The organism is Arthrobacter sp. Y3221087, assembly GCF_059089905.1.
Window position 1 is genome coordinate 170,703 of record NZ_JBNHFE010000001.1, and the last position, 110,381, is coordinate 281,083.

106 protein-coding genes and 1 pseudogene (2 of these 107 cut by a window edge) are annotated in these 110,381 nt (G+C 65.6%); 43 read left to right on the forward strand and 64 right to left on the reverse strand.

Going from position 1 to position 110,381, the window contains the following annotated elements; all coding sequences use genetic code 11:
• Nucleotides 1–2,356, forward strand: partial view of an ATP-dependent chaperone ClpB gene (gene clpB / locus AC5RUO_RS00765; protein ID WP_494009690.1) — the 3' portion only. It extends 287 nt beyond the left edge of the window; only the last 2,356 of its 2,643 coding nucleotides appear in the window; its start codon lies off the left edge, out of view; its stop codon occupies nucleotides 2,354–2,356.
• Between the two features lie 66 nt (nucleotides 2,357–2,422).
• Here the strand turns inward: clpB and AC5RUO_RS00770 are convergent, their stop codons facing one another.
• Complete coding sequence (locus tag AC5RUO_RS00770) at nucleotides 2,423–3,127, reverse strand: septum formation family protein (RefSeq protein ID WP_494102515.1); 705 nt, start codon at nucleotides 3,125–3,127, stop codon at nucleotides 2,423–2,425.
• Between the two features lie 276 nt (nucleotides 3,128–3,403).
• Between AC5RUO_RS00770 and AC5RUO_RS00775 the strand changes: the two genes are divergently transcribed.
• Both AC5RUO_RS00775 and AC5RUO_RS00780 read left to right on the forward strand, forming a co-directional pair.
• Complete coding sequence (locus tag AC5RUO_RS00775) at nucleotides 3,404–3,637, forward strand: DUF3073 domain-containing protein (RefSeq protein WP_494009688.1); 234 nt, start codon at nucleotides 3,404–3,406, stop codon at nucleotides 3,635–3,637.
• A 220-nt stretch (nucleotides 3,638–3,857) separates the two neighbouring features.
• The gene (locus AC5RUO_RS00780) at nucleotides 3,858–4,631 is read left to right on the forward strand and encodes a VOC family protein (protein WP_494102516.1); all 774 of its coding nucleotides are present in this window, start codon (nucleotides 3,858–3,860) and stop codon (nucleotides 4,629–4,631) included.
• 43 nt (nucleotides 4,632–4,674) lie between these two features.
• Here AC5RUO_RS00780 and purM read toward each other — a convergent pair whose 3' ends face one another.
• From purM to AC5RUO_RS00795, 3 genes are read right to left on the reverse strand one after another with little or no spacing between them, the layout of a single operon-like run.
• Nucleotides 4,675–5,832: a phosphoribosylformylglycinamidine cyclo-ligase gene (purM, locus tag AC5RUO_RS00785; RefSeq protein ID WP_494009685.1), complete on the reverse strand. Its 1,158-nt coding sequence runs from the start codon at nucleotides 5,830–5,832 to the stop codon at nucleotides 4,675–4,677.
• Nucleotides 5,832–7,499: an amidophosphoribosyltransferase gene (gene purF / locus AC5RUO_RS00790; RefSeq protein ID WP_494009684.1), complete on the reverse strand. Its 1,668-nt coding sequence runs from the start codon at nucleotides 7,497–7,499 to the stop codon at nucleotides 5,832–5,834. The genes purM and purF overlap by 1 nt, the downstream gene beginning before the upstream one ends.
• A gap of 47 nt (nucleotides 7,500–7,546) precedes the next feature.
• A complete protein-coding gene (locus AC5RUO_RS00795) occupies nucleotides 7,547–7,861 on the reverse strand; it encodes a hypothetical protein (protein ID WP_494102517.1) in 315 nt (104 codons plus the stop codon).
• Between the two features lie 241 nt (nucleotides 7,862–8,102).
• On the opposite strand from AC5RUO_RS00795, the gene AC5RUO_RS00800 reads away from it, so the two are divergent.
• The 3 genes from AC5RUO_RS00800 (at nucleotide 8,103) to AC5RUO_RS00810 (ending at nucleotide 12,266) form a co-directional block, all read left to right on the forward strand.
• Nucleotides 8,103–9,188, forward strand: a complete 1,086-nt coding sequence (locus AC5RUO_RS00800; protein ID WP_494102518.1) for an S-(hydroxymethyl)mycothiol dehydrogenase — start codon at nucleotides 8,103–8,105, stop codon at nucleotides 9,186–9,188.
• Entirely contained in the window at nucleotides 9,188–9,808 is a 621-nt protein-coding gene (locus AC5RUO_RS00805) for an MBL fold metallo-hydrolase (protein ID WP_494102519.1), read from the forward strand. The genes AC5RUO_RS00800 and AC5RUO_RS00805 overlap by 1 nt, the downstream gene beginning before the upstream one ends.
• 109 nt (nucleotides 9,809–9,917) lie before the next feature.
• Nucleotides 9,918–12,266: an FdhF/YdeP family oxidoreductase gene (locus AC5RUO_RS00810; RefSeq protein WP_494102520.1), complete on the forward strand. Its 2,349-nt coding sequence runs from the start codon at nucleotides 9,918–9,920 to the stop codon at nucleotides 12,264–12,266.
• A 62-nt stretch (nucleotides 12,267–12,328) separates the two neighbouring features.
• Here the strand turns inward: AC5RUO_RS00810 and AC5RUO_RS00815 are convergent, their stop codons facing one another.
• The 4 genes from AC5RUO_RS00815 to uraD all read right to left on the reverse strand — a co-directional run bounded on the left by AC5RUO_RS00815 (nucleotide 12,329) and on the right by uraD (nucleotide 16,862).
• Nucleotides 12,329–14,836, reverse strand: a complete 2,508-nt coding sequence (locus tag AC5RUO_RS00815; RefSeq protein ID WP_494009679.1) for a GcvT family protein — start codon at nucleotides 14,834–14,836, stop codon at nucleotides 12,329–12,331.
• A gap of 225 nt (nucleotides 14,837–15,061) precedes the next feature.
• Entirely contained in the window at nucleotides 15,062–15,871 is an 810-nt protein-coding gene (locus tag AC5RUO_RS00820) for an IclR family transcriptional regulator (protein ID WP_494102521.1), read from the reverse strand.
• A gap of 158 nt (nucleotides 15,872–16,029) precedes the next feature.
• Nucleotides 16,030–16,368 (reverse strand): hydroxyisourate hydrolase, encoded by a 339-nt coding sequence (uraH, locus tag AC5RUO_RS00825; RefSeq protein ID WP_494009677.1) that lies wholly within the window; start codon nucleotides 16,366–16,368, stop codon nucleotides 16,030–16,032.
• Nucleotides 16,365–16,862: a 2-oxo-4-hydroxy-4-carboxy-5-ureidoimidazoline decarboxylase gene (gene uraD, locus AC5RUO_RS00830; protein ID WP_494009676.1), complete on the reverse strand. Its 498-nt coding sequence runs from the start codon at nucleotides 16,860–16,862 to the stop codon at nucleotides 16,365–16,367. The genes uraH and uraD overlap by 4 nt, the downstream gene beginning before the upstream one ends.
• 245 nt (nucleotides 16,863–17,107) lie before the next feature.
• Here uraD and AC5RUO_RS00835 point away from each other — a divergent pair, with 245 nt between their 5' ends.
• On the forward strand, nucleotides 17,108–18,349 hold the full coding sequence (locus AC5RUO_RS00835) for a GAF domain-containing sensor histidine kinase (RefSeq protein ID WP_494009675.1): 1,242 nt from the start codon (nucleotides 17,108–17,110) through the stop codon (nucleotides 18,347–18,349).
• A gap of 27 nt (nucleotides 18,350–18,376) precedes the next feature.
• On the opposite strand, the gene AC5RUO_RS00840 is transcribed toward AC5RUO_RS00835, so the two are convergent.
• From AC5RUO_RS00840 to AC5RUO_RS00855, 4 genes are read right to left on the reverse strand one after another with little or no spacing between them, the layout of a single operon-like run.
• On the reverse strand, nucleotides 18,377–18,802 hold the full coding sequence (locus tag AC5RUO_RS00840) for an ATP-binding protein (RefSeq protein WP_494009674.1): 426 nt from the start codon (nucleotides 18,800–18,802) through the stop codon (nucleotides 18,377–18,379).
• On the reverse strand, nucleotides 18,795–19,127 hold the full coding sequence (locus AC5RUO_RS00845) for an STAS domain-containing protein (RefSeq protein WP_494009673.1): 333 nt from the start codon (nucleotides 19,125–19,127) through the stop codon (nucleotides 18,795–18,797). Before AC5RUO_RS00845 ends, AC5RUO_RS00840 begins: the two co-directional genes overlap by 8 nt.
• The gene (locus AC5RUO_RS00850) at nucleotides 19,127–21,088 is read right to left on the reverse strand and encodes a glycosyltransferase family 2 protein (protein ID WP_494102522.1); all 1,962 of its coding nucleotides are present in this window, start codon (nucleotides 21,086–21,088) and stop codon (nucleotides 19,127–19,129) included. The genes AC5RUO_RS00845 and AC5RUO_RS00850 overlap by 1 nt, the downstream gene beginning before the upstream one ends.
• Nucleotides 21,085–22,197, reverse strand: coding sequence for a PP2C family protein-serine/threonine phosphatase (locus AC5RUO_RS00855; RefSeq protein ID WP_494009671.1), 1,113 nt, complete (start codon nucleotides 22,195–22,197; stop codon nucleotides 21,085–21,087). Before AC5RUO_RS00855 ends, AC5RUO_RS00850 begins: the two co-directional genes overlap by 4 nt.
• Before the next feature lie 260 nt (nucleotides 22,198–22,457).
• On the opposite strand from AC5RUO_RS00855, the gene AC5RUO_RS00860 reads away from it, so the two are divergent.
• Entirely contained in the window at nucleotides 22,458–22,826 is a 369-nt protein-coding gene (locus tag AC5RUO_RS00860) for a hypothetical protein (protein WP_494009670.1), read from the forward strand.
• A 180-nt stretch (nucleotides 22,827–23,006) separates the two neighbouring features.
• Here the strand turns inward: AC5RUO_RS00860 and AC5RUO_RS00865 are convergent, their stop codons facing one another.
• From AC5RUO_RS00865 to AC5RUO_RS00940, 16 genes are all read right to left on the reverse strand, one after another.
• Nucleotides 23,007–23,777 carry a zinc metalloprotease gene (locus AC5RUO_RS00865; protein WP_494009669.1) on the reverse strand — a complete coding sequence of 257 codons (771 nt, stop codon included), beginning with the start codon at nucleotides 23,775–23,777 and terminating at the stop codon, nucleotides 23,007–23,009.
• Between the two features lie 64 nt (nucleotides 23,778–23,841).
• Entirely contained in the window at nucleotides 23,842–24,453 is a 612-nt protein-coding gene (locus AC5RUO_RS00870; RefSeq protein WP_494009668.1) for a GNAT family N-acetyltransferase, read from the reverse strand.
• Nucleotides 24,454–24,507: 54 nt separating this feature from the next.
• Nucleotides 24,508–25,506, reverse strand: a complete 999-nt coding sequence (locus tag AC5RUO_RS00875; protein WP_494009667.1) for an aldo/keto reductase — start codon at nucleotides 25,504–25,506, stop codon at nucleotides 24,508–24,510.
• A gap of 111 nt (nucleotides 25,507–25,617) precedes the next feature.
• Complete coding sequence (gene bcp, locus AC5RUO_RS00880) at nucleotides 25,618–26,097, reverse strand: thioredoxin-dependent thiol peroxidase (protein ID WP_494102523.1); 480 nt, start codon at nucleotides 26,095–26,097, stop codon at nucleotides 25,618–25,620.
• A gap of 80 nt (nucleotides 26,098–26,177) precedes the next feature.
• Nucleotides 26,178–26,795: a winged helix-turn-helix domain-containing protein gene (locus AC5RUO_RS00885; RefSeq protein WP_494009665.1), complete on the reverse strand. Its 618-nt coding sequence runs from the start codon at nucleotides 26,793–26,795 to the stop codon at nucleotides 26,178–26,180.
• A gap of 9 nt (nucleotides 26,796–26,804) precedes the next feature.
• Nucleotides 26,805–28,148 (reverse strand): allantoinase AllB, encoded by a 1,344-nt coding sequence (gene allB / locus AC5RUO_RS00890; protein WP_494102524.1) that lies wholly within the window; start codon nucleotides 28,146–28,148, stop codon nucleotides 26,805–26,807.
• Complete coding sequence (locus tag AC5RUO_RS00895) at nucleotides 28,141–29,337, reverse strand: glycerate kinase (RefSeq protein ID WP_494102525.1); 1,197 nt, start codon at nucleotides 29,335–29,337, stop codon at nucleotides 28,141–28,143. The genes allB and AC5RUO_RS00895 overlap by 8 nt, the downstream gene beginning before the upstream one ends.
• A 3-nt stretch (nucleotides 29,338–29,340) precedes the next feature.
• On the reverse strand, nucleotides 29,341–31,119 hold the full coding sequence (gene gcl, locus AC5RUO_RS00900; RefSeq protein ID WP_494102526.1) for a glyoxylate carboligase: 1,779 nt from the start codon (nucleotides 31,117–31,119) through the stop codon (nucleotides 29,341–29,343).
• 141 nt (nucleotides 31,120–31,260) lie between these two features.
• Nucleotides 31,261–32,187, reverse strand: a complete 927-nt coding sequence (locus AC5RUO_RS00905; protein WP_494009908.1) for a 2-hydroxy-3-oxopropionate reductase — start codon at nucleotides 32,185–32,187, stop codon at nucleotides 31,261–31,263.
• A 42-nt stretch (nucleotides 32,188–32,229) separates the two neighbouring features.
• Nucleotides 32,230–33,030, reverse strand: coding sequence for a hydroxypyruvate isomerase family protein (locus tag AC5RUO_RS00910; RefSeq protein WP_494009662.1), 801 nt, complete (start codon nucleotides 33,028–33,030; stop codon nucleotides 32,230–32,232).
• Nucleotides 33,031–33,213: 183 nt separating this feature from the next.
• Nucleotides 33,214–35,508 carry a catalase/peroxidase HPI gene (gene katG, locus AC5RUO_RS00915; protein WP_494009661.1) on the reverse strand — a complete coding sequence of 765 codons (2,295 nt, stop codon included), beginning with the start codon at nucleotides 35,506–35,508 and terminating at the stop codon, nucleotides 33,214–33,216.
• 169 nt (nucleotides 35,509–35,677) lie between these two features.
• Nucleotides 35,678–36,757 (reverse strand): LacI family DNA-binding transcriptional regulator, encoded by a 1,080-nt coding sequence (locus tag AC5RUO_RS00920; protein WP_494009660.1) that lies wholly within the window; start codon nucleotides 36,755–36,757, stop codon nucleotides 35,678–35,680.
• A gap of 38 nt (nucleotides 36,758–36,795) precedes the next feature.
• Nucleotides 36,796–37,698, reverse strand: a complete 903-nt coding sequence (locus AC5RUO_RS00925) for a carbohydrate ABC transporter permease (protein ID WP_494009659.1) — start codon at nucleotides 37,696–37,698, stop codon at nucleotides 36,796–36,798.
• Nucleotides 37,695–38,576 (reverse strand): carbohydrate ABC transporter permease, encoded by an 882-nt coding sequence (locus AC5RUO_RS00930; RefSeq protein WP_494009907.1) that lies wholly within the window; start codon nucleotides 38,574–38,576, stop codon nucleotides 37,695–37,697. Before AC5RUO_RS00930 ends, AC5RUO_RS00925 begins: the two co-directional genes overlap by 4 nt.
• 63 nt (nucleotides 38,577–38,639) lie before the next feature.
• Nucleotides 38,640–39,974 carry an ABC transporter substrate-binding protein gene (locus AC5RUO_RS00935; RefSeq protein ID WP_494009658.1) on the reverse strand — a complete coding sequence of 445 codons (1,335 nt, stop codon included), beginning with the start codon at nucleotides 39,972–39,974 and terminating at the stop codon, nucleotides 38,640–38,642.
• A 37-nt stretch (nucleotides 39,975–40,011) separates the two neighbouring features.
• Entirely contained in the window at nucleotides 40,012–41,448 is a 1,437-nt protein-coding gene (locus AC5RUO_RS00940) for a glycoside hydrolase (protein ID WP_494102527.1), read from the reverse strand.
• 402 nt (nucleotides 41,449–41,850) lie between these two features.
• On the opposite strand from AC5RUO_RS00940, the gene AC5RUO_RS00945 reads away from it, so the two are divergent.
• Nucleotides 41,851–43,401 (forward strand): glycoside hydrolase family 32 protein, encoded by a 1,551-nt coding sequence (locus AC5RUO_RS00945; protein WP_494009656.1) that lies wholly within the window; start codon nucleotides 41,851–41,853, stop codon nucleotides 43,399–43,401.
• Between the two features lie 97 nt (nucleotides 43,402–43,498).
• Here the strand turns inward: AC5RUO_RS00945 and AC5RUO_RS00950 are convergent, their stop codons facing one another.
• Both AC5RUO_RS00950 and AC5RUO_RS00955 read right to left on the reverse strand, forming a co-directional pair.
• Entirely contained in the window at nucleotides 43,499–44,788 is a 1,290-nt protein-coding gene (locus tag AC5RUO_RS00950; RefSeq protein WP_494102528.1) for an MFS transporter, read from the reverse strand.
• Between the two features lie 76 nt (nucleotides 44,789–44,864).
• Entirely contained in the window at nucleotides 44,865–46,133 is a 1,269-nt protein-coding gene (locus tag AC5RUO_RS00955) for a M20 metallopeptidase family protein (RefSeq protein WP_494102529.1), read from the reverse strand.
• Nucleotides 46,134–46,264: 131 nt separating this feature from the next.
• Here AC5RUO_RS00955 and AC5RUO_RS00960 point away from each other — a divergent pair, with 131 nt between their 5' ends.
• Nucleotides 46,265–47,293, forward strand: coding sequence for an Lrp/AsnC family transcriptional regulator (locus AC5RUO_RS00960; protein WP_494102530.1), 1,029 nt, complete (start codon nucleotides 46,265–46,267; stop codon nucleotides 47,291–47,293).
• Nucleotides 47,294–47,295: 2 nt separating this feature from the next.
• On the opposite strand, the gene glgX is transcribed toward AC5RUO_RS00960, so the two are convergent.
• The 3 genes from glgX to AC5RUO_RS00975 all read right to left on the reverse strand — a co-directional run bounded on the left by glgX (nucleotide 47,296) and on the right by AC5RUO_RS00975 (nucleotide 50,479).
• Complete coding sequence (glgX, locus tag AC5RUO_RS00965; RefSeq protein ID WP_494102531.1) at nucleotides 47,296–49,482, reverse strand: glycogen debranching protein GlgX; 2,187 nt, start codon at nucleotides 49,480–49,482, stop codon at nucleotides 47,296–47,298.
• A gap of 144 nt (nucleotides 49,483–49,626) precedes the next feature.
• On the reverse strand, nucleotides 49,627–50,043 hold the full coding sequence (locus AC5RUO_RS00970) for an Hsp20/alpha crystallin family protein (RefSeq protein ID WP_494102532.1): 417 nt from the start codon (nucleotides 50,041–50,043) through the stop codon (nucleotides 49,627–49,629).
• Nucleotides 50,044–50,185: 142 nt separating this feature from the next.
• Nucleotides 50,186–50,479: a hypothetical protein gene (locus AC5RUO_RS00975; RefSeq protein ID WP_494102533.1), complete on the reverse strand. Its 294-nt coding sequence runs from the start codon at nucleotides 50,477–50,479 to the stop codon at nucleotides 50,186–50,188.
• Nucleotides 50,480–50,627: 148 nt separating this feature from the next.
• On the opposite strand from AC5RUO_RS00975, the gene AC5RUO_RS00980 reads away from it, so the two are divergent.
• From AC5RUO_RS00980 to AC5RUO_RS00990, 3 genes are all read left to right on the forward strand, one after another.
• Nucleotides 50,628–50,927, forward strand: a complete 300-nt coding sequence (locus tag AC5RUO_RS00980; protein ID WP_494102534.1) for a putative quinol monooxygenase — start codon at nucleotides 50,628–50,630, stop codon at nucleotides 50,925–50,927.
• Between the two features lie 140 nt (nucleotides 50,928–51,067).
• Entirely contained in the window at nucleotides 51,068–51,958 is an 891-nt protein-coding gene (locus AC5RUO_RS00985; RefSeq protein ID WP_494102535.1) for a Rieske (2Fe-2S) protein, read from the forward strand.
• Between the two features lie 41 nt (nucleotides 51,959–51,999).
• The gene (locus tag AC5RUO_RS00990; protein ID WP_494102536.1) at nucleotides 52,000–52,827 is read left to right on the forward strand and encodes an MBL fold metallo-hydrolase; all 828 of its coding nucleotides are present in this window, start codon (nucleotides 52,000–52,002) and stop codon (nucleotides 52,825–52,827) included.
• A gap of 191 nt (nucleotides 52,828–53,018) precedes the next feature.
• Here the strand turns inward: AC5RUO_RS00990 and AC5RUO_RS00995 are convergent.
• The 6 genes and pseudogenes from AC5RUO_RS00995 to AC5RUO_RS01020 all read right to left on the reverse strand — a co-directional run.
• Nucleotides 53,019–53,528, reverse strand: a pseudogene (locus AC5RUO_RS00995) (HNH endonuclease signature motif containing protein); the annotation flags it as partial.
• 195 nt (nucleotides 53,529–53,723) lie between these two features.
• A complete protein-coding gene (locus AC5RUO_RS01000; RefSeq protein ID WP_494102537.1) occupies nucleotides 53,724–54,713 on the reverse strand; it encodes a DUF222 domain-containing protein in 990 nt (329 codons plus the stop codon).
• A gap of 114 nt (nucleotides 54,714–54,827) precedes the next feature.
• The gene (locus AC5RUO_RS01005) at nucleotides 54,828–56,030 is read right to left on the reverse strand and encodes an N-acetylglucosamine-6-phosphate deacetylase (protein ID WP_494102538.1); all 1,203 of its coding nucleotides are present in this window, start codon (nucleotides 56,028–56,030) and stop codon (nucleotides 54,828–54,830) included.
• Nucleotides 56,027–56,863 (reverse strand): copper homeostasis protein CutC, encoded by an 837-nt coding sequence (locus AC5RUO_RS01010; protein WP_494102539.1) that lies wholly within the window; start codon nucleotides 56,861–56,863, stop codon nucleotides 56,027–56,029. Before AC5RUO_RS01010 ends, AC5RUO_RS01005 begins: the two co-directional genes overlap by 4 nt.
• Nucleotides 56,848–57,627, reverse strand: coding sequence for a glucosamine-6-phosphate deaminase (gene nagB / locus AC5RUO_RS01015; protein ID WP_494102540.1), 780 nt, complete (start codon nucleotides 57,625–57,627; stop codon nucleotides 56,848–56,850). The genes AC5RUO_RS01010 and nagB overlap by 16 nt, the downstream gene beginning before the upstream one ends.
• Before the next feature lie 38 nt (nucleotides 57,628–57,665).
• The gene (locus AC5RUO_RS01020) at nucleotides 57,666–58,916 is read right to left on the reverse strand and encodes a PTS transporter subunit EIIC (RefSeq protein WP_494009642.1); all 1,251 of its coding nucleotides are present in this window, start codon (nucleotides 58,914–58,916) and stop codon (nucleotides 57,666–57,668) included.
• A 232-nt stretch (nucleotides 58,917–59,148) separates the two neighbouring features.
• Here AC5RUO_RS01020 and AC5RUO_RS01025 point away from each other — a divergent pair, with 232 nt between their 5' ends.
• The gene (locus tag AC5RUO_RS01025) at nucleotides 59,149–59,379 is read left to right on the forward strand and encodes a PTS sugar transporter subunit IIB (protein ID WP_494009641.1); all 231 of its coding nucleotides are present in this window, start codon (nucleotides 59,149–59,151) and stop codon (nucleotides 59,377–59,379) included.
• Nucleotides 59,379–59,837, forward strand: a complete 459-nt coding sequence (locus AC5RUO_RS01030) for a PTS sugar transporter subunit IIA (protein WP_494009640.1) — start codon at nucleotides 59,379–59,381, stop codon at nucleotides 59,835–59,837. Before AC5RUO_RS01025 ends, AC5RUO_RS01030 begins: the two co-directional genes overlap by 1 nt.
• Before the next feature lie 12 nt (nucleotides 59,838–59,849).
• On the opposite strand, the gene AC5RUO_RS01035 is transcribed toward AC5RUO_RS01030, so the two are convergent.
• A complete protein-coding gene (locus AC5RUO_RS01035; RefSeq protein ID WP_494102541.1) occupies nucleotides 59,850–60,599 on the reverse strand; it encodes a GntR family transcriptional regulator in 750 nt (249 codons plus the stop codon).
• Between the two features lie 183 nt (nucleotides 60,600–60,782).
• On the opposite strand from AC5RUO_RS01035, the gene AC5RUO_RS01040 reads away from it, so the two are divergent.
• Entirely contained in the window at nucleotides 60,783–61,607 is an 825-nt protein-coding gene (locus AC5RUO_RS01040; protein WP_494102542.1) for a hypothetical protein, read from the forward strand.
• An 83-nt stretch (nucleotides 61,608–61,690) separates the two neighbouring features.
• Here the strand turns inward: AC5RUO_RS01040 and AC5RUO_RS01045 are convergent, their stop codons facing one another.
• A complete protein-coding gene (locus AC5RUO_RS01045; RefSeq protein ID WP_494102543.1) occupies nucleotides 61,691–62,287 on the reverse strand; it encodes a dTMP kinase in 597 nt (198 codons plus the stop codon).
• 214 nt (nucleotides 62,288–62,501) lie between these two features.
• Between AC5RUO_RS01045 and AC5RUO_RS01050 the strand changes: the two genes are divergently transcribed.
• Together AC5RUO_RS01050 and AC5RUO_RS01055 are read left to right on the forward strand one after the other, a co-directional pair.
• The gene (locus AC5RUO_RS01050) at nucleotides 62,502–62,774 is read left to right on the forward strand and encodes a hypothetical protein (RefSeq protein ID WP_494102544.1); all 273 of its coding nucleotides are present in this window, start codon (nucleotides 62,502–62,504) and stop codon (nucleotides 62,772–62,774) included.
• A 1-nt stretch (nucleotide 62,775) separates the two neighbouring features.
• Nucleotides 62,776–63,708: a threonine/serine dehydratase gene (locus AC5RUO_RS01055; RefSeq protein WP_494102545.1), complete on the forward strand. Its 933-nt coding sequence runs from the start codon at nucleotides 62,776–62,778 to the stop codon at nucleotides 63,706–63,708.
• A 32-nt stretch (nucleotides 63,709–63,740) separates the two neighbouring features.
• Here AC5RUO_RS01055 and AC5RUO_RS01060 read toward each other — a convergent pair whose 3' ends face one another.
• Nucleotides 63,741–64,079, reverse strand: coding sequence for a hypothetical protein (locus tag AC5RUO_RS01060; protein ID WP_494053264.1), 339 nt, complete (start codon nucleotides 64,077–64,079; stop codon nucleotides 63,741–63,743).
• 150 nt (nucleotides 64,080–64,229) lie between these two features.
• On the opposite strand from AC5RUO_RS01060, the gene AC5RUO_RS01065 reads away from it, so the two are divergent.
• Entirely contained in the window at nucleotides 64,230–65,186 is a 957-nt protein-coding gene (locus AC5RUO_RS01065; protein WP_494102546.1) for a hypothetical protein, read from the forward strand.
• Nucleotides 65,187–65,205: 19 nt separating this feature from the next.
• On the opposite strand, the gene AC5RUO_RS01070 is transcribed toward AC5RUO_RS01065, so the two are convergent.
• Entirely contained in the window at nucleotides 65,206–65,883 is a 678-nt protein-coding gene (locus tag AC5RUO_RS01070) for a YitT family protein (RefSeq protein ID WP_494102547.1), read from the reverse strand.
• Between the two features lie 11 nt (nucleotides 65,884–65,894).
• On the reverse strand, nucleotides 65,895–66,989 hold the full coding sequence (hisC, locus tag AC5RUO_RS01075) for a histidinol-phosphate transaminase (RefSeq protein WP_494009630.1): 1,095 nt from the start codon (nucleotides 66,987–66,989) through the stop codon (nucleotides 65,895–65,897).
• A gap of 92 nt (nucleotides 66,990–67,081) precedes the next feature.
• Between hisC and AC5RUO_RS01080 the strand changes: the two genes are divergently transcribed.
• Together AC5RUO_RS01080 and AC5RUO_RS01085 are read left to right on the forward strand one after the other, a co-directional pair.
• Entirely contained in the window at nucleotides 67,082–67,576 is a 495-nt protein-coding gene (locus tag AC5RUO_RS01080; RefSeq protein WP_494102548.1) for an Lrp/AsnC family transcriptional regulator, read from the forward strand.
• A gap of 214 nt (nucleotides 67,577–67,790) precedes the next feature.
• On the forward strand, nucleotides 67,791–69,788 hold the full coding sequence (locus tag AC5RUO_RS01085) for a rhamnogalacturonan lyase (protein WP_494102549.1): 1,998 nt from the start codon (nucleotides 67,791–67,793) through the stop codon (nucleotides 69,786–69,788).
• 100 nt (nucleotides 69,789–69,888) lie between these two features.
• Here the strand turns inward: AC5RUO_RS01085 and AC5RUO_RS01090 are convergent, their stop codons facing one another.
• On the reverse strand, nucleotides 69,889–70,827 hold the full coding sequence (locus AC5RUO_RS01090) for an SRPBCC family protein (protein ID WP_494102550.1): 939 nt from the start codon (nucleotides 70,825–70,827) through the stop codon (nucleotides 69,889–69,891).
• A gap of 191 nt (nucleotides 70,828–71,018) precedes the next feature.
• Nucleotides 71,019–71,162, reverse strand: coding sequence for a hypothetical protein (locus tag AC5RUO_RS01095; protein WP_494053271.1), 144 nt, complete (start codon nucleotides 71,160–71,162; stop codon nucleotides 71,019–71,021).
• Between the two features lie 269 nt (nucleotides 71,163–71,431).
• On the opposite strand from AC5RUO_RS01095, the gene AC5RUO_RS01100 reads away from it, so the two are divergent.
• The gene (locus AC5RUO_RS01100; protein WP_494009626.1) at nucleotides 71,432–72,043 is read left to right on the forward strand and encodes an NADPH-dependent FMN reductase; all 612 of its coding nucleotides are present in this window, start codon (nucleotides 71,432–71,434) and stop codon (nucleotides 72,041–72,043) included.
• A gap of 76 nt (nucleotides 72,044–72,119) precedes the next feature.
• Here AC5RUO_RS01100 and AC5RUO_RS01105 read toward each other — a convergent pair whose 3' ends face one another.
• On the reverse strand, nucleotides 72,120–72,596 hold the full coding sequence (locus AC5RUO_RS01105) for a sensor histidine kinase (RefSeq protein WP_494009625.1): 477 nt from the start codon (nucleotides 72,594–72,596) through the stop codon (nucleotides 72,120–72,122).
• 149 nt (nucleotides 72,597–72,745) lie between these two features.
• Here AC5RUO_RS01105 and AC5RUO_RS01110 point away from each other — a divergent pair, with 149 nt between their 5' ends.
• A complete protein-coding gene (locus AC5RUO_RS01110) occupies nucleotides 72,746–72,949 on the forward strand; it encodes a pyridoxamine 5'-phosphate oxidase family protein (protein WP_494009624.1) in 204 nt (67 codons plus the stop codon).
• Between the two features lie 159 nt (nucleotides 72,950–73,108).
• Here AC5RUO_RS01110 and AC5RUO_RS01115 read toward each other — a convergent pair whose 3' ends face one another.
• Together AC5RUO_RS01115 and AC5RUO_RS01120 are read right to left on the reverse strand one after the other, a co-directional pair.
• Complete coding sequence (locus tag AC5RUO_RS01115; protein WP_494102551.1) at nucleotides 73,109–73,423, reverse strand: SGNH/GDSL hydrolase family protein; 315 nt, start codon at nucleotides 73,421–73,423, stop codon at nucleotides 73,109–73,111.
• Nucleotides 73,356–74,189: an SGNH/GDSL hydrolase family protein gene (locus tag AC5RUO_RS01120; RefSeq protein WP_494102552.1), complete on the reverse strand. Its 834-nt coding sequence runs from the start codon at nucleotides 74,187–74,189 to the stop codon at nucleotides 73,356–73,358. The genes AC5RUO_RS01115 and AC5RUO_RS01120 overlap by 68 nt, the downstream gene beginning before the upstream one ends.
• Before the next feature lie 519 nt (nucleotides 74,190–74,708).
• Between AC5RUO_RS01120 and AC5RUO_RS01125 the strand changes: the two genes are divergently transcribed.
• Both AC5RUO_RS01125 and AC5RUO_RS01130 read left to right on the forward strand, forming a co-directional pair.
• Nucleotides 74,709–75,758, forward strand: a complete 1,050-nt coding sequence (locus AC5RUO_RS01125) for a glycosyltransferase family 2 protein (RefSeq protein ID WP_494102553.1) — start codon at nucleotides 74,709–74,711, stop codon at nucleotides 75,756–75,758.
• 4 nt (nucleotides 75,759–75,762) lie between these two features.
• Complete coding sequence (locus tag AC5RUO_RS01130) at nucleotides 75,763–75,927, forward strand: hypothetical protein (RefSeq protein WP_494102554.1); 165 nt, start codon at nucleotides 75,763–75,765, stop codon at nucleotides 75,925–75,927.
• A gap of 105 nt (nucleotides 75,928–76,032) precedes the next feature.
• Here the strand turns inward: AC5RUO_RS01130 and AC5RUO_RS01135 are convergent, their stop codons facing one another.
• Nucleotides 76,033–77,067, reverse strand: coding sequence for a LamG domain-containing protein (locus tag AC5RUO_RS01135; protein ID WP_494102555.1), 1,035 nt, complete (start codon nucleotides 77,065–77,067; stop codon nucleotides 76,033–76,035).
• A 398-nt stretch (nucleotides 77,068–77,465) separates the two neighbouring features.
• On the opposite strand from AC5RUO_RS01135, the gene AC5RUO_RS01140 reads away from it, so the two are divergent.
• The 4 genes from AC5RUO_RS01140 (at nucleotide 77,466) to AC5RUO_RS01155 (ending at nucleotide 79,710) form a co-directional block, all read left to right on the forward strand.
• Complete coding sequence (locus tag AC5RUO_RS01140) at nucleotides 77,466–78,296, forward strand: response regulator transcription factor (RefSeq protein WP_494009618.1); 831 nt, start codon at nucleotides 77,466–77,468, stop codon at nucleotides 78,294–78,296.
• Nucleotides 78,297–78,381: 85 nt separating this feature from the next.
• The gene (locus tag AC5RUO_RS01145) at nucleotides 78,382–78,801 is read left to right on the forward strand and encodes a YkvA family protein (protein ID WP_494102556.1); all 420 of its coding nucleotides are present in this window, start codon (nucleotides 78,382–78,384) and stop codon (nucleotides 78,799–78,801) included.
• Between the two features lie 74 nt (nucleotides 78,802–78,875).
• On the forward strand, nucleotides 78,876–79,076 hold the full coding sequence (locus AC5RUO_RS01150; protein WP_494009616.1) for a hypothetical protein: 201 nt from the start codon (nucleotides 78,876–78,878) through the stop codon (nucleotides 79,074–79,076).
• A 397-nt stretch (nucleotides 79,077–79,473) separates the two neighbouring features.
• Complete coding sequence (locus AC5RUO_RS01155) at nucleotides 79,474–79,710, forward strand: hypothetical protein (RefSeq protein WP_494102557.1); 237 nt, start codon at nucleotides 79,474–79,476, stop codon at nucleotides 79,708–79,710.
• 16 nt (nucleotides 79,711–79,726) lie between these two features.
• On the opposite strand, the gene AC5RUO_RS01160 is transcribed toward AC5RUO_RS01155, so the two are convergent.
• From AC5RUO_RS01160 to AC5RUO_RS01200, 9 genes are all read right to left on the reverse strand, one after another.
• The gene (locus AC5RUO_RS01160) at nucleotides 79,727–81,880 is read right to left on the reverse strand and encodes an amylo-alpha-1,6-glucosidase (protein WP_494102558.1); all 2,154 of its coding nucleotides are present in this window, start codon (nucleotides 81,878–81,880) and stop codon (nucleotides 79,727–79,729) included.
• Between the two features lie 68 nt (nucleotides 81,881–81,948).
• Nucleotides 81,949–82,257 carry a hypothetical protein gene (locus AC5RUO_RS01165; RefSeq protein ID WP_494009614.1) on the reverse strand — a complete coding sequence of 103 codons (309 nt, stop codon included), beginning with the start codon at nucleotides 82,255–82,257 and terminating at the stop codon, nucleotides 81,949–81,951.
• 136 nt (nucleotides 82,258–82,393) lie between these two features.
• Nucleotides 82,394–83,086 carry a GntR family transcriptional regulator gene (locus tag AC5RUO_RS01170; protein ID WP_494009613.1) on the reverse strand — a complete coding sequence of 231 codons (693 nt, stop codon included), beginning with the start codon at nucleotides 83,084–83,086 and terminating at the stop codon, nucleotides 82,394–82,396.
• Between the two features lie 39 nt (nucleotides 83,087–83,125).
• Entirely contained in the window at nucleotides 83,126–84,580 is a 1,455-nt protein-coding gene (locus tag AC5RUO_RS01175) for an NAD-dependent succinate-semialdehyde dehydrogenase (protein WP_494009612.1), read from the reverse strand.
• A 26-nt stretch (nucleotides 84,581–84,606) separates the two neighbouring features.
• Nucleotides 84,607–85,860, reverse strand: a complete 1,254-nt coding sequence (locus tag AC5RUO_RS01180) for an aspartate aminotransferase family protein (protein WP_494102559.1) — start codon at nucleotides 85,858–85,860, stop codon at nucleotides 84,607–84,609.
• Between the two features lie 80 nt (nucleotides 85,861–85,940).
• Nucleotides 85,941–87,071: an FAD-dependent oxidoreductase gene (locus AC5RUO_RS01185; RefSeq protein ID WP_494102560.1), complete on the reverse strand. Its 1,131-nt coding sequence runs from the start codon at nucleotides 87,069–87,071 to the stop codon at nucleotides 85,941–85,943.
• A gap of 3 nt (nucleotides 87,072–87,074) precedes the next feature.
• Complete coding sequence (locus AC5RUO_RS01190) at nucleotides 87,075–87,842, reverse strand: amino acid ABC transporter ATP-binding protein (RefSeq protein WP_494102561.1); 768 nt, start codon at nucleotides 87,840–87,842, stop codon at nucleotides 87,075–87,077.
• Nucleotides 87,839–88,735, reverse strand: coding sequence for an amino acid ABC transporter permease (locus AC5RUO_RS01195; RefSeq protein ID WP_494009608.1), 897 nt, complete (start codon nucleotides 88,733–88,735; stop codon nucleotides 87,839–87,841). Before AC5RUO_RS01195 ends, AC5RUO_RS01190 begins: the two co-directional genes overlap by 4 nt.
• Nucleotides 88,736–88,785: 50 nt before the next feature.
• On the reverse strand, nucleotides 88,786–89,715 hold the full coding sequence (locus AC5RUO_RS01200; protein WP_494009607.1) for an ABC transporter substrate-binding protein: 930 nt from the start codon (nucleotides 89,713–89,715) through the stop codon (nucleotides 88,786–88,788).
• 414 nt (nucleotides 89,716–90,129) lie between these two features.
• Here AC5RUO_RS01200 and AC5RUO_RS01205 point away from each other — a divergent pair, with 414 nt between their 5' ends.
• Genes AC5RUO_RS01205 through AC5RUO_RS01235 form a run of 7 tightly spaced genes read left to right on the forward strand, consistent with a single transcriptional unit; the run spans nucleotide 90,130 to nucleotide 98,396 of the window.
• Nucleotides 90,130–90,804: a haloacid dehalogenase type II gene (locus AC5RUO_RS01205; RefSeq protein ID WP_494009606.1), complete on the forward strand. Its 675-nt coding sequence runs from the start codon at nucleotides 90,130–90,132 to the stop codon at nucleotides 90,802–90,804.
• Nucleotides 90,805–90,831: 27 nt separating this feature from the next.
• On the forward strand, nucleotides 90,832–92,109 hold the full coding sequence (locus AC5RUO_RS01210; RefSeq protein WP_494102562.1) for an NAD(P)/FAD-dependent oxidoreductase: 1,278 nt from the start codon (nucleotides 90,832–90,834) through the stop codon (nucleotides 92,107–92,109).
• Nucleotides 92,110–92,144: 35 nt separating this feature from the next.
• The gene (locus AC5RUO_RS01215) at nucleotides 92,145–93,695 is read left to right on the forward strand and encodes an aldehyde dehydrogenase family protein (protein ID WP_494102563.1); all 1,551 of its coding nucleotides are present in this window, start codon (nucleotides 92,145–92,147) and stop codon (nucleotides 93,693–93,695) included.
• The gene (locus tag AC5RUO_RS01220) at nucleotides 93,692–94,813 is read left to right on the forward strand and encodes a tartrate dehydrogenase (RefSeq protein WP_494102564.1); all 1,122 of its coding nucleotides are present in this window, start codon (nucleotides 93,692–93,694) and stop codon (nucleotides 94,811–94,813) included. Before AC5RUO_RS01215 ends, AC5RUO_RS01220 begins: the two co-directional genes overlap by 4 nt.
• The gene (locus AC5RUO_RS01225) at nucleotides 94,810–95,793 is read left to right on the forward strand and encodes a D-2-hydroxyacid dehydrogenase (RefSeq protein ID WP_494102565.1); all 984 of its coding nucleotides are present in this window, start codon (nucleotides 94,810–94,812) and stop codon (nucleotides 95,791–95,793) included. The genes AC5RUO_RS01220 and AC5RUO_RS01225 overlap by 4 nt, the downstream gene beginning before the upstream one ends.
• 33 nt (nucleotides 95,794–95,826) lie before the next feature.
• Nucleotides 95,827–97,335: a CoA-acylating methylmalonate-semialdehyde dehydrogenase gene (locus tag AC5RUO_RS01230; RefSeq protein ID WP_494102566.1), complete on the forward strand. Its 1,509-nt coding sequence runs from the start codon at nucleotides 95,827–95,829 to the stop codon at nucleotides 97,333–97,335.
• 11 nt (nucleotides 97,336–97,346) lie between these two features.
• Nucleotides 97,347–98,396 (forward strand): NAD(P)-dependent alcohol dehydrogenase, encoded by a 1,050-nt coding sequence (locus AC5RUO_RS01235; RefSeq protein WP_494102567.1) that lies wholly within the window; start codon nucleotides 97,347–97,349, stop codon nucleotides 98,394–98,396.
• A 35-nt stretch (nucleotides 98,397–98,431) separates the two neighbouring features.
• Here AC5RUO_RS01235 and AC5RUO_RS01240 read toward each other — a convergent pair whose 3' ends face one another.
• The 3 genes from AC5RUO_RS01240 to AC5RUO_RS01250 form a co-directional block, all read right to left on the reverse strand.
• Complete coding sequence (locus tag AC5RUO_RS01240; RefSeq protein WP_494102568.1) at nucleotides 98,432–99,952, reverse strand: NAD-dependent succinate-semialdehyde dehydrogenase; 1,521 nt, start codon at nucleotides 99,950–99,952, stop codon at nucleotides 98,432–98,434.
• Nucleotides 99,953–100,034: 82 nt separating this feature from the next.
• Nucleotides 100,035–101,708, reverse strand: a complete 1,674-nt coding sequence (locus AC5RUO_RS01245; RefSeq protein ID WP_494102569.1) for a BCCT family transporter — start codon at nucleotides 101,706–101,708, stop codon at nucleotides 100,035–100,037.
• A gap of 117 nt (nucleotides 101,709–101,825) precedes the next feature.
• Nucleotides 101,826–102,776, reverse strand: coding sequence for a flavin reductase (locus tag AC5RUO_RS01250; protein ID WP_494009597.1), 951 nt, complete (start codon nucleotides 102,774–102,776; stop codon nucleotides 101,826–101,828).
• Between the two features lie 117 nt (nucleotides 102,777–102,893).
• Here AC5RUO_RS01250 and AC5RUO_RS01255 point away from each other — a divergent pair, with 117 nt between their 5' ends.
• The 7 genes from AC5RUO_RS01255 to AC5RUO_RS01285 are packed head-to-tail and all read left to right on the forward strand — an operon-like array spanning nucleotide 102,894 to nucleotide 108,411.
• Nucleotides 102,894–103,601 carry a GntR family transcriptional regulator gene (locus AC5RUO_RS01255; protein ID WP_494102570.1) on the forward strand — a complete coding sequence of 236 codons (708 nt, stop codon included), beginning with the start codon at nucleotides 102,894–102,896 and terminating at the stop codon, nucleotides 103,599–103,601.
• Nucleotides 103,602–103,654: 53 nt separating this feature from the next.
• Complete coding sequence (locus tag AC5RUO_RS01260; RefSeq protein WP_494102571.1) at nucleotides 103,655–104,320, forward strand: amino acid synthesis family protein; 666 nt, start codon at nucleotides 103,655–103,657, stop codon at nucleotides 104,318–104,320.
• Nucleotides 104,317–104,868 (forward strand): amino acid synthesis family protein, encoded by a 552-nt coding sequence (locus tag AC5RUO_RS01265; RefSeq protein WP_494051839.1) that lies wholly within the window; start codon nucleotides 104,317–104,319, stop codon nucleotides 104,866–104,868. Before AC5RUO_RS01260 ends, AC5RUO_RS01265 begins: the two co-directional genes overlap by 4 nt.
• Nucleotides 104,865–105,605 carry an alpha/beta fold hydrolase gene (locus tag AC5RUO_RS01270; RefSeq protein WP_494102572.1) on the forward strand — a complete coding sequence of 247 codons (741 nt, stop codon included), beginning with the start codon at nucleotides 104,865–104,867 and terminating at the stop codon, nucleotides 105,603–105,605. Before AC5RUO_RS01265 ends, AC5RUO_RS01270 begins: the two co-directional genes overlap by 4 nt.
• Nucleotides 105,602–107,083, forward strand: coding sequence for an aldehyde dehydrogenase (locus AC5RUO_RS01275; protein WP_494102573.1), 1,482 nt, complete (start codon nucleotides 105,602–105,604; stop codon nucleotides 107,081–107,083). Before AC5RUO_RS01270 ends, AC5RUO_RS01275 begins: the two co-directional genes overlap by 4 nt.
• A gap of 9 nt (nucleotides 107,084–107,092) precedes the next feature.
• On the forward strand, nucleotides 107,093–107,293 hold the full coding sequence (locus AC5RUO_RS01280) for a tautomerase family protein (protein ID WP_494102574.1): 201 nt from the start codon (nucleotides 107,093–107,095) through the stop codon (nucleotides 107,291–107,293).
• Nucleotides 107,294–107,343: 50 nt separating this feature from the next.
• Entirely contained in the window at nucleotides 107,344–108,411 is a 1,068-nt protein-coding gene (locus tag AC5RUO_RS01285) for an LLM class flavin-dependent oxidoreductase (protein WP_494102575.1), read from the forward strand.
• A gap of 62 nt (nucleotides 108,412–108,473) precedes the next feature.
• On the opposite strand, the gene AC5RUO_RS01290 is transcribed toward AC5RUO_RS01285, so the two are convergent.
• The gene (locus AC5RUO_RS01290; protein WP_494102576.1) at nucleotides 108,474–109,868 is read right to left on the reverse strand and encodes an MFS transporter; all 1,395 of its coding nucleotides are present in this window, start codon (nucleotides 109,866–109,868) and stop codon (nucleotides 108,474–108,476) included.
• Between the two features lie 246 nt (nucleotides 109,869–110,114).
• Nucleotides 110,115–110,381, reverse strand: the 3' portion of a protein-coding gene (locus AC5RUO_RS01295; RefSeq protein ID WP_494009588.1) for a carbohydrate ABC transporter permease. The gene runs 642 nt beyond the window's last position; the window shows 267 of its 909 coding nt (coding positions 643–909); the start codon falls outside the window, past its right edge; its stop codon occupies nucleotides 110,115–110,117.

A 110,381-nucleotide genomic window follows, 5' to 3' on the forward strand; every position in this document is an offset into this window, starting at 1 on the left:
GGAAGCCGACCGGCTGGGCGACACGTTCGTCTCCACCGAGGTCCTCCTCCTGGGCCTTGCGGGCGGAAACGACGCAGCAGCCCGGGTGCTGCGCGACGCCGGTGCCTCCCGTGAGGCGCTGCTCGCCGCCCTGCCGGGTGTCCGCGGCGACCGCAAGGTGGACAGCCCGGACCCGGAAAACACCTTCCAGGCACTTGAGAAGTACGGCGCGGACCTCACGGCCATGGCCCGTGCCGGCAAGCTGGACCCGGTGATCGGCCGCGACTCCGAAATCCGGCGCGTGGTCCAGGTCCTGAGCCGCCGGACCAAGAACAACCCGGTGCTGATCGGTGAACCAGGGGTGGGCAAGACCGCCGTCGTGGAGGGGCTGGCGCAGCGGATGGTGGCGGGCGACGTCCCGGAAAGCCTGCGCGGCAAGACGCTGATCTCGCTGGACCTTGGCTCCATGGTTGCCGGTGCGAAATACCGCGGCGAATTCGAAGAGCGGCTGAAGGCGGTCCTCGAGGAGATCAAGGGCTCCGAGGGCCAGATCGTCACCTTCATCGACGAGATCCACACCGTGGTGGGGGCCGGTGCCACCGGTGATTCCTCCATGGACGCAGGCAACATGCTCAAGCCCATGCTGGCCCGCGGCGAGCTGCGGCTGATCGGTGCCACCACCTTGGATGAGTACCGCGAGAACATCGAGAAGGATGCCGCGCTCGAACGCCGGTTCCAGCAGGTCTATGTTGGCGAGCCCAGCGTGGAGGACACCATCGGTATCCTCCGCGGCCTGAAGGAGCGCTACGAGGCGCACCACAAGGTCTCCATCGCGGACTCCGCCCTCGTGGCCGCAGCCACGCTGTCCAACCGCTACATCTCGGGACGGCAGCTGCCGGACAAGGCCATTGACCTGGTGGACGAGGCCGCGTCCCGGCTGCGCATGGAAATTGACTCCGCCCCGGAGGAGATCGACCAGCTCCGGCGCCAGGTTGACCGGCTCACCATGGAGGAGCTCGCCCTGGAAGGTGAAACCGATGCTGCCTCCGTGGAACGCCTTGCGGCGCTCCGTGCGGACAAGGCGGACAGGGAAGAGGAGCTCGCCGCCCTGAACGCCCGCTGGGAAGCGGAAAAGGCAGGACTTAACCGGGTGGGTGACCTTAAGGCGAAGCTGGACGAACTGCGCAGTGCGGCTGACAAGGCCTACCGGGAAGGTGACCTGGAGACGACGTCGCGCATTCAGTACGGCGAAATCCCAGCCTTGGAGCGCGAGCTGAACGCCGCCGCGGAAGCCGAAGCTGCCGTCACGGACAAGTCCGCACAGATGGTGGCCGAGGAAGTGACGGCCGAGGACATCGCCGAGGTGATTTCCGCCTGGACCGGCATCCCGGCCGGCCGCATGCTGCAGGGTGAAAGCCAGAAGCTGCTCCACATGGAGGAGGAACTCGGCAAGCGGCTCATCGGCCAGACGAAGGCCGTTACCGCAGTCTCGGACGCCGTCCGGCGCGCACGGGCAGGGATCAGCGACCCCAACCGCCCCACCGGCTCGTTCCTCTTCCTCGGTCCCACCGGCGTGGGCAAGACCGAGCTGGCCAAGGCCCTTGCGGGCTTCCTGTTCGACGACGAACGCGCCATGGTGCGCATCGACATGTCCGAGTACGGCGAGAAGCACTCCGTGGCACGGCTTGTGGGTGCACCTCCGGGCTACGTTGGCTACGAGGAGGGTGGCCAGCTGACCGAGGCAGTTCGCCGCCGGCCGTACTCGGTGGTGCTGCTGGACGAGGTGGAGAAGGCCCACCCCGAAGTCTTCGACATCCTCCTGCAGGTGCTCGACGACGGCCGGCTCACCGACGGGCAGGGCCGCACGGTGGACTTCCGCAACGTCATCCTGGTGCTGACCTCCAACCTGGGCAGCCAGTTCCTCGTGGACCAGTCGCTGGACACAGAAGCCAAGCGGAACGCCGTCATGGCCACGGTCAATGCATCCTTCAAGCCGGAGTTCCTGAACCGGCTGGACGAGGTGGTGCTGTTCGACGCGCTCAGCGTGGAGGAACTCTCGCAGATCGTGGACCTGCACGTTGCCGAACTGGGGCGCCGCCTGCACGAACGCAGGCTGACCCTGGACGTCACCGACGCCGCCAAGGAGTGGCTCGCTATCTCCGGTTTCGACCCCGCCTACGGCGCCCGTCCGCTCCGCCGGCTGGTGCAGCGCGAGATCGGCGACCGGCTGGCCAAGGCCATCCTGGCCGGCGACATCAGCGACGGCGACACGGTGCTGGTGGATACCGCGGCCGACGCCGTAGAACCCTCCACCGATGACGTCGACACGCTGACCGGTGCCCTGACTTCGGGCCTGTCCGTGCGGCGGAAGGGCTAACGGCTCCCCAGGCCTGGCCAAGCCGGGCCTGGCATAAGCTGACGTGCTGCCCTGGCGGTGTTTCCGCTAGGGCAGCACGCTTGCGTTAATGACGTTGCCGCCGGGAGCGGTCACGTAGCAGTCCACCCTCCGGTCCCCGGAATCCCAGCTGGAATTGCTCGGGAAGCTGCGCTGGAAGTTGAGCTGGTATTCATTGGCCGCAGGACCCAGCTTCGCCGCCTGGCACGCTTCCAGCGCCTTGGCCTTAAGTGTTTCGGCCCCGGGATAGTCCTCGGAATCCGGGTAGCGGAAGACAGCCACCAGCTGGGCGGAATGGGCAGCATCGCAGGGCACCACCTTGGAAGCCAGGGCTTCGGGGTCGAAGTCGGCAAAGCAGTCGCCCAGCGCATACTCGCCAGGCTGCACGCCCTCACGCGGCAGTGGCAGCGGAGTTGCCCGCGGTGTGACGCTTGTCTCGAGGACGCCGGAATTGCCCCCGGCCTCTTCCGACCCTGCACCCGAGTTCAGCCACATGGCGAGCCACACCAAGCCACCGACCACCGCCAGGAGTACGACGGCGAACAGCACCTTCCACAGCGTCCGCTGCCTTGCCGGCGACATCCTGGGAGACGGCTGCGGTTCAGGCTCGGGCTGGGACTGGGACCAAGCGACGGATGCCGGCGGCGGGGCGGACGGCGGGTTGGAGGGGGGTGCAGTGCTCTGGGCGGGAACCTTGGGGAGCCCGGCTGTGGGCGGCGAGGCGGGCTTCGGCGGGACGTCCTGGTTGTTCACGTGGGTGCATCCTCCTGCAGTCTGTCCGGGGTGGGCAGCCGGTCAGCCATCCAGTTTTCGGCAGTTGTTTAAGCGACTCTACCGAAGAAAAAAGCTGGAAACTCGCGGGCCGGGTGGGGGAATGGAAGCGCGGGCGACGGTAGGGGGCCCTGTCTGGCAAGCAGGGGCCGCCGAAAGCATGTAATCTAGGTGTACGACAAATTGACCAAACATTCCGGGGCCTCACCATCGCCAAAGGTGACCACCTCCGGTCCAAGTACAAAAGGGGGTCACGCCATGGGGCGCGGCCGTCAAAAGGCAAAAGCTACTAAGCAGGCTCGGGATATCAAGTACTACTCCCCGAACACTGACTACTCGGCACTTCAGCGTGAGCTGACGGGCCCGGCAAGTCGTGCCACGAGCCATTACGCGAATGAGCCGGTTGAGCCGGACTATTCGGCGTATGTGGATAAGTACGCGGATGATTTGGAAGAAGACGACGACGAGGTAGACACCCGTCGCATCGGCTAGTTGTCGCAAGCTGCCAGGACTTCAAGAGGGCAGCCCTGTGATGCCGCAGCACTAACGGAAACAGCACCTTATCCTGCCGTGCCCACCGGTGAAGCGCTTCTTTTTCGGTACTCTCATCCGTGCGGATGCAGGTCCCGACATCAGTTCGGAAGCCCGCTGCCAGCACTCTTAGAGTGCAGGCAGCGGGCTTTTGCTGGTTCCCCCGTGTAGCGTTGACGCCATGCCAGCAGTAGACCGGTACCCGCACGGCGAGCCGTGCTGGGCCGACCTTCAGACAGCTGATGTTGCAGCAGCCAAAGATTTCTACAGCCGGGTGTTCGGCTGGACGTACAGGGACTTTCCCACCCCGGATGGCCGCAGCTACTCGCAGGCGTTCGCGGGCGGGGACCTAGTCTCCGTCATTGCTCCGCAGAATCCCCTGCAGCAGGCCGCCGGCGATCCCGCCCGGTGGAACGTGTACTTCGCAGCCTCTGATGCCGCCTCCCTGCTGCAGGATGCGGTGCACGCCGGCGGGGCGGTGGAGTTCGGACCCGAGGACGTGGGCGATACCGGCGTCCTCGCCTTCCTGGCGCCGCCCGGCGGCGGAACCACGGGCATCTGGCAGGCCGGAACCCACCGCGGAAGCAGCCTGTCCAACGAGCCCGGTGCCCTGGCCTGGGCTGAACTGTCAACGCCCGAGCTGCAGGCCGCCGTCGGCTTCTTCCAGGAACTTTTCGGGCATGAGGTCACCGAGTACCCGCAGGACGACGGCGCGAGCTACAGCGCCCTGATGGCCGGGGGCAGGGAAGTGGCTGGCGTCCTCCCTGCCGGGCAAGGAGCGGCGGCAGAATGGCACATCTACTTTGCAGTAGCGGACCTTCGGGCGGCCGTCGATGCTGCGCTGGATGCAGGCGGCCAGGTCCTGGTGGAGCCGGCGGACGATCCCGCGGAGGGGCCGGCCACCATTCGCGATCCCCAGGGCGGCGTCCTGAGCCTGGTCCAGGTTTCCGGTTAAACAAAGAGGGCTTCCCACCGCAGTGGGAAGCCCTGTTTGGATGTCAGGCGTAGGCGTTGACCAGGCGGACCGCGCCGCCGTCCACGCCCTTGGCGCCCTGGACGTAGTCCGGGCCGGACTTGAGGATGGAGTCCGAATCCTCGGTCACCGTGCCCATGATCCAGGATGGCAGGCCCCGTCCGTTCAGGCGGGCGACGGCGGCGTCCGCTGCCTCCGGCGACACGATGGCAACCATGCCGACGCCCAGGTTGAGGGTGCGCTCCAGGTCCGCCAGCGGGACGTTGCCCAGTTCGGACACCAGCTTGAAGATGGCGGGCAGTTCCCAGGTGGCGCGGTCCACCGTAGCCACCAGGCCCTGCGGCAGGACGCGGGCGAGGTTGGCGGCCAGCCCGCCGCCGGTGACGTGGCTGAAGCCGTGCACGGCCGCCGCGCCCGTGACCGGGAAGGCGCGGGCAAGGTCCAGGCAGTCGGCGGCGTAGACCCGGGTGGGTTCCAGGAGTTCTTCACCCAGGGTGCGGCCCAGTTCGGAGACCTGGCGGTCCAGGGCCCAGCCTGCGTGGTTGATGACGCGGCGGACCAGGGAGTAGCCGTTGGAGTGCAGGCCGGAGGAGGCCATGCCGATCACGACGTCGCCCGCGCGGACGCGGTCCGGACCCAGCAGGGCATCGGCTTCCACCACGCCGGTGGCGGCGCCGGCGACGTCGTACTCGTGCTCGCCCAGCAGGCCGGGGTGCTCGGCGGTTTCGCCGCCCACCAGGGCGGTACCGGCCACGGAACACGCGGCCGCGATGCCGCGGACGATGCCGGCGATGCGCTCCGGCACCACCTTGCCGCAGGCAATGTAGTCAGTCATGTAAAGCGGCTCGGCGCCCACCACCACGATGTCGTCCACCACCATGCCCACCAGGTCGAAACCGATGGTGTCGTGGATGTCCATGGCCTGGGCGATGGCTACCTTGGTGCCCACGCCGTCGGTGGAGGTTGCCAGCAGCGGCTTCCTGTAGGTCAGCAGCCGGGACACGTCGTAGAGGCCGGCGAAACCGCCCACCCCGCCGATCACCGAGGAGTTGTGGGTCGCCTTGACGGCATCCTTCATGAGTTCGACGGCGAGGTCCCCGGCTTCGACGTCGACGCCAGCGGAGGCGTAGGTGATGCCTGCCTTCTCAGAGGCGGAGCCGGCGGCGGTGTTGGCGGAAGTCATCAGGACTCTTTCTTGTCGGCGCCTGCGGCGGCGTGTACATCTGGCACGAGGTCGGCGTCGGTCAGCAGGTTTTCAAACTCGGAGTCGGGCCCCGGATCGCAGCCGGTGGCACCGGCCTTCTCGGCGGGATCCTCTTCGGAGTCCACGGCAAGTGCTGCGGTTTCGCCGGGAAGGGCCGACGGCGACGGCGTCAGGCCGCCGAGGTCCGTGCGCTCGAGCAGGTTCTTGCCGAGCTTGTCCGCGTCCGGAAGCTTGATGGGGTACTGGCCCGTGAAGCACGCTGTGCAGAGGCGTTCCCGGGGTTGGCGGGTGGCGCCGATCATGCCGTCCTCGGAAATGTAGGCCAGCGAGTCGGCTCCGATGGCCTGGGAGATCTCCTCGATGGTGGCGCCGTTGGCGATGAGTTCCGCGCGGGAAGCGAAGTCGATGCCGTAGAAGCAGGGCCACTGTACGGGTGGGGACGAAATCTTGACGTGCACTTCCGCGGCACCGGCTTCGCGGAGCATCCGCACGATGGCCCGCTGGGTGTTGCCGCGGACGATCGAGTCGTCAACCACCACCACGCGCTTGCCGCGGATGACGGATTCGAGGGCGTTGAGCTTGAGCCGGATGCCGAGCTGGCGCAGGGTCTGCGAGGGCTGGATGAAGGTACGGCCCACATAGGAGTTCTTGACGAAGCCATGGGCGAACGGAATGCCGGATTCCTCGGCATAGCCCACGGCCGCGGGGGTGCCGGATTCCGGGACGGGGATGACGATGTCAGCCGCATGCGTGTTTTCGCGGGCCAGCTGGCGGCCCATCTCCACCCGGGACTCATACACGGAACGGCCGGCAATGGCGGCGTCCGGACGCGCAAGGTAGACGTACTCGAAAACGCAGCCGGCCGGCGTCGGCTCGGCAAATCGCTTGGAGCGCACGCCCTGTTCGTCGATGGCGATGAATTCGCCGGGCTCGATCTCGCGGATGTAGCTGGCGCCCACGGTGGCGAGGGCGGACTGCTCGGAAGCCACAACCCAGCCGCGCTCCAGCCGGCCAAGGACCAGGGGGCGGATGCCGAAGGTGTCCCGCGCTGCATAGAGCGTGCCTTCATCCATGAAGACGAAGCAGAAGCCGCCCTTGATCTTGGGGAGGAGGTCCGTGGCGGTTTCCTCCAGCGTCCTGCCGGGCTCGCCCTCCAGCAGGGCGGTCACCAGCGCGGTATCCGAGGTGTTGCCCTGCTTCATCTCGCCGGTGAGCTGGCCGCCGTTGCGCTCCTGGATCATGGCGTTCAGCTCGGCGGTGTTGGTCAGGTTGCCGTTGTGCGCCAGCGCCACAGTGCCGGTGCTGGTGGCGCCGAGGGTGGGCTGGGCGTTGGCCCAGTGGCTTGCGCCAGTGGTGGAGTAGCGGCAGTGCCCCACCGCAAGGTGCCCGGTCAGGGTGTTCAGCGTGGTCTCGTCAAAGACCTGGGAGACGAGGCCCATGTCCTTGTAGACGTTGATCCGCTTGCCGTCGCTGGTTGCAATGCCAGCCGACTCCTGGCCACGGTGCTGCAGTGCGTACAGTCCGTAATAGGTAAGTTTTGCTACTTCTTCACCTGGTGCCCAGACCCCGAAGACGCCACAAGCGTCCTGCGGGCCTTTTTCGCCAGGGAGAAGATCATGGGAAAGTTTTCCATCGCCGCGTGCCACTGGTCGATTATCTCACGATATGAGGTATGACTTTTCCGGCGCTCCCTTTATGACTGGGGATCGGTGTCCGGCTGGGAGTCGGGGACCGATTCCACCACAGCCCGCCGCTGGCGCTTGACGCTCCGGCGGTCTAGGACCAGGGCCACCACCGCGCCCAGGATGGCTCCGCCCCCTGCGAACATCACCATGAAGAATCCGAAGACCGCGCCGGAATCGAAGCTTGCGCTGCCCGGGAGCCCGTAGGCCACCACTGCCGCGGCCGCAATGCCCACCAGTGCGCCCAGGATGAGGAAGGGCACATACTTGGGCGCCCGCCGCACCGTAACCTGGCGCCGTTCCGCGGGAGGTTCTTTCGAAGACATGCCATCCAGCCTACTGCGGCGCCGGCTGATGCGCCCATCACTGATATATCTATTGACAGGGGCTGTGGCCACTGTCATATTTTCCTGTAGCGCTATGTGCGATTGGTTGCGTAATGCGCAATTGACCGTGCGGCTGGCGAACCGGGAGGACGGCTTCTGCAGGCACATTTGCGTCAGCTAGATTGGCACGTGGTGCCGACTCACCGGATCCGGCCGGATCCAGGAAAGGAACACGAGAACAATGGTCCATAAAGTTCAAGCTGTCATTGCCCGGGAGAAGGACGCGCCGGTAACGCTGGAGACCATCCTGGTGCCGGATCCGGGTGCGGGGGAGGCGCTGGTGGACATCCTGACCTGCGGTGTCTGCCACACGGACCTGCACTACAAGCAGGGCGGCATTGGCAACGACTTCCCGTACCTGCTGGGCCACGAGGCCACCGGCGTGGTCAGCGCGGTGGGCCCCGATGTGACGTCCGTAGCCCCGGGTGACCGGGTGATCCTGAACTGGCGCGCGGTCTGCGGCCAGTGCCGGGCGTGTGCCAAGGGCCAGCCGCAGTACTGTTTCAACACGCACAACGCCACCCAGAAGATGACGCTGGAGGATGGCACCGAACTTTCCCCCGCGCTGGGCATCGGTGCGTTCGCGGAGAAGACCCTTGTGGCTGCCGGGCAGTGCACCAAGGTGGACCCGGAGGCCGACGCCGCGGCGGTGGGCCTTCTGGGCTGCGGTGTGATGGCCGGCATTGGTGCCGCCATCAACACCGGCGAGGTCAAGCGCGGCGAGTCCGTGGCCGTGATTGGCTGCGGCGGCGTGGGTATCGCCGCGATCGCCGGCGCCAGGCTCGCGGGCGCGACGACGATCATCGCCGTGGACATCGACGACAACAAGATCGAAATGGCCAAGTCCCTGGGCGCGACCCATGGCGTGAACTCCCGGCAGGAAGACGCGGTGGAGGCCATCCGCGCCCTCACCGGAGGCAACGGCGCGGACGTGGTGATTGACGCCGTCGGCCGTCCCGAAACCTACAAGCAGGCGTTCTATGCCCGCGACCTCGCCGGCCGTGTGGTCCTGGTGGGCGTCCCGACGCCGGAGATGCAGCTGGAACTGCCGCTGCTGGACGTGTTCGGTCGGGGCGGTTCGCTGAAGTCCTCCTGGTACGGGGACTGCCTGCCCTCCCGGGACTTCCCGATGCTCGTCTCGCATTACAAGCAGGGCAACCTGGACCTGGACGCCTTCGTGTCAGAGCGGATCACCATCGACCAGGTGGAGGAAGCCTTCCAGAAGATGCACGAAGGCAAGGTCCTGCGTTCGGTGGTGGAGCTGTAATGGCGGTCCGGATCGAGAACCTGGTCACCTCGGGCACGTTTTCGCTCGACGGCGGTACCTGGGACGTGGACAACAATGTCTGGATCGTGGGCAACGACGAGGAGTGCGTGATCATCGACTCCCCGCACGACGCCGCGGCGATCATCAACCAGGTCAAGGGCCGCAAGGTCCTGGCCATCCTGCAGACCCATGCGCACAACGACCACATCGGCGCCGCCCGGGACGTGGCCGACGCCGTGAGCGCGCCGATTTACCTGAACCCCGAGGACCTGGTGCTCTGGGAGCAGGTCTACCCGGACTCCAAGCCGGACCGGGAACTGGCGGACGGTGACGTGTTCGAAGTCGGCGGGGCCAGCCTGCGCGCGATCCACACGCCGGGCCACTCGCCGGGGTCCACCTGCTTCTACCTGGAAAGCGAAGGAACGGTCTTCACCGGGGACACGCTCTTCAACGGCGGCCCGGGCGCCACCGGCCGGTCCTACAGCGACTACCCCACCATCGTCACCTCGATCCGGGAGAAGCTGCTGACGCTGCCGGCCGAAACCGTGGTCCGCACCGGGCACGGAGACAACACCACCATCGCGGCGGAACGGGAAAACCTGGCCAAGGTGGCCCAGTAGCCAGCACAGCAAGCAGTGTCAGCAAAGGCGCGCCCGGGACCGTGGCGCGCCTTTGCTGGCGTTCGGATTAAAAAGCACGGTGCACTTTGCCGGTAAGGAAGTTGGAACGATGAAGTTCGGTAAGCAGCCCGCCCCTGTCGCGGACATCAATGAGGACGATCTTGTTGTCGGTAAGCCCAAGACTGAGGCGGCCGGCGTCAAGGCCGTGATGGTCGCCCTGGAGCGTGCGGTTGCCCAGGCGGGCGTGGCCAGGACGACGCAGTCGCTTCTGCGGTTGAACCAGCGCGGCGGGTTCGACTGCCCGGGCTGTGCGTGGCCGGAGTCGGACAAGAAGCGCAAGGCCGCCGAGTTCTGCGAAAACGGGGCCAAGGCGGTGGCGGAGGAAAACACCCTCCGCACGGTTGGCGCGGAGTTCTGGGCGAAGCACTCGATCGCGGAGCTGTCGACGAAGACGGAGTATTGGCTGGGAAACCAGGGCCGGCTGAGTGAGCCTGTGGTGATCCGTGAGGGGGACACGCACTATTCGCCGATTTCCTGGGCGGATGCGTTCGAACTGATCGGTGAACACATCCGCGCTTCCACCCCTGACCGGTGCGTGTTCTATACCTCCGGCCGGACGGCGAACGAGACGGCGTTTATGTACCAGCTGTTCGCGCGGGCCCTGGGCACGAACAACCTGCCGGACTGTTCGAACATGTGCCACGAGTCCTCGGGCTCGGCGCTGAACCCGACCATCGGGATCGGCAAGGGCACGGTGTCCCTGGATGACATCCACGATTCCGAGCTGATCTTCGTGGTCGGACAGAACCCCGGCACCAACCACCCCCGCATGCTGTCGGCGCTGAAGGAATGCAAGGACAAGGGCGGCAAGGTGGTGGCGGTCAACCCGCTGCCCGAGGCCGGCCTGTTCAACTTCAAGGACCCGCAGACTGTCTCCGGCGTGGTGGGCGGCGGCACGCCCCTGGCCGACGAGTACCTGCAGATCAAGGTCGGCGGGGACCTGGCCCTGTTCCAGGCGCTCGGCCACCTGCTCCTGGCCGAAGAGGAGAAGAACCCGGGTACCGTCGTCGACCATTCCTTCATCGCCGCGCAGACGGACGGATTCGACGCCTACCGCGAGGCCCGCGCAGAGCTGGACTGGGAGGAGACCGAGCACGCCACCGGCCTGTCCCGGGAACAGATCGAGACCGTGGCCGGGATGCTCATCAAGTCCAAGGCGTCCATCTTCTGCTGGGCCCTGGGCGTGACGCAGCAGCCCCACTCCGTGGACACCATCAAGGAAATGGTCAACGTCCTGCTGCTGCAGGGCAACTTCGGCAAGCCCGGCGCCGGGGCCTGCCCGGTCCGCGGGCACTCCAACGTCCAGGGCGACCGGACGATGGGCATCTGGGAAAAGCCGAAGGAATGGCTCCTCACGGCTTTGGACACCGAGTTCGGCATCACGTCCCCGCGGCACCACGGCTACGACGCCGTGGAGTCCATGGAAGCCTTTGAACGCGACGAGGTGGACGTGTTCGTGTCCATGGGCGGGAACTTCTCGCTGGCCTGCTCCGACACCGAGGCCCTCGAAGCCGGCATGCAGCGGATCGGGCTGACCGTGCACATCTCCACCAAACCCAACCGGTCCCACATCGTGCACGGCCGCACCTCGCTGATCCTGCCCACCCTGGGCCGCACGGACAAGGACGACAAGCACCCCAAGGGCGCGCAGTTCCTGTCCGTGGAGGACTCCATGTCCGTGGTCCACTCCACCCAGGGCCGCCTGACCCCGGTCTCCGAGCACCTGCTCGCCGAGCCCGTGATCGTGGCCCGGATGGCCGAAGCCACGTTCGGCCCGGACCACCCCGTGAACTGGAAAGCGATGGCCGAGGACTACGACGTGGTCCGGGACCACATCGAGCGGGTCCTGCCCGGCTTCGAGGACTTCAACACCCGGGTCCGCACCAAGAACGGGTTCGTGCTGCCCAACCCGCCACGGGACACCCGGTCCTTCGCCACGGACATCGGCCGCGGCCGCTTCACCGTCAGCCCGCTGGAATACCTCACCCCGCCCAAGGGCCACCTGGTCCTGCAGACCATCCGCAGCCACGACCAGTACAACACCACCTACTACGGCCTGGACGACCGCTACCGCGGCATCTCCGACGGCCGCCGGGTCATCCTGATCCACCCCGAAGACCTCACCGAACTCGGCTTCAACGACCGCGACCTCGTGGACGTCATCAGCACCTTCGGGGGCGTCGACCGCCGCGCCGACAAGTTCCGGCTCGTGGCCTACCCCACGGCCAAGGGCTGCGCCGCCGCGTACTTCCCCGAAGCCAACGCCCTGGTCCACAAGGAAAACGTCGCCCGCGAATCCAACACCCCCGGCTTCAAAGCCATGTTCGTCCGCTTCCAACCTCACACCGGCGACGCCGCAGCGGCCGAAGAACCGGCCTTCCAGACCGCCGGCGCCTAGCGGGAACAGCAAAAAGTGCCCCGCCTCCAAACAGGAGGCGGGGCACTTTTCAGTTGGGCTTGTCAGCCGCGGAGGCGCTCCATGGCGGGGTCGAACAGCGGCTCGGCTGTCACGGTGGCAGCCACGCGCCGGCCGAAGTATTCGATCTCGACGGCATCGCCCACCCCGACGGCGGTCGGCAGCCAGGCGTAGGCGAGCGGCTTGCCAATGGAGAAGCCGTAGGCGGCGCTCGTGACGTAGCCGGAGGCTTCGCCGTTCACGTAGACGGGTTCCTTGCCCAGCACGACTGACGTGCCGTCGTCCACCGTGAGGCAGCGCAGGGTCTGGGCGGCCGGCTGCTCCTTGCGGGCGGCCAGGGCCTCAGCACCCACAAAGCCGGTCTTGTCCTTGGCGACGGAGAAGCCGAGGCCGGACTGGTAGGGATGGTGCTCGGAGGTCATGTCCGTGCCCCAGAGCCGGTAGCCCTTCTCCAGCCGCAGGCTGTTGAACGCGCCGCGGCCGGCGGCGATGATGCCGTGCTCCCGGCCGGCTTCGAAGAGCAGGTCCCAGAGCTTCAGGCCATACTCGGCAGTGGTGTACAGCTCCCAGCCGAGTTCGCCCACATAGGACAGGCGCATGGCCGTGACGGGGATGCCGCCCACGCTGATCTCCTTGGTGCGGAAGTAGCGCAGGCCGTCATTGCTGAGGTCGTCGGTGCTGATTTTGCCCATCACTTCACGCGCCAGCGGGCCCCACAGGCCGATGCAGCAGGTGCTGCCGGTGATGTCCGTAACGTGTACCCAGCGGGCGGGATCGGCGGCCGACTGCTGCCGTGCCTCCACCCGCAGGTAGTCGAAGTCCACGTTGCTGTTGACGCCCAGCTGGAAGTCCTGCTCCCCAAGCCGGGCCACCGTGACGTCGCTGCGGATACCGCCGTCGTCGGCCAGCAGCAGGCAGTAGGTGACGGCGCCGGGCTTCTTGGCGATGTTGCCCGTGCTGAGGCGCTGCAGGAGGTCCAGCGCGCCCGGCCCGGTAACGGACAGCCGCTTGAGCGGCGTCATGTCGTAAAGCGCGACGGCGGTCCGCGTCTTCCACGCCTCGGCGGCGGAAATTGGGGAGTAGAACATGCCGGCCCATTCATCGCGCTCCGGGACCTGCCACTCGGCGGGCAGGTGCTCCAGGAGTCCGCGGTTGGCCTCGAACCAGTGCGGACGTTCCCAGGCTGCCGACTCGAGGAAGAACGCGCCGAGCTCCTTCTGCCGCACGTTGAACGGGCTCACCCGGACATCCCGCGGCGATTCCCGCGGCTGGAGCGGGTGCAGGACGTCGTAGATCTCCACGAAGTTCTGCTGGGAGGTTTCGCTGACGTACGCGTCGGAGGTCTGCACCTTCTCGAAGCGGGTCAGTTCGCAGCCGTGCAGGTCGGTGCGGGACTGTCCCTCCACCAGCAGTTCGGCCATGGCCTTTGCCACGCCGGCGGAATGCGTGACCCACACGGCCTCGGCCACGAAGAACCCGTGCAGGTCCGGGGCCTCGCCCATCAGCGGGCCGCCGTCCGGGGTGAAGGAGAAGATGCCGTTGAACCCGTCGTGGATCTGGGCGGTGTGCAGGGCCGGCAGCAGGTCCTGGCAGTCCTCCCAGGCCGGGGCAAAGTCCTCCAGGGTGAAGTCCAGGCGGGAGGGCATGTTGTGGTCTGACATCTGGTCCGCGCTGACGCGTGGAAGGCGGGCCATGTCCACCGGCATGGGCTTGTGGGCGTAGCTGCCGACGCCGATCCGGTCGCCGTGCTCGCGGAAGTACAGGTCGCGGTCCTGGTAGCGCAGGATGGGCTTGCTTGCCCCGTTGGGCAATTCATTGGCGCCGCGCAGCGCCTCCACCGCAGTCGTCTTGACGTACTGGTGGGCCAGTGGCAGCAGCGGGACCTGAAGGCCCACCATTTTGCCGAGCTCGCGGCCCCAGAAGCCGGCGCAGGACACCACGATGTCTGCCGGGATCACGCCGTCGGGCGTCTGGACGCCGGTGACCTTGCCGCCGGCCTGCTCTATGCCGGTCACGGGCGTGGAGCCAAGGAAGGTGACGCCGGCCTCGCGGGCTTTGCCGATCAGGAGCTGGACGGCGCGGGCCGCGGAGGCGAGGCCGTCCGAGGGAACGAACAGGCCGCCCAGGATGCCGCGGCCGTCGGCGAGCCGTCCCTTGTTCAGCAGCGGCCAGAGCTTCTCGCACTCGTCCGCGTCGATCAGCCTGCCGTCCACGCCCCAGGAGGTGGCGTAGCCGAGCTTGCGCTTGAGGTCCTCCAACCGGGTTTCGGTGGTGGCCAGCTCCAGCCCGCCCACCTGGTTGAAGCAGGAGACGCCGTCCGCGGTCAGGGAGAGCAGCTTGTCCACGGTGTAGGTGGCGAACTCCGTCATGGTCTTGGACGGGTTGGTCTGGAAGACCAGGCCGGGCGCATGCGACGTGGACCCGCCGGCCAGTTCCAGCGGCCCCTGTTCGACGACGGTGATGTTGGTCCAGCCTCGGCTGGTGAGTTCGTCGGCAAGGTTGGTGCCGACGATGCCGGCTCCGATGATGACGACGCGCGGTGATGCGCTCATAGCCTGTGGTTCTCCTGGTCGGCGGCTGGCAGGGCGGCGGAACAAGCGATGCGGGGCCGTTCAGCTTCTTCGCCATGAGCAACACGGATCGCTATATGCAACAAGAGTGATGCAGCACACAGTCAATGTCAAGCATGCTGTGGGCAGCACCAAGCCCAGGCCTCCGGACTGCAACAGCCGGACGCATGGAAACGCCCCCGGACCCTGGTCCAGGGGCATTGGCGTTCAGCGGCGGGTGTATCCCATGTTGGTGCTGACCTTCAGGCCGGCCTCTTTGAGGGCCTCCAGCAGGCCCGGCGTCTTCTCGGGATCGAACCGGAAGGCTGGCCCGGAGATGCTGATTGCCCCCGCCACGACGCCTTGGTGGTTGTAGACGGGAACCGCCACAGCATTCAGGCCGATCTCAAATTCCTCCCGCACCACTGCATATCCCTGGGCGGCGGCCTGGTGGAGCTGTTTGTCCAGTTCCGTCCGGCTGGTGACGGTGCGGGAAGTGCGGGCGGGCAGGCCCGTTTCCTTCAGGATCCGGTCCCGCTCGTCCGCGCTTAGCGCGGCCAAAAGGATCTTTCCGCTGGACGTCGCGTGCAGGGGCGTCAGGCTGCCCACCCAGTCGTAGGTGGCCAGCGTGGAGGGACCCATCGCCTGGTCCACGTTCACTGCATAGTTGGAGCGCAGCACGGCCAGGTTAACTGTTTCCTTGTATTCCAGGGCCAAGCTTTCCAGGACCGGCCTCGCCTCGCGGACCAGGCTCAGCCGGCTGGGGATGGAGCTGGCCAGCCTCAGGATGCCGAACCCCAGCTGGTACTTGCCACGGTCGCTGTTCTGGTGCACCATTTCACGGCTCACCAGTGAGCCCATCAGCCGGGAGACCGTGGACTTGTGGATTCCCATTTCCTCGGCAATCTCGCTCACTCCGGCATGGCCCTCGCGGGCAAGGATCTCCAGGACGGTCAGCGCGCGTTCCACCGACTGGACCCCGCCGTGCTGGCCGCCCTCGGCCTCGGCGTCGGATTCAAGGTCCCTGTTTGAAGCCATGATCCACTCCCACGTAGTTTCTGCGGCCCACTGCCCGCCGCAAGGTTGCACGGAAAGCCGGCAGCCCCTTCATTAGTCACCGTTCCGATCCTATGCCGGGTTTTGTGACTGGGCTGACATTCCATGAACCAGGCTGAACGCCGCGGGCGCTGCGGAGCCTAGCTGCCGCGGTAGGTGGAGTATGCGAACGGGCTTAGCAGCAGCGGCACGTGGTAGTGCTCGCTGCCCGTCACTTCAAACACGAGGTCCACTTCCGGGAAGAAGGTGGCCGTCTGCAGTCCGGCGTAGTAGCTGCCGGTAGCGAAGTTGAGCTTGTAGTGCCCCGGCTGCAGCTGCTCAGGCCCCAGGTCCTTGGCCCTGCCGTCCGCATCGGTTATGGACTTGGCCAGCTCCAGCCAGGTGCCGCCGTCGTTCTTCAAAAGTACGACGGCGACCCCTGCCGCCGGGCGTCCGGCGCCGGTGTCCAGGATGTGCGTGGTGACGTGGGAGACGCTCATTCGGTGATCAGTCCTTCCAGCCGCAGGACGGCTATCTCGCGCAGCTGCTGGGCCACGATGGTGTCTTCCTGGGCGGGCGAGTTGGCGAGTCGCTCGTTGAGGGACTGCAGGATTTCCGGGGCAGTGCGGCCGGCGGCGCGGATCAGGAAGACACGCCCGAATTTTTCCTCGTAGTCCCGGTTGCCCTTCGCCAGGGCTTCGGCGGCAGCGGCATCCGCCGGATCAACGCCTGACTGCTCGGAACGGGACATGGAGGCTTCGGCGGTGGCCGCCGTCGGCCGTTCCCCGATCCTGGGGTGGTGGGCCATGGCTGCCTCCACTTCGGCGGAAGTGAAGGGGTTGGCAGCCTCCGCTGCGAAGGCCAGGAGGTCTTCCTTGGTGGAGAACGGTCGGGCGGCGGCGACGGCGTCAACCCACCTGCTCACATCGATGCAGGGCCGGAGAGTGTCCGCGGCCGCGGCAGGGTCCGCGGTGTTGAATTCGGCAAGCTTCATGCTGGCTGGTCCTCGGTACGAATGCTGGCATCCATGGTGACGGCTATGCGGAGACCGGACTTCCCGGACCTGCCGGCAGCGTGGACGACAAGCTTCCGCATCATGGAACTGTTATTTCAGCATACGTAATATTCAACGGCAGGTGCTGCCCGGTGTCAAGAGATTACAACACCGCCCGGGCTTCACCGGTATCATCACGGAAGGGCCGCTGGGGCCCGGGCTGACATGCTGGGGAAGAAAAGAATATGGACGGTGCGGCTATGCAAATGCTGACCGATCGGGATGCCGGGCGCGAGCTTGGGCTGAGGGAATACGGGCTCCTGCCCGCGGTGCCGGGGGAAATACCGGCGCTTGCGGATGAACGGGCCCAGGACACGCTGGACAGCCTGGTCCGGCTGGCCGCCTCGCTCTGCGGGGTGCCGTACAGCGTGGTCAACATCATCACATCGGATCAGCAGCTGCAGATTGCGGCCTCGGGCATCGACCCGGGGATCTGCTCGCGCGAGGACTCCATGTGCGCCACCGTCTTCCTCAACCCTGGCACCACCGTAGTGCAGGACGCCTCCAACGATCCCCGGTTTTCTGCCCACCCCTTCGTCACGGGCCAGATCGCCGACGTCCGCTTCTACGCGTCCGTGCCGCTGGTGACTGCCGGCGGGCTGGTGCTTGGCTCGCTCTGCGTCTTCTCGGACCAGGCGGAGCTTCCCACACCGGAACAGATCGGCCTGCTCGAAGTCCTGGCCCAGCAGGTGGTGGAGCTGCTGGAGCTGCAGCACCGCACGCTCCAGCTCGATGCCGTGTTGCAGGAGCTGCAGCGCAGCAACGCGATGCTGGCCGAGTTTGCAGGAAGGGTCAGCCACGACCTGAGGTCTCCGCTGACCACCATCCTGGGCTACGTGGAGTTCGCCGAGGATGATCCGCAGATCCCGCCGGGGCACCCCTCGGGGGAGTACTTGACGCTCATCAGGAACAGCGGGGAGCGCATGCTCGCCACGCTCGAGGACGTCCTGGATTACTCCCGGGCCGATGGAGCCCTGAACCCCGAGCGGGTTTCCCTGCTGGCTGTCACCGCAGAAGCCGCCCAGGACCTCGGCGTGGACCTGGGGCTGGGCAGCGGGATCCTGTGCGAGGACGCTGAACTATTCGCCGACCGGGGACAGCTGCGCACCCTGGTGCAGAACCTCCTGGCCAACTCGCTGAACTACCGGGACCCGCGGCGGCCGCTTGAGGTCACTGTCACCGCCGGAACCTGCCCCCGGGGTGTCACCATCCACGTGGCAGACAACGGCAAGGGCATCCAGGCGGCGGACCGGCAGCGGGCAGTGGAACCGCTGGTCCGGCTGAACCGTCCGGGGGACGGCCCCGGAACGGGACTGGGCCTTGCCACCTGCCGCCGCATCGCGCAGGCGCACGGCGGCGAACTGTCCATCAGCGGGACGCCCGGCGGCGGCACCACAGTCTCGGTGCTGTTCCCAGCAAAGCCCTAACCGGACTCCCAGGGTGGGGCGGGTTGGTCAGCCCTGCAACGACGTCCGGGACAGCACCCAGGTGTTCGTCCCGTCTTGCCGCTCGAAGGTGACGGTGGTGACCAGTGCTTCGATCAATGCCAGGCCCCGGCCGGATTCGGCGTCTTCACCGGGGTCGGAAGGTTCCATCGGCCCGAACGGCGGCTTGGCATGGTAGGCGCTGACGCGGGCCTCGAGCAGCGCGGGCTGGACGGTGATGTCCACGCCCAGCCCCACCGGTTCGTCCCCGGCCGGCTCGGCGTGCTGGACGATGTTGGAGACGGACTCGATGACCGCCGTCGTGAACGTCATCTGGTCCATGTCCTGGACGAAGGGGACGTCCAGCCACAAGCTGTCCAGGTCGTTGTGGACGGATTCGACGGCCTCCTCCGCAGCGGGTCCCCGGAAGCTGCGGGAGGCCAGGACGTCAGTCATTGCTGAACGCCTCGTCGGCCGACGGGTACGCGGTGAGGACCTTGTCCATGCTGGTCAGCTGCAGGACCATCTTCACCTGCGGCTGGACGGCAGCGATCCGGAGGTCGCCGCCTGCCTGGCGGGCCGCCTTGAGGCATCCGATCAGCGCACCGAGGCCTGAGGAATCCATGAAGGCGGTCTTTTCCAGGTTGACCACGATCCGGTTGGACCCGCCGGCGATCACGTCGGTGACGAACTCACGCAGCTTGGGGGCGGATACCATGTTGAGCCGCCCGTCCGCCTTGACCTCCGCGTACGAATTTCGCACTTCGTAACTGAATTCCATCAGGACTCCTTCTTTGTAACTGCGGGTTCTGCGGCCGGTTCATACCCCTTGTACAGCACGGCGCGGACCAGGATGCTCATGACCACCAGGTCGAAAATGACCCAGGCGACGTTCACCAGCGTGCCCAGCGGTTCCGCCAGGCCGGCGGCCAACCGGATGATCCCGACGACGGCGGCCACGGCCAGCAGCGCGGACACCACGATCTGGGGCTGGATCAGGCTCCAGCTGGGTCCGCCGCTCTGGCGGGCTTTGGGGGTGACGGCGAACCCGAGGGGACGGCCGAACCAGACGTTCCGCGCCGCCGTCGAGCAGGCCTTGATCCAGGTGGGGAACAGGGCCAGGCTGTACTGCTGCCCCCGCCAGGTGGGGATGCCGCGGCCGGCCACGGCGAACAGGATCTGGTTGACCACCATGAACGGGATGAACCGGATGAAGAAATCCCAGCTCAGGCTGGTGACCGGGAGGATGCCCAGCAGCAGGTAGATGATGGGGGCGGCGAAGTAGATGACGGCCGCGTAGCCGCTGAGGTAGGTCCACATGGTGGCGAAGTACATCAGCCGCTGGCCGAGCTTCAGGCCTTTCTGCACCAGCGGATTCTCGCGCAGCAGCACCTGGATGGTGCCCTGGGCCCAGCGCAGCCGCTGCGTGAGCATGGTCTTCAGGTCCTCCGGTGCCAGGCCGTACGCGAGAACCTCGTGATGGTAGACGCTCTCCCAGCCCATGGCGTGCATGCGCATGGCGGTGGCCATGTCCTCGGTGACGGAGATGATTGCCAGGGGCATGACGGGCTGGGCCTCGTCATTGCGTTCCACGGAGAGTGCGTCCAGGACCGCCTGCACGGACTCCAGGGCGCCCAGCGGGGACCAGTCGCGGCGGGACATGCGCTGGACGGCGTCGTCGGCCACCACGGGGACCCCGGCGTCGCCCACGTGGGCGAGTTCCATTGCGGCGATCTCTTCGAGGTCGGACTGCAGGGCTTCGACGTCGGCCATCACCAGGGTCTGCACGGCGGCGTCGACCCGGCGGCGGACCCGGTAGGTGATCTCGCTGAGCGACTGCCCGGCGTCGAGTTCCTTCTGCGCCTCCCGGGTGGCCGCCTCCACCTCGTCCAGCACCTCGGCCACCAGCGGTGACTCCATGTCAGCGGACTTCCGGGCCTTCTTGATGGCGGTCTGGGACGCTGCCAGCGCGCGGCGGATGCTCTTTTCTGTTTCCTTGACGTAGCCCACCAGTCCCAGCTGCATCAGGGCCTCGCGGCGCAGGATGGCGTTGGAGCCGCAGAAGAAGGCGGCGTTCCAGCCGTCCTTGCCCTGCTGGATAGGGCCGTAGAACAAGGGTGCCTGGCTGCCGAGCGGGTCATCGGCGGGGACGTTGCTGAAATACTGCGGTGTCTGGACCAGGGCGACGCGGCGGTTGTTGAAGTAGCCGAGGGTCTTTTCCAGGATGTCCGGTTCAGGGATCTGGTCCGCGTCCAGGATCAGGAGGAACTCGCCATAGGTCTGCATGAGGGCGTTGTTCAGGTTGCCGGCCTTCGCATGGCGGGGGAGGTCCGAGGTCCAGTCCTCGCTGCGCGTGACGTAGCCCAGCCCGTGCTGTTCCGCGAGGGCTTTCAGTTCGGGGCGGGCGCCGTCGTCCAGGATCCAGGTGCTGTGCGGGTGCCGGATCTTCTGGGCCGCCAGGGCGGTGGTCATCACCATGTCCAGGTCTTCGTTGTAGGTGGTGATGAAGACGTCAACGGTGGCATCGTGCGGCGGCGCCGGCGCGCCCTTGCGGATCTTCAGCTTCCATACCGTCATGCCGAAGAGCATGACGTCGATCAGGCTGTAGGTTTCGGCGACCACTAGCGGCAGGGCGATCCACCAGGCATCCCAGTTCAGCGATGCCAGCCAGCGCCAGGTGATGTAGTTGACGCCGGTGATGACGGTGAGCACCACTACCAGGCGGGTCAGGAAGCGGGTCATCCCGTAACTTCCTCGGGCAGCCGGCGGACCACGACCACCGTGACATCGTCCTCTGCCGTCTCTGCGGGGGCCAGGGCCATGATGGCGCTGCTGGCGGCATGGGCGGAGCCATGGGCCAGCGTGGCAGTGCGGACGGCTTCCCTGAAGTCCTCCACTGACTCGAAAACGTCCAGGACTCCGTCGCTGACCACCACCAGGGAATCTCCGGGTGCCAGCTCAAAAGACGACTGCGGCCAGTCCGTTCCCGTCCACGCACCCACGGGCGGGCCGCCGGAGGGGAGCCGCCCGGCAGTCCCGCCTGACTGGACGTGAAGCGCCAGCCCGTGGCCGGCGTCGACATAGCTGACCTTCCCTGACGCCGCCTCCAGCCGGGCGTGGAACAGGGTGACGAAAGAGTTGGAGGAGTCCAGGTCCGTGGCGATGGCCTTGCTGGCGGAGGCGAAGGCGGCATCCAGGTCCGGCCGGTGGCCGGTGGAGCGCATGACGGCGCGCACCGTTGCGGCGATCAGGGCCGCGCCCATGCCCTTGCCCATGGCGTCGGCGAAGGTGAGGTGGAGCCCGTCGGGGGTCTGGTACCAGTCGTAGAAGTCGCCGCCCACGCTGCGTGAGGGGCGGAACACGCCGGCCACGTCGTAGCCCTCCACCCGGATGTCCTCCTTGGGAAGGAGGCTCTGCTGCACTTCCGTGGCGCGCTGCAGTTCGCTGCGGGCCGCGGAATCAGCGGCGGCCGAGGGCCGGCGGCGGAACAGTGCGTTGATCCGGGACTGGAGTTCGCGCGGGCTGAACGGTTTGCTGATGTATTCGTCGGCCCCGTTGTCCAGCCCGGTCAGCTTGTCCAGTTCGTCCGCCCGGGCGGTGAGCATGACGATGAACGCGTCCGAAAACTCCCGCAGCAGCTTGCAGACTTCCAGGCCGTCCAGGTCCGGAAGATTCAGGTCCAGCGTGACGAGGTCAGGCTGCAGGCGGCGGACTTCCGCCACGCCCGGCAGCCCCGCACCCACCTGCGATACCTCGAACCCCTGCTTTTCCAGCACGCGGACCAGCAGACCCCGGATGTCGGGGTCGTCCTCGATGACAACGGCACGACGAATTTCGGAGGTTGAGACCATGACTCTACTTCTACCGTATTAACCGCGACGGGGCATGTCGTGGGACTTCACAGTGCTTTTCAGGCTTGTCCGGACCCGTTCCGTCAGGCCGTCTACGGCGCTGTTCTGAGCCCTTGCAGGATCTTGCGGCAATCTTGGGATCCGCTTGCCCGGACGTTGAGCATGGTTCGGGACACTCGAAGTGACAGATCTTCCGGGCAGGAGAACGGTCGACGACGGCCCCCGGAAGCTGGACGGCTTGCGGGAAGGCGGGAGCAGCCATGGGAAAAATGAAGATCACGTACCGGACGCCGGCGCCTGCCGGGCCGGCCGTTGCCGACGGGCCGGCAGCTGACGCCGATCACGTGCCGCCGGGCTTGGCCCGGGCGGGCATCGACAAAGCCAGGGCGCTGTTGCGCGTTTACGTCCACTCCCGGAAGGTCCGTGCCGCGGCGAAGGCGCTCGCGGCGGCACTCGGGGAGTCGCGGGAAGTTTCCAGCTGGCCCGGCGACAGGCTGCCGGTGGGGGCCGCGATGTCCGACCAGGTGGAGAGGTTGACGCGCCGGCTGAAGCTGGAGACCGAGGCGCACAACAGGCTGGAGGCACTTTTCAGGTCTGTGGATTTGGGGCGTTCCGCCGCAGCGGTTTAGGTGTCACACTTAGGAGCAATCGAGTGGCTGGGGGAGACAGTCAGGAGATTGCAGTGGGTTGGATGGCCGGGTGGGCGTACCTTATCGCCGGACTCATGACTGCGGATGCGCTGCTCTTGGCGCTCTGGGCAATGGAGCGGGACTGGTCCCGGAAATGGTGGAAAAAACCCTAGGCAGTCACTAGGCTGCCGACCGTGCGGCCGGCTGCAGCGTGGAGGGAACCGAGCCCACCCCGTCCAGCACCATTGATCCCGTAAAGCTGTAGGGGTGCACCAGCCGGATGGGGGTGCCGTTGATGTTGGCCAGATGGCCGCTCCACGCCAGCCGGTAGAGCTCCTTCAAATCACCCAGGTCCGCGTCCGTGAGCTTGCTGTTGGCCCCGTAATTCATGATGGTGAAAGGCTCGTGCGTTCCGAAGACCTCCGAGGGCCACGCAGTCTCCCGGATATTGGCGAAAAAGTGGCGCAGGCCGAAGATGTGGCCGAACTCGTGGAGCATCGTCTCCACCTGTTCTTCTCTTACCTGCTGGAACATGGTGGGGTAGATGGTCAGTTGGTGCCGCCCGCCGTCGGGAAAGAATGCGCTGGCCAGGACGCAGCCGGCGGGGGTGCAGTCCGGGGCGTTCCGCAGCACGATCTCGAAATCCCACAGATCGTCGTCCCGGGTGAACCTGACGGGTGCGGCGGTGCCCCAGCGGAGCAGGCATTCGCCCATCAGCTCGCTGACCACGCCCTTGCTTTGCCCGGGGTTGGGAGCGAGCGCGAAGGACCGCTCCTGGAAGCGCCATTTTAGGATGGTGCCCGGGTGCCACAGGGGAACGAAGCCCTCCGTCGCATCGACCACAATCTCGCTCGGCGGGCGCCCGCCGGGGGTCGCGTGCCCGCGTCCCTCGGTAGCGCAGACGAAGGTGTCCCCGAGACGGTGGACCAGTTCTTCAGCGGCCGATTCCATGGCTCTCCCTGCCTTTGCATCATGTCCGGGTTTTACGTACGCCCGCATGCTAGGGGAGGAGTCGTTACAGCAGCGTTATGCCTTCAAAAGGGGAAGCACGCACTCGTCGAAGATCCAGCCGCATCAGCACCCGCGGGAATCCGTTGAGAACCGACTGCGTGTCCGCTGCCTTGGTGAAACCGGCATCCTCGAAGAGTTTGCGGGTGCCGACGTAGGCCATGGTGAGGTCCACCTTCGAGCCGCCGTTGTCCACTGGGTAGCCCTCGACGGCGGGTGCCCCGTAGGAACGGGCGAAGTCCACCGCACCTGCCAGGAGGGCATGGGAGATGCCCTTGCCGCGGTGGCCCGGCCGCACGCGGATGCACCACACCGACCACACCTCCAGGCTGTCCACGTGCGGGATCTTCCGGTTCCCGGCGAAACTGGTGTCCGCACGCGGGTGGACCGCTGCCCACCCCACCGGCTCGCCGCCGTCGTACGCCAGCACCCCTGGCGGGGGATCCTGCCCCACAAGCTTCTTTACCAGCTCACCGCGCTCCGTTCCCTGCAGCGACTGGTTCAGTTTCGAGGGGATGCGGTAGCTCAGGCACCAGCAGACGTTGGCGTCAGGCCGCTTGGGCCCCACCAGCGCCCTGACGTCCTCGAAAGTGGTTGCGGGACGGACCTCGATCGCCATAGACGCCATCCTGTCACCGCACCGGACAACACGGCAACGGATCCGGCGGTGCCCCTATGCCGGGATCAGCCCCTGTTCCTGCAGGTCCTGCCACAGCCCGTCCGGCACCTGCGCGGCCATCCGCTCCGCGCTTTCACGGATCTGCTCAGGCCTGCTGGCTCCCACCGTGACGTTAACGACGGCGGGGTGCCGGTAGGGGAACTGGATGGCGGCGGTGGGAAGTTCCACACCGTGCTCCTTGCACACAGCGGCGAGCCGCCGGGCCTTGTCCAGGATCTCTTCGCTCGCCTGTGAGTAGTTGTAGTGCGCATCGGACGGCAGGTCGGGCTTGGCGAGGATGCCGGAGTTGTAGACGCCGACGCTGACCACCCCGGTCCCCAGTTCCAGGCAGCGGTCCAGGAGTCCGGCGCCCGGGCGGTCATCGGATCCCGGCTGCTCGAGCATGGTGAACCTGCCCGCCAACATGAGGAAGTCCAGGTCCGCCGCCTCCACGCACTCCAGTGCGGCGCTGGCAGTGTTGGTGCCCACGCCGATGGCCCGCACCAGGCCCTCGGCCCTAACCTTTTCCAGGGCAGGGAGCGCCGTCTTCACCGCATCTTCCATGCTGTAGACGTCCGGATCGTGCAGGTAGGCGATGTCGATGGAGTCCAGGCCCAGCCGGTCCAGCGACTGTTCAATGCTGCGCCGTACCCCCGCCTCCGAGGGATCCCATTCGCGGCGCAGGTCCGCGGGAACGTCGAAGCCTTCCGGATCCCGGTCATCCCTGGTTGCCGGTGAGGGAACCAGGACCCGGCCCACCTTGGTGGACACGATGAATCCATCCCGCGGTTTGTTCCGGAGAAACGCGCCGATCCGCCGCTCGGACAGGCCGAGCCCGTAGTGCGGTGCGGTGTCGAAATAGCGGATGCCGGCGTCCCACGCCGCCTCCACGGTGGCAGCCGCCTGGTCATCGGAAATCGCGCGGTAAAGGTTGCCGACGCCGGTCCCGCCGAAGCCGAGGCGCCCCATCCGGCTTCGCAGCGTTGCCTGGTCCTGGCTCTCTGTGTTGTCCATGCGCTCCCCGTACCCAGGAAGGCCGGAGCCTAAAAGGTAAATAAACGCCGAACGCCCCTGCAGCAAGTGCAGGAGCGTCGGCTGGAAAGGCGCAGGAAGTGCGAGAGGGTCCTAGATGCCCAGGGCTTCCTTCAGCGCTGCGACGTGGCCGTCGGCCTGGACCTGGTACTGCGCCAGGACCACGTTGCCGTCGGGGTCCACCACCACTGTGGAGCGGACGATGCCCTCAACGATTTCGCCGTTGACCAGCTTCTCGCCCCAGGCGCCGTAGGCCAGGGCAACCGCGTGGTCCTCGTCGGAGAGCAGCGGGAAGGTCAGGGAGAAGTCGCCGCTGAAGCCTGCGAGGGCCGCGGGGGCGTCGGGGGAGATGCCAATGACCTCGTAGCCCTTCCCCTGCAGGGAGGCCAGGCTGTCGCGGAAGTCGCAGGCCTCGGTGGTGCAGCCGGGGGTGGCCGCCTTCGGGTAGAAGTACACAATGACGTTCTTGCCACGGTAGTCGGCCAAGGCAGTTTCGCGGCCCTGGGCGTCCCTGAGGGTGAAGTCAGGGGCCTCGGTTCCGGGCTGCAGCTTGGTGGTCAGGGTGGGGCTCATGGTGTTCCTTTGGAAGGGTCGGTCAATAATGGCCAAACAACAAGTGAAGCGGCTTCCCGCTCAGTGGTACAACTCCGGCGTCATATGCAGTATTCCGCCGGGCCGCGAACAGTGGCGCATTGGCCCGGCATGAACTGGTATCCGCCACCACGGACGGTGGCAACAGCGTGGCGTGCATTTCCGAGTTTCCGGCGGATCCTGCCCACGTAGACATCGATGGACCGGGCAGAGGCGCCGGGCGTCTCGAACGAGTCCAGGAACTCCTGCAGTTCCTCCCGGCTGACGGTCCGGGACAGGTGCGTGACCAGGTACCGCAGCACCTTGAATTCGACGCCGGTGAGCGGCACCGGCTTGCCATCCAGCAGGACGGTATCGGCGGCCAGGTCCACGGCCATGCGGCTGACGGGACCGGCCGACGGCGGGAGGGAAGGGGCGCCGCCGTCGTCCCCCTGCGGGGAGTCCTCCGAGGGGGACGGCGACGGCACCGTTTTGGGAGCTCCGGCAGCAGGCCAATGGACTTCCGCCTCCGGAGCAGTCTGCAGGGCCCTGGCAAGGACCAGTTGGGCGGCGCGGGCCAGGAGTTCGGGGCTGGTTCCCTCCTCCGGAACCACCCAGACGGCCAGTCCGCGGGCGGCAGCTTTGGGCTGGACCACCCGCGGACGGTGGGCCGTCCGCGGGTGGTGGACTTCCACTGCCATGGCGCGTCCTTACACTCCGCCGCGGCGGATCAGCTTGCCCGTGGGGGTCTGGCCGTCCACCACGGCGCCGCGCAGGAAGGTCTTGCGGACCACGCCGGAAAGGGTCTTGCCGTCGTAGGGGGTGATGGGGTTCTTGTGCTTGAGCTTGGACACGTCCACCACGAAGGCCTCGTCCGGGGCGAAGACGGCGAAGTCGGCATCGTAGCCGAGCGCCAGCTGGCCCTTGTTGGTGAGCCGGGCCAGGCTGGCAGGCTTCTCCGCCATCCATGAAACCACCTGCTCCAGCGGGATGCCGCGGTGCCGGGCCTCGCTCCAGATCAGGGACAGGCCCAGCTGCAACGACGAAACGCCGCCCCAGGCCACGGCGAAGTCGCCGTTCTCCAGGTCCTTCAGGTCAAGGGTGGAGGGGGAGTGGTCCGAGACGATGCAGTCGATGGTGCCGTCCAGCAGGCCCTGCCAGAGCAGCTCCCGGTTGGAGGCCTCGCGGATGGGCGGGCAGCACTTGTACGCGGTGGCGCCGTCCGGGATTTCCTCCGCCATCAGCGTGAGGTAGTGCGGGCAGGTTTCCACGGTGAGCTTGACGCCGTCGCGCTTTGCCGAAGCGATCATGGGCAGGGCGTCCGACGACGAGAGGTGCAGGATGTGCGCCCGCGCACCGGTCCAGCGGGCCCGCTCGATGACTTCGGCGATGGCCTTGTTCTCAGCGCCGCGGGGGCGGGAAGCGAGGAAGGTCTCGTAGTGGTCGCCGCCGGGGTGCGGGGCCCGGTCGATTGCGTGCGAGTCCTCGGCGTGGACGATCATGAGCGAGTCGAAGGACTTAAGCTCAGCCATGTCCTCCTCCATCTCGTCCGCGTCCAGGTGCGGGAACTCGTCCACCCCGGAGTGCAGGAGGAAGCATTTGAAGCCGAATACGCCGTCATCGTGCAGGGGGCGCAGGTCAGCCTTGTTTCCGGGAATCGCGCCGCCCCAGAACCCGACGTCGATGAACGCCTGGTCCTCTGCCACCTCGCGCTTGAGCTTGAGGTTTGCCACCGTGGTGGTGGGCGGCACGGAGTTCAGCGGCATGTCGATGATGGTGGTCACGCCGCCGGCAGCCGCGGCACGGGTGGCGGAGGCGAACCCCTCCCACTCGGTGCGGCCGGGCTCGTTGACGTGGACGTGGGTGTCCACCAGCCCGGGGAGCAGCGTCTCGTCGTGGGCGAGTTCAACCACCTCGGCACCGGCCAGGCCGTTGCCGAGCGGCTCGATGGCCACGATCTTTCCGCCGCGGACGCCCACTTCGCGCGGGGCGATCCCGGCGGTGGTCAAGATGCGCTGGCCACGGATGACGAGGTCAAAACGTTCTTCAGACACGGAGGTCCTCCTTGGTACGTGCGGTGCCGGCAAACCCTCCGGCTGCCAGCTTTCCGCTGATCTGGGTGCCCAGCTGCTCCAGAAGCGGCGCTGCCTCTGCTATGCACCTGTTTACATCGCTTTCGAGTCCGGTCAAAGCGTAAACTTCCCCGAATCCGGCGGCCGCCGCCTGGCCCTCCTGGAGCGTGGTCCGGCCGCAGACGGCAACGACGGGAATGCCGTGGGCGGCGGCAGCACGTGCCACACCCATGGGCGTCTTGCCCAGCAGGCTTTGCTCGTCCAGGCTGCCTTCGCCGGTGATCACCAGGTCCGCACCGGCCAGGCGGTCGGCGAGGCCGGTGAATTCCAGGACCACGTCGATGCCCGGCCGGCGTGTTGCGGCCAGGGCGGCGATGGCGGCGTAGCCCACTCCGCCGGCCGCCCCCGCGCCGGGCGCTTCGGCGGCCTTGACCGCACGGAATCCGATTTCCCTGGCCAGGACTTCGACAAACCTGGCCAGGGCGGCGTCGAGCACGTCGACGTCTTGCTGCGCGGCACCCTTCTGCGGGCCGAAAATAGCCGCGGCGCCGGACGCGCCCAGCAGGGGATTGTCGACGTCGGATGCCAGCACAAAGCGTGTGTCCACCAGCCGGGGCTCAAAGTCGGTGAAGTCGATGCTGTGCAGGTTTGCCAGCGCAGCACCGCCTGGCGGCAGCTCGTTGTTCCTGCTGTCCAGGAACCTGGCCCCGAGCCCCTGCAGGAGCCCCGCACCGCCGTCGGTATTGGCGCTGCCGCCCACCCCCAACACCATGCGGCGGCAGCCCGCATCCAGGGCGGCGCGGATCAGCTGGCCGGTGCCTAGGCTGGTGGCCGCAAGGGCGGAGGCGGAGTCCGGCCGGCCGCCGCGTGCCACCTGGGGGACCAGGGCCAGCCCGGAGGCGGTTGCCATCTCAATGACGGCCTCGTGGTTCCGGACCGCGAAGTCCGCTTCCACCGGCTGGCCGAGGGGGCCGGCGACGGTGGCGGTGCGGCGGGTGAAACCGGAGCCAACGGCGGCATCGAGGGTTCCCTCGCCGCCGTCGGCCACCGGAATCCGGACCACCTCAAGGTTGCCGCCCGCCCCGCGCTGCAGGCCCTTCTCCAGGTGCGCGCAGACTTCCGGGGCGGAGAGGGATCCCTTGAACTTGTCCGGGGCAATGACGATGCGCATGGTTTAGGCCTGCAGCGCCAGGATGGCAGTGGGGGCGTCCGCGGCGGATTCTGCCAGTTCCTCGAACTCGTTCACGGCATTGATTTCCACGCCCATGGAGATGTTGGTGACCTTTTCCAGGATCACTTCCACCACCACGGGAACCTGGAACTCGCCCATCAGGGCCTTGGCCTTGTCGAAGGCGGCGGCGAGGTCGTTGGGGTCCTCCACGCGCACGGCCTTGCAGCCCAGGCCCTCGGCCACCTTCAGGTGGTCCACGCCGTAGCCGTTGGTCTCCGGGGAGTTGATGTTGTCGAACGCCAGGGACACGTTCTGCTCCATGTTGAAGCCACGCTGCGACTGCCGGATCAGGCCCAGGTAGGAGTTGTTCACCACCACGTGGATGTACGAGAGGTTGAACTGCGCGCCCACGGCCAGTTCCTCGATCATGAACTGGAAGTCGTAGTCGCCGGAAAGCGCCACCACGGTCTCGTCCGGCTTGCCGCGGACGACGCCGAGCGCGGCCGGGGCCGTCCAGCCCAGCGGGCCTGCCTGGCCGGCATTGATCCACTTACGCGGACCGAACACGTGCAGCATCTGCGCGCCGGCGATCTGGGACAGGCCGATGGTGGACACGTAGATGGTGTCGCGGCCGAAGGACTTGTTCATCTCCTCGTAGACACGCTGGGGCTTAATGGGGATGTTCTCGAAGTGGGTCTTGCGGTGCAGCGAGGCCTTGCGGTCCTGGCACTCGGCGACCCAGGCGCTGTAGTCCGGCAGGGACCCTGCCGCCTTGCGCTCCTTGGCGAGCTCCACCAGCCCTGCCAGCGCCGCGCCGGCGTCGGACGCGATGCCCAGGTCCGGGGAGAACACGCGGCCGATCTGCGTGGGCTCGATATCGATGTGCACGAACTTCCGGCCCGCGGTGTAGGTCTCCAGGCCGCCGGTGTGGCGGTTGGCCCAGCGGTTGCCGATGCCGATCACGAAGTCACTCTGCAGGTAGTTCTCGTTGCCGTAGCGGTGCGAGGTCTGCAGGCCCACCATGCCGGCCATCAGCTGGTGGTCGTCAGGGATGGCGCCCCAGCCCATCAGGGTGGGGATCACCGGAACGTTGAGGATCTCGGCCAGTTCCACCAGCTGCGCGGAGGCTCCGGCGTTGATGATGCCGCCGCCGGCCACGATCAGCGGGTGCTTGGCCGCGGTGAGCATGTCCAGGGCCTTTTCCAGCTGCTTGCGGGAGGCCTTGGGCTTTTCGACGGGCAGGGGCTCGTAGGTGTCGATGTCGAATTCGATCTCGGCCTGCTGCACGTCGATGGGCAGGTCCAGCAGGACAGGGCCGGGGCGGCCGGAACGCATCAGCTGGAAGGCCTTCTGGAAGGCGCCGGGAACCTGGCCGGGCTCCAGGATGGTCATGGCCATCTTGGTGACGGGCTTGGCGATGGACTCGATGTCCACGGCCTGGAAGTCTTCCTTGTGCAGCTTGGCCACCGGCGCCTGGCCGGTGATGCAGAGCATGGGGATGGAATCGGCCCAGGCGGCGTAGAGGCCGGTGATCATGTCCGTGCCGGCGGGGCCGGACGTGCCGATGCAGATGCCGATGTTGCCGTCCTTGGCGCGGCTGAAGCCGTCCGCCATGTGGCTGGCGCCTTCAACGTGGCGGGCCAGGGTGTGGCGGATGCCGCCGTGGGCGCGCATGGCGGAGTAGAAGGGGTTGATTGCCGCGCCTGGCAGGCCGAACGCCTCGATGGCGCCTTCCTTTTCCAGGATGGCAACCGCTGCATCAACGGTACGCATCTTGCTCATGGGGTGCTCCTTGAAAGCGTGGGAAGTCTGTTTTTGGGTGTGCTGAAGGGAGTTTTTGTCCAGATGCGGCGACTTGGGAGGCCCGTAAGTCGCTTTATCTGGACAAAAACTTCGTGGGGGAGGGCTTACTTGCGGCCTGTCCTATTTCCTGCCACTGAGCTGGAGGACCTGCTTGAAGAGTCCGGAGTGGTCCAGTGCGCCGTCGCCCTGGTTGACGGTGGCGGCGACGAGCTGGGCGACGACGGCGCCGAGGGGGACGGCGACGTTGGCTTCACGGGCGGCGGAGGTGACGATGCCGAGGTCCTTGTGGTGCAGGGCGAGGCGGAAGCCGGGGTCGAAGTTGCGGTCCAGCATCTTCTGGCCCTTCTGGTCCAGGACCTTAGAGCCGGCCAGGCCGCCGCCGAGGACCTTGAGGGCGGCGTCGGTGTCCACGCCGTAGGCCTCGAGGAAGGCGATGGCCTCGCCGAGGACCTCGATGTTGACGGCGACGATGAGCTGGTTGGCGGCTTTGACGGTCTGGCCGGAGCCGGAGGGGCCGACGTGGACGATGGTTTTGCCGACGGCGTTCAGGACGTCTGCGGCTGCGTCGAAGTCTTCTTTGTCGCCGCCGACCATGATGGAGAGGGCGGCGTCGATGGCGCCCTGTTCGCCGCCGGAGACCGGGGCGTCGAGGGGGCGGATGCCGGCTTCGCGGGCTTCGTCGGAGAGGCGCTTGGCGACGTCGGGGCGGATGCTGGAGGCGTCGATCCACAAGGTGCCCTGTTTGGCGTTGGCGAAGACGCCGTCCTTGCCGGTGACGACGCCTTCGACGTCGGGGGAGTCCGGGACCATGGTGATGACGACGTCGGCGTCCTTGACGGCGTCCGCGATGCTGGTGGCGCCCTTGCCGCCTTCGGAGACGAGCTTGTCGATCTTGTCCTGGCTGCGGTTGAAGCCGGTGACGGTGTGGCCGGCCTTGACCAGGTTGATGGCCATGGGCAGGCCCATGATTCCGAGTCCGATGACTGCAACGTTGCTCATGATGGTTCTCTTTCTAAAGTCTTTACGATGTGTGGGCCACGCCCGCAGGGGTCCCCGGCCAAGCTTGCGAGGTTGGGGGGCGGGTGGGGATTAGGCCGTGGTGCGCTGGCGGATGGCCCAGCTGAAGGCGGTTTCCTGCGGTTCCTTGTACTCGAGGCCGATGTAGCCTTCGTAGCCGAGTTCGCGGCTGCGGGCAATCCATTCGCCCAGCGGGAGGGTTCCGGTGCCTGGTGCACCGCGGCCGGGGTTGTCGGCGATCTGGATGTGGCCGAACTCCTTGGCGTGGTTTTCGATGACGGATTCGACGTCGTCGCCGTTGACTGCGAGGTGGTAGAAGTCGGCGAGGAACTTGATGTTGGTGGCACCGGATTCTGCCTTGACGCGGGCGATGACCCGGAGTGCGTCCTCAGCGGTGAGCAGCGGGTACTTCGGTGCGCCGCTGACGGGTTCGAGGAGGACCGTGCCGCCGATGCGGGCCACGCCTTCGGCTGCTGCGGCCAGGTTCCTGGCGGCCAGCTCGTCCTGCTCTTCGGCGGTGGCGTCTTCCTGCCGGTTGCCGTAGAGGGCGTTGAAGGCCTTGCAGCCCAGGCGCTCGCCGATGCCGGCCACGACGTCGATGTTGTCCTTGAACTCGGACTCGCGGCCCGTCCAGGAGACCAGGCCGCGGTCGCCGCCGGGCATGTTGCCCGCGTTGAAGTTCAGGCCGGTGAGCTGCACCCCGGCGTCCTTGATGGCGTTCTCGAACCTGGTGATCTCGGAATCCGCCGGAACGGAGGATTCGAACGGCCACCAGAACTCGACAGCGTCGAAGCCTGCTGCCTTGGCTGCGGCCGGCCGCTCGAGCAGGGGCAGCTCCGTCAGCAGGATGGAGCAGTTCACTGTGTACGTCATCGTAGGTCCTTCCGGGGAGGGCTTTGATCCATCTTCCCTTGCGTCTCGGTATTCCTACCGTTTCCGCTTCGTGGAATTTAGATTCTGCTTTATGAAAAGTGTAGGGAAGGAGGGTGATGCGCGTCAAGGGGCAGGGCAAGAGAAAGGGCCGGCTGCAAAGCAGCCGGCCCGTGAGGTGATCCTTTACCGCAGGTCGAAGCGGTCAGCGTCCATGACCTTTGTCCATGCGGCCACGAAGTCGTTGACGAACTTCTCCTTGCCGTCCTCGCTCGCGTACACCTCGGACAGTGCCCGCAGCTGCGAGTTGGAGCCGAACACCAGATCGACCGGCGTAGCGGTCCACTTCACTTCGCCGGTGGTGACGTCGCTGATCTCGTAGACGTTCTCCTCCGCCTCCGACGCCTTCCACTTGGTGCCGGGGGAGAGCAGGTTGACGAAGAAGTCGTTCGTCAGGACCTGCGGCCGGGTGGTAAGCACGCCATGCAGGGAATCGCCGAGGTTGGCGCCGAGGGCGCGCATGCCGCCCACGAGCGCCGTCATCTCCGGTGCGGAGAGGCCCAGCAGGTACGCCTTGTCCAGCAGGAGGGTCTCCGGCTGGAGCTTCTCACCGGGCCGGACGTAGTTGCGGAATCCGTCAGCCCGCGGCTGCAGGTACTGGAAGGAGTCGACGTCGGTCTGGTCCTGGGAGGCGTCCGTGCGGCCGGGGTGGAACGGCACCGTGACGGGGAACCCGGCGTCGCTGGCGGCCTTCTCCACCGCAGCGCACCCGCCGAGGACGACCAGGTCAGCCAGCGAGACCTTCTTGCCCCCGGCCTGGCCGGAGTTGAACTGCTGCTGGACCCTCTCGATCGCCTGCAGGGCAGTGGCGAGCTGGTCGGGCTCGTTCACCTCCCAGCCGCGCTGGGGCTCCAGCCGGATCCGTGCGCCGTTGGCCCCGCCGCGCCTGTCCGTCTTGCGGTAGGTGGATGCCGACGCCCAGGCAGTGCGGACCAGCTGCGCGACGGACAGCCCCGAGTCCAGGAGCTGCGCCTTGAGCGAGTCGATGTCCTGCTGGCCGATCAGCTCGTGGTCCACGGCGGGAACCGGATCCTGCCACAGCTGGGCCTCGGGAACCCATGGCCCGAGCATGTGCGGGCCCACCGGACCCATGTCGCGGTGCAGCAGTTTGTACCAGGCCTTGGCGAAGGCGAGCTGGAACTCATCCGGGTTCTTCAGGAACCGCTGCCCGATTTCGGCATAGATCGGGTCGAAGCGCAGGGACAGGTCGGTGGTGAGCATCGTGGGCCGGTGCTTCTTTTCCGGGTCGTAAGCGTCCGGGATGATCTCCGGAGCATCCTTGGCAACCCACTGGTGGGCGCCGGCGGGGCTCTTGACCAGCTCCCACTCGTATTCGAACAGGATCTCGAGGAAGCGGTTGCTCCATTCGGTGGGCCGGTCGGTCCACGTGACTTCCAGGCCGGAGGTGATCGTGTCAGCCCCCTTGCCGCTGCCGTACGTGCTCAGCCAGCCCAGGCCTTGCGTCTCGATTTCTGCGCCCTCCGGCTCGGGACCGACATGGGCGTCGGCGTCACCGGCACCGTGCGTCTTGCCGAACGTGTGGCCGCCCGCAATCAGCGCGAAGGTCTCTTCGTCGTTCATCGCCATCCGCTTGAAGGTTTCACGGATGAACGCGGCGGCAAGTTTGGGGTCCGGGTTACCCATGGGCCCCTCGGGGTTCACGTAGATGAGGCCCATCTCGGTGGAGCCCACTTCTTCCGCCATCTGGCCTTCGCCGATGTAGCGTTCGTCGCCGAGCCACGTGTCTTCGGGACCCCAGAAGATCTCCTCGGGCTCCCACACGTCCTCGCGGCCGAAGGCGAAGCCGAACGTCTTGAAGCCCATCGATTCGAGGGCCACGTTGCCCGCCAGCACCAGCAGGTCGGCCCACGAGAGCTTCTGGCCGTACTTCTGCTTGACCGGCCACAGCAGGCGCCGGGCCTTGTCCAGGTTGGCGTTGTCCGGCCAGCTGTTCAGCGGGGCGAACCGCTGGCTGCCGTCGCCCGCGCCGCCGCGGCCGTCGTGGACGCGGTAGGTGCCGGCGGCGTGCCAGCTGAGCCGGATCATGAGGCCGCCGTAGTGGCCGAAGTCTGCAGGCCACCAGTCCTGGGACGTGGTCAGGACCTGGGTGATGTCCTGCTTGAGCGCCTCGACGTCCAGCTTCTGGAATTCTTCGCGGTAGCTGAACGAGGGGCCGAGCGGGTTGCCCGCCGGGTTGTGGGCGTGGAGCACGGAGAGATCGAGCTGGTTCGGCCACCAGTCCGCGACGGTGCGGGGACGGTGTCCTTTGGGCTGCGGCGAGTCGATCGCCGGATTCTCGCTCTCACTGCCGTGCGAGGTCACGCTGTCATGTGCGACCGGGCACCCGCCCTCAACCTTGCGGTCCAGGCCCTGGGCACTTCCCGGGGTGGGGATCGGGGGGTGGTCCTGGTGATCGGTCATGTGTTTCCTTCCATGTGGCCGAGGCCGTGGTCGGACTCGGGCGGCCGTACAACCCTCCCATTTGACCATGATGAGCCAGCGCGCTGAACCCCCAAGCAGGAAGTATGACGACGGCGGCCTGCCGCCATCCGGAGCACCACGCCCCCAGGCATCAGTCAGCGTGACCGGCTTATGCGGAGGCTGTGACTTGGACCGATGTCCGTTCCACCGTGGGGCAGTGGATTCTCGCCGCCTCCGCTCCGGCTGTCTCCTCCAGCCCGAGCAATATGCGCACCCCTGCGGCGCCCAGCTCGTAGTGGGGCAATGCCACGGTGGAGAGCGGCGGCCGCAGGTGGGCGGCGATGACTTCCTGGTTGTCGAAGCCGACCACGGCGATGTCCTCCGGGATGGACAAACCGTGCTCACGCAGCCCGTCGTAGAGGCCCATGGCCATCCGGTCGTTGTAGCAGTAGACGGCGGTGGCGCCGCGCTTGAGCAGTGCACCGGTTGCGCCGTAGCCGCCTTCCTGGTCCGGATAGGCTTCCATGACCAGGCCGGGGTCGAAGGCAATGCCGGCTTCCTCGAGCGCCTGCCTGTACCCCAGGAGCCGTCCGTCCTTGGCAGGGGCGGGAATGGTGGCGTTGATGAAGGCAATGCGGCGGTGCCCGTGCCGCAGCAGGATCTCGGTGGCCGACTTTCCGCCCTGCACCTCGTCCGGCACCACGGCCCGTGCCCCCGGCTCGGTGGCGAAGCAGTTCACCAGGACAAAGTCCGCTTCCCGCAGCGAGGCCGGAATGTCAGTTTCGCGGTGGAACCAGGTGGAATAGAGGATGCCGCGCACTTTGTACTCGAGCATCATGCTGATCGCGTCCTGTTCAAGCTCCCGGTTGCCCTCGGTGTTCGCAATCAGGAGGGCGTAGCCGTGTTTCCATGCCTCGTCCTGGGCGCCGTGGATGATCTGGCCGGCGAAGGGAGTGGTGGCAACGCCGTCGGCCACCAGTCCGATGAAGCGGGAGGTGCCGCTGACCAGGGTCTTGGCCATCGCGTTGGGCCGGTAGCCCAGCGCGCGGATGGCATCCTTGACGCGCTGGCGGGTTTCTTCGGCGATGCGGGCGTCTTTTTTCTTGTTGACCACCAGCGACACCGTGGCAGTGGAGACCCCCGCCGCCTCGGCGACGTCGCGGAGCGTGACAGGGTGGGCGCGTTCGGGCCGGTGCCGGGAACTGGCCGCAGGCGCGGCTTCTCCCGGCTTGTTCTCCCTTGAATTCATCTGCCCTCCGTCAGGAGTATATCCGGCTGCTGCGGCGGTCATCCCTTGGTCGCCCCGCTCTCGAGTCCTTGGATCATGGCCTTGTTGAGCACCAGGAACACCAGCAGGAGCGGGGTGATGGTCACGCACACGGCGGCAAACGTGGCCGTCCAGTCCACCTTGCCCATGGCGCCGATGTAGTTCTGCAGGCCCAGCGGAATGGTCTTCAGGTCCTCGGACAGCACGAACGTGTTGGCGAAGATGAAGTCGTTCCAGATGAAGATGCTGTTGACCAGGACCACGGTGACCACGGTGTTCAGCGACAGCGGCAGGGTGATCAGGCCGAAGATCCGGTAGGGTCCGGCGCCGTCCAGGGATGCTGCCTCGTACGTTTCTTTCGGGATGTATTCGTAGAACGAGCAGAACAGGTAGATGGACATGGGCAGCGAGAACCCAGCCAGCGGAATGATCATCGACTGGTAGGTGTCCAGCAGGTTCACCGCCGAGTAGTCGATGAACAGGGGCACCAGGGCGATCTGGACAGGGACGATGATGCCGATCAGGAACAGCCCGCGGACCAGCTTGCTGAGCCGGAACCCGAGCACCTGGATGGCGTACGCGGCCATCATGCCCAGCAGGACGATCAGGATGTTGGCGCCCATGGTGACGATGAAGCTGTTCATGATGTTCCGGCCCAGGTCACCCGTTTCGAATGCCCGCGCGTAGTTCTCCCAGGTCAGGGAGCTGGGCAGGGCGAACGGATCCCCGCTGGCAAAGTCCTGCTCCGTGCGGAGGCTGGTGAGGAACAGCCAGGCCAGCGGGTACACCTGGACGATCACAATAAGCATGATCAGGACGCGTGACAGCGTCCGGAACAGGTCCGGCCTGCGACGGCGGCGCCGGGCTGCCGGAGGCGGCGGCACCACGGCGGGCGGGCTGGCTGGGGCTGCCTGGGTGATCATGAGTCTGCCTTCCGCTTGAGCAGGAACAGGATGAGGCCGACGGCAACGAGGCACTCGATGACGATGAACACCGAGATGGTGCTGGCATAGCCGAAGTCGGTGCTGGTGAACGCCGTCTTGTACATGTAAGTGGTGAGCAGTTCGGACGACTGCCCCGGCCCGCCGTTGGTCATCAGGTAGGGGATGTCGAAGCCACGCAGGCCGTAGGTGGTGGCCATGATGGTGGTGGTGATCCAGACCGGGCGGATGTAGGGGAAGCGGATCTTGGTGAACAGCGTCCACCGCGATGCCCCGTCCAGGACAGCCGCTTCTTCAAGCTCCTTTGGCACGGCGAGCAGGGCCGCGTAGATGATGAGCATGTACAGGCCGGTGAAGCGCCAGCCTTCCGGCGCGGACACCGCCGCCAGGACCGTGGTGACGTCCGAGAGCCAGGGCCGCTCCAGGCTGCCGAGGCCAATCCAGTGCAGCAGCTGGTTGAGCAGGCCCACGGGGTCGATGGAGTAGATCCGCACGAACAGGAAGGCGATGGCCACGGTGGAGATCACGGCCGGCAGCAGGTAGAGCGTCTTCACCAGTTCCCGGCCGCGGCGGAGCGAGGTGAGCAGGCTGGCGACCACCAGGGCGCCCCCGAGCTGCAGGACCAGGCAGATGGCCAGGTAGATGAGGGCGTTCAGGAACGCGCGCCAGAAGATGTCGTCGGCAACAAACATCCGGACGTAGTTGTCCAGTCCCACGAATTCCATGTCGCTGATGCCGTTCCAGGAGAAGAAGCTCAGGAACAGGGACTGGAGGATGGGGAAGAGGACTGCTGCGCCGTACAGCAGCAGGGGCGGGAGCAGGAAGACCAGGACCGACGTCCTGGACCGGTTGGGAAGCATCCGGTTGGATTGCATGGCGGGCCTTTCGGGCGGGGGACCGGAGTCCCCCGCCGCAGTGGTTGCTTACTTGAAGAACTTGGGGGCGTTCTGCGCGATGGTGTTATCCATCGTGCTGGTGAACTGCTCAGGCGTGATGTTGCCCTGGACCAGCAGGACAAGCTCCTGCTGCAGCCGGCCGTTGGTGGTGGGGTCCAGCTGCGTGTCCCAGGGCATGGCCTGCTTGGAACCGAGGTCCTTCGCCTGGTCCAGTGCCTTCCGGTACAGCGGCGTTGCGTTGGCCGGGACGGCGGTTTCGACGTCGGTGGTGGGCGAGAGTGCGCCGGTTGCGGCGTATTCGGCCGGGTACTTTTCCAAAGCGAACTTCAGGAAGTCGCTCACCAGGGGATCGTAGGTTTTCGCGTTCACGGCCATGCCGATGCCGGAGGGCGAAACGTACTCATTGGCCGCCGTCACGGAGCCGGCCGTGGTGGGCAGGGTGAAGAAGTCGATGTCATCCCGGACCGCGGGGTTGAGTTTGTCCGTGGCCAGGCTGGGAAGCTCCCAGGTGCCGATGTTGTACATCGCCGCCTGGCCGGAGGTGAACTGGTTCTGCGCGTCCGAGTAGCCTTGGGCGGAGAAGCCCTCCTGGAAGCATTCCGCCTTGCCCAGGTCGGCCAGCCAGTTGACCGTCTTCTGTCCTGCGGGGTCGGCAAACTTCGCTTCACCCTTCTTCAGCTTCTGGACAAAGTCAGGTCCGGCCTCGCGGAACGGCTGATACGCGATATAGCGTTCCAGCGGCCACTGGTCCTGGCCGTCGATGGCGATCGGGGTGATGCCGGCGTTGCGCAGGGCCGTGCACATGGCGGGGATATCGTCCAGCGACTTCGGCACGGAAACGCCTGCCTTCTCCAGCAGTGCCTTGTTGTACCAGATGAATTCCAGTTCGAACTGGAACGGGATCATGTACAGGGAGCCGTCGTCGAAGCGCTGGTAGTCCAGGGCGCCGGGACGGTAATCGTCGTAAACGTCCAGGGTCTTCAGCAGCTTCTCGGCGTCCACCATCTTGCCCTGCTTGGCCAGCTGCTGGGCGAAGGGTGTGGCGTCCGTGTCAAAGAGCTCGGGGAGTTTGTTGGCCGCGGCCAGGGTTTCGAGCTTCTGGATGTAGGAGGGCCGGTCCGGGGTGGTGATCAGGTTCAGCTCGAAGCCGGGGTGGTCCTTGGCATAGTCGTCGGCGAGCTTCTTCATGATGTTGATGACGGCCCCGTCAGCGGGCCGCGAGAGCAGCCAGGAGATTTCCCGGGGCTTGATTTCACCGGTGGGGCTGACGTTGGAGGGATCGGTGGAACTTCCGCCTCCACAGGCTGTCAGTGCCAGTGCGGTGGCGGCTGCGACGGCGGCGGCGCGAATAAGATTCTTCATTGCGGTCTTTCCCTTGGTGTGAACGGAGGAGGGGTATTCAGTTGTCGGTGCGCTTGCGTACTTCGAGGCGTGTGAGGGTGGCGGATCCTTCGCCGGCGAAGGCGCCGATCCGGCCCGCCGGCAGGTCGTAGATCCTGGTGCTGAGGGCCACCTGCCTGTCCACGACGGCGACGCACAGGTCGCCGTCGACAATGACTTCCAGCGTGTGCTCCCCGGGGGGAAGGCTGCACGGGCGTTCGAGTTCGATCTCGAACGGCACGTCCCCGGAGACATGCCATTGGGCACCACCTGTGACGGCCCGCGGCCACCGGTCGAAGACCAGGCGCCCGCGCTTGGGTTCGAGCCGGAGGATGTAGGAGCTGTCGCCGTCGGCGCTGGACCGCAGCAGCAATCCGCACTCTGTGGTGCCCGGGCCGATCTCCAGGACTGCCTTCGCGTAGAACTGGGAGGGCAGATCCTCCCCGGAGACAATGGCGGCGTAGCCGTCCGGAACGTCCAGCCTGGCGGGCAGGCCGCCGTCGAAGGTCACGGCAGCTTCGTCCCAGAAGCTGTCCACCAGTTCGTCGGCAAAGCCGAACGCCAGGGTTCCGTCAGGGTTCTGCCGGGCCTCCAGGACGGACATGGTGCCCGCCCACTGCCAGGGGCCGCCGTCGGAATTTCCTTCCTTGCTGGCGATCCAGCCAAAGAAGAACCGCCGCCCGTCCCGCTCGGCGGTCTTGGATGCGTAGAACGCGCGCCCGTCGATGCTGTCCTGGTCCGGAACCAGCCACGGGCCGTTAGGGCTCCTGGCCATGCGGTACCGGGTGGTGAAATTTTCGGAGAACTCGGAGTAGACCATGTACCACCAGTCGCCCCAGGCAAAGACGTCCGGGCACTCGTGGGTGATGTACCGGCGGGGGTCCCAGAAGGGTTCCGCATACTGCCAGCTCACCAGGTCGCTGGACACGCACTGGGCGATGACCCCGCGGCGGCGTTCGGGTCCTTCGGCGTGCCGGGCGGCCAGGAGCATGCGCCACTGGCCCGAGGACGGGTCGTGGAACACGAAAGGGTCCCGCCAGTCCCCGGACTCGTAGCCGGCAGGTGCGCCGAACGTCAGCTCGGGGTGCTTCACCCAGGTGCGCATTCCATCGGTGCTGGTGGCGTGCATGACCAGCTGCAGCGGCAGCCCGTCCCCGCCAAGGTTCTTCGGGTTCTGTCCGGTGTAGAAGAGGTGGTGGACGCCTGACTCGTCAACCACCACGCTGCCCGTATACGCGTTGAAGTCAGGATCGTTTTCTGTTCCGTGGGGCAGTGACACCCCCTGGTCCTGGAACTGAATGAGGTCTTTTGTGGTGACCAGGTTCCACGATGTTCCCGGCTTGGGGTCGGAGCGGACCTCGTGAAGATAGAAGAGCCAGAACTCCCCGTCCTTCTGGAAAGGGATCAGGTCCCCCACCCATCCGTCGGCGGGCTGGAAGAAGACTGGATAACTCATCAGCGTTGATGTTCCGTTCTGCTAAAGCGTTTGATCACCTCAAGGTAGATGATCGCCTCGGGTTTGATCAAGCGTTTTAGCGAAAGTTTTTTCGGAGTTGGATGCGCGACGATAAAACGCTTGACCAAACACTGTTTGCATCCCTAGTTTTGGGGCCAAGCGATTTTCCGACGACGAGGTTAGCCGCCGAACCAATGATGGTTCCACCCCTACAGCAGTTACCGTTCCAAGGCCTGTCCGGCGCCACCTAGCGCCGGCGGGCCGTCCCTTCATCCGGGCCGCGACGCAACCCGCTCCACGCAGGCGCCTGTGCCTGCGAACTGCTGCGCCGCCGTCGTTATCGCCGCGTGCGCCAGTGGCTGTCGCACGCCCTGATGCAGCCCACCTTCGAGAGGAACCACCATGACGCCCCATCTGTCCCGGCGTAACGTCCTGCAGGGCACAGGCGCAGGAGCGCTGGCTCTGTTCATGAGCAACGCCATCCCGGCAGCCGCCAAGGCCGAGGAGTCTTTACGCGCCGTGTACCACATGACGCCGCCGGCGGGCTGGCTGTGCGACCCGCAACGTCCGGTGTTCGCCAACGGCGCGTACCACCTCTACTACCTGCATTCGGCCCAGAACAATGGCCCGGGAGGGTGGGACCACGCCACCACCACGGACTGCGTGGTTTTCGACCATCACGGGGTTGCCATCCCGCTGCAGCCGGACTTTCCTGTCTGGTCGGGATCGGCGGTGGTGGACACGGCAAACACTGCCGGTTTCGGGGCAGGCGCCGTCGTCGTCCTCGCCACGCAGCCCACGGGCGGGATCCGCAAGTACCAGGAGCAATACCTCTACTGGTCCACCGACGGCGGCTACACCTTTAGGGCGCTGCCCGACCCCGTGATCGTGAATACGGACGGCCGGGCCGCCACCACGCAGGCCGAGATCGAGAACGCGGAGTGGTTCCGGGATCCGAAGATCCATTGGGATGCGGCGCGCAGCGAATGGGTGTGCGTGATCGGGCGGGCCCGGTACGCCGCGTTTTATACCTCGCAGAACCTGCGCGACTGGCAGCTGAAACGCAACTTCGACTACCCCAACCGTGCCCTCGGCGGGATTGAATGCCCGGACCTTTTCGAGATGACGGCCGACGACGGCACGCGGCATTGGGTGTTGGGCGCCAGCATGGATGCCTACAGCATCGGCCTGCCCATGACCTACGCCTACTGGACGGGAACCTGGGATGGCGGGCAGTTCCTCGCAGACAACCTGGATCCGCAGTGGCTCGACTGGGGCTGGGACTGGTACGGCGCCGTGACCTGGCCGGCAGTGGAGGCGCCCGACACGCGGCGGTACGCGATCGGCTGGATGAACAACTGGAAGTACGCCGCCCGTGACGTTCCCACGGACGCCAGCGACGGGTACAACGGCCAGAAATCGGTTGTGCGGGAGTTGCGCCTTGCCCGCCAGGCCGCGGGCTGGTACAGCCTGCTCAGCAGTCCCGTCCCGGCGCTCGCCAGCCATGCCAGCTCCACTACCGTGCTTCCGGACCGCACTCTCGACGGCAGCGCTGTCCTGCCGTGGAGCGGCCAGGCGTACGAACTGGAACTCGATATCTCCTGGGCCGCCGCCGCCAACGTGGGCGTCTCGGTGGGCCGGTCCGCGGACGGCAGACGCCACACCAACATTGGCAAGTACGGGGCGGAGCTCTATGTCGACCGCGGGCCGTCGGACCTGGCGGGCTTTTCACTCGTGCCGTTCACACGTGCAGCGGCACCGATCGACGCGGCCGCCCGCTCGGTCCACCTGCGCATCTTCGTGGACAAACAGAGCGTGGAGGTGTTCGTGAACGCCGGGCACACGGTACTGTCCCAGCAGGTGCACTTCGCGGCAGGTGACACCGGGATCTCGTTCTACACCGACGGTGGCCCGGCAACCTTCTCCGGCATCACCATCAGGAACTTCGGCTGAGCAGCCCCGGAAGCCTGGGCAGTCCCGGACACGCCGCTGGGCCCCGGTGCGCCATGCACCGGGGCCCGGCGGACCCAGCTGGAGGAGCCTGGAGCGGCTAGTGCGTCAGGTCCTTACCCTTCGTCTCCGGGATGGTGAAGACGAACGCCGCGCTGATGACCAGGAGCAGCACCGCGTAGATGTTGAACACCTGCGGTGCGCCCAGCGACGAGCCCAGCCACTGCTGCAGGTATGGTGCGGTCCCGCCGAACGCGGCCACGCAGATGGAGTACGGAACTCCGACGCCTACGGTGCGGATGGACGTCGGAAACAGCTCGGCGTAGACGGCCGGCACAATGGCGGCGCTCGCGGCGATGAAGACCAGCATCACGGACATGCCCACGGCCAGCTGCCAGGCGGAATCCTTCAGCAGCCAGGTCATGGGGAAGTGCATCACGGCGGAACCGATGGCACCGGACCACAGCACTTTCTTGCGCCCAATCCGGTCGGACAGCTTGCCCCACACCGGCAGCGCGGCAATGAACACGATGTTCGCAACAACACCGGCCCAGAGCGCTTCGCCGCGGTCGATCTTGAGTGCGGTGGTGGCGTAGCTCGGCGCCACCACGCCCCAGATGTAGTAGATCACCGTCAGGCCCACCGTCAGCCCGATCACCTGCAGGGCCTGCTTCCGGTGCCGGACGATCTGCGGCCAGATTGGCGCCCGCTTCAAAGCCGTGGGTTCACCCTCGAAGGCCTCGGTCTCGTGCAGCCGGGCCCGCATGACCAGGGCGTAGAGGCCCATCGCGGCACCCAGCAGGAACGGGATCCGCCAGCCCCAGGCGTTCATCGCATCGGTAGTCAACGTCATGTTCAGGACCGCGCCCAGGAGGGTGCCGAAAAGGATGCCAACCGTTCCGGAGGTGTAGATCAGGGTGGCCCAAAATCCGCGGTGCTCCTTGGGTGCCATCTCCGAAAGATAGGTTTGCGACGACGGCAGTTCGCCGCCGTGCGCGAGTCCCTGGATGAGCCGGGCCACCAGCAGCATCAGCGATGCCCAGGCGCCCACGGCCGCGAACGTGGGCGCGATGCCGATCATCAGGCTGCCCAGGGAGGCCAGTCCGACGGCGAGCGTCATGGATGCCTTGCGGCCCACCCTGTCGCCGATCCAGCCGAAAACGAAGCCGCCGAAGGGCCGGGCCACGAAGCCGACGGCGAAGATCGCCAGCGTGGACAGTACCGCGGAAGCGGGGTCCGCCTTGCTGAAGAGCTGGCTGGCGATGAAGGGCGTGAACGTGGCGTAGATGGCCCAGTCGTACCACTCGACGGCGTTGCCGATGCCGGTTCCGACGATTGTCTTCGCGGTGGACACGCGTCCAGTCTGCTGCCTTGTTACTGCAATGGACATGATGACTTCCTGGTGGTCGGTGCGAATGGGGTTACCGGCGCGGCGCTGCTGCCGGCGGTGGGGAGTCGCTGCGGTGCTATGAAGCTGCGGAAAGCGCGGCGAGCCGCGAGATGGCCAGTTCTGCGTAGAGCGCTGCCCCGTCAGCCAGGACGCCGTCGTCGAAGGTCGCGTACGGCGAGTGGTTGAAGGGGGAGGTTGCGGGATCGCTGCCGGGCGCGACGGCGCTGAGCCCCACGAAGGTGCCGGGCACTTCTGCCAGCACCCGGGAAAAATCCTCGGAACCGCTGAGCGGGGTGGCCCAGCGCGAGAGCCGGCGCTCGCCGAACATGCCGGAGATGACCTTTTCGGCGGTGCGCGTTTCGTCCTCGTCCGTGATGGTGAGGGGGTATTCCTCCTGGTAATCAACGTGCACGTCGAGGCCATGGGCTGCGGCAATGCCCTTGAGCAGCCGGGGTACGGCCTCCATCATCTTGAGGCGGGAGCCTTCGGAGAAGGTCCGGATGGTGGCTTCGATGCGGGCCGTCTCCGGGATGACGTTCCGCTTGGTGCCGGCCTGCAGGACGCCCACAGACAGGACCACGGGATCGAACATGTTGAACTGCCGCGTCACCATCACCTGCAGCGCGGTGACCATCTCCGCCGCCGCGGTCACCGGATCTTTGGCGGCGTGTGGGGCGGACCCATGGCCGCCGGCGCCGAGGACCGTGACCTCCAGGCCGTCCGAGGCGCTGAGCATGACGCCCGGTTTGGTGCAGAACTGGCCGTGTTCCTCCAGGGAGGAAAAGACGTGCATGCCGTACGCCGCCTGGACGCGGGGGCCGGCGGCATCCAGGACGCCTTCCCGGATCATGTAGCTGGCACCGTCGCAGCCTTCCTCGCCGGGCTGGAACATCAGGACGACGTCGCCCTGGAGCAGGTGCCGCTTCTCGGCCAGGAGCGTGGCGGCTCCGGCGAGCATGGACGTGTGCAGGTCGTGGCCGCAGGCGTGCATGGCGCCGTCGGTCCGGGATGTGTAGTCCACTCCGGTCTTCTCCTGCACCGGGAGTCCGTCCATGTCCGCGCGGAGGAGGACGGCGGGCCGTTCGGTCGCCTTGCCGCCCATGGGGGACCCGCCGCCCGCCGGGGACCCGCCGTCCACGGGTGAACCGCCGGCGCCGCGCAGGACGGCAGTGACCGACGTCGTCTCCTTGCCCAGCGTGATCTCGAACGGCAGGCCGTCCAGCGCCTGGAGGACGCGCTCCTGGGTGCGCGGGAGGTGCAGGCCGATCTCCGGCTGCCGGTGCAGGTCGTGGCGCAGGCGGACCAGGTCTTCCTGCAGGTCGCGGGCGTCTTCGGTAATGGGCACTTGTACTCCTTGGCGTGGGCTTCCGGCTTGTGGACTATTCTGGAGTGGCGCGCTTCACATTCACCGAAAGCGCAATAATTATGCTGCTGGTTCTGGGTAGCCGCAGTATTCATGCACGGAGGGGCGGGTCCATGGAGCTCAGCGAGGACGATCTTGCCCTGATTCAGGTGCTGCAGGTCCACCCCCGCCTTGGCTGGGCCGATGCCGCCAAAGTGCTGGGCGTCCACGCAACCACGCTGGCCGCGCGCTGGGAACGGCTGAGGTCCAGCGGTGCGGCATGGGTCACTGCGCACCTGGCCGGAAACCCCCAGCAGATGCTCCTCGCCTTTGTGGCCGTTGACTGCGAGATGAACCAACGGGCCGCCGTCACCGCCCAGCTGGCGGCCATGCCCGAGATCGTCACAGTGGAGGAAGCGGCCAGCAACCGCGACCTGATGCTGACCGTCATCACCAGGTCGCTTGAGGAGTTCAGCACCAACGTCGCCGCCAGGCTGAAGACCATCGAAGGGCTCACCAAGTACCAGACGGCGCTCTGCACCCGGCTGCACACCAGCGCGGACGAATGGCGGCTGAACATCCTGGACAAGGCCCAGCTGGCCACCCTTCGGACGCTGGGGCAAGGCGCCGAGGGCCCGGGCCGGCAAGCTGCGGCAGCGGGGGACCTCCCAGCCAGCCACCTGGCCCTGCTCCCGTACCTGGCGCGGGACGGAAGGGCGACGGCGGCGGACATTGCCCGGGAGCTGGGCCGCCATCCCGCCACGGTGCAGCGTCAGCTGAACCGGGTGCTCGCCAGCGGGATCCTGCTGTTCCGCTGCGAGGTGGCGCAGCGCTACTCGTCGTTCCCGGTGACGTGCCAGTGGTTCGCCAACGTCCCGGCCGGCAGGCATGAGGAGGCAGCCGCCGCCTTCCGCACCATCAGCAAAGTCCGGCTCAGCGCGTCCACCACCGGGCCCACCAACTTCGTGATCATCATGTGGCTCCAGTCGCTGGCCGACGTCATGACCGCCGAACTGGCGCTGCAGCAGAAAGTACCGGGCATCGAACTGGTTGAGAGCGTGGTGATGCTGCGGACGGTCAAGCGCGTGGGCTGGATGCTGAACGACGACACCACGGCCAGCGGCGCAGTGGTGCATGCCGGAACCTTGGGCGTCGCGGACTGAGGTCAGGCCCGGGGAAAGCGTGCGGGCTCCGGCGCCTTGACCAGCGCCAGCGAGGCAGCCACGGAATGGTCCGGCTTCTCCGGCTGCTTTGCGTACGCCCGCAGGACCAGCAGCGATTTCGCCGCGAGCGTCACGGTGCCGCCCGCCTCCAGGATCCCCTGGTCCGCGTGCTCGCCGGCGGTATCGATCATCTGCTCCCACGCGGGCGAATACTCCGGGCTGGGCAGCGTGAACACCACGGGTCCCTCGCCGGAATTGCAGTAGAGCAGGAAGTTGTGGTCCCGGATCACCCTGCCCCGGTGGTCCTTGCCCACTGCCTCGCCGTTGTAGAACACCCCCAGGGCGCGGGCAAGCGGATTGCCCCAGTCCTCCGGCACCATTTCGGAAGCGTCGGTGTTGAGCCAGACGATATCCGGCAGCGGTTGGCCAAGGCTGCGCCGGACCGGCCGGCCCTCGAAGAATCTGTTGCGGCGGAACGTGGGATGTTCCCGGCGGAGCGCGCTGACGGCGGCCAGGAACTCGTTGAGCGGCTGGTCGGCCGCGTCCCAGTCGATCCAGGACAGTGGCGAGTCCTGGCAGTAGGCGTTATTGTTGCCCAGCTGGGTGCGCCCCAGCTCATCGCCGTGGGCCACCATGGGCACCCCTTGAGACAGGAGCAGGGTGGCCAGGAAGTTGCGCTGCTGCCGTGCGCGAAGGGCGAGGATTTCGGGATCGTCCGTGGGGCCTTCCACACCGCAGTTCCACGACCGGTTGTGGGATTCGCCGTCGTTGTTGCCTTCCCCGTTGGCCTCGTTGTGCTTGGCGTTGTAGGACACGAGGTCGCGCAGGGTGAAGCCGTCATGGGCCGTGACGAAATTGATGGACGCCACAGGCCTGCGCCCTGAGCTTTCATAGAGGTCCGAGGAACCGGCAAGCCGGGAGGCGAACTCGCCGAGGGTGGCGGGGGCGCCGCGCCAAAAGTCGCGGACGGCGTCGCGGTACTTTCCGTTCCATTCCGTCCACAAGGGAGGAAAGTTGCCCACCTGGTAGCCGCCGGGGCCAACGTCCCACGGCTCGGCGATCAGCTTCACCTGGGAGACCACGGGGTCCTGCTGCACCAGGTCGAAGAAGCTGGACAGCCGGTCCACTTCATAGAACTCCCTGGCCAGGGCCGAGGCGAGGTCAAAGCGGAACCCGTCCACGTGCATCTCCAGCACCCAGTACCGGAGCGAATCCATGAGCAGTTGCAGGGCATGTGGATGGCGGACGTTGATGGTGTTCCCGGTGCCCGTGTAATCCAGGTAGTGCTGCTTCTCGTGGTCCACCAGCCGGTAGTACGCCTGGTTGTCGATCCCCTTGAAGGACAGGGTGGGGCCCAGGTGGTTCCCCTCGGCCGTGTGGTTGTAGACGACGTCGAGGATCACCTCGATGCCTGCTGAATGCAGGGAGCGGACCATCGCCTTGAACTCCTGCACCTGCTGGCCCGGCCTGGTGCTGGAGCTGTAGCTTTCGTGCGGCGCAAAAAACCCAAGGGTGTTGTAGCCCCAGTAGTTGCTGAGGCCCCGGTCCTTCAGGACGCTGTCCTGCACGAACTGGTGTACCGGCATCAGCTCTATGGCCGTGACGCCCAGCTTCTGCAGATGCTCGAGCACGGCAGGGTGGGCAACGCCGGCGTAGGTGCCGCGTTCCTTCTCCGGTACATCGGGGTGGGTCATGGTCAGGCCCTTGACGTGGGCCTCGTAGATCAGGGTGTCGTTGTAGGGGATCCTGGGCGGGCGGTCGTGCTGCCAGTCGAAAAAGGGGCTGATCACCACCGAACGCATAGTGTTCGGCGCCGAGTCTTCCGTGTTGAAGGAGAGCGGGTCCCCGAAGTTGTAGGAAAACATGGGCTGCCCCCACGTGATCGCACCGCTGAAGGCCTTGGCGTAGGGGTCCATCAGGAGCTTGTTGGGGTTGCAGCGCATGCCCTGCGCCGGATTGTAGGGGCCATCCACCCGGTAGCCGTACAGCTGGCCCGGCAGGACGTGCGGGAGGTAACAGTGCCAGACGAAGCCATCCACGGCTTCGAGCCGGATCCGCTGCTCGGTGCCGGTGTCATCGAACAGGCACAGGTGGACGGCATCCGCGGCCTCGCTGAAGACCGCGAAGTTGGTGCCGCTGCCGTCATAGGTGGCACCCAGCGGATAAGGGCTCCCCGTCCAGACTTCCATGTCCCGCCTCCCCGTGAAGAGGACACCATCCAATCACAGGGGTGCGACAACTGCGGGAAGCAGGGCGCGGCCGGGAAGCCAGCCGGCCAGCCAGCCGGGGAGAAGGGAAACGGACGACGGCGGCCGCGCGCCGCCGTCGTCCTCCTAGCCCCTGGTGATGGGTATCTTCCGGCGGGCGGAAGCATCCTGGAGTTCCGGCAGGGGAACCCGTACCTCCAGGATGCCGTCTGTGTAGGTGGCTTTGACGTCACCCTGGTCCACGGCGGCGGGGAGCGTAACTGCCCGCGAGAACGTGCCGTAGCGGAATTCGGATCGGTAGCCTTCCTTGCCCGTGTGCTCCGACTTTTCCTCGTGCCGCGCGGTGATGCGCAACTGGTCACCGGTCAAGGTAATGTCCACGTCCTTGTCGGGGTCGATGCCGGGGACTTCCGCCTTGATGACCAGGGTGCCGTTCTCCCTGTACTCCTCGGTTCGAAGCCATGTGTCCAGGTCGCCTTCAAAGAAGCGCCGAAGCGGCTCGGTGATGTCCGTTCCGGTGCGCCGGAGAATGCCATTGCTCATTTTCGAGTGCTCCTTTCAATGATGGTTAGGCCGCGGACCGGTGCCCGGGCATCAAAGGCGCCGGTCCGCGGTGGCGGCCCCTGTAGCCCAGGGACTGCCCTCATCCGTTTTCCGCGGCCACATACCCGCGGAGCGGATGGTCTTAGCCCGCCTGCGGGCTCTGCTCGCGCCGGCGGGACAACTCCGCGTCGATGCGCCGGAGAAGGTCATGGGCCGGACCGGTTTCTGATGCACCGGTGCCCTTCTCCCCGCTGTCCAGCTGGCTGCTGTCCGGTTCGGCGCTGTCGAATGGGGGGCTGCCCAGTTCAAGCGCACGTTTCAAACGGAGGAGGTCCGGTGTCGGCACCAACTGCAGATGGTGGAAGGCATGGAAAATCCTGCCGGAAGGCGTGCTGCCCAGCTCGATGGCGGGCGGGAAGGTCCCGTTGGCTTTCATGGCGCGTGCTCCCAAGGGCTGCCGGTTGGCCCACTGCTTCAGCCACTATGTTTATACCCAATCTGGCCAGCTGGATCACGCAGACTTGGCAAAATTCTGTTTCAGGTTTAACCCTGTCCGGTCATACCCATGCTGCAGACTGGGCACCATGACCTTTGCGAATGTGGGAAGCCTCGGAACCAAGCCCGGCCAACGGGACGCCGTCGTGTCCATCCTTCTCAGGCCCATGCCGGGACTCAAGGAAGCCGGTTGCCTGCTGTACGAGGTAGGCGTGAACGACGACGCCCCTGACACGGTGTTTGTGAGCGAACTGTGGGAGTCGCCGGAGGCACACCGGACCTCACTGCAGCTGGACAGCGTGCGGGCCGCGATCGCCGAAGCAATGCCCCTGCTGTCCGGCGAGATGGGCGGCAGCCAGTTCACGGTGCTGGGGTCGCCGCTGCGGTAACCGGGTACCGGCGCCGGATGCGGCTGCTTCCTGCCTTCCCTTTCGTCCCTGCCCTCTTGTCTTGGCCCTGTTACCCGGGGCGGCCAGCCGCTAGGCTCTGGGCACCGACTGGATTCCAGGAAACAGGGTAAGGGAGACCCATGAAGCCGCTGCCTGTACTTGAGCTTGTCACCCGCCTCGAGGACGCCGAATGGCTTGACCCCGCGGCCAAGAGCGTCCGGAAAGTCGTCAGGAAGGTCCTCCGTCCACGATGGGCGAGGGACGTCCTCCACGGTGTTCCCATCGGTCATCCGGTACACCCACTTGCTGTCCAGGTCCCGATCGGGGCCTGGGTTTCCGCCGGGGTCCTGGACGCAATCCCCGGTACGGGGAAGGCTGCCGGGATTTTGGTGGGGGTTGGCACTGCAAGTGTGCTTCCGTCCGCGCTGGCCGGTTTCAATGACTGGCTGCAACTCCATCCGCAGCAGCAAAGGGTGGGCCTGGTGCATGCCGCCGCCAACGTGACGGCAACGGGCTTCTACATTGCGTCGCTGGTCCAGCGGGCAAGGGGCAGCCAGAACAGCGGAAAGGTGCTGGCCTACTTGGGACTTGCGACAGTAAGTGCCGGCGGCTTCCTGGGCGGCCACCTCACTTACCGCCAGGCAGCCGGGGTGAACCACAGCGAGGAGATACCGCACCGCTTCCCGTCGGGATGGCATTCCCTGGCACAGCTCTCGGACCTGCCTGAGGGAAAGCTGCTCAAGCACGAGGTTGCCGGACTGCCGCTGCTCGTCCACCGGGAGGGCGACAACGTCAACGTGCTGTCCGACGTCTGCAGCCACCTGTCCGGGCCGCTGCATGAAGGCAAACTCAAGGACGGAGATGCCAAGGGCGGCAGCGAACCCTGCGTCGTGTGTCCCTGGCACCGGAGCACCTTCTCCCTGCGCACTGGCGAGGTGCAGGCCGGCCCTGCCACCTCCCGTCAGCCACGCTTCGATACCCGTATCACTGCCGGCCTCGTGGAGGTATGCCTGCCCGGCGCTGACGGCTGAGGATGTAAAAGCGCAGTGTCCTGGATGAAAATGGAAGGGCAATGAAGCGCATCAGCCAAATCCGGGAAATTGCTCCTGGGGTTGTCCTCATAACCTCGGGTACGGGAGCACTCGCGTCCAACCTCTACTTTGTCCGGTCCGGATCGGCCCGGGTGCTGGTCGATACCGGCTGGGCCGCCAGCGCGGAGCACGTACACAAGGCTGTCCAGCGAATGCTCGGGCCCGGGGAAAACCCTCGTGCAATCCTGCTGACGCACCTCCATCCCGACCACTCCGGTGCCGCCGGCACGTTGGCCCGGCTATGGCAAGTGCCCGTGTACGTCCATCCGGCCGAGCTGCCCATGGCCCAGGGAAAGTACCGGGCCGACTTTTCAATGCCGTTGGACCGGTGGGTGGTTATGCCCATCATGCGCTCGCTGCCTGCCCGGGTACGCCGGCGGATCGAGGCCAGCGGCGACATTTCCGACGTCGTCCAACCGCTGGCGCCCGGCAGGGAAGTGCCCGAGCTGCCGGGCTGGAACGCCGTGCCGACGCCGGGACATACGCCCGGGCACGTAGCGTTTTGGCGTCCCAGCGACAGGGTTCTGCTATCGGGTGATGCGGTGGTGACGGTAAACCTGAACTCGCTTCCGGGCATCCTCCTGGCCAGGCCTGACCTTGCAGGTCCGCCTTGGTACACCACCTGGGACTGGAAGGAAGCCATGGAATCGGTGGACCGCCTTGCCAACTTGGGACCCCGGTTGCTGGCGCCTGGACATGGGCGTCCGCTGGCTCTGGACGTTGTGTCCCGGCTGCATGCATTGGCCGGGCAGGAGGCCAAACATCGGACCCGGCCCAGCCAGGTCCGGGGAGGACTCAGGGCCACGTAGCGGACGTACCGGATTAGCACTGCGGTGGGAACACGCCGCAGGCACGCTATGTCCTGGTCTTGCGCAGGTACCCCAGGAGGCACTCTTCCGCCGGGGATAATGCCGGACGAAAGTCCACACTGATGACGCCGGCAGGAGACGCGAACGGAGTCCCGGACGGCAAAAGCGGGGCCGGCCACATCCGGGGAAGGCATTCCCGCCGGCAGACGCGGTGGTTGCCAGTCGGGTTGTTCGCTGGGGTAGTGGCGGCCGGTGGGTGATTTCCAGCCGGGTGGTTCAGTTTCTGTTGCTTGGGTGGGTCTCCAGCCGCTGTTGTGTTTGAGCCGGTGGTGTTTTGGGCAGAGTTGTGCCAGGTTGCTGATGCCGGTTGTTCCGCCGTGTTGCCAGGCGGTGAGGTGGTCGGCTTCGTTGTCCAGGGAGTTGTTGTTGCAGCCGGGGAAGGTGCACTTGCCGTCCCTGAGCCGGAGTGCGTGTTTCATGGCCTTGGTGAGCCGGTAGCTGGTGCGGCCGATTTCCAGGGGTGCGCCGTCGCGAGGGTCGACGAGGACGCGGGTGAAGGAATCCGCTCCGTCGGCAAGGAGCCTGCGGGCCGTCGACCCGGGAATGGGGCCATAGCCGTCGAGGATGGCAGGTTCGTCCGTTTGGCCGAGCAGGGCGAGCACGGGGACGGTGACGATGACGTCGGCGCGGGGTGTGGGACTTTTCCGGCCTCCAGGCTGGTTGCGCCAAGGAACGCGGTGTTGGTGCTGTTTCCGGCTTGGCCGGTGCTGTTGTCCTGGGGGCAAGGGTTATTGGTTGCGTCGATGTGACCGTTGGTCCCGAAGTGAGTGCTGTCGGGGATGCCGAGGTCCCCTGCTGGTTCGTCGGACCCGACAAGCGTGGCAAGCCCGAGGAATTCATCGGGGAACTGATCCCCGATGACAGCTTGTTGTCCGCTCTCGGTACTGGGTTCGCCGCTGTTCGTGGGTCCCTCGGTACCTGCCGTGTCCCCGCTGCCTGCGAGGGTGCTGCCGTCGGCTGTGCTGCCGGCGGAAGGGCTGGTGGTGTGGGCGAGGAGGCGCCAGACAACCTCGTCGGCTGTGATCTGGGTTGAATGTCCGGGTTTCGTTGGGTCCTTGAAGGCCGCGGGCGATAGCTCTGGTCTTGTTCCAGGCCGCCATCGCCGAGTGGGCCGGGAGGTAGACCGAGAACCAGGCCATGCCATCCCGGTCACGGGCGAACTCGACCCGGCGGTCGGCGACGGACTTGGCGTTACGCTTCTCGATCGATTCGGGGTGGTGGCGTTCGCGCCAGGCGCGGACTTTGGCCCGGAACCGTGAGGGGACGAGGTTACCGGCGGGGCAGCCGCGGGCCGGGTTGGGCGCGTCCGGGTCCAGGAAATGATCCGCCAGCGCCGTCGCGGTGGCGTGGTCCAGGTTGTCCGTTTCGTCGGCGATGATCCGGGCGTGCTGCCAGGACAAGGATCCGGTGGACAGCGCGTTGTAGGCGGCGGGCAGCGAGCACACCTGCCGGGACTGGGCCAGGAACGCGGCGGCCGCCCCGGAGCTGATGGTCAGGATCCCGGCAATTTCTTCCACAGCTGATATTTCCGCGTAGGTGCGCTCGTGGGCGGAGGCATCGGGCGGGGCCATGGCCAGCTGCAGGTCGAGGGACTGGGCAGCGTCCCTAGCCTTGAGTGCGGCGACCTGAGCCCTCAAGCCGCTTTTCCAGGCCCACCCGCTCCAACCGGAACCGGTAGAGCCGTCCAAAAGATCAACACCATTGCCGCCGTCAGCCTCCAGCGAAGCAGCCGCAAGGGCTTCCTCCTCAAGGAACAGCGCGTTGATGGCAGCCGTGGTGGCAGTAACACCCTCCATCGGTGCTGCTATGACTGCGCCGTTTCCCATACCCACATCATCGTGGCAGGGTACGACATTCCCGCCCCTGCCCCCGCCCCTGCCCCTGTCCCGCACCAGGCCCCCGCCAGGCCCCGGGATCGGGCGTCGGGGCTGCCGCCGCCCCTACAGTGTGGGTGCGAGGGCAGCCACCCATTCGCCCCGGCGCAGGACCCCCGCCAGTTTGAGGTCAGGGTCGGTAACGACGACGTCGGCGGACAGGCCAGCACGGAGGTCGCCTGCCTGCGAGGACAGCCCGAGGACCGCGGCCGGAACGCCTGTTGCCGACAGTACGGCGTCCTGCAGGGGGACACCCGCGGCGATGGTGGTGCGCACAATGTCCAGCAAGGTGGCAGTTCCGCCGGCAATGGCCCCGGTGCTGTCCACGCGCGCTACGCTATGGTCCACGGTGACGGCCAGCGAACCGAGCTGGTAGGCCCCGTCCTGCAGGCCCGTGGCCGCCATCGAGTCGGTAACCAGGGCGATGTTTTCCGCGCCCACCAGGTCGAACACGAGCTTGACCGTTTCCGGCGCCAGGTGCACGCCGTCTGCGATGAGTTCCACCACCGCATTGCCCGCACGGGCAGCACTGAGGCTGGCCGATACCGGGCCGGGGGAGCGGTGGTGCAGGCTTGGCATCGCATTGAACAGGTGCGTGACGGTAGGCCTGAACCGCCCGGTTGGATTGGACGGAGCAGATAACCCGGCAGCAGCGTGCTCCAGGAACCCTGCAGCGGCCGCCGGGTCCGCGGCGGTATGCCCCAGGGACGGGATGATGCCGTGTGATGCGAGCAGATCCACCAGGCCGGACGCCCCGGGAAGCTCGGCCGCCAGCGTGATGGACGCCAGGGATGGTCCGGCGGCTTTAAGCATCTCGGTCATCAGGGCCGGGTCCGGTTCGAGGAGCAGCGAGGGATCGTGGGCGCCGCACTGCCCTGCCGCCAGGAACGGGCCTTCGAGGTGGGATCCCGCAATCAGTCCTTCCTCTGCCAAAGTCCGCAGGACAGAGAGGTTGCGCACCAGGTTCCCCGGTGACCCCGTCACCAGGCTGGCCAGCAGCGTTGTGGTACCCCGGCTGTGCAGGTAGCGGGCCGCCGACCGGGCGGCGTCGAGGGAGCCCTGGGAGAAGTCGGAGCCGTTGGCGCCGTGGCAGTGCAGGTCCACCAGGCCTGGCAGCAGGATGTTTTCGGTCGCAGGCCCAGCCTTCCCGCGGTATCCGGATGTAGGCCCCGCATAGGTGACGCGGCCGGCGTCGACCGCTATGACGCCGTCCGCAATGTCCATGCTTCCGCTAACCATCCGGCCGCGCAGGACCATTTCGTTGCTCATACTTCCGACCCTTCCGCAGCGGGTGTCCTTAGGGGTCCCCCTGCCACTGCCGCGGCCATCGCCGCAGCCAAACCAGGGTCGGCGGCGGCCGCCCGCTCTCCTCCGGAGAGCCCGTGGCGTGCCCGGGCGGAAGTGTGGACTGCCTGGACGCCGCTTTCGAGCAGCCGCGGTACCAGTTCCAGCGTCACTCCGCCGCCGGCCATGACCTGGACCGACGGCGCGTGGGTCCGGCCCAGCTCCACCAGCCGGACGAGCATGCCAAGGCCCAGGGTGCAGTCCGGGCTGCCGCCGCTGGTCAGGACACGGTCCACCCCTGCCTGCTCCAATCGGGCCAGGGCTTCCGCCGGGTCGAAGCCGGCTGCCAAAGCGGCGTCGAAGGCCCTGTGGAACGTCACCTCGGCGGCCGGCTTGCAGCGCCGTGCCACCTGGGCAAAGCGCCCGACGGCGGAGGCGTCCGGTCCGCCGTCGGCCGCCAGGACCCCGACCACCACACCGGCGGCACCTGCATCCATTGCCGCCGCCACGTCGCGCTCGATTACTGCAAGCTCTCCGGGAGAGTAGATGAAGTTGCCGGGCCGGGGCCGCACCAGGACGTGGACGGGCAGGCCCACGGTGCAGGCCTGCTCCACGGAGGCAATACTCGGCGTGATGCCGTCCGTCCCGGCCAGGGCGGCGCAGAGTTCCACCCGGGCGGCGCCCGCGGCGGCAGCCAACCGGACGCCGTCGGCATCCTCCACGGCAAGCTCCAGGACGGGGCCGGCAGCAATCCCTGCAACGGGCCGAGCTGCGCCGGCGGGATCAGCGGCCGACCCCGTGCTTACAGCCCCTGCCATGCCGGCTTCCGACCGAAGGCGTCCGTGTAGTACTCCCGGTGCGCCAGCCGGGAGGCCGCAGCCTCATCCACCAGGACGGACACGTGCGGGTGCAACTGCAACGCCGACGCCGGACAGACTGCCGCGACCGGACCTTCGACGGCGGCCGCGATGGCTTGCGCCTTCGCCTCGCCCATGGCGAGCAGCAGCAGATGCCGGGCCTCGCGGATGGTGCCCAGGCCCTGGGTCAGGACGTGGTCCGGGACGTCGTCCGCCGAGTCGAAGAAGCGGGCGTTGTCCTGCCTGGTCTGCCGGGTCAGGGTCTTGATCCGGGTCCGGGAGCCCAGCGAGGACATGGGCTCGTTGAACCCCACATGACCGTCAGTTCCGATGCCCAGGATCTGGATATCCACCCCGCCCGCCGCTGCCATCAGGCCCTCGTACCGGGAAGCCTCGGCCTCGGGATCCTCTGCCATCCCGTCCAGTCCGTGCACCGCGTCCGGGGCAAAGTCCACGCTGGCGGTGAACTCGTCCCGGATCACCGAGTGGTAGGACTGCGGGTGTACGGCGGGCAGCCCCACGTACTCGTCGAGGAGGAACGCCTGCGCCTGGGCGAAGGTCAGGCCGCCGGTGCGGTGCCGGCGGATGAGCTCCTGGTAGGTGCCCAGCGGCGTGGAGCCGGTGGCCAGCCCCAGGACGGACGGTCCGCGGCGAACCTGTTCCTCGATGGCGTCGGCAGCCGTGCGGGCAACATCGGCGGCAGTGGGAAGGATGATGATTTCCATGCGGGAGTGCTTTCGGGTTGTTGAACGGAGCGGGGGACTTACTTGGCGGCGTCGGTGTCCACCGCGACTTCGTCGTCCTCACGGCCGGGGGTGCGCAGGTTCCAGCGCTTGATGACGAAGGAGAACAGGAAGTAGTAGATCACCGCGTAACCCAACCCGATGGGGATGAGCATCCAGCCGTTCTGCGACTTCCCGAAGTTGAGGACGAAGTCGATCAACCCCGCCGAGAAGGTGAAGCCATGGTGGATGTCCAGGGCGTTGACCAGGGCCATTGACGTGCCGGTCAGCACAGCGTGGACGATGTAGAGGGGGAAGGCGACGAACATGAACGCGTACTCGAGCGGTTCGGTGATGCCTGTGAAGAATGCGGTGAGCGCGGTGGAGAGCATGATGCCGCCCACGATCTTTTTCTGGGAGGGCTTGGCGTGGCGCCACATGGCAAGGGCAGCCGCCGGCAGGCCGAACATCATGATGGGGAAGAAACCGGTCATGAAGACGCCTGCCGCGGGGTCGCCGGCGAAGAAGCGGTTGAGGTCGCCGCGGACGAGCTGGCCGGAAGCGTCCGTGTAGTCACCGATCAGGAACCACAGGCCGGAGTTGAGGATGTGGTGCAGTCCTGCCGGGAGGAGCATGCGGTTGGCGAAGCCGTAGATGCCGCCGCCAAGTTCCGGGTTTCCGGCCACGGCCTGGCCCGCTGCGGAGAGGCCGGCGTTGAAGAGCGGGTAGAAGAGGGCAAGCACGACGCCGACAACCAGGCTGGTGATGGACGTCAGGATGGGCACCAGGCGGCGGCCGCTGAAGAAGCCCAGGAAGTCGGGCAGCTTGGTGCGGTAGAACCGTTGCCACAGGCCGGCGGAGAGCAGGCCCACCACGATGCCGGCCAGGACACCGTAGTTGATCAGGGCCTGCTTGCCGGCGGGATCTACCTGCCCTGCCAGGACCAGCGGTGACATGGCCTTGAAGACGCCGTCGATCACCATGTAACCCACCACGGCGGCCAGTGCGGTGGAGCCGTCCGACTTCTTGGCCCAGCCGATGGCGATGCCGACGGCGAAGATCAGCGGCAGCCAGGTGAACACCGCGTTGCCGGCGGCCGAGATGACGGCGGCGCCGCCTTCGAATCCGGGAATGGCGCCGAGCAGGTCCGGCTGCCCGATGCGCAGCAGCAGGCCCGCCGCGGGCAGGACGGCTATGGGAAGCATCAGGCAGCGGCCCAGCCGCTGGAGGGTGGCGAAGGCGCGGTTTGGCTTCTTCTCCGGAGCCAAGGCCGTGGTCTCGGATGTTGACATGGGTACACCTCTGCGGGGTTGGGGATCGGGGCTTGTGAAGTGAAGGTTACAGCCGGTACTGTCTGGTTATGACCAGTTCAGTGTGATTGATCCCACGACCGGCTGTCAAGATCGGCGGAGAACACCGCCAGGGCTGTTGGTTCGATGGGGAGGAAGCCAGAATAGGTCCCACCGGGCCGCCGGTCCGGTGCTGAAGAAGTGCTCCACGCGGGCACCGTCAGAAAGGGCAGCAATGTCCAAAGCAGAAAAGATCATTGAAGGCCTGGGCGGCGCCGGCAACATCCTTGAGGTGGAAGCCTGCATCACCCGCCTCCGGACCGAGGTAAAGGATGGCTCACTGGTGAACGAAGCCTCCTTGAAAGCCGCCGGAGCCCACGGCGTGCTCACCGCCGGCACCGCAGTCCAGGTGATCGTTGGTCCTGAAGCCGACTCCCTGGCCGAAGACATCGAGGACCTCCTCTAGTGGCGGAGTCGATGCTGGTCCTTGCCCCAATCAGCGGGGCAGTGGTGCAGCTGTCAGACGTTCCCGATCCCGTGTTCGCGGGGCAGATGGTGGGTTCCGGCGCGGCCGTTGAACCGCCGGCCGGTGAGGCGTTCGCCGTCGTGTCCCCCCTGGCGGGAAAGGTGGTCAAGCTCCTGCCGCACGCCTTTGTTGTGGTGGGCGAGTCGGGCCGCGGCGTGCTGACGCACGTGGGCATCGACACCGTGAAGCTCAAGGGCGACGGCTTCAAGCTACTGGTCGCCCAGGGCGACACCGTCGCGGCCGGCGAACCCATCATGCATGTGGACCCGGCCCCCGCATTGGCGGCCGGTTATTCGATGGTGAGTCCCGTCGTCGTACTCGACACGAAGCCGGACACAGCAACGCTGCTGGCTGATGGTTCCGTGGCGGCGGGCGCCAGCCTGTTTTCGCTGGACTGAAGGACGTCCGGCCTAGAGCCGGACTTCCATATTGAGTGAGTAGCGGTCGGAGCGGTACCAGGAGCGCGAGTGCTCAATCGCCAGGGCGCCGGAATAGGAAATCCGGTCGAAGGCCAGGACCGGCGCACCCGTTCCGGTGCCGAGAAGCGCCCCCACATCCGCGGGGGCGCCCTCGGACCGGACGCTTTGGCGTGCCCGGTCGATCTGGTGGCCGAACTGGGCGGCCAGGGCCTTGTAGACCGAGCCGGTCAGGTCGATGTCCAGGAGTCCGGCGGCGTGCTCCGGGTTGTACCACGCGTCGTCGACGCTTACCGGGCGGCCGTCGGCCAGGCGGAGCCGGCGCAGGTGGATGGCTTCGGACCCCCGCGGGAGGCTGAGCGCCTCAGCTGTGTCGTCGGGAGCGGCGGCTGACTCCGCCACCAGCACCACGGTGCTGGGGACGTGGCCCATGGCCTCCATTTCCTGCGTGAAGGACGCCAGGTGCAGCGTGGACTGGACGGGGGAGTCCGCCACGAACGTTCCCTTGGCCGCAACCCGGACCAGGTGCCCCTCGTTGACCAGGCGGCCGATCGCCGCGCGTACGGTGATGCGGCTGACGCCGTAGGAGTCCATGAGGGTCCGCTCGCTGGGAAGTCGGGCGCCGGGCCCCAACTGCTCCTTGGCCAGCCGCAGGATGATCAGCCGGAGCTGCTCATGCTTGGGGACCTGGGAGTTGTTGATGGCCGCCCTCGCCGCCTCGGTGCCGGTAGTTGTGGCGGACACTGTGTCCCCTCTGGTCTGTGGAGCGGTCCGGTGCGGACCACTACCTCGGATTATTCCACACTGCCAAAGTTATCCGCCCGTTATTTCCCTCTGCACGCAGGACCGTCTATGGTGGAAAACACTAAGCATGCTTTCTATTTCGAAGGGGATGTACACATGCGTAAAGTTCCGGCGCTTGGATTGATGACTGCGGCAATGCTGGCCCTGGCCGGCTGCACGGGCGGAGGAGGCGGCGCGGCCAGCCCCACTGCGACCACGACGGCGTCACCCTCCCCTACCGAGGAAGAGAAGGTCTACACGGAAGACGAGCTGCGCGACCTCATCTCCGGCAAGACAGACGCCGACGGCAATGAGCTGAAGCTCTACTCGAAGGAGCAGGTGGACCAGGGCGGGAACATCGCCAACCTGCTGCTGAGCACCGCAACGGTGGACCCTGAAGACTGCAAGGACATTGCCACCGCCGGCCTGCTGGACACCGTGGAGAACGGTGAGGTGGCCGTCGCGATCTCCGAAGGCAACCAGCCCCGCACCCTGTCCGCGCAGTCCAGCGGTGAAGGGGAGGACGCCGAGCAGGTCCTCACGGACATCAAGGGCAAGATGGACCAGTGCGCCACCTTCAAGGTTGAGGCCCTGGGCCAGAGCTACGAGGTCTCCAGCGAGGAGCTGCAGGCCGAGACGGATGCCCAGGAAACCTTTGCCACCCTCAGCAGCCGCAGCGGCGAGAACCAGCAGAAGCTGATGCAGGTCTCTGCTGCGGAGGGGCGGCTGCTGGTGGTCGCCACCAAGAGCGGCGCCGAGCTGGGCGACACGGACCAGAAGGAGCTTGAGGACCTCATTAACGAAGTGCTTGAGCAGGCCGACGGCGGCGGTGCCACCTCCAGCCCGACGTCCACCGCCACGTCCACTTCGACTGCTACGTCCACGGCCTCGCCGGAGGACACAGCCTCCCCGATGGCCACGGAGACCGAAGACACCGAGTCCACGGCCTCGCCGACAGCGTCACGCTGATCCGGTAGTCGCCGATTCAACAGCAAGGGCGGGCAGGACCAGTTGGTCCTGCCCGCCCTTCGCTGTTCTAGCGGATCCAGGATCTAGGCGCCGACCGGCGGAGCGGGCAGATGCTGCCCTCTCATAATGAGCTGCTCCAGTTGCCGGGCCAGTTCCGCAGGCGGCACGGAAGCGTCAACCTTCACGAAGTCCTTGTATTCCGGCAGCGCAGCGTAGGCGTCCCGGAATGCGATGAGGTCCTCCAGCGTCTCGTCATCCGTCCCGCGGGCAACAATGCGCCGGCGCGCCTCACCGGGGTCAATATCAAAATGGACGACGGCGTCAGGCGCCGGAAGTGCCTTCAGCAGCCAGGGCAGGAAGCGGCCGCGTGGCAGGCCCTTGGTGGTCCGAAGTGCCAGCTGGCAGTACAGGTGGCGGTCCATGACCACCAGTCCCTCAAAGCGGCTTGCCCTCAGGTGGGAAACCAGCACGTTCCACACCCGGAAGGTGGTTTCCAGGGCCTCGGCCAGGCGCTTGGGCAGGCGGATCCCCGTCCTGGCGGACAGGACGGACATGGTGCGCCGTCCGGCATGGTTGTTCAGCAGGACCGCTTTGCCGCCGTGTGCTTCGACGTACGACACCAGGGCGGCGGCAGCCGTGGACTTGCCGGAACCGTCGATTCCGGTAAGAACAATGATCACGTGGCCTCCTTCTGCCATGGGTTAAACGCCCCCGGTTCCCGGGAAGTCCCGCTTGAGGTGGGATTCCCAGCTAAGGGGCCCTTTTTCACAGGTTTGCCGGCCAAACCCCAGGATCCACACTTCCATGCGATCAGGCCCCTGAAAACGTAGGCTGGAAAGCGGCCGGGCCAGTACGGCCGGAAGCAGCGACTTTCCCACGGTGAAAGGCAGGACCATGACCACATCCAATAACGAGCCCCTGAACGACGCAGACCTTCGCGGCCCCGGTGACCCTGACGAAGCCAAGACCGGCCCTGGACAGGGGAAGGAAGCTCCGCAAAGCGGCCAGCACCCCGAACTGCCCGGCGCATCCAACATCCGTGAAGAGCAGCAGGCCCATCCCGGCGGTACCGTCCCGGCGTCGTACGTCGGCAGCGGCGATCCCGGGCAGGAACACAAGCCCGAGGAAGCCCTGGAGGAGTCCGGAACCTGGGACGACGAAGTCTGACGTGATCACCCGTGCCCACGTTGACCGGGCTGCGGACCGGACCGCCGGCCTCACCCGCCTGACGCCCGTTATGGCGGCCGACCGGGGCGCGTTCCCCGGACAGGCCTGGTTCAAATGCGAGTTCATGCAGCACACCGGGACCTTCAAGGCCCGGGGTGCGCTGAACCGGATCCTGGCCAGCAAGGAACGCGGTGAACTCCGGCCCGATGTGGGCGTGGTGGTGGCCTCCGGCGGAAACGCGGGCCTCGCCAACGCCTACGCGGCAGCCCAGCTCGGCGTCCCCGCCTCGGTGTTCGTTCCCTCCGCAGCGCCGGAAGTCAAAGTCCAAAAGCTCAAGGCCATCGGCGCCACCGTGGTCCAGGGCGGTGCGGAATATGCCGAGGCCTACCAGGCGGCGGTGGCATACGCCCGGGAAACCGGCGCCGTATACTGCCACGCCTACGACCAGCCCGAAATCGCAGCGGGCGCCGGAACCGTTGGCGCCGAACTGCTGGAACAGGTGCCCGGCGTCGAAACCGTCCTGGTGGCTGTCGGCGGCGGGGGACTGATGGCAGGCGTTGCGGCCGCCGTGGAAGGCCGCGCAAAAGTCGTGGCCGTGGAACCGCACAGTGCGCCCACTCTGCACAACGCCCTTGCCGCGGGAGGGCCGGTGGACGTGGCGGTGTCCGGCGTCGCGGCGGACTCGCTGGGAGCCCGCCGCATCGGTGACATCGGCTTCTCCGTGGCGGTCCGCACCGGCGTCGAAAGCGTCCTGGTGTCCGATGACCACATTGTTGCAGCCCGGACTCAGCTCTGGAGCACCTACCGGATAGTGGTGGAGCACGGTGCCGCGGCTGCCTATGCAGCCCTCACCAGTGGCGCCTACGTGCCCCGCCGGGACGAGCGCGTGGCAGTGATCCTCTGCGGCGCCAATACGGACCCGGCCAGTCTGTAGCCGGGCGGCCGGGCCCGGTTCGCGGAGGGTATTTAGCTGCAGAACTGGCTGTAGGTGCTGCCGGCTTCCTCGTAATCGGCCTGGAGCTCGGCGAGCTTGGCCTCGTCCGGCGTTTCCTTCGCCTGCTCGTCCGTGTACTCGATGATCGAGGCGAGGGCCGGCTTCAGGTCGTCGGAAGCGACGGCGTGGATGGGGCGGATCTGGTTTGCCAGCCGGTTCATTCCCGTCTTGCCGGCGCTGTTGGCGGGGTTCGACACAACGGACTGGATCCGCTCGCAGGTTTCTGCGGTGGACAGTTGGTGTGAGGCGGAGCAGGCTGTAGCCGAAGCAACCAGGCCGGCGGCGAACAGGACTGTGGCGAATTTCTTCATGGATCCCTCAGTAGTCAATAGAGGTTTCGATTGTAAGCAGAATGGGGGCTCCGATGCCTTGGCGGGCCCAACTGCCGTACTTAAACTGGCTACACCATCGTGTGGAGCTGCCGCAGAGGGCCCCGCGCAAAATCCAGATCAGGAATCATTATGCGCCGAACAGTACAACGCCGTGCAGTCATCGGGTTCATCGCTCTAATGGCCCTCGTCCTCCCCACCGCCGTTCCCGCCTCCGCCGGTGACTCCCCTGGAGACAATGTCATCGTGCTCGACGGCGCCACCTCCGCCGAGGGCATCGCAGCGGGACGGGGGACCACTTTCTATGCAGGGGAGCTGGAAACCGGGGACATCTTCAAGGGGGACATCCGGGAGCCTAAGGCCACCCGATTCATCGATGCGCCAGCCGACCGGCAGGCGGTGGGCATGAAGTTCGATGTCCGCACCGACCTGCTCTTCGTGGCGGGCGGCAGCACCGGCAAGGCCTTCGTCTACAACACGAAGACCAAGGAGGCCGTGGGGGAATTCGCCCTGGCGCCGGGCTTCATCAATGACGTCACCCTCACCAGGGACGGGGCCTGGTTCACCAACTCCGCACGTGGAGAGCTTTACCGGCTGCAGGTGAACCGGGAGGGAGACCTGCAGGATCTTGACACGGTGCCGCTGCTCGGCCCGGCCGCCGAGTTGCCCGGGGCGTTCAACCTGAACGGCATCACGTCGGTCAAGGGCGGCCGGGTGCTGATCGTGGCCCATTCCGCCAAGCAGGCCCTTTTCACGGTCGATCCCGGGACCGGGCAGAGCGCGATGATTGACACCGGAGCACTTCCCAACGTGGACGGCATCATCGCCCGCGGCAAGACCGTGTGGGTGGTGCAGAATTTCCTCAACCAGGTCAGCCGGGTCAAGCTCAACCACGACCTGTCCTCGGGCGAGGTCCGGGACGTCATCACGAGCGACAGCTTCCAGATTCCCACGACGGCGGCACTGTTTGGCAACACCCTTGCAGTGGTAAACGCCAAGTTCGACGAGCCGGCAGCGGATCTACACGAAGTGGTCCTGGTCCCTGCACGGCAGCACGGCCAGGATGACCGGTACGAGTCAGGCCCCTAACCAGCAGCCCTCCCGGCGTCTACTTTCCGAGGTAGCGTCCGGGGCGGTGGTTCAGGGCGAGGATAAGGTTCAGCAGCGTGGCGCCGACGGCGGACAGCAGCACCATCAACGGTGGCACCAGTACCAGCGCCGCCAGCACGATGGCCACGTCCAGCACCATCTGCACATATCCGGCCCGCCACTTCAGCTTCTCCTGCAGCAGCAGCGCCAGGATGCTGAAGCCGCCCAGGCTGGACTTATGCCGGAACAGGATGAGCAGCCCGACGCCGGCCAGCAGGTTTCCGCCCAGCACCCCATAGACGGGGCCGATCACCAGCGGCCCCAGGGCCCAGGGGTGCAGGCTGGCCATGGCCGAGACCAGGGCGATCGCCGCGCCGGTGCGCAGCGCGAAGTTCCAGCCCTTCTTCCATACCGCCAGCCCAAAGAACGGCAGGTTCACCCCGAAAAAGATCACGCCGAACGGCAGCGGCAGGCTGTAGCTCAGCAGCAGGGCCAGGCCGGCCGTGCCGCCGGTGACGGCCTCGCTGGACTTGAGCAGGTACAGGCCAAGTGAAGCGGCGAAGGTTCCGGTGAGGAAGCCCAGGACATCCTCGAGCAGGGAATGGCGGACGGCCGACGGCGGCATGGCGGGTGCCGCCGTCGTGGTTCCTTCCACTGCGGCGGGCTCGGCGTCGCGAACGTTTGTGGGGGAGGGCATGGTGGCGGTACTCACTGGGTGGCAAACCGTCCGCGGTCTGCCAGGACAGCGAGGACGCGGTCGTTGGTTTCTTTGTCCGCCAGGGTGACGCGGACGCCGTCGCCCGCGTAGCCGCGCGCGAGGATATCCGCGTCGGCAAAGGCAGCCAGCAGCTCTTCCCGGAGCTCGTGTGAGGCGCGGAGCCAGTAGAAGTTGGCCTGGCTGTCCCGGACATCCCAGCCAGCGCCGCGAAGGGCGGCGATGACCCGGGTGCGTTCCTGTGCCACGGCGTCGGTCCGTGCACGAAGTTCATCGACTGCGGCCAGCGATGCGACGGCCGCGGCCTGGGCCATCCGGTTGACGCCGAAGGGAATGGCGGTCCGGCGCAGTCCTTCAGCCACGGACGGGCGGGCGATGGCATAGCCGATCCGCAGGCCGGCGAGGCCGTAGGCCTTGGAAAAGGTGCGCAGGATGCACAGGTTGGGGTAGCGCCGGTAGAACTCCAGCGAGTCCAGGCCCGGGCCGCGCTGGTATTCGATGTAGGCCTCGTCCAGCACCACCAGGACCGTGGACGGCACGGATTTCAGGAAGTCCTCCAGTGCGCCGGCGTCAATGGAGACGCCCGTCGGGTTGTTGGGGGAGCAGAGCATCACCAGGCGGGTGCGGTCAGTGATGGCGGCGGCCATGGCCGCGAGATCGTGCTGTTCGTTGTCCAGCAGCGGGACCGGGACAGGTGCAGCGCCGGCGACGGTGACCAGGATGGGGTAGGCCTCGAAGGACCGCCACGCGAACACTACTTCGTCCCCGGCATCGCAGACCGCGGTGATGATCTGCTGCAGGACGCCTGAGCTGCCGGGGCCGGCGGCGATTTCCTCCGGGGACACTCCGTGGTGCCGCGCAATGGCTTCCCGGGCGTCCACCGCGCCCATGTTGGGGTACCGGTTAATCCGGGCGGCTTCGGCAGTAACAACCTCGACGACGGACGGCAGCGGAGCAAAGTGGCTTTCGTTCGAGGCCAGGGCGGCAGTCAGTTCAGACTCTGCGCTTTTACCGGCCACGTACGCGGGGAGGTTTGCGACGGCGGCGCGCAGCCCGGGAGCGGCAGTGTCGGGAAGGGTGCTGGTCATGCAAAGCATCGTGGGGCAGCGGCGTGCGTATGCGCAACACAGCTGCTTGCTGCAGGACAGATCCTGCCTTGCCAGCAGGATGGAGTGGCAAAATGCTCAGTATGCACCTTCTTGATGCTCTTGACGCCGAGATTCTCCTCACACTCGACGACGACCCGCAGGCGACGGTCCTCTCGCTCTCCCGGACGCTGGGGGTCGCCCGGAACACGGTCCATGCCCGGCTGCGCCGCCTGGTTAATGACGGAAGCCTGGCGCCTTTCAGCCAGCGGGTCAGGACGGAGGCGCTGGGGATGCCGCTGACCGCCTTCATCTCGATCTCCATCAGCCAATCCTCAAGCGATGAAGCAACTGCCGCACTGCGGACCATCCCGGAAATCATCGAAATGCATGCCACCACGGGAGATGCCGACCTGCTGGCCAAAGTGGCGGCGAAGGACCCGGCCGACCTCCACCGGGTGACCAATGCGATGCTGGCCATTGCCGGCGTCGTCCGGACGAGCACGGCTATGTCTCTGGTGGAGGTCATGCCGCCGAGGACCGTGCCATTGCTGCAGTCGGTGGCGGGCTACAAGGTCGGCGAAGACTAGAACGAGGAGATAAAAGAACAATTTCTCCCACAAAGTATCGGAATGGCTCTTGACCGCCCTGTGAAGCCACTGATAAACATGAAGGGCAGAAAGCGCTTTCCCCGCCCTCGAATCCCCTCCATGAATTTGGGGAAGAGGAGTTTTCGGGGCATATGAAACGTTCCAAACTGTCGCGCGGCATACTCAGCTGCCGCCGCATCAAAGGAGATGTTCTTTGGCTTTTTCCTCGAAATGTTCCCATCTATCCCGCGCTGGACTTGCCTGGAAGGCCGCCCCTGCCGCTGCACTGACGGCGGCGGCGCTCGCCTTTACCGGTGTACCGCTTGCCCAGGCGGAGCCCGGCCAGCCGACCCCCGGCCAGGCAAATACCGCTTCAACAGGACTCAAGCGCCAGGTGGAGAATCTGGACCGCGCACCCGTGGCGGTGTTGACGGGACAGGGCGTCACCCTGGGCTGGCGGATGCTCGGCCTTGACCAGGACAGCATCGGCTTCCATGTGATCCGCGACGGCGTCCAGATCACGGAAGAACCCATCCGCAACACCACCACCTACGTTGACCCGGCTGGAACGGCGGACTCCACGTACGCCATCAAGACCGTGGGCAACGGCAATGGACAGGACAAGCTCAGTGCCGAATTCACGCCGCTGAAGCAGGACTACCTGGCCATCAAGCTGGACAAGCCGGCCGACGACGTCGCCAAAGACGGCAAGCCCTACACCTACACGGCCAATGACGCGACCGTCGCGGACCTGGACGGCGACGGCAGCTACGAGATCATCCAGCTCTGGAACCCCTCCAATGCGCAGGACAACTCAAGATCCGGCTACACGGGCAATGTGTACGTGGATGCCTACAAGATGGACGGCACCAAGCTGTGGCGCATTGACCTCGGCCACAACATCCGCGCCGGCGCCCACTACACCCAACTGCTTGCATACGACTTTGACGGGGACGGCAAGGCCGAGGTTTCCTTCAAGACCGCTGACGGCACCAGGGACGCCGCAGGCACGGTCATCGGTGACCCTGCAGCCGACCACCGCAACAGCGGCGGTTACATCCTGTCCGGCCCGGAATTCCTCACTGTGTTCAACGGCGCCACCGGTACCATCATGGACACCGTCCACTACGACCCGCCCCGCGGCAATGTCTCCGCGTGGGGCGACGGCTACGGCAACCGCGTGGACCGCTTCCTGGCCGGCGTAGCCTACCTTGACGGGGAGAAGCCGTCCCTGATGTTCAGCCGCGGTTACTACACCCGGACCGTCCTGGTCACCTATGACCTGGTGGACGGCAAGCTGGTGAAGCGATGGACGTTTGATTCGGACACTGCGGGCGCGGAGTACAGGGGCCAGGGCAACCACAACCTCTCCCTTGCGGACGTGGACCAGGACGGCAAGGACGAGTTCGTCTTCGGCTCCATGACCATCGACGATGACGGCAAACCGCTGTACAACACCAAGCTGGGCCACGGCGACGCCATCCACACGGGCAACCTCGATCCGTCCCGTCCGGGCCTTGAGACCTTCGCCGTCCACGAGAGCATGAGCCAGAGCGGCAACCGCGGAGCCACTTTCCGTGACGCCGCCACCGGTGAAATCCTCTGGAGCATCCCCGCCACGCGGGATACCGGCCGCGGCGCGACCGGAGATATCGATCCCCGCTTCCCGGGCTCCGAGAGCTGGGCTGTAGGCGGCGACGGCGCCTGGAACTCGCCGGTTGGCCAGCTGCGCTCCGCCAAGGGCGAGCTGATCGCGAACAAGATCCCTGCCGCCAACTTTATGGCCTGGTGGGACGGCGACCTGCTTCGCGAGATCGTGGACCACGACTTCGACGCCGTTGCCGGCGTAGGCGTGCCCACCGTCTCCAAATGGAACTGGGAAACTGAGTCCAGCGACAGGCTGCTGACCGCCACCGGCGCCCGGACGAACAACCACACCAAGGGCAACCCGTCGCTCCAGGCGGATCTCCTGGGTGACTGGCGTGAGGAACTTGTGTTCCCGTCGTCGGACAGCACGGAACTGCGGATCTACACCAGCACCGCACCCACCGAGGTGCGGCTCCGCACCCTAATGCACGACCCCATGTACCGGACCGGCGTGGCTAACCAGAACGTGTCCTACAACCAGCCGCCGCACCCCAGCTTCTTCATCGGTGTAGGCATGGAGACCCCTGAAGTGCCGTCCGTCACCTACGCAGGCACTCAGAAGTAACCAGCGCAAGGCCGCACAAGAACGGCAAAGCGCCGCCCGCCTCGGGGAGAGGCGGGCGGCGCTTGGTTAGGAGATGTGCGACGGCGGGCCGTCCTCGCGGTCAGTGCTGGCCGAGGTTGCCGCCAATAGGCGGCAGGCCGCCGTCGGGACGCCGGTCGTCATCACGCCGCTCGCCCGCGCTTAGGTTTTCGCCCTCGATGGTCTCGTCGGACTCGCCGGTAGTGTCCACCAGGCCGTTCGTCTGGTCGAAGGGGTGACCGATCCGGTCATCACCACCAAGGTCGGCGACTGAACCGGTGGAGCCGGCGGCCGCCGTCGTACCCGTTGTTGCCGTATCCGTGCCCGTAGTGGTGGTATCCGTCGTCAGGGGCGTGACGGTGGCCGACTCCCCGGTAGTGGCTGGAGTTACCGTTTCGTCCGCAGCTGCAGTCTCGCCCTTGTTGCCCCCGGCAGCCATGGCGGCAGCGGCACCTGCTGCTGCCGCAACGCCCAGTCCGGCGGCCACCTTGCCCGAAACACCGGCCTTGCCGGAATCGCCCCGGGATGCTGCTGCGTCTTCCACGCCGGGCGTTCCCACCGAGGCGCCGGGGTTGACCGTGCCGCGCCAGGCGCCGCTCGCGTAGCCTTCGTCCTCGATGAATTCCTTGAAGCGCTGCAGGTCGGCCTCGGCCTGGCGGTCAACGACGTTGAGCTTGTCGCCCACCTTCTCGATCAGTCCCTCGGGCTCGTAATCAATCGTCAGCCGCACCGACGTCTGCCCGCCGCCTACGTCCTCGAACTCCACCACGCCTGCGTTCGTGGCGCCTTCGGTAGCAGCCCAGGCCACCTTGCGGTCCGGGACCTGCTCCAGGATCTTCGCTTCCCACTGCCGGCGGACGCCACCGATTTCGGCCACCCATTCCAGCCGGTCATCGGCCAGCTGCGTGACGCTCTTGACGCCGCCCATGAAGTGCGGGAACTCCTCGAACTGGGTCCACTGGTTGTAAGCCGTGCTCACCGGTACGTTCACCAGAATGCGTTTTTCCACCTTCGTGCTCATAACGTCTCCTTCGCTTTGTCACCGGAACTGATGACTCGGAAAAATCATCAGCATGCTTACCAACATACCTTTTGGGCTCGTCCATATCCAGAGCACGGAAATCGGAACGGACGACGGCGGCCCCTGGCCGGGTGCCGCCGTCGGGCGTGCCAAAGCCCGGCCGCGGGAAGGTGGCCGGGACGGGCCGCCGCCTACTTGGACGCCGGCGGGGCGGGCTCGTCGGCCCCTTCTGCCGGATCCTGGGAATGTACGCGGATCTCCGTGACGTCCGCGTCCGGATCGCCCTCGGCGGGTGCTTCGGTGTGGACTCGCTCGTCCAGTGGATAGTCCGTCATGGCTGGTGTGCTCCTTGGAAGGCGAACGGGGAAGGCGACGGGACGCCACGAAAACCGGGGTTGCGCTACAGATCATTCAGCGCTCCCGGCCGCGGCCTGTCAAGGACATCGCCGGTAAGCCAGGGGCTCTGGCCGGGACGGTCCATCTGTGCTGGACTGTTGGGTGCAGTGGCACCAACCAGCGCCGCCAGTTTTCGCAGGAAGACGGGCGGCACCTTTTCGAAAGAACATGGAAGGCCGGCGCCGCCCGGCCCTCGGAAGGAACACTCATGGCACCGTTCAAGATCGGATATTTCGTGGGAAGCCTGGCAACAGGCTCGATCAACCGGACCCTTTCCAAGGCGCTGATCAAGCTCGCGCCGGAGGACCTGGAGTTCACGGAGATCCCCATCGGGGACCTCCCGCTCTACAGCTACGACTACGACGCCGACTTTCCGCCCGCAGCCCGTGCCCTCAAGGAGGCCATCGAGGCGTCGGACGGCATCTTGTTCGTATCCCCTGAGTACAACCGGTCCATCCCCGGTGCACTCAAGAACGCCATCGACTGGGGCTCCCGGCCCTGGGGCAGCAACTCGTTTGCCCGCAAGCCCACCGGCATCATCGGCGCCTCCGTGGGCAGCATCGGTACTGCCGTCATGCAGTCCTCCTTCCGCAGCGTCCTCAGCTTCCTGGATGCGCCGCAGCTGAACGCCCCGGAGGCCTACATCCATTATGACGCCGCTGTTTTCGGCGAGGACGGCGACGTGAAGAAGGAGGATACCGCCAAGTTCCTGCGCCACTACATGGACGAGTACGCCGCGTTCGTTGCGCGCGTCCTGGCAGCCAACGCACCCGGGCACATCGGCGACCTGGAAACCGACGAGGCCAAGCTGACCCGCTAGAAGCAATATCGGAGCCGGGCATACGGAGGCCCGCCGTCCCAGTACGGCGGGCCTCCGAGTCCGTGTGCCCTGGGTGTCAGTCCAGCGGCAGGGTTACCGTCACTTTGGTGCCGTGACCCGGGCTGGAACTGATGTCCACGCAGCCACCGGCTTCCCGAACGGCCACCGACATAAGGCGCAGCCCATAGCCGTGGTGCCGCCCGCGCGTGGCGCGGCGGCTGTCAAAGCCGGTGCCGTCGTCGGCCACTACCAGGCGGATGCCGTGGTCCACCGCGGCAAGCCGGACGGTGAGGTGGGACGCCCCGGAGTACTTATATGCATTGCTGAGCGCCTCGCGGGCCGACTGGTAGAGGAGGGAGGCGCAGTCCGACGGGATCTCGATGCCCCAGTGCGGAGTATCCCAGCAGACCGCGGTCCCCCTCCGGCGGAGGGGCCCGGTCAGCCGGTCGATGCAGCCGGCCAGTCCCAAAGCGTGGAAATCGAGCGGATGCTGGTCCGTCAGCACGCCTCCCTCGGTGGTGACGTCGCCCTCAAAAGCTGTCTTGTTTCCCATGACTTCCTGCTCCCCACAAGCTGGTTTGGTCCGATGCCTCCAGCGTGGACCCGCAACTTCAGGGGTCCGCAAGGATTGGGTCAAGATCCCATCAATTCTCGGGTCACAGGGCCCTCCCCCGCCTACGCAGGACATCTAGACTCACGGCCATGGGAACCCCTCAGCCGGGATGGGCAACCGAAGTCCTGACCGTCGAGGAATGCTGGAAGCTCCTGGGCTCCTCCTACATCGGGCGGCTGGCGCTGATCAACGGGAGCACGCCGGAGATCTTCCCGGTGAACTTCGTTCCCGCCGAGAGGGCACTGTATCTGCGGACCGTGAGCCCTGGGAGCCGAGCCTCAAGGAGCACCTGATCCGCATCAATCCCACCGAGGTCACCGGGCGCCGGTTCGCCCTCCATTCGCGGACGCGCTGGTAGCCGCCTCTGGACTTCACCTCGGACTGGGAGTGACGGCGCTTGGGGCGGTACGACGCGGGACGCGGAAATGTGCCGAGTCCCGCCGTCGTCATGGCTAGAGCAGGCGCTGCCGGGTGAGCTCGCCCGTGACCAGGCGGGCGAGTTCACCAGCGCCGGCGCGATTGGGGTGCAGGGCGTCGCCGGTCATGAACAGTGACAGCGTTGCCTCCGGCCCAATCTCGGTGAAGTAGGCGGACGCCAGGACGTTCAGGTCCACCAGCGGCACGTTTTCCTCCTGCGCGAGGGCCACAGTGGAGTGCCGGTACCAGCGGTTCACGGAGGAATGGACGCCGTCCACGAAGTCAGTGGCCCGGCCCTGCGGCGTGACCAGGACTGGCGTGGCACCGGTGGCGGCCGCCTGCCGGACCATGTCCCGCATGATTTCCTTGAACTCCGCCTCCGTGGTGGTGTTCTTGGCAGCGGTATCGGTTAATGCCCATTTCGAGCAGGAACAGGTCTCCAGGTTTGATGTACTGCAGGATGGCTTCGAGCTGGCCGTCGTTGCGGAAGCCGCGCGCGATCTGCCCGCCGGTGGCCATGTTGCGGATATCGAATGCCTCGGGGTCCACATGCTGCGGGAGCATCTGGCCCCAGCCGCCCTGGACACTGGTCTCAAGCGGGTAGTAGCTGGCCACGGTGGAGTCTCCGCCTACCCAGATGGTGGGGTCCATCCCAGGATGCCTGGACACCTTCTCGATCTCCAGCGCGCCGAGCGTGAAGGCGGTGCCCACCTTGCCTTCGGTGACCAGGAGATTGAGCTGGCCGTCCAGCACCGGGATTTCGAAGGACGCCGTGGCACCGTTTCCGGTCAGGTTCATCTCTTGGAAGACTCCTTCCGCGGCGATGCTGGCCCGGGACGTATCACCGAGAGTGACGGTGACCTTGTACAGGCCTTCCTTCAAATCCACATTGAAGGTGTTGGTGCTCTTGGTTCCGAATTGGAGGAAGCGCACCGCGTCGCTTCCGGCCCCGGTTCCCTTGGCCGGAACGTTGGCCATGTGTTGAGGGGTGTTGAAGCCATACCGCTTGTCCGGGCTGTAGGCATCGGCGGCGCTGACCCCGGTGTAGCCGTGCTCCACGGGACCGTTGCCGAAATCGAAGCGGTAGTTGCTTGGTTCGGCGTTTGCGGCGGGCACGGCGACAGTCAGCCCAGCGCCGCTGAGCAGGACTGTCGCAGCAATTCCGACGGCGGCAGCACGTTTGGTATTCCTCTTCGGAGAGGCAGGGGAAGGGGCAGCGATGGCCAAAGGTCATCTCCTTTGATGGGTAGGCGGCTCCGTTTGTATCGATTCAGTGCTGGGTGTTACAGCATTTGTAACAGCGCTCTACGTTCATAGTCAAGAGATTTTGTTCGCTTTCCTGCGCGGTTCTGTGCTCTCCTGATCTCCCGCTTGCGCACCTCGGGGAGGATGCGACTCCAAGCCCGGCTAATTGTGATATCTCAACGGCTGATTTCCCGCACCTCAATTCGTGCGTTTTTCTTGACTGAAGCTTGCACCTTAATTTCCGCTTTTGTGCCGATCCTTTGCGGTCTCCTTGGAAGACTCTAAATCCATTCCAGAAGTGTCTCGTGGGGGAAATGTGAAGAAAATGTGGCGCGCATCGCACAGGCCGCTCGTGGGCGGCCTAGGGCCCCATGTGGACGGTTCGGAATTGTGATTACTGTCATAATTCCTGCGCATAATGAAGCGGGCGGAATTGCAGATACCTTGGCCTCCCTGAAGGACCAGACGCGCAGTCCGGACAGGGTCATTGTGGTGGCGGACAACTGCACTGACGGCACTGTGGAAATAGCTGCAGCTTCCGGCGCGGAGGTAGTCCGGACCGTGGGGAACACGGATAAAAAAGCGGGAGCCCTGAACTTCGTCCTGGCAGGACTCCTGCCCCACGCGGCTCCCGAGGACCTGATATTGATCCAGGACGCCGATTCCCAGTTGTCCCGGGACTTTATTGAGCGCTCTGTGGCCCACCTGCAGGCTGATTCACGGCTTGGTGCTGTGGGCGGTGTTTTCACCGGAGCGGGAGGCGGCGGATTTGTGGGGCATCTCCAGCGGAATGAATATGCACGCTATGCCAGGGACGTGCGGCGCCTCCACGGCAGGTGCCTGGTGGTAACTGGAACTGCTGCGCTGTTCCGCGCCCGCACGCTCCGTGACGTGGTGGCGGCAAGGCTGGATGGCACTTTACCGCCGGGGAATGGTCGAGGCGGTGTTTACGATACGTCGGTCCTCACAGAGGACAACGAGTTGTCCTTTGCCCTGTTGACCCTCAAGTACCGCATCCGTTCGCCCGCGGACTGCACCCTGGTGACGGAGGTGATGCCCACCTGGCGTGAGCTGTGGGCGCAGCGGCTGCGCTGGAAGCGCGGGGCGGTGGAGAACTGTGTCCAGTACGGCTGGACCAGGGCGACACGGCCCTACTGGGGCAGGCAGTTCCTGTCGTTGGTGGGTGTGGCGGTCACCCTCGCCTACGTCGGCACGGTGGCGTTGGCACTGGCCACGGGGGAGGGGCTGCACATACAGCCGTTCTGGCTCGCCGTGACCGGTGTCTTCGTGATCGAGCGTGTGGTGACAGTGCGGATGCGGGGATGGAGATACATGCTCGCAGCAGCCACCATGTACGAGCTTGTGATTGACCTGTTCCTGCAGGTAGTCCACGCGAAGGCCTATGCAGATGCAGCCTTTAGCAAAAAGAAAGCCTGGTAACTCCATGTACAACAACCCAGCAGTACCTGCCGCCGCGGGGGCCGGTTCCGGAACACTTGCCATGACGGGGGCGGGTGACCTCTTCTGGCTTGCGCTCGCCGCCTTTGCCCTTCTGGCCCTGGGGCTTGCCATCAAGCGGATTGTCCCCGTAAGGGGAACCAAGTCCTAGCAGGCGCCGGATGGCTCAACCTGCGGCCAACCATATTCAAACGAAGAATGCAGCGGTCCACGTGCACGCTGCATTCTTCGTGGCCAGGCTCGGTCCTGGCAAGCGTCATGTCACCACGTTGTCCACATTCGAGCATCCGGCAATGTCGCAAACCTTGTAGGCGACGGTGCTCCCGCCCTTGATGCTGTTGATGAAGCTTCCAGTGTTCGGGATGGTTTTCCGGGTGCCGTTGATCCACAACGTCACGCTGTTCCCCGTTGCTCCGGTCCACTTCAAGGTGGTGGAGCTGACAGACTTGGTCTTGGTGGTGGAGGCGCTCAGCGTGATTGCGGAAACCGGCTGGGCCGGCGCGGCTGCTGCGGCAGGCAGAAAGGAAAAGTCGCGGACCACTACGCTTTCCGGCTTGACGTGGGCCGGATCACCTCCGCCCCCGCCGGTCACCCAGAGGTTGAAGTGGATCTGTTCCCTGGCCGGAATTGGTACCGTTGGCCCTTCCAGGACCGTCTTCTTGAGGAGGCTCCCAGTGAAGCCTTCCCCCTCAAAGGTTTCGAACTTAAGCCGGCCGGGTTCCCATACCATTCGGTGGGTGTTGATGGGGCTGGATGTTACGCCAAAGACCGTGGTGTTGTTGCCCTCCCCTGGGGGCCTGCTGGCATCAAACCAGTACCCGTGGCCCTGGGTCACAGGCCAGGACTCTCCGTAGGCAGCCCCGCCGCCCCAGGCAGAGGCCTCGCACAGGTCGATCTCGTTGTACCCGGGCGCCGCCAGGGGATCATAAGTGAAGAGGCATCCCCACACCACTTCCTTTTGAAGGGTCGTCAGGTCCTTCTCCACCACGGTGCTGTAGGTGCCATAGCCAAATCCTTGCCTGGTGGACTGGAACTCCGCGCCAACGGGGGCATCACCGCTCGGGTTTGTGAGGCTGAGCGTAACGTGTCCGTTCGCGTCCGGGTTGCTGACATTGGCGGCGGCAAACAGTTTGTTGTACTGCGGCGCCCCACCCCAGAAGCGTTTCTCCCAGTTGAAGCCCTTCCAGGAGAAGTTGCCGGCCGGCCCGGGATTGGGATCAAGCGGAGCGGTATCCGCGGCCTGGGCTGGCGTAAAGCTTGCCATCATGGCCAGGGCTCCGGCCGCAAGCATGGCCAATGATTTGCCCCGTCTTGCGGGATGGTGGACAGAAAAGCGAAAACAAGCCATGCAAACGCCCCTTATCAGTTGCTCCCAGCGAGCAATTTGCGCCCCATTGAGCACAGCTTGATCTTCAGTCACCGCTTTGGAAAAAGGCAATAGCTTGAGGCCCCAATTTTTCCCGCAAAAACAACCTCAAGCAAAACGCAAACACTCAATGAAATCTCAAGAGATGCGCATTGGCGGTTGAGGAATGGGCGTATATCCAATTCTTTGGGTAATCTCATGAGGGCTTTCCGCGAATTAGGACCAGGGGCATCCTTTTGGCTTCCGTCTCCGAACACTTAGTGCATTGCGCCAGCAACTTTGCAGCGCGTGGGCGGAAGCGGATAAGGGTTGAGGGGGCACGGATGGTGGAGCGCGGCGTCGCCGTAGTGGTTGAGGACGATGACGACGTCCGGGGCATCCTGACCGAGGTGCTGCTGCAATCCGGTTTTGCCGTCCACTCCACATCGTCCGGCTCTGCGGGTGTCGAAGCCGTTTGGGAACACAAGCCGGACATTGTCACTATGGATGTTGGCCTTCCTGATTTTGACGGGCTGGAGGCCTCCCGGCGGATCCGGACCTTTAGCGATGCCTACCTCATCATCGTCACCAGCCGTACCGACGAAGCCGATGCGCTGATGGGATTCGAGGCGGGGGCCGACGACTACCTCACCAAGCCCTTCCGGCCGCGGGAGCTTAGGGCGCGGATCGGTGCCATGCTCCGCCGCCCCCGGACACTGCCTGCTCCGGCTGCCGGCTCACCCGGTCACGGGCAGTGGCACCGGCGGGATTCAACGGACGACGGCGGCGGGGCAGCCCCGCATGATCGGCGGGTAGGGGGAGTGCCGCCGGAGCAGCAGGAAGTACCGGGTTGCTGCGATTTCGCCCACCGCGGGCTCACTGTGCACGAGGATTCACGGCAGGCAGCCATTGAGGGGGTCCCCGTGGACCTAACGCGCACGCAGTTCGACATCCTGCTGGTCCTGATGGAGAACGGGCGGACAGTCCAGACCAAGGCCGACCTGGTCCGGAGGCTCCGGAACGAGCCCTACAGCACAAACTCCTTCGTCAGTGCGGGCGAGGAGCGTGCAGTGGAGGTGCATGTGGGCAACCTTAGGAAGCGGCTGGGGGACAGTTCACGGCATCCTCGCTGGGTGGAGACGGTCCGCGGTGTCGGCTACCGCATGACGCAGTAATTCCCCAAAGCGTTGCCGGTCGCCTGCCTTGGCGTAGTCTCGTTCAGGCGCCGGAGGTTAGAGCCCCGGCCAGGAGGAGGCGAAAGTGCCCTGGGAAACCATTGCCGGAATAGTGGCAGGCATCCTGCTGGCATACGCCGTTTTGTTGTTCCTCCTGGGGGTGTACGCCCGCCGCCATCCCGAAACGGTCTCCATGAAGGATGCCCTGAGACTGCTGCCGGACCTGTTGCGGCTCATCCGCAGGCTCGCGGCGGACCGCACTGTCGCCGTCGGCGTCCGCGTCCGGCTGGTGCTGTTGCTGGCCTACCTCCTGTCGCCCATCGACCTGGTCCCGGACTTCATCCCCGTGATCGGATACGCGGACGGCGCCGTGATCGTGGCCCTGGTCCTGCGCTCGGTCATCAAGCGGGCCGGCGAAGCAGCGGTCCGGAGGCACTGGCCTGGCAGCCCCGCCGGGCTGGACGTCATCCTGCGGGCGGCGAGGCCCGTCGGGCGGACGCAGTAAATTTTGTTGTCCCTACCGGCGCCTTTCCGGCCGCGGGCTGTTAGCGTGGAGGCCCGGCCAATGAAGGAGGAGCGATGACAATCAACTCACCCGATTCCCTGCCCGACGACGAAACGCAGGACGGCGTGGAAGGCGCCGCGGGCAATGCGGCACCTGACAAGAACGACGGCGGGATCCCACAGGGCGGCGACGGCATCGGCATAAGCGTGGACGCCGAACCCAACACCTTCGAGCCCGAGGAGGACCCGGACTCCACAGAGGAACCGGGCAGCTAACCGCCCGGTGGGCGGCGCCGCTCAAGGTTTCCTCAAGATTCCCCAAACCGGCCTGTTTTGGAAATTTCCAATACCTACCGGCCGGTAAATTCTTCTTGTTTCCACGTTATTTCCCCAACTAGGAAGCACAGGAAGCCCCCGCGCTGGAGCCTGACTCGCGCGGGGGCTTCACCCCAATTAAGCGATGTCGCTGTGTTCGGATCTGCATCAGTGCCGTCGGCTCGGATGCCCGGCACCACTCCGCTCCTGCGAATCGGTGGCAGGGATTTGCAACGCTTCCGAAAACGCGAAAAATCCTAGCGTGTAGATCTGTTGTAGATTGTTGACAATTGGTAAGCTTGGGAACGTTAGCAGCTCACCCCGTCCTTCCAACCGGACCCAGCCCCAAGGAAACACGATGAAGAAACGGCGCATCGACACTCCTGCTTTCGAGCTGGATGAAACGTCCCGCACGGGCCATCATTGCCCCAAAACCGGGTGGTGGTCAGCCGCCGGTGATCCGGCAGCGGCACGCTTCATTACCAAGGGGGAGCTCATGCCAGCTTCATGCGGGGAGCCCGTGCTGTGGATGCTGGGGAAAGCTGCCGGGAGCCGGAGCCTTCGGCCTGCAGCTGTTTTCGCTTCCAGCCAGTAGGCGGAACTGAAGGTCCTTACTGCTCCTTGCGCAGCCCGGCCTCGGCCACGAGTTCAGTCAGCCACGGCCGGTGGCCCCGATGGAACACCATCCCCTTCGGAAGTCCCCGTACGGTGGGTACCGAGTTGGCGATATCAATGGTGACCCGCTCTCCGGCCATGGGTGCATTGCTGATGTGCAAATCACCGTAGGACGGCGGCAAGTGGGGATCCATCCAGAACCCCCCGCGGGCAACGTTGGCGTCGTATCTCATCAGGCTCGTCACCAGCTGGATGGGTGACGTCGCGGCCCAGGCCTGGGGCGAGCAGGCGGTCGGGTAAGGTACGGGCTCGCCGTACTGCTCCCTGCTGAATCCGCAGAACAACTCAGGCAGACGGCCTTCCGAGTACTCGGCGGCTTCAAACAAGGCGGTGGAAATGCGCTGCGCCTCCTCGACGAATCCATAGCGCATCAGGCCTGCCGCGATCACGGCGTTATCGTGCGGCCACACCGAGCCATTGTGGTAGCTGGCAGGGTTGTACGCGCCCATGTCCGTGGCCAGGGTGCGGACGCCCCAGCCGCTGAACATTTCAGGGGACATCAGCCGTTCCGCAACCAAAGGAGCCTTGTCTTCATCCACCAGGCCAACCCACAGGCAATGTCCCATGTTGGAAGCGCACGCGTCCACCTGCCGCTTCTTGCCGTCCAGCGCGATGGCGTAGTATCCCCGGTCCGGCATCCAGAACTCTTCATTGAACCGCGCCTTCAGCTCCGCAGCGCGCTCCGCGAGCTCAGCCGCCAGGGCTGTCTCTCCGGTGTCGTAGGCGATCCAGGAACGGGCCATATAGGCGTCATAGACGTACGCCTGGACCTCGCAGAGAGCGATCGGTGGCTCTGCGAGTGTTCCATCAGCAAAGTTGATGCCGTCCCAGGAATCCTTCCAGCCCTGGTTGATAAGTCCCTGGTCATTGAGGCGCTGGTACTCCACAAAGCCGTCGCCGTCCCTGTCGCCGTAGTCCCGTATCCAGTCCAGGGCGCGGTCGGCGTGCGGAAGCAGCGCTGCGATGGTGTCCTCGGCGAAACCCCAGCGGCTTACCGACCCCAGGAGCACCACGAACAAGGGCGTTGCGTCGATGCTGCCGTAGTAGATGGATTTGCCTCCCAGTGCCAGGGAACTGGAGACGTCGAGCCGCACCTCGTGCAGGATCTTCCCGGGTTCCTCCTCGCTGATGGGGTCCACCACGGCACCTTGCCGGTCAGCAAGCGTCTGCAGGGTGCCCAGCGCCAGGGACGGGTCAACAGGCATGGCCATCTCTGAGGCCCACAGGGAATCCCGGCCAAACAGCGTCATGAACCAGGGTGCTCCGGCCGCCACCACAATGCGCTCCGGGTGGGTTGGATCTTCAATGCGGAGGGCGCCAAGATCGTCATAGCTGCGGCGGAGCGTCCTTTCGACGGACCGGTTACCCATATGCAGTTTGGGGATCTTGGCCACCCATTCCTGCCGGCGGCGGTCACTGCGCGACAGTTCGCCTTCGGCCGGGCGGACAATGGGGGCCGTGGCGGCCCCGGAGCCGGGCGCCACTGTCAGGACCGTGTTCCACTCGCCGCGCGGCGGGATGGTGGTGACACACTTCAGCTCCTCACCCTCCGCGTTCCAGGGGGTAGCGGAACTTACGACGACGGACTTCCGGACTTCATGCCAGCGGCCGCTGATGCTCAGGGTCTTTCCGTCGAACTCACGGGTCTCTGCCCACTCCCGCGGGGTTCGGGCTTCCTTGACTTCAAAGACATCCGCGAAATCAGAGCTGACGGTGAGTGAGACCGCGCATTCCACGGGCGTTGTAGAGTGGTTATGGACGGTGATGTGTTCCACGATGCCGATCCCCAGTTCCCGCCTGCGTTCCACGATGAGCGGGCTGTCCGCGTAGCCGTCCGATCTGGCGACCCTGCAGGCGAAGATTCCCCTGTATGGTTCCTTCGTCTGGGCCGCCAGGGATTCGAGGGGCTGCCCGTTGACGGCCAGGTTCAACCTGGACAGGATGCGGGTGTCCTGGAAGAAGAGCCCGTGCGGATGTTCCGGGTAGATGTCTCCGTTCGGCAGGGAGATGCAGAAGGACGTGCCTTCCACCAGTGTGACCGTGCCGGCGCCAAGTGGTCCCGCCGCCGTGTCCGCGTTCCATCCAGCCATTGCCCGGCCTCCTCGGGGAACTGCCTGACGGGCAACCGCTCCGGGTTTGGGGGCTGGTTGGCCGTCCTCTACGTGGTATGCCTGAGGCTACTCTTGCCGCCCGTTGCAGGCCAGAGCCGCGTGCCAGCGTCGGACTTAATGCCCATGGAGAGGTCGTAGTCGTCGTCGATGTGGAAGAGCCGCCGGTCCCCGATGCGGTCCACCACCCAGATTGTCCGGCCGTCGGCGGTACGTTCGTCCACCCTCCCGCTGTAATGGTCAAAGCCCTGCCGGCCCAGTGTCACCAGGTCGCCCGGCTCCAAGGATGACCACATGGTTTCCCGGAGCCTGCGGGCAGCTCGGGTTTCGAAGGCGGGAATGGCCCGGTTGTCTTTCATGTGTGAGTGCTCCTTGCTGACCGGCAGCTGGCGCCAGTGGCAGCAGGCGGTCATGGAAATAAGTGTGGTTGAGTAAGGGCCCAGTTCCGTTGGAACTGGGCCCTTATTTATGCAGTGGTTCAGCGGGTCCTTGCTTCTAGGCGCTGATCCCGGCTGCTTCAGGATCAGACGTAAGGTCCTCCACCGCCTTCTGCATGTGGCGTTCGATGGCATGCTGGAGTCCGTTGCGATCGCCTGTTTCCAGGTGGTCAAGGATCTTCTGGTGTTCCTGTACCAGGACGTCGATGCGCGGGTAAGCCACTTCCAGCCCGAGGATACACATGCGGGATTCGGCCGCGAGTGTCTCATAAATCCGGATCAGGCGGGTGTTGCCGGTGCCTGACACGAACGTGGTGTGGAACTGCATGTCCAGCCGTGCCAGCGACTGCCAGTCTGAAGCCTTGACCTGCTTGGCCATGTTTTTGATGATGCCCTTGAGTTCCCTGCAGGTGGCAGCAACCTGCTCGGGGTCCGAGTTGAGGAGGGTGTTGGCGGCAGCGAGCTCCACAGCCTCGCGGACGGCGTAGATTTCCTTCACGTCATCCGCCGTCAGCTCCAGGACGAAAACCCCGCGGTTGCGCTTGCTGACCAGGATGCCTTCCTGGCAGAGCCGCTGCAGCGCTTCCCGCAGCGGCCCGCGCGAGGTATTGAGCTGGCTGGCCAGCGCAGATTCGTTGACCTGCTGCCCGGGCCTGAAAGCCCCCTGGACGATCAGCTCCCGCAACTGGTCGGCGATCAGTTGCGCCGTGGGGCGACCTTCCAGTACGAATGTTGCCTCCGGTGCCGCCATTGACATCCCCTCATTTCATTCTTGGGCAGATTGTTCTTGTTAGAACGCTATTGCTGTGTACTTGTACTCCAGGAATTCGTCGATTCCCACTTTTCCGCCCTCGCGTCCCAGGCCCGATTGCTTGACGCCCCCGAAGGGTGCGGCAGGGTTGGAGACAATGCCGGTATTGATCCCGACCATTCCAACCTCCAGTTCCGCCGAGAAGCGCATGGCTTTTTCCATGCTCTCGGTAAACACGTAGCCCACCAGTCCCCATTCCGTGTCGTTGGCCAGGCGGAGGACCTCGTCTTCGCTGTCAAAGGACGATATGGCTGCCACCGGACCAAAAATCTCCGTGCTCATCAGTTCGGCGTCCCTGGGAACATCCATCAGGACGGTGGGAGTGAAGAAGTACCCCGGACCTTCCGGGCGGGTTCCTCCGGTCAGCAGTCGCGCACCCTTGGCCGTCGCATCAGCGACGAGGCTCTCGACCTTGTCGAGCCCCTTTTGCTCGATCAGCGGCCCGACGTCGGTACCCGCCACAGCGCCGTTGCCCACCTGCAATTCTGACATCTTCTTGGAGAACTTCTCGCCAAACTCCTCCACCACGGACCTGTGGACGAAGAAGCGGTTGGCTGCGGTGCATGCTTCGCCCATGTTGCGCATCTTGGCTTTCATGGCACCGTCAACGGCCTTTTCGATGTCGGCATCGGCCAGGACGATGAAAGGTGCGTTGCCGCCCAGTTCCATGGATGACCGCATGACGTTGTCGGCCGCCTGCCGGAGGAGGACCTTGCCCACCTCGGTGGAACCGGTGAAGCTGATCTTGCGGGCGATGCCGCTGTCTGTCCACGTGCGTACCACGCTGGAAGCCGAAGCCGTGGTGACGACGTTGAGTACGCCGTCGGGAAGCCCTGCCTCTTTGAAGATGGCCACCAGTGCCAGCGACGTGAGCGGTGTGAGCTCTGCCGGCTTGAACACCATGGTGCAGCCGGCGGCGACGGCAGGGGCGATCTTGCGGGCACCCATGGCAAGGGGGAAGTTCCAGGGAGTAACCAGCACCGAGGGTCCCACAGGTTCCTTGGTGATCTGGATGCGCGTGGTTCCGTCCACGGATACCGTGCTGTCGCCGCCGATGCGCACGGCTTCTTCGGAGAACCAGCGGAGCATCTCAGCGCCATAGGCAACTTCACCCTTGGCTTCGGCCAGGGGCTTACCCATCTCGGCAGTCATGATCGCCGCGAGATGGTCGGTATTGGCGGTGACCAGTTCATAGGCGCGGCGAAGGATGTCGGCCCGCTGGCGCGGGGTGGACTTGCCCCAGGCCGCCTGGGCCCGGCCGGCGGCTTCGATGGCCCGCACGGCGTCCTCGGGCCCGCCGTCGGCTACGTGGGCGATGACTTCGTTGGTTGCAGGGTTCTCCACGGCGAACGTGGCGCCGTCGGCGGCCTGTTGCCACGTTCCGTCAATAAAGAGCCCGGTGTGGAGGCTGTTGGGATCAAAGGAGGAGTTCATGGTGATCTTTCAGTGATCAAGGGGGATTAGGAGGTGGCAGTTTTGAGGGCCTGGGTGAACCTGGTCAGGCCGGCCTGGATTTCGTCGCTGGTGACGTTGAGCGCCGGGATGATGCGGACGACGTTGCCGTGCGGGCCGCAGGTAAGGAGGAGCAGTTCTTCCTTGATGGCGGCCTGTTGGACGGCCAGCGCCGTGGCGGCGTCGGGGGTGTTGTCCGCGGCGGTGAATTCGACGCCCTGCATCAGGCCCCGTCCGCGGACGTTGCCGATGCCGGCGAACTCGGTCTGCAGCTTGTCGAGTCCGGCGCGCAGTTCGTCGCCTCGCTGCAGGGCGTTTTCCACCAGGTTTTCCCGGCGGATGACACCGAGGGTGGCGACGCCGGCTGCAGCGGCGACGGCGTTTCCGCCGTAGGTTCCGCCCTGGGAGCCGGGCCAGGCCTTGCCCATCAGTTCAGCTGAGGCGGCGATCGCTGAGATGGGGAAGCCACTGGCCAGGCCCTTGGCCGTGACGACGATGTCAGGGGTGATGCCTGCCCAGTCGTGTCCCCAGAATTTGCCGGTGCGTCCGACGCCGGCCTGGACCTCATCGAGGATGAGCACGATGCCGTGGCGGTCGGCGCGTTCGCGCAGGCCCTGCAGGAAGGCAGGGGGAGTGGGAATGTAGCCGCCGTCACCCAGGACAGGTTCGATGATGAAGCCGGCCGTGTCCGCGGGCGTGCTGATGCTCAGGAGGATGTGGTCCAGTTCCTTGAGGGCGAAGGTGACCGCGGTTTCCTCGTCCCAGCCGTACCGGTACCAGTGCGGGAAGGGCGCGACGTGAACGCCGCTCATGAGGGGGGAGAAACCGGACCGGAACTTGGTTCCGGCGGTGGTCAGGGACGCTGCCGCGACCGTCCGTCCGTGGAATCCGCCCTGGAAGGAGATGATGTTCGGCCGGCCGGTTGCCATGCGGGCCAGCCTGACGGATGCCTCCACCGCTTCAGATCCCGACGTGGCATAAAAGACGCTGTCCAGCCCCTGGGGCAGGACGTCGCCCAGCAGCTCCGTGAGTTCCAGCAGGGGCTGATGCATCACGGTGGTGTATTGCGCGTGCACAATCTTGCCCACCTGCTCGCGGGCGGCGGCCACAACATCAGGGTGGCAGTGGCCTGTGCTGGTGACCCCAATACCGGTGGTGAAGTCGAGATACTTCTTGCCGTCGGTGGCGTGGATCCAGCTGCCGGACGCGTGGTCGACGATGACAGGAGTCGCCTGCTTCAGGATGGGGCTGAGGGTTGCCATGAATTGGTACTTTCTTGATAAGTGTAGATTGTCAACAATAAACGCTTGCGGGTAGGGTCGCAACTTTTTGTCTGCTGCGACTATGGGGCGAATCGTTCCGGCCGGACGAAGTCAAGGCCATCGAAAGTGCGTTTTCCGAGTGCTTCGTGCGCGGCGATCTCGCCGAATCCGGTGGCGTTCTTGAAGCCCGCGCCGGAGAATCCGGTGGCGCAGTAGATCCTGCTGCGCTCAACCAGCCTGCCCAGCAGGGGGTTCCCGTCTGTGGTGTAGAGGTCGGGGAAGGCGTCGGAGCGGACGATGTTGGGGAACAGGCCGGGGAAGAATTCCGTGACTGTTTCAGTGGTCTCGGTGATTTCCGCCGGGGTCAGTTCCCTGGGTACTGAGTCGGCCTGGGCTGTGGGCGAGCTGCGGCCGTCCAGGGTGGCTTTGACGGTGACTCCATCCACGGCGGGTGCGCCGTACATGGAGCGGTTTCCGGAGATGCGGATGAAAATGGGGAACTTCTCGGGCGAAAATTGGGCCGCGTCCCGGGCGACGAACCAGGTCAGGTAGTTCCGTCGGGTTTCCGTTGCCGTTTTCAGGTAGTCCGGCATGAGGCGTCGGGACCAGCCCCCGGAGGCAATGATGACGTTCTCGTAGGTCCAGGTCTTTTCACCTGAGGTGATGATGACGCCGTCGGTGGTTTCGGCGACGCTGTCGATGGGGGTGTTGGTATGGATCGTTGCGCCGTTGGTTTGGGCGGCTTCGATGGCGGCTGTGACCGCGCGGTCGGTTCGCAGGGCGCCGGCATAGGGGTCGTAGACGGCGATGTCGTCCGGGCGGAGGTTGTGCTGGGGGTAGCGCTCGGCCATCTCCTCGCGGCCGAGGATGACGTGCTCGGCCCCGTTGGTCCGGGTGGTTTCGAGCAGGGCGGTGAGGTAGGGGCCGTCTTTGGTTCCGATGGACAGTCCGCCGCAACGGGTGAGGATGTCCTGGCCGGATTCGGCTTCGAGTTCAGCCCAGAGGGCGCGCGACCGTTCAAGAATGGGGTAGTAGCCGGGGTTGCCGCGGTAGAGCATGCGGAAGAGGCGGGTGTCCCCGCCCACGGCGCTGCGGCCGTGGGCGGGGGCGTGTGCTTCGAATCCGACGACGGCGTCGGTGAGGCGGGAGGCCTGCCAGAGGGCCATGGATCCGATGCTGCCAAGGCCGATGACGGCGAGTTTTCCGTCCATGGGTTACAGGACCTTTTCGAGGAAGGATCGGGTGCGGGGTTCCTGCGGGTTGGAGAGGACTTCGCGGGCGTCGCCGCGTTCAATGATGTAGCCGTCGTCCATGAAGATCAGGGAGTCAGCCACTTCGCGGGCGAAGCCCATTTCGTGGGTGACGACCACCATGGTCATGCCCTTTTTGGCGAGGTCCTTCATGACGGCGAGGACTTCGCCGACCTTTTCCGGGTCCAGGGCGGAGGTGGGTTCGTCGAAGAGCATGATCTCGGGGTCCATTGCCAGGGACCGGGCGATCGCGACGCGTTGTTGCTGGCCGCCCGAAAGCTGGGCTGGGTTGTAGTCCCCGAAGCCGGCCAGGCCGACGCTGGCGAGCAGTTCGTGGGCCCGTTTGGCTGACTGCTTCTTGTCGGCGTGCTTGACCAGGACGGGACCGGACATGACGTTCTCGTGCGCGGTCATGTTCGGGAAGAGGTTGAACTGCTGGAAGACCATGCCCACCCTGGTGCGCTGCTCGGCGAGCTTCTTGGGCGGCAGGGCGTGGTAGGCGGTAGCCGTTTCGTAGTAGCCGAAGTCTTCGCCGTTGACTTTCAGGACTCCGGAGTCGACGGTTTCCAGGCCGTTGATGCAGCGCAGGATGGTGGATTTGCCGGAGCCGCTGGGCCCGATGATGCAGCAGATTTCACCGCTGGCGATCTCGAGGTTGATGTCTTTGAGGACGGTTTTGGGTCCGAAGGACTTTCGGATTTTCTGGGCAACGATCGTGCCGTCGTAGCTCATCGGGCCGCACCTTCCGGATCAGTGAGCACGACCGGCTTGGCTTTGCGGGGAAGCCGGGAGGTCGCGCGGGAGTATTTCTGTTCGAGCTTGGATTGGGGGTAGCTCAGCAGCAGGGTCATCACCAGGTACCAGAGGCTGGCGACGATCAGCAGCGGGATGGTTTCGTAGGTGCGGGCGTAGATGAGCTGGGCGCTCTGGAGCAGTTCAGCGACGCCCAGGACGCTGACCAGGGAGGTTCCCTTGAACATACCGATGACCTGGTTGCCGGTGGCCGGGATGATCGATGGCATGGCCTGGGGGATGATGACCTTGCGCATCCTGGTGCCGGCGCTCATGCCCAGGGAGTCTGCGGCTTCGATCTGGCCTTTACCGACAGAGGAGAAACCGCCGCGGATGATTTCGGCCATGTAGGCGGCCTCGTTCAGGGTCAGGCCGACCAGGGCTGCGGTAATGGGGCCCATGATCGCGTTCGTGTCCACGGCGGTACCGATGTCGGTGAACGGGATACCGATTCTCAGGTCCGGGTACAGGGCGGAGATGTTGAACCAGAAGATCAGCTGCACCAGCACCGGGGTGCCGCGGAACAACGTGATGTAGAGCCCGGCGGCGATGGAAACCGGCTTTACGTGCGAGGAGCGCATGATCGCCAGGGCCAGCCCGAGCAGGGTGCCCAGGGCCATGGACGCGACCGTGAGGAAGATGGTGAGCATCAGCCCGCGCAGGATCGACTCGGCAAAGAAGTACTTCGCGACGACGTGCCACTTGAAGTTGGGGTTGGTCAGGACGGAGGAGAGGATCCCGATGCCCACGAGGATACTGAAGATCCACCCGGCATACTCGGCGCGGGTCCGAAGCCGAAGCCGTGGCTTCAGGGCCGGATCAATGCTGTCCATCGTTGCTTCACTTCCTTTTGTGATAGCTGTAGCCATTGGGGGGCGCCCCGCTAGTTCAGCTTGGCGTCGGTAATGGCGCCGGACTCCAGGCCCCAGGTCTCCAGGGACTCCTTGTACTCCGGGGTCTCGAGGACTGACTGGATTGCTGCCTGCATGGCCGGGGTCAGCTCCGAGCCCTTCTTCAGGCCGATGGCGGCCAGGTCGCTGGATCCCACGTTGACCCGCCCAAGGAGGGTGAAGGAGTCCGGCTGCTGCTTCTGTGCCCATCCCAGGGAGGTGGTGTCATACAGGACGCCGTCGATCCGCTTGGAGTGCAGCTGGGTCAGGGCCTCCTGGACGTTGGGCAGGGTCACGGCGTTGATCTCCGGCTGTCCCTTGGAGGTGCAGGTCTGCTCGCTCAGGGCCGGGAGGCGCTTGAGCTGGCCCGTGGAGCCCTGAGTCACGGCGATGTTCTTCCCGCACAGGGTCTCCATCGTGAGGTTCAACGGGTTCCCGGCTGCCACGGCCACCGAGTTGCCGGCCTTGAAGTAATCGATCATGTCCAGGACCTTGAGACGTTCCTCGGTCTTCGACATCGTGGTGGCGGTGAAGTCAAAGCGGCCGCCATCCAGGCCCGGGACGATCGTGTCGAACTTCGTGTCCACGAACTTCAGCTTCAGGTCAAGCTTCTTCGCAACGAGCCGGGCTACGTCCGGGTTCAGGCCGATCGGGGTCTGGTTGTCCTCGGCGAGGAAAGTGGTGGGCGGGTAATGCAGGTCCATGGCAACTGTAAGCTCACCCTTGTCCTTGTAGGACTGCGGCAGCAGTGCCACGGCGGCTGCATCAGGCTGAACGCCTTCTGAGATATCCCTGGTGTTGTTGGTCAGCGACTTCGTCTCTTCCGTTGTGGAACTGACTCCGGCTGCACCACCACAGGCGCTCAGGGCCAGTACAGCGGCGAGCCCTACGGCTGCGGTCTGCAGTTTGTTAATGGTCTTCATGGATGTCTTCCTTCTAGGATTTGAGCCGGGGGACTGCGGTGTCGCCACGGTGATTTGGAATTGAATTGGCGCCTTGTGCAAGGGAGCAAAGGGAATGCGGGGAGCGGCGTCTTCAGTATCGGTTCAGGCCGTGTTTGTGATCCGTGTCTCTTCGGCCTCTACTGCAATGCAACCCCCTCGCAAGTAGATTGTCAACAATTCACAGCAACAATTTTTCTCGCCGGGTGAGTATCGGCGGCGAGTCCGCGAGCGTGAAAAGTTGTTGACAATTTACAATTTGGCCGCCTACAGTCGACGTATCGGGCAGGAGATCTTCCGGCTTGCGCCAGTCCTTTCCCGGTCGCATGTCCGTCACAAAACTTCCCGCCTCAAGGGATGCCCGCTCCAACCTCCTGATCAAGAACGGAACAGAACATGGCAGAGACCAACTTCCGGCCGAAATACATCTCGTTTGATGTCTACGGCACACTCATCAACTTCGACATCGACCCCACCACCCGTCGCCTGCTCGATGGCCGCATCTCCGAAGAGCAGTGGCCCACCTTCAAGAAGCAGTTCCGCGGGTACCGGTTCGACGAAGTCCTCGGCGACTACAAGCCCTACGAAGCGATCCTCCAGGACTCCTTTGACCGGGTGTGCAAGCGGTGGGGCATTGGGCCGACTCCCGGTGCGGGCGCAGAGTTCGCTGAGGCAGTACGCGGCTGGGTTGCGCACGATGACGTGCCGGCTCCGCTGAAGCTGATGGGCGATAACTACAAGCTGGTGGCACTGTCCAACGCCGATGACAGCTTCCTGGACATCAGCATTCCCAGGCTCGGCGCTGATTTCCACGCCGTGTTGACAGCTGAGCAGGCGCAGGCATACAAGCCGCGCTACCAGGCCTTTGAATACATGCTGGACACCCTGAACGCCAGGCCGGAGGACTTCCTGCACGTCTCCTCGCACACCCGCTACGACATGCACCCGATGCACGACATGGGCTTCCGGAACCTCTGGATGCTAGACCGTGGCTATGACCCCATTGGCCCGGGCTACGACCTCAACACTGCCAAGTCCCTGGACGAGATCAACAAGCACCTCGGCCTCTAAGCCGACGACGCGACGAAAGGTCACCCCGTGAAACTCATTCCTTACTGGCTGGACACTGCCGAAGCATCCGGAGACTACCGGCGCACACCGGTACCGGAAAACGTTGATGTGGCCATCATTGGAGCCGGCTTCACCGGCCTCTCCGCGGCCCTGGAATTCGCCAAGCAGGGCGCGAGCGTTGCCGTCTTTGAACGCCACACCGTGGGGTGGGGCGCGTCCGGCCGTAATGGGGGAATGGCGACTACCGGGTTGGCCATCGGTTTCAGCACCGCAGTCAAGCGCTACGGGGGAGCCCGCGCCGTCGAGATGTTCAACGAGTACAACGACGCGATCGACAGCATCGAGAAGCTCGTGCAGGACAATGCGATCGACTGCGACTACAAGCGGTTCGGTAAGCTCTCGCTGGCGTTCCACAAGTCCCACTACGACGGGTTTCTGAAGTCCCAGGAGCTGCTGGCAAAGCTCGCCGACCACCATGTCACGGTCATCCCCAAGTCCGAGATCCACAGTGAAATCGGCACCGATTTTTACCAGGGTGCGATGCTGGATCCGATGGGCGCAGGCCTGCACGTGGGTAAGTTCGTCCACGGGCTGGCAGGGGTTGCCGTTGCAGCTGGCGCGGACATCTGTGAGAACGCCGGCGTCACCGAGCTGAAGAGGATCTCCGGGACCGTCCACGACGTGCACACCACCCGGGGGATCACCCGGGCCAAGCAGGTCCTGGTGGCCACCAGCGGATACACCGGCAACGTCACCCCGTGGATGCAGCGCCGAGTGATCCCGGTGGGCAGTTTCGTCATCTGCACCGAGCCGCTGCCCGAAGACGTGGTCAACCGGATCCTGCCGAACCGGCGCCAAGCCTCGGACAGCAAGATGCTCACGTACTACTTCCGGATCACCCCGGACAACCGGCTCCTCTTCGGCGGACGGGCACGCTTTGCCCTCTCCAGCCCGGACTCGGACGTCAAGAGCGCGGAGATCTTGCGAAAGGCCATGCTCGAACTGTTCCCCTACCTCTCCAACGCCAAGGTGGACTACATCTGGGGCGGCCTGGTGGACCTGTCCATGGACCAGATGGTCCACGCCGGCGTCCACGACGGGCTGTTCTACTCGCTGTGCTACAGCGGCCATGGGGTTCAGATGGCCGCGCACATGGGCAAGCGGATGGCCCACTACATGGCGGGCGACAAGTCGGCCAACGTCTGGGAGGACCTGAAGAACCCGCCCGTGCCCGGCCACTTCGGTCCGCCCTGGTTCCTGCCCTTCATCGGGGCTGCAGCCAAGGTCATCGACCGGGTCAAATAGACCAACTTCACCAGTCAGCAAACATAAGGGTCCCCATGTCATCAACACCGGTCGCTGAAGCGCGCCCAAAAAACACCGAGGAAACTGCCTTCAAACGCGCACAGTTCGCCAGCCTTCCGGGTGGTGCCTTCTTCGAGGGAAAGTGGCAAAGCGCCGAAATGACGCTGGAGGTGCGGGATCCCGAGGACGGTGTGCTGCTGGGGCGGGTGTGCAGCTCCACGTCGCAGGACGTGGAGCGCGCCATCGGCCACATTGACCGCCATCTCCAGGTGGCGGACTGGCCGTTGCGGGCCCGGCGGGAGGCTCTGGAGAAGGCGGTGCTGCTCCTTGGGGAGCAGGCGGAGCGGTTCGCAAACATCATTGCGGCGGAGAGCAGCAAGACCATCACCGAGGCCGAGCGCGAGGTGCGCCGCGCCGCCGAAACCTTGCGGCTTTCCGCCGCCGCCTCCGTGGAACTGGCAGGGGAGACCCTGGGCTTTGAGGACAGCACGGCCGGTGCGGGCAAGATCGGCTGGTACAGCCGGAAGCCGGTGGGCATCGTTGCGGCAATCACGCCCTTCAATGACCCGCTGAACCTGGTGGCACACAAGCTGGGCCCGGCGCTCATCGGAGGCAACGGCGTCGTCCTCAAACCCTCACATCGGACACCACTGACAGGCCTGGCGCTGGTGAAGCTGCTGCTGGAGGCGGGAGTCCCGTCCGGCCGGATCGCCGCAATCGTGTCCGGTCCTGGCGTCTCCGAGGCGCTGGTGACTGATCCCCGCGTGGACCTGATTTCATTCACGGGCGGTCCGGTGACGGCGGAGCGGATCGCCGCGGCAGCGGGCGGGAAGAAGATCCTTTCCGAGCTGGGCGGAAACAACGCCACGATTGTGTGCGCGGACGCGGACGCCCAGGCTGCGGCTGAGGCGATTGTGGCCGGTGCCTTCGGGGTGGCGGGCCAGAACTGCCTGTCGGTGCAGCGGGTGTACGTGCACACGTCGCTGTTCGATACCGTGCTGGAGCTCGTCACCGCGCGCACCAGGGAACTGAAGACCGGTCCCAAGCTGGACCGCGGCACTGACGTGGGACCCCTGATTTCGGAGGCTGAGGCCCGGCGGGTTGAGGAATGGGTGGAGGAAGCCAAGACGTCCGGCGCCGCTGTTCATGCAGGCGGGCAGCGGCGCGGGGCCTACTACGAACCGACAGTGCTGGCCGACGTGCCTTCCGCCTGCCGGGTGATTCGGGACGAAGTCTTTGGCCCGGTGGTATCCATCCTGCCGTTCATTGAAGTGCAGGATGCGGTTTTCGCGGCGAACGCCACCGAGTACGGGCTGCAGGCCGGCGTCTTCACCCGGTCCATCGATCTTGCGCTGCAGATAGCCGAAAAACTGCACGTGGGTTCGGTGGTCATCAATGAAACGAGTGACGTGCGGATCGATTCCATGCCGTTCGGCGGCTTCAAGAAATCCGGTGTGGGCCGGGAGGGCGTCCGGCACGCTGTGCGGGAAATGACCGAGCCCAAGAACACCATCGTCAACCTTGCCGGGGCGCCCCTGCAGCGGCAGCACCCGGTGGCCACCCCCGAACGGAGCGTTTCTTCATGACAGCACACAGCATTGCGGCGATCGCCGGCGACGGCATCGGCAAGGAAGTTGTACCGGCCGCGATTGAGTGCCTGGAACGGATCGCGGAGCTGCATTCCCTGGACCTGAAGTTCACGTACTTCGACTGGGGGTCCGACTACTACCTCCGGCACGGCCGGATGATGCCGGTGGACGGACTGGAACAGCTGGCCCGGCACGACGCGATTTTCCTGGGCGCCGTGGGTTCCCCCGAGGTTCCGGACACGGAGTCGCTGTGGGGCCTGCTGATTCCCATCCGCCGGGAGTTCCAGCAGTACATCAACCTCCGCCCGGTCAAAACGCTCGACGGCGTGCGGTCGCCGCTTGCGTCGAAGGAATCGATCGACATCCTCATCGTCCGGGAAAACAACGAGGGCGAGTATTCCGAGGTGGGCGGCCGCGTCTACCGGGGGCAGCCGCATGAGACCGCTGTGCAGGAAACGATTTTCACTCGCCAGGGTGTGTCACGGGCAGCCCATTTCGCGGCCACGCTCGCCTCGTCCCGCCGCGGCCTGCTGACCTCGGCAACCAAGAGCAACGGCATCATCCACACCATGCCGTTCTGGGATGAAGTGGTGGAAGAAACGGCCCGGCTGTACCCGGACGTGACCCTGGTCAGCGAGCTGGTGGATGCGCTGGCCGCCCACCTGGTGCTGAAGCCCTGGACGCTGGATGTCATCGTTGCCTCAAACCTGCTGGGCGACATCCTCTCCGACTTGGGAAGTTCGGTTACCGGGTCCATCGGCCTGGCCCCGAGCGCCAACCTGAATCCGGATGGCGACTTCCCGTCCCTCTTCGAGCCGGTCCACGGCTCGGCGCCGGACATCGCGGGCAAGGGGCTGGCCAACCCGGTAGGCCAGATCTGGTCCGGTGCGATGATGCTCCAGCATCTGGGCCATCCGGAGGCTGCCGAGCACCTGCAGCTCGCCTTCGAGTCGGTGCTCCGGGAGGGCCTTGGTACCCGGGATGTGGGAGGACCGTCTTCCACCGCCGAGTTCACGGCCGCGGTCCTGGCTGCCATCGACGTCTACCATGCGCTGGACGCGATCGATGCGCGGGTACCCGGCGGGCCGGCGGCAGCACCGGCGTCGTCCTCATGACCGTAGCGGGCGGGGGCGCAAAGCCCGTTGTCGCAGTTCTGTACCGTGAGGCCCTGCCGCCGCGGCTTGCTGAGATCGAGGCGCTGGCCGAGGTCCGCCTGGCCAAGGCCGACACACTGGCCGGGGCGATGGACGGCGCCGATGTGCTGTACCAGTGGCATTCGTTCTCCCCGGCGCTGCGTGAGAACTGGGGTGCCGCGTCAACGCTGCGGTGGGTCCATGTGTCCGCCGCGGGGGTGAGCCAGCTGATGTTCGACGAGCTGGTGCGCAGCAAGATCCAGTACACGAACTCGCGCGGCGTGCTGAGCCGGGCAATCGCCGAGTTTGCGCTCGGCTTTGTGCTGGACCTGGCCAAGGATTCGCAGGGCTCCTTCAGACGGCAGCGGGAGCAGCGGTGGGAGCACCGGACCAGCCGGAAGATCCAGGGGCAGCGGGCCCTGGTGGTGGGTACGGGCTCCATCGGGCGCGAGATCGCCTCGCTGTTCCGCGCCGTCGGCATGCAGGTCAGCGGTGCGGGCCGCAGCAGCCGGCCCGGCGACGCCGATTTTGACGTCATCCATTCGTCCCGCGAGCTGGCCCGGATTGTCCAGGGTTTCGACTACGTCGTCCTTGCCGCACCGCTGACCCAGCAGACCAGGGGGCTGGTGGGCGCGGAGGTTCTGGCGGCAATGAAGCCCACTGCCTGCCTGATCAACGTGGGGCGGGGCGAAATCGTCCAGACCGGTGCGCTGGTCGATGCTCTGGCCGCCGGATCAATTGCCGGGGTCGCATTGGATGTTGTCCATCCTGAACCACTGCCCGAGGGACACCCGCTCTGGGACATGGAGAACGTGATCATCACGCCGCACATGAGCGGGGACACCGAGGACTACCTGGATGATCTCGGCGCACTCTTCGTGGAGAACCTCAGGCGGTACTGCGACGGCGAACCTCTCCAAAACGTGGTGGACAAGACCCTCGGATTCGTCGCAACCTCCTGACCGTATTGCCCACCTCTCTAAGGAAACTCCGCCATGCAAACGATCGCCCTCCCTAGGATTCCGCACTTTATCGCAGGTACGGAGGCAGCCGGCTCCGGTGACAAAATCCGCCAGGTGTTCAACCCGGCCACCGGCAAGGTGACCGCGGAGGTGCGTCTTGCGAACTGCGAGGACCTGGAAACCGCCGTCGCCGCAGCCCGCAAGGCCGCCGACACCTGGGGTGACATTTCCCTGGCCAAGCGCACCGCGGTGCTGTTCAAGTTCCGCGAACTCGTCGCCGCGCACGTGGACGAACTCGCGCAGTTGGTCACTGCCGAGCACGGCAAGGTGATCTCCGATGCCAAGGGCGAAATCGGGCGTGGCCTGGAGGTCATCGAATACGCCTGCGGGATCCCCAGCCTGCTCAAGGGTGATTACTCGGACCAGGTGTCCACCGGCATCGACGTGTTCTCCTTCCGCGAACCGCTCGGCGTGGTCGCGGGCATCACGCCGTTCAACTTCCCCGTCATGGTGCCGCTGTGGATGGCCCCGATGGCGATCGCCACCGGCAACGCCTTCATCCTCAAGCCCTCGGAGCGTGACCCGTCCCCGTCGCTGCTGCTGGCCAAACTCTGGAGGCAGGCCGGCTTGCCGGACGGCGTGTTCCAGGTCCTGCACGGCGACAAGGAAACAGTTGACGGGCTGCTGACTCACCCGGACGTGGACGGCATCTCTTTCGTCGGGTCCACCCCGATCGCGCAGTACGTCCACGAGACCGCCACCCGGCACGGCAAGCGCGTCCAGGCCCTGGGCGGGGCGAAGAACCACGCCATCGTGATGCCCGACGCCGACCTGGACAACGCGGCCGACCACCTCGCTGCCGCCGCGTTCGGCTCGGCCGGTGAACGCTGCATGGCCATCTCCGTCGCTGTCGCCGTCGGTGACGCCGCGGACCTGCTGGTCAAGAAGGTCGAAGAACGTGCCCTGGCCGTGAAGGTGAACAACGGCACCGTCCCCGACGCCGAAATGGGCCCGGTCATCACCCCGGCGTCCAAGGAACGCATCGTTCTGATCGTGACCGAGGCCGAAACCGCGGGTGCGGCCATTGTGGTGGACGGCCGCGACCTGGTGGTCCCCGGTCACGAGGACGGCTTCTGGGTGGGCCCCACCGTCATCGACCACGTCACGACCGAAATGACCGCCTACACCGAAGAGATCTTTGGGCCCGTCCTGGTCGTGGTCCGCGTCGACACCCTCGAGGACGGCATCAAGCTGATCAACGCCAACCCCTACGGCAACGGCACCGCCATCTTCACCTCGTCCGGCGCCGCTGCCAGGAAGTTCCAGCGCTCCGTGACCGTCGGCATGATCGGCATCAACGTCCCCCTGCCCGTACCGGTGGCCTACCACTCCTTCGGCGGCTGGAAAGCCTCCCTCTTCGGCGACAAGCACATCTATGGCCCCGAAGGCGTCTCCTTCTACACCCGCGGCAAGGTCATCACCTCCCGCTGGCCCGAAACCCACCACGCCTCCGGCGCCTCCTACAACTTCTCGTCCAACTGAACGCGGGAGAAATGGACGCCACGACCACGATTGCCAGGGCGTATCTGGCAACGTCGCCAACGTCAGACCTCGTACCCGGCACGGTGAAACGCCGGGCTCCGGGAAATTTCGACGTCGTGATAGCCATCAAGTTCGTTGGCATCTGCCATTCCGACATCCACACGGCGCGGGGGGACTGGTCCGTCAACTATCCGGTGGTGGTAGGCCACGAAATTGCCGGAGTAGTGGAAGCCATCGGCCCAAAGGTAACGCGCCATAAAGTGGGAGACCGGGTGGGCGTCGGCTGTTTCGTCGACTCCTGCCGCGAGTGCACAAACTGCCGCGGCGGCGAAGAGCAGTACTGCCTGCAGGGCGCGACCAGCACGTATAACTCCATTGGCCGTGACGGCCTCCCCACTGCAGGCGGGTACAGCACCAGCATCGTGGTGGACGAGAACTACGTCGTGCGCATCCCGGCGGGGATTCGCCTCGAAGAGGCCGCCCCGCTGCTGTGCGCCGGCATCACCATGTACTCGCCGCTGCGCAACTGGGGCGCAGGACCGGGGAAACGGGTCGCCATCGTTGGCATGGGGGGACTTGGCCACATGGGCATCAAGATCGCAGCGGCGATGGGTGCTGAGGTCACCGTGCTGAGCCGGACGCTGAGCAAGCAGGAGGACGCCCTCCGGCTCGGTGCGCACCAGCTGTGTGCCACGTCAGATCCGGCTACGTTCGAAAATCTCCAAGGCACTTTCGACCTGATTATTAACACTGCCGCCATGGATATCCACTTGGACGCATACCTCTCCTTGCTTGCATTGGATGGCACCATGGTCCTGGTGGGTCTGCCGTCCAAACCACTCAGCCAACGGGCCTGGTCGCTGGTTTCCTTCCGTCGCAACCTGGCCGGTTCCAAGATGGGCGGGATTCGGCAAACCCAGGAAATGCTGGACTACTGTGCCGCCAAAGGACTGGGCGCCGAGGTGGAAGTCATCCCGGCGGCCCAGATCAATGAAGCCTACGGCCGAGTCCTCGCCGGTGACGTGCGGTACCGCTTCGTGGTGGACGCAGAAACATTTTGATCTCCGCCTGCGCCAGCCATTCCGCGTTGGACTTACTACACCGCGTAGGGGTCGGCGATGCCGATGTATTGGGTGGTGGTGTATTCGGCAATTCCTTCTGATCCGCCCTCGCGGCCGAGCCCTGATTGCTTGACGCCGCCGAAGGGTGCGGCGGCGTTGGAGATGACGCCGGCGTTGAACCCGACCATACCGAACTCGATCTGTTCGGCCACCCTCAACAAACGGTTGAAATCCTTGCTGTAGAGGTAGGACGCGAGGCCGTATTCGGAGGCGTTGGCGAGCCGGATCGCGTCGTCTTCGGTTGTGAAGGTAGTCACAGGGGCGACAGGGCCGAAGATTTCCTGGCCCAGGATCGCGGCATCGTTGGGGACGTCGGCGAGGACGGTGGGCTGGTAGAAGTAGCCGGGCCCGTCCACGGGCGCCCCGCCGGTGACAGCGACGGCTCCGGCGTCGACGGCGGCACTCACCAAAGCGTGGACGTCCTCGCGGGCGCCGGCGTCGATGAGCGGACCAACCCGGCTGGCAGGATCGGTGCCCCGTCCCGTGGCCAAGGCGCCCATCGCGGCAGCGAACTTCCGCGTGAACTCGGCGGCGACGGATTCGTGGACGAGGAACCTGTTGGCGGCGGTGCAGGCTTCGCCCATGTTCCGCATTTTCGCGGCCATGGCCCCTTCGACGGCGGCGTCGAGGTCGGCGTCCTCGAAGACGATGAAGGGGGCGTTCCCGCCGAGTTCCATCGAGGTGCGCAGGACGTTTTGGGCGGCGTCGGCCATCAGCCGTTTACCGACCGGGGTGGACCCGGTGAAGGAGACCTTCCGCAGGCGGGAGTCCTTTAGCAGCGGCCCGGAAATCCCCGAAGCGGACGACGATGAAACAACATTGAGGACCCCGGGCGGGAGGCCGGCGTCGAGCATGGTCTGCGCGAAGTACTGGGCCGTCAGTGGGGTGAGCTTGGCCGGCTTCAACACCATCGTGCAGCCTGCGGCCACGGCAGGGGCTACTTTGCGGGTGGCCATAGCGAGCGGGAAGTTCCAGGGGGTGATGAGCAGGCAGGGGCCGACAGGTTTGTGCTGGACCAGGATCTTGTTCTTGCCCTCAGGAGAAGTGAGGTAGCGGCCGTAGTCCCGGACGGTTTCCTCGGAGAACCAGCGCAGGAACTCCGCCCCGTACGTGACCTCGCCGCGGGCCTCGGCCAGCGGCTTGCCCATCTCCAGCGTCATCAGCAGCGCGAAGTCCTCGGCGCGTTCGGTGACCAGGTCAAAGGCCCGGCGCAGGATCTCAGCCCGCGCCCGCGGAGCTGTCCGGGCCCAGGACGCCTGCGCCGCGTCGGCCGCGTCCAAAGCCGCAACGGCGTCCTCGCTTGTGGCGGAAGCGAGGGTGGCGAGGACCTGCCCGGTGGCAGGATCGTGCACGTCGAATGTGCCGCCGTCGGACGCGTCCACCCACTCCCCGCCGATCAACAGGCCGGTGGGCACCGACGCCAGCAGTGCGGCCTCACGCTCCGGCGATACGGCAGGGGATGAAGGGGCGGTGGGAAGCACGGAAGAAACTGTCATCGAATAAGTCCTTACAGAAAACTGGAAGCTGTAGTGCAGGCAACGGCGGCGGCGGAACCCGGTTCCACCGCCGCCTGCCGATTTATTTGCGTGTTTCGGGCTCCGGGGTGCGGAGCTTGTTGAGGTCGCTCTGGGTCAGGACGCGGGTCCGCTCGAATCGGGGGTCGTTTCGGAGTTCGATGACCAGGCCGATGCCGAGCAGGGCGACGATGACGGTGAACGGCAGGGCCGATAGCATCGCGGCCTGCTGGAGTGCGCCCAGGCCGCCGACGATGAGCAGTACCACTGCGCACAGACCGGTGAGCAAGCCCCATGTAGTGAGGATGGGCTTGGTGGGTTTGAGGGTTCCGCGGGAGGACATCATGCTCAGGACGTAGGTGTTGGCGTCAGCACCGGAGACGAAGTACATGACCACCAGGCAGATCGAGATGACCGAGGTGACACCGGACAGCGGGAGTTCGGCGAGGGTGGCGAAGAAGGCTGAGTTGACGTCCTCGAGGGCCGCTGCGCCGATCTGACCGCCGTTGTCCATGTCGAACTTGATGGCGGAGCCGCCGAAGATGGTGAACCAGGCGAAGAAGACGACGCTGGGAACAATCATGACGCCGGCGACGAATTCACGGATGGTGCGTCCCTTGGAGATCTTGGCCAGGAAGACGCCCACGAAGGCACCCCAGCTAAGCCACCAGGCCATCATGAAGTAGGTCCACCACTGCATCCACTGGACGTCTTCGGGAGTGCTCGGGGTGAGCAGGCTGACGGCGAAGAATTCGCTGGCGTACTGGCCCAGGGAGCGGAAGAACAGGTTGGAGATGAAGTTCGTGGGGCCGGTGAACAGTACGTAGAGTCCCAGACCTGCGGAGAGGACCATGGTGGTCTGGCTCAGGTATTTGATGCCCTTGTGCACGCCGGAGAGGGCGGACAGGGTGAAGAGCACGGTGATGACGGCAATGATGATGATCTGGCCCACGAGGTTCGAGGGGATGCCCAGGACGCGGTCGATTCCTTCGCCGATCTGGGAGGCGCCCAGCCCGAGGGACGTGGTGGTTCCGAACAGGGTGGCGATGATGGCGAAAACGTCGATCATCTTGCCGAACCAGCCGTCCACCAGCTTGCCGAAGATCGGGCGGAGCATCGGTGAGACCAGGCCGGCGTTGTTGCGGCAGTGGGTGGAGTAGGCGATGGCGAGGCCGAAGACACCGAATACTGCCCAGGCGTGCGGGCCCCAGTCGAAGTAGGAGAACTGCATGGCCCGGACGGCGGCTTCCATCGTCCCGGCCTCGGCCAGGCCGTGGGGCGGTGAGGCGAAGTGGGAAATGGGTTCGGCGACGCCGTAGCTGATGAGGCCGATTCCCATGACGGCGGAGAGGATCATGGCCAGCCAGGCCCAGGTGCTGAACTCCGGCTTGGCGTCCTGGGCGCCGAGGCGGATCCGGCCGAACCGGCTGGTGCCGATGTAGACCAGGAGGCCAATGCATCCCAAGGTGACAACCAGGTAGCTCCACCCGACGCTCTGTGCCACCCAGTCCATGGCGGTGGTCATGACGCCGCTCAGGCTCTCCGGTGATACCGATGCCCAGATGGTGAAGGCCCCGATGAGTCCAATGGAGGCCCAGAAGACGGCTCCAGGCCTGTTCCGCAGGCGGTCTGCCGTTTCCATAGCAGTTTCGCTGGCATTGGGGGAGTTGAGGGGATTGCGGGTATCGCCGGAGGCTGTGGTGTCCATCAGGTCTTCGGCATTTTTGGTGTGGCTCATGGGGGGCTCCAGATTGCAACGCTGCAGTGGGATGAAGTGGGGGCCTTCACGAATGGAAGTGATGGCGGGCCGGCCCGGGGGACTGGGGGGCGCCGGGCCGGCCCGCTTGACGGTGGATTAGAGTTCCTCGAGGCGTGCGCCGTCGAAGAAGTGACCGGCTTTGTAAATCATGGGGTCGACGTCGGCCACTTCGGCGTGCCGTACGCGGCCGACGAAGATGGTGTGGGTTTTGGCTTGGAAGCGTTCCTTGATTTCCGCTTCGAGCGAGGCGGCGGAGCCGTCGATCAGGGGGACACCGTTGGGTCCGGCGTGCCATTCCAGGTCGGCGAACTTGTCCGGGGCCTTCGAGGCGAAGGTCTTTACGGTGCCGAGCTGATCGTTGCTGAGGATGTTGATCCCGAAGTGGGTCGATTGGAAAAGCGCCGGGTAGGTGGACGATGTCTTCTGGACGCAGACCAGGACCAGCGGCGGGTCAAGGGAGATCGAGGCGTAGGAGTTGGCGGCAAGGCCTCGCGGCGTGCCGTCCTCATCGGTGGTGGTCACCACGGTGACGCCGGTAATGAACTGCCGGTTGAAGCCCTTCATGATCTCCAGCGGGAGGTTGCCGGAGAGATTGTCGACGACTACTTCCGGGGTTTCCTCCTCGAAGGCGGAGCCAAGGGACGGAATACCAACGTGGGCAAGGAGTTCGACGGCGTCCCACGTCACCTGTTCGTAGGCGATCCGGCCGTCGCGCAGGGTGAGGGCATTGGAGCCACGGGTTTCCACGACGCGTCCTGTGGGCGGCACTCCCCGCAGCGGGCTGGTGAAAGTTCCGGTGGAGGTCCAGAAGATGGCCATGTCGTCACCATTGGCGATGACCTTCTCGATCCGGGTGGTGAGGTCCGGGAAGGCGGCCCGGACGTCGAGGATTTCCTGCTGCAGCTCTTTCAGGCCGGACACCTTTTTTGTGCCGGCGCTTTCCCGCTGGTAATCGGGGGTGACGATGGCGTCAAAAGCGGTGACATCCCCTTCGTCCCACGCTGCTGTCCAGGCGGCGGTCACGGTGTCATTGATTGTCTGTTGCATGCCACAACCGTAAGACGTCATGTGATCTGCGTCAATAGGAAGCTCAGAATCTCATACTGAGCCGCGACTTTTGGGGAACTCTTGACGGCCTTCTTGTATGCAACGTAGATTTGATGCATGCAAGAAACCACCCAGTTGCGGAAAGACCCGCAGGCGAACGGAAACCAGAGCAGCCTCCTGGCCAAGCTGCGGAAGCTGGTGCTAAGCGGTGAATACCCTCCCGGCGCGCCACTACCGGAGCTTTTCCTGGCAGAGGAATTCGAGGTAAGCCGTACCCCGGTGCGGGAAGCCCTCAAGCAGCTGGAAAACGAGGGCCTAGTAGAAATCAGGCCCAAGGTGGGGACCTTCGTACGGATCCCCACGCGGCGCGAAATTGTGGAACTCTTCCAGTTGAAGGAAAGCCTCGAGGGCCTGGCCGCCAGCCTCCTCGCCCGGCGGGGACCCGTTCCGGAGATGGACATCCTGAAACGCAACATCGAAGAGTCAGAGCGGGCCGAACGAAGGGCTGACACTGCCCGGTACGCGGAACTGGTCCACGAGTTCCACTGGACCATCGTCAGGGGCTCGGACAACTCCAAGCTTGTGGAGCACTACGGGCGGCTCATGAATCAGCTCGCCTACCACCGGATTGTCCTCGAAACCGTGGAGCGTCCCGCGCGCATGCGGGCGTCCATCCGCGAACACCAGTCCGTCGTGGATTCACTCCTGGAGAAGGACCCTGTAGGTGCCGAGCTCGCCATGCGCGGCCACGTCAACGCCTCTAGCCTGGCCGCGGCGCGCGGCGCAGATACCGGCACCGTCGCCGGTTCTGAAAACGAAGCTTAGCCACCGAAAGGAACCCCATGACTGTCGCTAATTACCCAAAGAAGGGTTGAACCGTGCCCGAAACAACTACCCCCGTCGCTGAGGGAAACAACCCTGCGTCCCACGTCGATGATCTTGCGCGCGCAGTGGGTGTCCGCAAAATCACCGTCCTGACCGAAGAAGTCCTCCGGGATGGTTCCGGCGCACTGCCCGCCAGCGTCACGAGGGCCGCCGCAGCAGCCGTCATCCGCAACCCCTGGATTGGCTCGGCTGTCTCCACCGACCTGGCGCCGGAAACCGAACGCATCGCCCCCGTGCTGGCAAAGATCCTCACCGACCGCCTCACCGCCGCCCTGGGCGGTGCCGGAGAAATCGAGGCCTTCGGAAAGTCCGCTGTGGTGGGGCTGAAGGGCGAGGTTGAGCACGCCGCGGCACTGATCCATACACCGTACTTTGGCAACCTCGTCCGGGAGTTCCTCGAGGGCACGTCAATCCTGTCCTTCTCGGATGACCGGGCAGAACCGGGAATTTCCATCGCCGTCCCCATGTGGCACAAGGAAGCAGCCTCAACCCGCAGCCACTACCAAACCATCACGCTGAGCCTGAATGACGCCCCGCATCCCAACGAAATTGTTGTGGTTGCAGCGGCGTCAACGGGTTCGCGGCCGCACCCACGCATCGGCGACCGCACAACTGACCAGCCTGTAACCGCCCAGATCCTCGAAGGAATCCTGCAATGAACATCCGCAAAATCGTCACCCTGTCCGAAGAGATCCTGACCGAAGGCGGCCGTCCCGTAGAGCCCGGAGCGCGGGTGGCCATCGCCGTCGCGGTCCTGGAGAACCCGTGGGCCGGGCAGGGCTTCGTGGAGGACCTGACCGAGGGCATTGACGCCACCGCCTCGGACCTCGGCGCTCTCCTGACCCCCAAAGTCATCGAAGCGCTCGGTGCACCCGTCGAGGCCTACGGAAAGGCCGCCATCGTGGGCATCGAGGGGGAGATCGAGCACGGTTCGGCGCTGATCCACACCCTTAAGTTCGGTGACCACTACCGCAAAGCAGCCTCAGCCACCACGCTGCTTCCCGCCGTCGAAAAGCGCGCCCCCGCAGGGACAGTCTTCGACATCCCGATGAAGCACATCACGGACGCGACCATCCGGTCCCACCACCAGAGCGTGGAGGTCAGGATTGCCGATGCTCCCCACGCCGGGGAAATCCTCATCGCCCTGGCCGCGTCCGCCCAGGGCAGGCCGCAGGAGCGCCTGGCACCCTTGTCCACGGAGCAATGAGCCCCATGCCCGAAACGCCCGTAGCTCTCCTGCACGGCGTTGGCCTTGACTCCACCATGTGGGAGCCCATCCGGGACGCCCTCAAGCGGAACTCGGTCGCCCTCGATCTGCCCGGCCACGGGCAGCAGCCGGCACTGCAGCATGAAACCTCGCTCGCCGGACTCGCCAGGGACGTGCTGACCCGCCTTCCCGAGAAGAGCCACCTGGTGGGATTCTCCCTCGGGGCGCTGATCGCCCAGTACATCGCCCGGTTCAACCCGGAGCGGGTGGAAACCCTCACGTGTGTGAACTCGGTCTGCCGCCGGACAGAACCTGAAGCCCGGGCGGTCCTGGCCAGGCTCGCCTCTGCGGAGCAGGACTTCCCGGCGACCGTCGAGGCCTCCATCGACCGCTGGTACACCGGCACTTCCGTCCCCACGGACCTGGTGGAGGCAACCCGCCGCACCTTGCAGGCAAACGACGTCGGCTCCTTCGTCCACGCCTACCGCGTCTTCGCCACTGGAGATGCGGTGATCGGCCCGGAACTCGGCAACATCACCGTCCCTACCCTGGCCGTCACGGGCGAACTGGACCCCGGATCAACACCGGACATGACAAGGCGCCTGGCAGAGGCAATTCCAGGCGCAAAAAGCCTCATTGTGCCGGGCGCCCGGCACATGCTGCCCGTCCAGGACGCCGATGTCCTGGCCGGAGCCATCAACGACTTCATCCAAGAATCCGAAGGAGAACGGGCATGACGCTTCGACTCGACCACTTCATCGGTGGTACCTGGACTGCCCCGGCCGGCGGCGAATACTTCGCAAGCACCAACCCCGCAACCCTGGAGGTCCTCTACGAGGCCGCCCGCGGAACTGAAGAGGACGTCCGGCGCGCCGTCGCGGCCGCCAAGACCGCTTTCGAGTCCCCGCTCTGGCGCGGTCTCACGGCCACCAAACGCGGGCACCTCCTGCGCCGCCTCGGCGACCTGATCGGCGAGCACGCAGAAGAGCTCGCCGAACTTGAAACGCTGGACAACGGCAAGCTCCTGCGCGAGATGCGCGGCCAGCTCGCCGGCCTGCCAGAGTACCTCTACTACTACGCCGGGCTCGCCGACAAGGTCCAGGGCAGCCAGATCCCCACCAACTCGGTCACCATGCTCAACTACACCCAGCGGGAGCCGCTGGGTGTCGTCGGGGCGATCACGCCGTGGAATTCCCCGCTGACGCTGACGACGTCGAAGCTCGCCCCGGCACTGGCCGCCGGCAACACCGTGGTCATCAAGCCCAGCGAGTACACGTCCCGGACCATCCTCCGCGTGGCCGAGCTGGCCTCCCAGGCCGGTTTCACGGACGGCGTGGTCAACGTTGTCACCGGGTTCGGCCAGGAGGCGGGAGCCGCACTGGTCAGCCACCGCGACCTCGCCAAGATCTCCTTCACGGGATCCACGCAGACCGGAGCCCGCATCGCTGCGGAAACCGCGTCACGGTTCATCGGCTCCACCCTGGAGCTCGGCGGCAAGAGCCCCAACATCGTGTTCGACGACGCGGACGTGTCCAACGCCGCGATGGGCGTCATCGCCGGGATCTTCGCCGCCGCAGGGCAGACCTGCATCGCCGGCAGCCGGGTCTTCGCGCACCGCAGCATCTATGACGAACTCGTCGAACGCGTGGCGGAGCGGGCGGCATCGATCATCATCGGTGACCCGCGGCTGGCAGAGACCGAGCTGGGCCCCCTGGCTTTCGGCGCCCAGCTGGACAAGGTCAGCTCCTACGTGGACATCGGCGTCAAGGAAGGCGCCACGGTCCGCACCGGCGGACACCGCCCGGAGATCGGCCTCCCGGGCTACTTCTTCTCACCCACCGTCCTGACCGACGTCGACAACTCCATGCGGGTTGTCCGGGAAGAGATCTTCGGGCCGGTCGCCGCGATCATGCCGTTCGACTCCGAAGACGAGGTGGTTGGCCTGGCCAACGACACCGAGTACGGGCTGGCCGCAGGCGTCTGGACCCAGAACCTGGCCCGCGCCCACCGGATGGCCCGCCGTCTTGAGGCCGGCACGGTGTGGGTCAACACCTACCGTGCCATGTCCCCGATGTCACCGCGCCAGGGTTTCAAAAACTCAGGCGTAGGCATCGAGCACGGCCTCGAGTCCATGCATGAATACACCCGGCTCAAGAGCGTCTGGATCAACACCGACGAAGGCCCGGTGTCTGACCCGTTCGTCCTGCGCAGCTAAGGAACCCCAATGCCACTTATCGAAGTCTCCATCGCCCGCGGCCGGACCCCCGAGCAGCTCCGCTCGCTCATCGCCGAGCTGCACAGGGCAGCCGAAACCTCAGTGGGAGCGGTGCCGGAAAACACCACCGTCATCGTCCGCGAAATCGAGCACGAACACTGGTCCCGCGGCAACCAGACCATCGCCGAACGCAACGCGGCAAACCGCTAAGCAGCAGCCAGCCGTCACCGCGAACGCCACACATCACAAGGAGCCACCACATGCGCTTTTCACTTTTTGTCCACATGGAACGCTGGGACGAATCCGTCTCGCACCGCGAATGCTTCGAGAATCTGACCGAGCTCACCCTCATGGCTGAAGCGGGCGGGTTCAGCACCGTCTGGATCGGTGAACACCACTCCATGGAGTACACCATCTCACCCAGCCCCATGCCCCAGCTCGCCTACCTGGCAGCCCGCACGTCCAAAATCCGCTTGGGTGCCGGAACCATCATCGCGCCCTTCTGGAACCCGCTCCGGGTTGCAGGGGAGTGCGCGCTCCTGGACGTCATCAGCAACGGCCGGATGGAAGTGGGGCTGGCACGCGGCGCGTACCAGTTCGAGTTCGACCGCCTGCTGGACGGCATGCCGGCGGTCGACGGCGGCAAGCACCTCCGCGAGCTCGTTCCGGCCGTGCGGAAGCTCTGGGAAGGCGACTACGCGCACGACGGCGAGGTGTGGAAGTTCCCGACGTCCACCAGCGTCCCCAAGCCGATCCAGAAGCCGACGCCGCCCATGTGGATCGCCGCCCGCGACATCTCCTCGCACGAGTTCGCGGTCGCCAATGGCTGCAACGTCATGGTGACCCCACTCATGAAGGGCGACGAGGAGGTCGAGGACCTGGCACGCAAGTTTGATACCGCCGTCGAAAACAACCCCGGCGTCCCTCGCCCGGACCTCATGGTCCTACGGCACACCCACGTCCACTCCGCGGACGACCCCGAAGGCTGGCGCCGGCCCGCCGAAGGGATCAACAAGTTCTACCGCACCTTCGATGCCTGGTTCGGGAACAAGGCTGCCCCGGTCAACGGCTTCCTGGAGCCCAGCCCGGAAGAGAAGTTCGCCGAGCGCCCGGAGTTCACGCCCGAGTCCCTCCACCGCACCGCCATGATCGGAACGCCGGAAGAGGTGATCGAGCGGATCCGCCATTACGAGTCGCTCGGCGTCACCGAATTCAGCCTCTGGTCGGACAACAGCCTCACGCACGAGGAAAAGAAGCGTTCGCTCGAGCTCTTCATCGAGCACGTCGTGCCGGCCTTCCAGGAGCAGCCGGCGGTTGCGGCCCAGTAGGGCTCAAAAAGCAGGACGGCCGGCTGGTATCCACCAGCCGGCCGTCCCGCTTTTTCCAGTAATCAGCGCGCCGTGCCCGCCAGCTCATCCGGCTGGACAGATTCGTTGGCCTTGCTGTCCTCAAGGTCATCCAGCGACTTGCCCCGGGTGTCGGGGGACAGGAGGGTGGCCAGTGCTGCCACGGCACAGATGCCGAATGTAGTCAGCCCGATGACCACGGGAATGTTGGTGGAGCCCGGGGGCGCCACCGCCGTGAAAATGCTCGGGAAGAACGAGGCGATCATGAGGCCCAGGTTCTGCGACACCGCGAAGCCGGTGACGCGGATCCGCATGGGGAACTGCTCCTGGAAGAAAGTGGCGAAGGTGGCGTTCCACATTTGGAAGAAGAGGCCCTGCACAATGACGATGCAGACGAAGACCATTGCAAGGCTGCCCTGTTCGATGGCCCAGAGGTAGCCGCCGGCCAGCGCGCCGCCGCCCAGGCCGCCCGCCACCATCAGCATCCGCCGGCCGATCTTGTCCGAAAGTGCACCGAACAGCGGAATGGTGGCGACGGCGGCGATGTTGGCCACAAGGGTCACCCACAGGAAGTCGCTGCTGGAGAAGCCGTTGCCGTAGCCCTTCTGCGTGGCGTAGGAGACGCCGAAGATGAGGGTCGCCATGCCGATCACGTTGGTGAAGGTCATCAGGACGCAACGAACCAGGACCCATGGGTAGCTGCGGACCAGGTCAACGAGCGGGAACCGCTGCTTGGCCTTGCCCTCTGCGGACTGTGCCGCATACGCCGGCGGCTCCTGCACGCGGCGGCGGATCACGTAGCCGGCCAGGATCACGAAGGCGCTGAGCAGGAACGGGATGCGCCAGCCCCAGGACTGGAACTGCTCGGCGGGCAGGATCGCGGCAAGCGGGAGCAGGACCGCGGTGGCCAGGATGGAGCCCACCTGGGTGCCCTGCAGGCTGAAGCTCGCGAAGAAGCCGCGCTTGGCGTCGGGGGAGTGTTCCACGATCATTGCGCTGGCGCCGCCCAGTTCACCTGCGACCGCGAAGCCCTGGATGAGCCGGAGGATCACCAGCAGGATCGGCGCCAGGATGCCCACCTGGCCGTACGTGGGCAGCAGGCCGACGGCGAAGGTGGCGAAGCCCATCAGCAGCATGGCGAAGACGAGCACCTGCTTGCGTCCGTGCCGGTCACCATATGCACCGAGAACGACGGCGCCTACCGGGCGGGAGACGTAGCCCACCGCATAGGTGGCGAGCGAGGCGATGATCCCCACGGTCGGGTTCTCAGTGGGGAAGAAAATGGCGGGGAAGATGAGCGTCGCGGCCAGCGAGTACAGCGCAAAGTCGTAGTACTCGAGTGCGCTGCCGATCCAGCCGCTCATCGCGGCTTTCTTGGGGTCCCTCTTGCCGGCACTGGCTTCAGGGGCTGGGGACACTGCCCCGGGGGTGGTGCTCATGTGGTGATCCTTCGTCGTCATTGGCAAGGAGCCGGAACCTGGTTCCGTACGGTCAATATGACCTTTGTCGTCCTGCAACGGCTCGTGGAAAGCCCGTCCTTTGAATCGTTTCATCAAGAATACGGCGTGATCGGGGTTACGTCAAAGGTGGATCGTCCGAGACATTCCCGGACGATCCACCTGACTTCCAGTTGTGAAATTGTGCGGCAGTGCCGCGGCGTCGACGAAACGCCTCTCGCGCTCCTTTCAGTCGACGAGGCCGCCCGAGAGCCCCTTCCCCAGCCACTTACGGGCCAAAATACCGAAGATGACAGGCGGAAGGATGCCAAGGGTGCTTGCCGCGAACATTGATCCCCACTCGACCTGGAAGGCGCCGAAGTATCCGGGGATCGTTGTGGGGAAGGTATTCGCCGTCCGCTGGGTGAGGACGAAGGCGTAGAAGAATTCGTTCCACGTGAGAATGAAAACCAGGGTGGCGGTGGCTATGACACCCGATGCGGCCATGGGCAGCGA

Excerpts from the sequence above, each read along its gene's own strand:
- AC5RUO_RS00775 (WP_494009688.1), top strand. The coding sequence starts at position 3,404 with ATGGGGCGCGGCCGTCAAAAGGCAAAAGCTACTAAGCAGGCTCGGGAT.
- AC5RUO_RS00780 (WP_494102516.1), top strand. The coding sequence starts at position 3,858 with ATGCCAGCAGTAGACCGGTACCCGCACGGCGAGCCGTGCTGGGCCGAC.
- purM (WP_494009685.1), bottom strand. The coding sequence starts at position 5,832 with ATGACTTCCGCCAACACCGCCGCCGGCTCCGCCTCTGAGAAGGCAGGC.
- AC5RUO_RS00795 (WP_494102517.1), bottom strand. The coding sequence starts at position 7,861 with ATGTCTTCGAAAGAACCTCCCGCGGAACGGCGCCAGGTTACGGTGCGG.
- AC5RUO_RS00800 (WP_494102518.1), top strand. The coding sequence starts at position 8,103 with ATGGTCCATAAAGTTCAAGCTGTCATTGCCCGGGAGAAGGACGCGCCG.
- AC5RUO_RS00805 (WP_494102519.1), top strand. The coding sequence starts at position 9,188 with ATGGCGGTCCGGATCGAGAACCTGGTCACCTCGGGCACGTTTTCGCTC.
- AC5RUO_RS00810 (WP_494102520.1), top strand. The coding sequence starts at position 9,918 with ATGAAGTTCGGTAAGCAGCCCGCCCCTGTCGCGGACATCAATGAGGAC.
- AC5RUO_RS00815 (WP_494009679.1), bottom strand. The coding sequence starts at position 14,836 with ATGAGCGCATCACCGCGCGTCGTCATCATCGGAGCCGGCATCGTCGGC.
- AC5RUO_RS00820 (WP_494102521.1), bottom strand. The coding sequence starts at position 15,871 with ATGGCTTCAAACAGGGACCTTGAATCCGACGCCGAGGCCGAGGGCGGC.
- uraH (WP_494009677.1), bottom strand. The coding sequence starts at position 16,368 with ATGAGCGTCTCCCACGTCACCACGCACATCCTGGACACCGGCGCCGGA.
- uraD (WP_494009676.1), bottom strand. The coding sequence starts at position 16,862 with ATGAAGCTTGCCGAATTCAACACCGCGGACCCTGCCGCGGCCGCGGAC.
- AC5RUO_RS00835 (WP_494009675.1), top strand. The coding sequence starts at position 17,108 with ATGGACGGTGCGGCTATGCAAATGCTGACCGATCGGGATGCCGGGCGC.
- AC5RUO_RS00840 (WP_494009674.1), bottom strand. The coding sequence starts at position 18,802 with ATGACTGACGTCCTGGCCTCCCGCAGCTTCCGGGGACCCGCTGCGGAG.
- AC5RUO_RS00845 (WP_494009673.1), bottom strand. The coding sequence starts at position 19,127 with ATGGAATTCAGTTACGAAGTGCGAAATTCGTACGCGGAGGTCAAGGCG.
- AC5RUO_RS00850 (WP_494102522.1), bottom strand. The coding sequence starts at position 21,088 with ATGACCCGCTTCCTGACCCGCCTGGTAGTGGTGCTCACCGTCATCACC.
- AC5RUO_RS00855 (WP_494009671.1), bottom strand. The coding sequence starts at position 22,197 with ATGGTCTCAACCTCCGAAATTCGTCGTGCCGTTGTCATCGAGGACGAC.
- AC5RUO_RS00860 (WP_494009670.1), top strand. The coding sequence starts at position 22,458 with ATGGGAAAAATGAAGATCACGTACCGGACGCCGGCGCCTGCCGGGCCG.
- AC5RUO_RS00865 (WP_494009669.1), bottom strand. The coding sequence starts at position 23,777 with ATGGAATCGGCCGCTGAAGAACTGGTCCACCGTCTCGGGGACACCTTC.
- AC5RUO_RS00870 (WP_494009668.1), bottom strand. The coding sequence starts at position 24,453 with ATGGCGATCGAGGTCCGTCCCGCAACCACTTTCGAGGACGTCAGGGCG.
- AC5RUO_RS00875 (WP_494009667.1), bottom strand. The coding sequence starts at position 25,506 with ATGGACAACACAGAGAGCCAGGACCAGGCAACGCTGCGAAGCCGGATG.
- bcp (WP_494102523.1), bottom strand. The coding sequence starts at position 26,097 with ATGAGCCCCACCCTGACCACCAAGCTGCAGCCCGGAACCGAGGCCCCT.
- AC5RUO_RS00885 (WP_494009665.1), bottom strand. The coding sequence starts at position 26,795 with ATGGCAGTGGAAGTCCACCACCCGCGGACGGCCCACCGTCCGCGGGTG.
- AC5RUO_RS00895 (WP_494102525.1), bottom strand. The coding sequence starts at position 29,337 with ATGCGCATCGTCATTGCCCCGGACAAGTTCAAGGGATCCCTCTCCGCC.
- gcl (WP_494102526.1), bottom strand. The coding sequence starts at position 31,119 with ATGAGCAAGATGCGTACCGTTGATGCAGCGGTTGCCATCCTGGAAAAG.
- AC5RUO_RS00910 (WP_494009662.1), bottom strand. The coding sequence starts at position 33,030 with ATGACGTACACAGTGAACTGCTCCATCCTGCTGACGGAGCTGCCCCTG.
- katG (WP_494009661.1), bottom strand. The coding sequence starts at position 35,508 with ATGACCGATCACCAGGACCACCCCCCGATCCCCACCCCGGGAAGTGCC.
- AC5RUO_RS00920 (WP_494009660.1), bottom strand. The coding sequence starts at position 36,757 with ATGAATTCAAGGGAGAACAAGCCGGGAGAAGCCGCGCCTGCGGCCAGT.
- AC5RUO_RS00925 (WP_494009659.1), bottom strand. The coding sequence starts at position 37,698 with ATGATCACCCAGGCAGCCCCAGCCAGCCCGCCCGCCGTGGTGCCGCCG.
- AC5RUO_RS00930 (WP_494009907.1), bottom strand. The coding sequence starts at position 38,576 with ATGCTTCCCAACCGGTCCAGGACGTCGGTCCTGGTCTTCCTGCTCCCG.
- AC5RUO_RS00935 (WP_494009658.1), bottom strand. The coding sequence starts at position 39,974 with ATGAAGAATCTTATTCGCGCCGCCGCCGTCGCAGCCGCCACCGCACTG.
- AC5RUO_RS00940 (WP_494102527.1), bottom strand. The coding sequence starts at position 41,448 with ATGAGTTATCCAGTCTTCTTCCAGCCCGCCGACGGATGGGTGGGGGAC.
- AC5RUO_RS00945 (WP_494009656.1), top strand. The coding sequence starts at position 41,851 with ATGACGCCCCATCTGTCCCGGCGTAACGTCCTGCAGGGCACAGGCGCA.
- AC5RUO_RS00950 (WP_494102528.1), bottom strand. The coding sequence starts at position 44,788 with ATGTCCATTGCAGTAACAAGGCAGCAGACTGGACGCGTGTCCACCGCG.
- AC5RUO_RS00960 (WP_494102530.1), top strand. The coding sequence starts at position 46,265 with ATGGAGCTCAGCGAGGACGATCTTGCCCTGATTCAGGTGCTGCAGGTC.
- glgX (WP_494102531.1), bottom strand. The coding sequence starts at position 49,482 with ATGGAAGTCTGGACGGGGAGCCCTTATCCGCTGGGTGCCACCTATGAC.
- AC5RUO_RS00970 (WP_494102532.1), bottom strand. The coding sequence starts at position 50,043 with ATGAGCAATGGCATTCTCCGGCGCACCGGAACGGACATCACCGAGCCG.
- AC5RUO_RS00975 (WP_494102533.1), bottom strand. The coding sequence starts at position 50,479 with ATGAAAGCCAACGGGACCTTCCCGCCCGCCATCGAGCTGGGCAGCACG.
- AC5RUO_RS00980 (WP_494102534.1), top strand. The coding sequence starts at position 50,628 with ATGACCTTTGCGAATGTGGGAAGCCTCGGAACCAAGCCCGGCCAACGG.
- AC5RUO_RS00985 (WP_494102535.1), top strand. The coding sequence starts at position 51,068 with ATGAAGCCGCTGCCTGTACTTGAGCTTGTCACCCGCCTCGAGGACGCC.
- AC5RUO_RS00990 (WP_494102536.1), top strand. The coding sequence starts at position 52,000 with ATGAAGCGCATCAGCCAAATCCGGGAAATTGCTCCTGGGGTTGTCCTC.
- AC5RUO_RS01000 (WP_494102537.1), bottom strand. The coding sequence starts at position 54,713 with ATGGGAAACGGCGCAGTCATAGCAGCACCGATGGAGGGTGTTACTGCC.
- AC5RUO_RS01005 (WP_494102538.1), bottom strand. The coding sequence starts at position 56,030 with ATGAGCAACGAAATGGTCCTGCGCGGCCGGATGGTTAGCGGAAGCATG.
- AC5RUO_RS01010 (WP_494102539.1), bottom strand. The coding sequence starts at position 56,863 with ATGGCAGGGGCTGTAAGCACGGGGTCGGCCGCTGATCCCGCCGGCGCA.
- nagB (WP_494102540.1), bottom strand. The coding sequence starts at position 57,627 with ATGGAAATCATCATCCTTCCCACTGCCGCCGATGTTGCCCGCACGGCT.
- AC5RUO_RS01020 (WP_494009642.1), bottom strand. The coding sequence starts at position 58,916 with ATGTCAACATCCGAGACCACGGCCTTGGCTCCGGAGAAGAAGCCAAAC.
- AC5RUO_RS01025 (WP_494009641.1), top strand. The coding sequence starts at position 59,149 with ATGTCCAAAGCAGAAAAGATCATTGAAGGCCTGGGCGGCGCCGGCAAC.
- AC5RUO_RS01040 (WP_494102542.1), top strand. The coding sequence starts at position 60,783 with ATGACTGCGGCAATGCTGGCCCTGGCCGGCTGCACGGGCGGAGGAGGC.
- AC5RUO_RS01050 (WP_494102544.1), top strand. The coding sequence starts at position 62,502 with ATGACCACATCCAATAACGAGCCCCTGAACGACGCAGACCTTCGCGGC.
- AC5RUO_RS01060 (WP_494053264.1), bottom strand. The coding sequence starts at position 64,079 with ATGAAGAAATTCGCCACAGTCCTGTTCGCCGCCGGCCTGGTTGCTTCG.
- AC5RUO_RS01065 (WP_494102546.1), top strand. The coding sequence starts at position 64,230 with ATGCGCCGAACAGTACAACGCCGTGCAGTCATCGGGTTCATCGCTCTA.
- AC5RUO_RS01070 (WP_494102547.1), bottom strand. The coding sequence starts at position 65,883 with ATGCCCTCCCCCACAAACGTTCGCGACGCCGAGCCCGCCGCAGTGGAA.
- hisC (WP_494009630.1), bottom strand. The coding sequence starts at position 66,989 with ATGACCAGCACCCTTCCCGACACTGCCGCTCCCGGGCTGCGCGCCGCC.
- AC5RUO_RS01080 (WP_494102548.1), top strand. The coding sequence starts at position 67,082 with ATGCTCAGTATGCACCTTCTTGATGCTCTTGACGCCGAGATTCTCCTC.
- AC5RUO_RS01090 (WP_494102550.1), bottom strand. The coding sequence starts at position 70,827 with ATGAGCACGAAGGTGGAAAAACGCATTCTGGTGAACGTACCGGTGAGC.
- AC5RUO_RS01095 (WP_494053271.1), bottom strand. The coding sequence starts at position 71,162 with ATGACGGACTATCCACTGGACGAGCGAGTCCACACCGAAGCACCCGCC.
- AC5RUO_RS01100 (WP_494009626.1), top strand. The coding sequence starts at position 71,432 with ATGGCACCGTTCAAGATCGGATATTTCGTGGGAAGCCTGGCAACAGGC.
- AC5RUO_RS01105 (WP_494009625.1), bottom strand. The coding sequence starts at position 72,596 with ATGGGAAACAAGACAGCTTTTGAGGGCGACGTCACCACCGAGGGAGGC.
- AC5RUO_RS01110 (WP_494009624.1), top strand. The coding sequence starts at position 72,746 with ATGGGAACCCCTCAGCCGGGATGGGCAACCGAAGTCCTGACCGTCGAG.
- AC5RUO_RS01115 (WP_494102551.1), bottom strand. The coding sequence starts at position 73,423 with ATGGTCCGGCAGGCGGCCGCCACCGGTGCCACGCCAGTCCTGGTCACG.
- AC5RUO_RS01130 (WP_494102554.1), top strand. The coding sequence starts at position 75,763 with ATGTACAACAACCCAGCAGTACCTGCCGCCGCGGGGGCCGGTTCCGGA.
- AC5RUO_RS01135 (WP_494102555.1), bottom strand. The coding sequence starts at position 77,067 with ATGCTTGCGGCCGGAGCCCTGGCCATGATGGCAAGCTTTACGCCAGCC.
- AC5RUO_RS01140 (WP_494009618.1), top strand. The coding sequence starts at position 77,466 with ATGGTGGAGCGCGGCGTCGCCGTAGTGGTTGAGGACGATGACGACGTC.
- AC5RUO_RS01150 (WP_494009616.1), top strand. The coding sequence starts at position 78,876 with ATGACAATCAACTCACCCGATTCCCTGCCCGACGACGAAACGCAGGAC.
- AC5RUO_RS01155 (WP_494102557.1), top strand. The coding sequence starts at position 79,474 with ATGAAGAAACGGCGCATCGACACTCCTGCTTTCGAGCTGGATGAAACG.
- AC5RUO_RS01160 (WP_494102558.1), bottom strand. The coding sequence starts at position 81,880 with ATGGCTGGATGGAACGCGGACACGGCGGCGGGACCACTTGGCGCCGGC.
- AC5RUO_RS01165 (WP_494009614.1), bottom strand. The coding sequence starts at position 82,257 with ATGAAAGACAACCGGGCCATTCCCGCCTTCGAAACCCGAGCTGCCCGC.
- AC5RUO_RS01170 (WP_494009613.1), bottom strand. The coding sequence starts at position 83,086 with ATGGCGGCACCGGAGGCAACATTCGTACTGGAAGGTCGCCCCACGGCG.
- AC5RUO_RS01175 (WP_494009612.1), bottom strand. The coding sequence starts at position 84,580 with ATGAACTCCTCCTTTGATCCCAACAGCCTCCACACCGGGCTCTTTATT.
- AC5RUO_RS01180 (WP_494102559.1), bottom strand. The coding sequence starts at position 85,860 with ATGGCAACCCTCAGCCCCATCCTGAAGCAGGCGACTCCTGTCATCGTC.
- AC5RUO_RS01185 (WP_494102560.1), bottom strand. The coding sequence starts at position 87,071 with ATGGACGGAAAACTCGCCGTCATCGGCCTTGGCAGCATCGGATCCATG.
- AC5RUO_RS01190 (WP_494102561.1), bottom strand. The coding sequence starts at position 87,842 with ATGAGCTACGACGGCACGATCGTTGCCCAGAAAATCCGAAAGTCCTTC.
- AC5RUO_RS01195 (WP_494009608.1), bottom strand. The coding sequence starts at position 88,735 with ATGGACAGCATTGATCCGGCCCTGAAGCCACGGCTTCGGCTTCGGACC.
- AC5RUO_RS01200 (WP_494009607.1), bottom strand. The coding sequence starts at position 89,715 with ATGAAGACCATTAACAAACTGCAGACCGCAGCCGTAGGGCTCGCCGCT.
- AC5RUO_RS01205 (WP_494009606.1), top strand. The coding sequence starts at position 90,130 with ATGGCAGAGACCAACTTCCGGCCGAAATACATCTCGTTTGATGTCTAC.
- AC5RUO_RS01215 (WP_494102563.1), top strand. The coding sequence starts at position 92,145 with ATGTCATCAACACCGGTCGCTGAAGCGCGCCCAAAAAACACCGAGGAA.
- AC5RUO_RS01220 (WP_494102564.1), top strand. The coding sequence starts at position 93,692 with ATGACAGCACACAGCATTGCGGCGATCGCCGGCGACGGCATCGGCAAG.
- AC5RUO_RS01225 (WP_494102565.1), top strand. The coding sequence starts at position 94,810 with ATGACCGTAGCGGGCGGGGGCGCAAAGCCCGTTGTCGCAGTTCTGTAC.
- AC5RUO_RS01230 (WP_494102566.1), top strand. The coding sequence starts at position 95,827 with ATGCAAACGATCGCCCTCCCTAGGATTCCGCACTTTATCGCAGGTACG.
- AC5RUO_RS01235 (WP_494102567.1), top strand. The coding sequence starts at position 97,347 with ATGGACGCCACGACCACGATTGCCAGGGCGTATCTGGCAACGTCGCCA.
- AC5RUO_RS01240 (WP_494102568.1), bottom strand. The coding sequence starts at position 99,952 with ATGACAGTTTCTTCCGTGCTTCCCACCGCCCCTTCATCCCCTGCCGTA.
- AC5RUO_RS01245 (WP_494102569.1), bottom strand. The coding sequence starts at position 101,708 with ATGAGCCACACCAAAAATGCCGAAGACCTGATGGACACCACAGCCTCC.
- AC5RUO_RS01250 (WP_494009597.1), bottom strand. The coding sequence starts at position 102,776 with ATGCAACAGACAATCAATGACACCGTGACCGCCGCCTGGACAGCAGCG.
- AC5RUO_RS01255 (WP_494102570.1), top strand. The coding sequence starts at position 102,894 with ATGCAAGAAACCACCCAGTTGCGGAAAGACCCGCAGGCGAACGGAAAC.
- AC5RUO_RS01265 (WP_494051839.1), top strand. The coding sequence starts at position 104,317 with ATGAACATCCGCAAAATCGTCACCCTGTCCGAAGAGATCCTGACCGAA.
- AC5RUO_RS01270 (WP_494102572.1), top strand. The coding sequence starts at position 104,865 with ATGAGCCCCATGCCCGAAACGCCCGTAGCTCTCCTGCACGGCGTTGGC.
- AC5RUO_RS01275 (WP_494102573.1), top strand. The coding sequence starts at position 105,602 with ATGACGCTTCGACTCGACCACTTCATCGGTGGTACCTGGACTGCCCCG.
- AC5RUO_RS01280 (WP_494102574.1), top strand. The coding sequence starts at position 107,093 with ATGCCACTTATCGAAGTCTCCATCGCCCGCGGCCGGACCCCCGAGCAG.
- AC5RUO_RS01285 (WP_494102575.1), top strand. The coding sequence starts at position 107,344 with ATGCGCTTTTCACTTTTTGTCCACATGGAACGCTGGGACGAATCCGTC.
- AC5RUO_RS01290 (WP_494102576.1), bottom strand. The coding sequence starts at position 109,868 with ATGAGCACCACCCCCGGGGCAGTGTCCCCAGCCCCTGAAGCCAGTGCC.